A 115,343-nucleotide genomic window follows, 5' to 3' on the forward strand; every position below is an offset into this window, starting at 1 on the left:
ATGATGAGGAGCTCGCAGCGGCGGTCGCGCAGATCGACCGCCGCCTGCGCACCGAGATCCGCGAGCTGCAGCGGCACCGTGAGCGCATCGCCAGGCTCGCGGCCGGCGACAGCCTGGCGCTGCCGCCCGAGGTGGTCGCCTACGTCGACCGGATGCGCGAGCTCGGCTTCCCGGAGCGGCTCATCGAGGTCGAGCGCGACAGCTGGATCCTCATCTCGGCACAGATGCCCGACGCCGTCGCGACCCTCATGCAGGTCAAGCAGACCCAGATCGAGCACGAGGTGCTGCGCCGGCTCTACCTCGACATCGGCGACCTCGTCGACTGCGCTCCCGACGACCCCCGGCTGCCTACGCTCGCCGACCGGGTCGTCGCCTTCATCGAAGCCGCGTCCGCCGAGGCCGAGGGCGTCGAGGACGTGCACCCCGTCAGCGACGAGCTCATCGTCCTGCTCGACACAGCCTTCCTCGAGTCCTTCGCCTGCGCTGCCCGGCTGCTCGAGCTGCTCGAGGAACGGGGATGGACGGGGTGGACCGACATCCGGCGGTTGGAGCCGGCGCACTGAGCGATCGGGGGCTGTCACATCTGCTGCGTCCCCCTCGTCAGTAGAGCGAGACACCCCCGCGAGAAGGAGACGACCATGAAGACGATGACCTGCCGAGACCTCGGCGGACCGTGCGACCTCGCCCACCGGGCCGACACGGCCGACGAGATCATCAAGGCCCAGGACCGCCACCTCAAGGAGGCGGAGAAGTCGGGCGACGCCACCCACCAGGAGGCCCGTCAGACGATGAAGGCCCGGTGGCGGCACCCGAAGCAGTCGATGGCCTGGTACACCGGCACCAAGCAGACCTTCGCCGCCCTGGCCGAGGACTGAGACCTGCCGGCGACCCGGCCGCCGTCACCGTTCGGTTGGGCGGCGCAGGGTGCGCGTGCGGGGTCAGCCGGCTCAGTCCAGGCAGAACTCGTTGCCCTCGACGTCCTGCATCACCTGGCACGACTCGTTGAAGCCGTCAGCGCGCAGCAGCGTCCCCCGCGTGGCACCGAGTGCGACGAGCCGTGCGCACTCGGACTCGAGGGCCGCGAGGCGCTCGTCACCGACCAGCCCCGTGCCGACCCGGACGTCGAGGTGGACCCGGTTCTTGACGACCTTGCCCTCGGGGACGCGCTGGAAGAACAGGCGCGGGCCCACCCCCGTCGGGTCGGAGCACGCGAACGCCGAGCCCTGACGCTCTGCCGGCAGCGACTGGTCGAACTCGTCCCACGAGGCGAAACCCGGGGGCGGTGGCGGCACCTCGTAGCCGAGCACCTCGCACCAGAAGCGAGCCACGCGCTCGGGATCCGCGCAGTCGAACGTGACCTGGACCTGCCTGACCGTCGCCATGCGTCCACCCTAGGGTCACCCCAGCGGACCTCGCCACGCCGATTCCGTTGAGGGTCGCAGCGCTTCCGGTTGTCGGCTCAACCCACCTGTGTGAGCCTTGAGCGCGGTCGACCAAGGGCGTCGGCCCTGAACCAGGGGATGGGACATGCGAAAGCGAACGCTTGCCCGCAGCGTCGTGGCCACCGCCGCGATGGCCGCGCTCGTCATGGGAAGCAGTGGTGCAGCCTCCGCCAACGACAAGACCATGGTGCTCAAGAAGGCCGATGGCACCGTCGTGGTCAAGGCCACGTGGGACGACCTCACCGACAACCTGTGCGTCATCGTCTACGGCGGCTCCGGTGCGTGGGGCCAGGTGGCGATCGGCTCCCACTACGGGCTGTCCGAGCCCGACCGTGCCATTCGCTCCGCGTCGAACTCGGGCGGCGGCGGGTGGTACTGCACCGGCAACCTGAGCATCCGTGAGGACGCGTTGTACGACATGCAGCTGCGCTGGGAGAGCTCCACCAGCACCTGGCTCTACTCGCAGAAACAGACCTTCTACACCTGAGCCGGCGACGGCCTCAGCGCCAACTGCTGTCCACACCATCGAACGCCGGTCCGACCTCCGTCGGGCCGGCGTTCGTCGCGCCACCTCGGGAGGCGTCTCAGAAGTTGTTGGCCATGTTGGTGAAGCGGCTGAAGTGGCCCTGGAAGGCCACGACGATCGTGTCGGTGGGACCGTTTCGGTGCTTGGCCACGATGAGGTCGGCCTCGCCCTCACGCGGGGAGTCCTTCTCGTAGGCGGCCTCGCGGTGCAGCAGGATCACCATGTCGGCGTCCTGCTCGATCGACCCGGACTCTCGGAGGTCGCTCATCGCGGGCTTCTTGTCGGTGCGCTGCTCGGGACCACGGTTCAGCTGCGAGATGGCGATGACCGGGACCTCGAGCTCCTTGGCGAGCAGCTTGAGCGCACGCGAGAACTCCGAGACCTCCTGCTGTCGCGACTCGACGCGCTTGCCCGAGCTCATCAGCTGGAGGTAGTCGATGACGACGAGCTTGAGGTTCTCGCGCTGCTTGAGCCGGCGGCACTTGGCGCGGATCTCCATGAGCGACATGTTGGGCGAGTCGTCGATGAAGAGCGGGGCGTCGGAGACCCGGCCCATCGTCGAGGCGAGGCGAGTCCAGTCCTCCTCGCGCATGGTGCCCTTGCGCATGTGCTGCAGCTGGATGCCTGCCTCGGCCGAGAGCAGACGCATGGTGATCTCGGTGCGGCTCATCTCGAGCGAGAAGACGACGGCGGCCATCTTGTGCTTGATCGCAGCAGACCGGACGATGTCGAGTCCGATGGTCGACTTGCCCATCGCCGGTCGGGCGGCGATGACGATCATCTGACCCGGGTGCAGGCCGTTGGTGAGAGCGTCGAAGTCGGTGAATCCCGTTGGCACACCGGTCATCTCACCGGAGCGGCCCGACGCGACCTCGATCTCGTCGACGGTGGCCTCGATGATGTCGCCGATGGCGTGGTAGTCCTCGCCCCCGCGCTTGTCGGCCACGGCGTAGACCTCGGCCTGGGCCGCGTTGACGATGTCCTCGACGTCGCCGCCACCTTGGGCGTAGCCGAGCTGGACGATGCGGGTGCCGGCCTCGACGAGGCGGCGCAGCACGGCGCGCTCGGCGACGATCTGGGCGTAGTAGCCGGCGTTGGCCGCGGTGGGCACCGAGGCGATGAGCTGGTGCAGGTAGGCCTGGCCGCCGACGCGCCCGAGGTCGCCGCGCTTGGTCAGCTCGTCGCTGACCGTGATGGCGTCGGCGGGCTCTCCGCGGCCGTAGAGGTCGAGGACGGCGTCGTAGATGAGCTCGTGCGCCGGACGGTAGAAGTCGGTGCCCTTGAGCTGCTCGACGCAGTCGGCGATCGCGTCCTTGGACAGGAGCATGCCGCCGAGGACGGACTGCTCGGCCCCGACGTCCTGCGGGGGGAGACGGTCGTCCGGCGGGCCTCCGTCACGGGTCGACGACGATGCGAACGCGCTCGTGCTCAGCTCAGCGAGCGACACGTGCTCCCCTTCCCCTGAGTGATGAATGACATGGGTGCAACTCGGTCCACACCAGTAGACAGCGTGGCGCCGACAGCGCCAGGCAGGACGGCGCCGACGAGACCTACGCAGCCCGTCGCGCGCCCGTCCCGAGGAGCACCCGCCCCACCGTAGGTGCGGGCCTCCACGCGCAACAACCTCAGCCACCCCCCGACCTCATCTCCCTGTGGACAACTCGTGGACGGATACCCCCGACACGCCGTCAACAGGTGTGGACAAGGTGTGTGAACAACTGTGGGCATGTGGCGCCGGTCACATGCTCACAGGCTCGATGACCTGCATGGATACCTGTCCACCTGTTGTGGAGAACAAGTTCCTCACCCCTGTGTGTTGTCCACAGCCGGTCGCGACACGCCCGACCATGGGGTACGCCACCCCTCCGCGAACGACAGGGCGCGGTCAGAGCCCGGCGGCCGAGGCGTCGTAGTAGTCCCGGTTGCGCAGCATCGAGGCCGCGGCCTCGTCGAGCACCGCGGTCGCGTCGGCGTGCCACTGGAGCACCGAGGCAGGGCACGAGGCCGACAGCGGGCCCTCGAGCGCGGCGGCGACGGCTTCGGCCTTGCCGGGTCCGGAGGCGACGAGCACGAGGCGCCCCGCGTCGAGGACGGTGCGCAGACCCTGGGTGACGCAGTGGGTCGGCACGTCGTCGATCCCGTCGAAGAAGCGTGCGTTGTCGTGGCGCGTGCGGTCCGAGAGCCGCTTGACGCGCGTCCGCGACGAGAGCGCCGAGCCCGGCTCGTTGAAGCCGATGTGACCGTTGGCGCCGATGCCGAGGATCTGCACGTCGACCCCACCCGCCTCACGGATGAGTCGCTCGTACTCCGCGGCGCCGGCGACGAGCTCGTCCTCGTCGTGGCCCGAGCCGTCGGGCACGTGGAGCCGACCGGGCGACAGCCCCAGCGGCCCACAGACCTCGCGGAGCAGCACCTCGCGGTACGACTGGGGATGACCGGCAGGCAGGCCGACGTACTCGTCGAGCGCAAAGCCACAGGCGCCGCGCAGGTCGACGCGACCGCTCGCCACGGCACGCGCGAGCTCCGCGTAGAGCCCCAGGGGGGACGACCCGGTCGCGAGCCCGAGGACCGGTTCGTCGCGGCGCGCAGCCCGGAGGCCGTCGATGACCACCTCGGCCGCTCGGCGGGCGACGTCGGCGGACGTGGGCAGGACGAGGACCTCCATCACCCCACCCTCTCACCGGGCAGGCCCACGCTGGCGAGCCCGGGCGGGGAGGCGACGGAGGCCGGCCGTGGGCCGCCGGCACGGTCGGGTGCAGACAGCCACGCGGCACCGAGGGCCGCCACGGGTACGTCGGCCGGCAGCAGCTCGACGCGGTCGGGGAGGCCGAGGGCGTCGATCATCCGTGAGCTGCGTGCGCGCCGTTCGAGGTCGGCGCGGATCCCGGCGAGGAGCGGGGCCCCCAGCCCGGTGAGGCCGCCGCCCACGACGACGCGTTCGGCGCCGGACGCGAGGGCGAGCAGCTGGACCGCCAGCCCCACGCCCGTGCACACCACGTCGACGGCGGCGGCCGCCAGCGCGTCGCCGTCCGTCGCAGCGGCAAAGGGGTTCGTGGCCCGACGCCCGACCGCCGGCCAGAGACGGGCGAGCGCCGAGCCCGAGGCCACGGTCTCGAGGCAGCCGACCTGGCCACAGGTGCACGGGGCGTCCCCGCCCACCGGCAGGTGCCCGATCTCGCCTGCCGCGCCGTCGATCCCGCGGACCACGACGCCGTCGCGCACGACGGCCGAGGCGAGCCCGGTCCCGAGGTTGAGGTAGGCCAGCGCGGAACCGCCCCGATGGTCGGTCGACTCCCTCACCGGCCCGAGGGCCGCCGCCGACAGCCCCGACATCACTGACCCCGCTGACCCCGCTGACCCCGCTGGCCAGAACCCACGCAGGCGCCACGCGCCGAGGGCGGCGGCCTTGACGTCGTTCTCGACCGCCACCGGGACGCCGAGCCGCGCCGAGAGCTCGCCGGCGAGGTCCAGCGACTCCACGTCGAGGTTGACGGCGTGCCGGGCGAGGCCGCTGACCGGGTCGACGAGCCCGGGCATGCAGGCCCCGACCGGCAGGTCGGCACCGCCACCCACCGCGCGAGGCGCGTGCGCATCGAGGACCTCGAGCGCCAACCGCACCGCGACGTCGACGACTCCCGACGCACCGCGTCCGGAGGGCGCCGAGCGCATCGCCTGCACCGAGCCGTCGGCCACGAGGACCACAGCCGTCTTCGTCCCGCCGATGTCGATGCCGAGCCGCGGCTCGGCCGTCATCGCGCCGGCACCCCGAGGTAGCGGCCGAGGGCCTGGGCGACGACGACGGAGCCGCCGAAGGTCACGAGGTCCGCGCCGCCGCGTGGCCAGCCGCAGTCGACGACGATGGTCGGATGCCCCTGTGCGCGAAAGCGGTCCGCGACCTCCCAGACCGGGTGCCCCGCAGCGAGCCCACGGCCGGCCACCGCGACCCTGGCGGCCTCCGGCACGTCGGCCTCGGGTGTCGTCAGCCCGGCAGCCCCGGGCCCCCAGGCGACGCGCCCGACGGCGAGGTTCGGGTCGGATGCCACCTGCACGATGACGGCGTCGCCCGGGGCGTCGAGCCAGGTGCGCACCGCGTCCCCGACCTCGAAGCCGCCGACGAGCGCGCCGTTCGCCCAGGCGGGCGCCGCCACGTCGGCGTCCCTGCCGTGCGCACCCGGGCCATCGACCGCGAAGCCCTGGGACAGCAGGACGACGCGCGCCGCAGCCTCTTCGAGTCGCTCGAGCGGTAGCCGACCCGACACGGCCGCCTGCACGACCGCCTCGACGACGGCGAGGTAGCAGTCCTCCGGCGTCTCGGAACCGACACAGAGCAGGTCGCACCCCGCGACGAGAGCGCGCACCGCGGCCTCGGGGATCCCGGTCTCCGCCGAGGCCCCGGCCATGTCGAGGGCGTCGGAGACGATGACGCCCTCGAAGCCGAGGCGGTCGCGCAGCACGTCGCCGAGGACGACGGGCGAGAAGGTCGCCGGACGTTCGGGGTCGATGGCGCTGACGACGACGTGCGAGGTCATGATGCACGCGACCCTCGCGTCGATGGCCGCACGGAACGGCTCGAGCTCGCGCGCGTCGAGCACGTGCGCCTCGGCGTGCACCCGCGGTAGCCCGTGGTGCGAGTCGGTGACGGTGTCACCGTGGCCCGGGAAGTGCTTGGCGCACGCCGCGACCCCGACCGACTGCACGCCGTCGACGTAGGCCGCCGAGTGCCGCGCGACGTGGGCCGCCTCGGCGCCGAAGCTGCGCACCCCGATGACAGGGTTCTCGTCGGCCGAGTTGACGTCGACGACGGGCGCCAGGTCGAGGTTGATGCCGTATGCCGCGAGCTCGCGTCCGATGGCCGCCGCCGAGGCGCGCGTCTGCACGGTGTCGTCGAGGCGACCGAGGAGGGCGTTGCCGGGCTGGGTGGACCCGGTCGGGTAGTGCAGCCGCGTCACGTCCCCGCCCTCCTCGTCGACGGCGACGAGGAGGTCCGGCGCCATCGCCCGCAGTGAGGCACACAGCTGCGCCAGCTGGTCGGGGTCCACGACGTTCGCGCCGTAGAGACAGACGGAGGCCAGCCCGGCGGCATACTCCCGCTCGATCCACGCGGGGACCGTGGTACCGACGAATCCGGGCATGAGCGTGCCGACGGCGAGGCGCCGCAGCGCCTCTCGTGAGGTGTTCATCTCAGCCCTTCACCGCCCCGCCGACGAGGCCGTTGCTCATGCGTCCCTGGACGACGAGGAAGAAGATGATGACGGGCACGGCGACAACGGTCGACGCGGCCATGACCTGGCCCCAGTCGGTCTCGCGGGTCGCGCTCGCCTGGACGAAGCCGCGCAGCCACAGTGGCAGGGTGCGGGACTGCTCCTCGGTCATGACGACCAGGGCCACGGTGAACTCGTTCCACGCCTGGAGGAACGCGTAGACGCCGGACGCGACGAGGCCGGGAGCCAGCAGCGGGAAGGTGATCCGCAAGAACGCCTTGGTACGCGATAGTCCGTCGACCATGGCGGCCTCCTCGAGCTCGACCGGCACGCCGGCGACGAAGCCGCGGAGCATCCACACGGTGAAGGGCACGACGGCAGCGGTGTAGAGCAGCGCGAGCCCGAGCACGTTGTTGAGCAGCCCGACCGAGCTCATCATCTTGTACTGCGCGATGAAGAGGCCCTCCGCCGGCAGCATCTGGATGAGGAGCAGCGCGAGGATGAACGAGCGCCGGCCCCGGAAGCGGAAGCGGCTGATCGCGAGGGCGCCGAGGAAGGCGATGACGATCGCGGCGGCGACGGTGACAAGAGTGACGGCGAGCGAGATCCCCAGTGCGCGAATGAATCCCGCGTCACCGAAGACGGTGGCGAAATTGTCGAACGAGCCGCCGAAGGGCAGGAAGGTCGGGGTGCTCGACTGAAGCGTCGCCTTGTCGAGGAAGGCGGAGTTGACCATCCAGTAGACGGGGAACGCCCAGACGAGGGCGACGAGGACGGCGACGACCGTGAGGACCGAGCGCCGCGTCGAGCCACGGGTCGAGTGACGGGAGCTGGCGGGGCCGAGGATGCGGCTCACGACTCCTCCTTCATGAGCGAGCGGACGTAGTACCAGCTGACCGCGACGGTGAGCAGGAGCATGAGGATCGAGACGGCGCTGGCCATCCCGAAGTCCCCTGCGCCCGTGCCGAGCTGGTAGATGTACGTGCCGAGCAGGTGGGTCTCGTTGGCCACGCCACCGGCGTCCTGGAGCAGCTTGATCTGCGTGAAGACCCGCAGGTCCCAGATGAGCTGGAGCAGCAGGACGATCGAGATGACGGGCGCCACGAGGGGAAGGATGATGTGCCGCAGGCGTTTCCAGCCACCGGCGCCGTCGATCTCGGCCGCCTCGAGAACCTCCGGAGAGAGCTGGGTCAGGCCGGCGTAGATCGACAGGGCGACGAAGGGGACGCTCATCCACACGACGATGACGGCTGCCACGACGAGGAACGAGAGCGGCTCGACGAGCCAGTTGTGGCCTTGGGCGTCGACACCGACACGTTCGAGCGCCCAGTTGAGCAGTCCGTTGCGCCAGTTGACGATCCACGTCCACACCGTCATCGAGGCGACGACCGGCATGGCCCAGGCGAGCAGGAGCGCGACCTGGAGCACGAGGCGTCCGGCGCGGCTCACCGCGCCCATGAGCAGGGCGAGGCCGAGGCCGATCGCCACCGTCGACAGGGCGCACACGAGGCAGAAGGCGATGGAGCGCCCGACGATGACCCAGAGCTCAGGGTCGGTCACGAGCGACGCGTAGTTCGCGAGGCCGACCCACTCGGGCGGCTGGCCGAACTGCTGCATCATCCCGAAGTGCTGGAAGCTCGTGACGACCTGCCACCCGACGGGGTAGCCGAGCGCGGCGACGAGCAGGACGAGCGAGGGGAGCACGAGCCAGGCGGGCGTATGCCGTCGCGCGGGGCGGGCGGGAGCCGTGGGTTCTGGCGCTGGGGCGGTCTCGGGAGGAGCGGTCGCCGTGGAGGTCATGGGCGGGCCTTTCGAACCTGACGTCCGGCGGTCGGGTGGGTGGGGCACCCGACCGCCGGACGTGGTGTCACGCGAGGGTCAGGTCACTTGAGGTTGAGGAGCGGCGTGATCTTCGCGTCGTACTCCTGGGCCAGGGCCGTGAGGTCAGAGGCGTCCCGGATCTTGGAGAAGAACTCCTCCATGACCATCTTCGACTCGACCGTGGCCCATCCCGGGGCCGCCGGCGTCAGCTTGGAGTTCGTCGCGGAGTCGATGAGCGCCTTGGCGAACTGGTCGTCACCGAGCGAGCTGACGTAGTCGGTGTTGGCCGGGCCGAGGCCGGCACCACCGAGCTTCTTCTGGTAGTCCGCGGAGAAGATGATCTTGAGCAGCTCCTTGGACAGGGCCTGGTTCTGGCTGGCCTTGGAGATGGCGATGTTCGAGCCACCGGCGAAGACCGGGGCGGGCTTGCCGTCGTTGCCCGGCAGCACGAAGGCGCTGAACTTCGCGTCGTTCCACTCGCGGACCTTCTTGCCGTCCTTCTCCTTGAGGTCGCCGATCGACCAGTGCGCCCAGCCCGGGGCCATGATCGTCGCGGCCGCCAGCGACGTCTTGCCCGTCACGTTGCCGGACTCGTCGAGGATCTCGTCGGCGTCGTTGACGTAGAGCCACGGGGTCTGGTCCTTGGCGTCGGCCGGGGCCTTGGACGCGTTCCGGTAGAGGTCCTGCAGCTGGGTCAGGCCCTTGACCGTGTTGGGGTCGGCGAGCGTCGAGACCCACTGGCCGTTCTCCTGCTTCGCGAGCTCGCCACCGTTGGCGAAGATCCACGAGATGCCGTTGCGCCAGTCCTGGCCGCCGAGGAAGAAGCCCGAGAAGTTCTTGATGTTGCGGGGGTTCTTGGCGGTGATCGTCTTGACGGCGGCGTTGAACTCGTCGAGCGTCTTGGGCGCGGCGACGCCGGCCTCCTTCCAGACGTCCTTGCGCGCGAACATGTAGCGAGAGCCGAAGTAGTAGGGCAGCGCGTACTGCTTGCCGTCGACGCTGCCGACGTCGACGAACGACTGGAGCAGCTTGCTGCCACCGAGCTGCGGGTAGAGGTCGGAGACGTCGCTGAAGGCGCCGACGTTGGTGAAGGTCGGGCTCTGCGTGTTGCCGATCTCGGTGACGTCCGGCGTGTTCTTCGGGTCGGGCAGCGACGTCGTCAGCTTGGTGACGAGGTCGCCCCAGCTCTGCTCCTCGATCTTGAGGGTGGCGCCGGTCTTGGTCTTGAAGGTGTCCTGCAGGTAGGTGCGCAGCTCCTTCGGGGTGTCGGTGCCGGCGAGCCAGAGGGTGATCGTCTTGCCCGCGTTGCCCGACGCACCCGCCGAGGGGTCGGTCGTCGAGCCGGTGGCACCCCCACCGCACGCGGTGAGGACGAGCGCCGCGGTGGTCGTGGCCACGGCCAGACCCAGGGTCTTCTTCATTCCTTGTCTTCCTTTCGAAGGGCCGCGGTGCGGACCGGTTGTTCGCTGGACGCGAGTGGAGGGGTGTCCCTGTGGAGGGGAGTTCGAGGGGGTGGTGCGGGTGGTGCGATGTCGGGGACCGATGGCGTATGCCGCCGGGCCGGGTCGGGTGGACCGTGGCTCAGGCGACGCCGAGCTGGTCCCAGAGCACGAGGACGGCAGCGCCGCGTAGGACGATGTCGTCGGAGCGGTGCGCGAGGCGCACCGTGAGGTCGGTCGTCGTGCGGGCGAGGAGACGGGCCCGGAGGGTCTCCTCGACGGCGTCGCGCAGGACCCCGCCGAGGAGGTGCTCGGGGCCGCTCAGGACGACCTCGGAGAGGTCGAGCGCAGCGACGACAGGGGCGAGGGCGATGCCGAGCCGCTCGCCCGCCTCGCGCAAGGGGCCCTCCGGGTCGTCGGCCGGGGCCGCGGCGAGCGCCTTCTCGAGGTTGGGGGCCGAGATCCACGTCTCGAGGCAGCCGACCTTGCCGCAGCGGCACGTCGCGCCGCCGTCGGTGCCGACGGTGACGTGGCCGATCTCGCCGGACGCGAAGTGCGCACCGCGCACCCGCTGGCCGCCGACGATGAGCCCACCACCGACACCGCGACCGATCTTGACGAGGACGAGGTCGTCGCCACCGTCACCGAGCGTGTAGTCGGCGTGGACGGCGGCGTCCGCGTCGTTGACGACGAAGACGGGCAGACCGGTCGCGTCGGCGACGATGTCGCGCAGGGGTACGTCGTTCCAGCCGAGGTTGGGCGCGGTGTCGACGACACCGCCCGGGCCGACGATGCCGGGCGTGCCGACGCCGATCCCGAGCAGCGGTGCGGTGGCGGCGCCGATGACCTCGTGGACGAGGTCGAGCACCGTGTCGACGACGGCCTGGCCGGAGTCGTCGCCGATCGGGCGCTCCGCACGGACGAGGATGTTCCCGTCGAGGTCGAGCACCGCAGCGCGGAGGACCTCGTGGGCGGCGAGGTCGACGCCGATGGCCTGCAGGCCGGTGCGGTTGACGTCGACGAGGGTGCCCGGCTTGCCGGGGCGCACGACCTCGGACGGCCCGAGCTCGACGGCGTGACCGCTGTCCATGAGCTCGGAGACGAGGTCGGAGACGGTCACCTTGCTCATCCCGAGACGGCGGGCGAGGTCGGCACGGCTCATCGCACCGACGGAGTAGAGCATCTGCAGCACGAGCGAGAGGTTGTGCCGCCGGCCGTGCGCCGGCAGCACGGCAGTGCGGGGAGAGACGCGGCGGGCTCGCGGCAGTGCGGTGGTCACGAGAGTTAGTAAAGTTTACTAACTCTCACATGGCAACCCTTTCGGCGAGAAATGTCCACCGCCCCTCCGCCGGTCGAGGTGATCCCGACACCGTGGTGGGTCGCGAGATCACCTCGAACGGAGGTCTGGCGGGGCCCCGAGCGGGTGGCCGCGACATACAGTCGAGGTATGTGCCGCAACATCCGACAGCTCCACAACTTCGAGCCGGCCGCGACGAGCGACGAGGTCCATGCCGCCGCGCTCCAGTACGTCCGCAAGGTCAGCGGGAGCACCAAGCCCAGCCAGGCCAACCAGGCGGCCTTCGACGAGGCGGTCGAGGCGATCGCCCACGCGACAGCCCACCTGCTCGAGCACCTGACGACGACGGCTCCGCCCAAGGACCGCGAGATCGAGCGCCAGAAGGCGCGTGAGCGCAACGCCGTCCGCTTCGGCACCCCCGCCTGAACCGCGACCCTGCGCGCGGACGTACCGATCGGCCTAGTCTGCTCGCATGGGCATCTGGGCGACCCAGGTCACGCCGCGGCTCGTGGCCTCCGGCGGTGAGGACGAGAAGATCCGTGCCCTCCGGGCCCGGGCGTGCGCGGGCCTGCACGGCGAGGTCGTCGAGCTCGGCTTCGGCAGCGGCCTCAACATCGGGCTCTACCCCACCGCGGTCACCCGCGTCGTCGCCGTCGAGCCATCCGACGTCGCCTGGGAGCTGGGGGCCGAGCGCCGGGCGCGCAGCCCGATCCCCATCGACCGCGGAGACCTGGACGGCCAGTGGCTCAGCCTGCCGGACGCGAGCGCCGACGCGGTCCTCTCGACGTTCACGCTGTGCACCATCCCCGACGTCGGCCGCGCCCTCGCCGAGGTCCGGCGCGTCCTGCGCCCCGGCGCCGCGTTGCACTTCCTCGAGCACGGCATCGCCCCCGAGGAGGGGGTCCAGCGCTGGCAGCGCCTCATCGAGCCGGTGCAGAAGAAGGTCTTCGACGGGTGCCACCTGACCCGCCCGATCGACCGGCTCGTCGAGGAGTCCGGCCTCGTCGTCGCGGACATCGAGCGGGCCTACGCGCCGCTGCCGAAGGTCATGCGCCCGTGGGTCTTCGGCTACCTCGGCCGGGCGGTCCGGCCGGCCTGACGCCGTCGCCGACCCACCCCCTCGCCGCACCCTCGTCGTCGGCTGACCCGGGCCGTGGGCGGCGCCGACTACGGTTGGCACATGTCGATCGGCCCACACCCCGACCTCGTGTCGGAGGTGCGGGCCGCCCTCGTCGCCCGGGCCGATCCGGAGCGGGCGGCCGGCCAGCAGCGCTACATGAAGTCGGCGATGCCGTACTTCGGCCTCACGTCCCCGCAGCTCAAGGCGGCCCTCGCTCCCCTGCTCCGCGACCCCGGCCTCGCCATGGAGTCACGGGAGCAGTGGGAGGCGACGATCCGCGCCCTGTGGGACGGCGCCACCCACCGGGAGCAGTGGTATGCCGCCATCGCCCTCGCGCGCCACCGCCCCTACCGCGCGTGGGTCGACAGCGACGCGATGCCGTTGTGGGAGAGCCTGATCCGGGCCGGTGCGTGGTGGGACGTCGTCGACGACATCGCGACCCACCTCGTCCGCGACACGGTGCTCGCCCACCCGACGGTCGAGGGGCTACGCATGCGCGACTGGGCCGGATCGGACTCGCTGTGGGTGCGCCGAGCGGCGATCATCTGCCAGGTCGGCGCGTGTGACCGACTCGACCAGTCGCTGCTCACCGACGTCGTCGAGCCCAACATCGACGACCCGGACTTCTTCAGCCGCAAGGCGATCGGTTGGGCGCTGCGCGACCACGCCCGCCTCGACCCGCAGTGGGTGCGCTCGTTCGTCGCGGCCCACCCCGACCTGTCCGGCCTGTCGCGACGCGAGGCCCTCAAGCACCTCGGACCGCTGACGTGAGCCACGCATGAGCCCCACCTCTCCGCTGCCCACGGACCACCGCCGCGAGATCGTCCGGCTGGCGGTCCCGGCCTTCCTCGCCCTCATCGCCGAGCCGCTCTTCCTCCTCGTCGACTCGGCGATCATCGGCCACCTCGGCACCGCGGAGCTCGCCGGGCTCGGGGTCGCGAGCGCCTCCCTCGTGACGGCGGCCGGCATCTTCGTCTTCCTCGCATACGGCACGACGAGCGTCGTCGCGCGCCACCTCGGCGCGGGCGACGAGCGCTCCGCCGTGAGCGCCGGCATCGACGGCTTCTGGCTGGCCCTCGGCCTCGGCGCCGTCACGGCCGCGGCGGTGGCAGTGTGGGCCCGACCGATCAGCGCTGCCTTCGGCGCCTCCCCCGCCGTCATCGAACAGGCGACGACCTATCTGCGCATCTCCGCCCTCGGCATCCCCGCGATGCTCGTCATCCTGGCTGTCACCGGTGTCCTCCGTGGCCTCCAGGACACGACGACCCCTCTCGTCGCCTCGGTCGTCGGCTTCGGCGCCAACATCGTGCTCAACCTCGTCTTCGTCTACGGGTTGCACTGGGGCATCGCCGGATCCGCGTGGGGCACCGTCATCGCCCAGACCGGCATGGGTGTCGCCCTCGTCACGGTGCTGCTCGTCAAAGCACGGGCTCGGCACGCCCGGCTGCGCCCGCATCCCGCGCGCGTCCTCGCGGCCGCGCGGACCGGCATACCCCTGCTCGTACGCACCGTCGCCCTGCGCGCGATCCTCATCGTCACGACGTGGGTCGCGGCCTCGCTCGGCGACGTGACCCTCGCGGCCCACCAGGTGGCGATGACGGTCTGGTCGTTCCTCGCCTTCGCGCTCGACGCCCTCGCGATCGCGGCCCAGGCCATCACCGGTCGCGCCCTCGGGGCCGGCGACCGGACGGCGGTTCGGGAGGCCATGGGCACGATGATCCGCTGGGGGGTGTGGGGTGGCCTGGCCCTCGGCCTCGTCATCGCCGGGCTCCACTCGGTCGTGCCGCCGCTCTTCACCCCGGACCCCGCCGTCCAGGAGGCGCTCGGTGCTGCCCTCGTCGTCGTCGGGCTCGGTCAGGCGGTCGCCGGCTACGTCTTCGTCCTCGACGGCGTGCTCATCGGCGCAGGAGACGGCCGGTGGCTCGCGTGGGGCATGGTCGTCACGTTCGTCGCCTACCTGCCCCTCATCCTCGCGGTGCGCGCCGCGGGGCCGAGCAGCTCCGCGACCCGCGACGTCGTCGTGCTGTGGCTCGCCTTCACCGGTTTCATGGTCATCCGCGGCGTCCTGCTCGGGTGGCGGGCGCGCCGTGACGACTGGATGGTCGTCGGCGCGCGCTGAGGCTCAGCCCGCCCGGACGGCGCCGGCCACGAGGAGCCCCGCGGACGCCAGCGACAGCGCGGCCCGCACGTGGTTCATCGCGACCCAGCCCGGCGCATACCCCTGCCAGGCTGCCGCCGCCGCGGCGGAGCTCGCGTCCACCCGGCCGAGGGCGTCGTTGCGCGGCACGTGGTAGGCCCCGGTGACCCCGAGGGCGATGACGCCGGTCAGTGCCCCGGCCACGAGCAGGGCCCGGGTGCTGCCGCTGGAGCGGGCCAACGCCCAGCCGCCGACGGCGAGCGACCCGAGGCCGGAGACGAGGAGCGGCACGGCGAGACCGCGTGGCGCCGTGACGTTGACGGCCTGCATGGCGCGCACGGCGTCGCCGGCCGCGAGCCGGTCGAAGCCCGGCATGACAAAGGTCGAGAACCCGACGAAGACGCCCCCGAGCACGCCGGTGCCGAGGGCGGTCGCGAGGGTGACGGTACGCAGGAGAGTGGTGTCCATGTCTCCATGACACTGCACCACGGTGAGCAGGTGAATGCGCCTTCGGCTCATCAACCTCAGCCATCGTCTCATCGGCGTACCGTGGAGCGATGGACACCCTCAGCGGTGATGGACGGTCACCGGGCCCGCGGAGCCTCGCTGCTGCGGTGCGAGATGCGAGCGCCGTGGGCCCTGCGGGTCGAGGACGAGGCCGCCCTCGGGCTCGTCGTCCTGGTGGCGGGGACGGCCGAGCTCCTGTCCCAGCGCGGCGAAGAGATCGCGCTGGGGCCCGGTGACCTGGCCCTCGTCAAGGGCACCCACCCGTGGGTGTTCGCCGACGCCGTCGCGACCGAGCCGACCGTCGTCATCGAGCCCGGCAACGTCTGCCGCTCGGTGACGGGCGAGCACCTGGCCGTGTCGCTCGGGCTCGGCACGCGGACGTGGGGCAACGCGGGGGGCGAGCCAGGAGACACGACCTTCCTCACGGCATCGTGGGAGCTCGCGAGCCAGGTGACGGGTCGGCTGCTCGACGCCCTGCCCGACGTGGCGGTCGTCCGTGCCGATGAGGCCGACCCCACCCTCTCGGGCCTGCTCGCCCGTGAGGTGCAGCGCGACCTACCCGGTCAGGAGGTCGTGCTCGACCGCCTCGTCGACCTCGTGCTCATCGACGCCGTCCGCCAGTGGTTCTCGCGCGCTGAGGACTCCGCGCCCTCGTGGTGGCGGGCGGGCTCCGACCCGCTCGTCGGCCGGGCCCTCGCGGCACTGCACGACGAGCCGGGGCATCCGTGGACCCTCGACGTCCTCGCCGCCCACGTCCACGTCTCGCGGGCGACCCTCTCGCGCCGGTTCAGCGACCTCGTCGGCCAGTCGCCGATGGCCTACCTCACCCACTGGCGGCTGGCCCGCGCCGCCGACCTGCTGCGGTCGGGCAGCCTCAGCGTCGAGCAGGTCGCGCACGCCGTCGGCTACGCCAACGCGTTCGCCTTCAGCGCCGCCTTCAAGCGGGAGCACGGGTCGGCGCCACGCACGTTCCGGTCGGCGCCCCTCGCCCCGGGAGCGTCCAGCCCCGTTCCCGGCTGACCTTCCCGCGCCGCAGCCGGCGCACGTGTGCCGTCCCCCGGCGTCCCCGCGATCCGGGCCGACGCGGCGGCCCGGTCATGGCCAACTGCTACGGGTTTCCCAGCGTTCTTTAAGGTCGGGCGCTCATAGTCGACCTCGTGAGTTGCTCCTGTGCGACTCGGTGATCTCCTCCCCTGTCGGATCATCGGGTCAAGGGCACCCGCCCCTGCTGGTCGAGTTCGGCGACGTGACCAGCAGGGGCGGGTTTTCTCGTTTCCGGGCCCGCTCGCGCGCCCTCACATGGCGCCGTCGGCGACCTCGACGTCGGACAGCAGGGCCTGAACCTCGCCCGTCGTGGGCATCGCCGTCGAGCACCCGAGCCTGCCGGCGACGAGAGCGCCGGCGACGTTGGCGAAGTGCAGCACGCGCTCGAGGTCCCACCCCTCGAGCAGGCCGTGAACGAGCGCCCCGCCGAACGCGTCGCCGGCGCCGATGCCGTTGACGACCCTCATCGGGAACCCACCGACCCGCACCTGCTCGGCGGGCGTCATGGCGAGCACGCCACGTGGTCCCTGCGTGACGACGGCGAGGTCGACGCCCGCCGCCAGGAGCGCACGGGCGGCGCGGACGGGGTCGGCCTCGCCGGTCGCGAGCTCACACTCCTCGACGTTGCCGACGGCGACGGTCGCTCGACCGACGGCATCGCGCACCTGCCGACGGGCTTCGTCGGCCGCGCTCCAGAATGCGGGCCGGAAGTCGAGGTCGAGGACGGTGAGCGGCGCCCGGCCGCGCTCCTCCCACGCAGCGTGGTGGGCCGAGCGGCTCGGCTCCTGGCTGAGCCCGGTGACGGTGGACCAGTAGACCTGCGCCTCCCGGATCGCTTGCAGGGGAAGCGAATCCGTGGTGATGAGAAGGTCTGGCGCGACCGGGTAGCGATAGAACCAGGTCGGGAAGTGGTCCGGCGGGAACACCTCGCAGAAGGTGACCGGAGTCGGCGGGCCTCCGGAGACGGTCTGCACGTGCGCATCGTCGACGCCGAGCTGCAGCAGCTCGCGGTGGACGAAGCGTCCGAAGGCGTCGTCGGCCGTGGCGCTGATGAGGGTGGTGCGCCGACCGTGGCGGGCCGCGGCGACCGTGACGTTGGCCGCGCTGCCGCCGAGGGACTTCTCGAAGGTGTGGACCTCGTCGAGGGTGACGCCGTGCTGGAGGGGGTAGAGGTCGACGCCCACACGGCCCATCGCGACGAGGTCGTAGACGGTCATGGGAACCTCCCACCGATGCCGGGCCCACGCCGGCGTCTGGACCTCCACGCTAGCGGCGATCAGGTCACGGAATGGTCACGGCTCTTGACCGATGCCCTCCGGCACCTCCATTCTCCTCGTGAGAGCGCTCTCACGGCCTCGTCTCACGCACGGAGAGCGCTCCCACACCCACATTGGGGATGAGACCAAAGGAGCTCTCCATGACATCCCGTTCCACCCGAACCGGCGCGCCCTCCGTGCGCTCTCGCCACGCCGTACTCGCCACCCTGACCGTCGGCCTGCTGGCCCTCTCGGCCTGCAGCTCGGGTTCGGGTGCCGACAGCCCCTCCACCCAGGCCGGCAGCACCGGCGGCGGACCGGTCACCCTGACGCTCGCCACCTTCAACCAGTTCGGCTACGAGGAGCTCATCCCGGAGTTCGAGAAGTCGCACCCGAACATCAAGATCACGCACAAGAAGGCCGCGACCTCCAACGAGGCCCGCGACAACTTCTTCACCCGCCTCTCGGCCGGCAGCGGCATGGCCGACGTCGAGGCCGTCGAGGTCGACTGGCTCCCGGAGATGCTCCAGTACTCCGACAAGTTCACCGACCTCAACTCCGCCGACGTCCAGGGCCGCTGGCTCGACTGGAAGGCCAAGGCCGCCACGGACGCCGAGGGCCACCTCATCGGCTACGGCACCGACTCCGGTCCCGAGGCCATCTGCTACCGCGGCGACCTCTTCAAGGCCGCCGGACTGCCCAGCGACCGTGCGTCGGTCGCCAAGATGTTCGGCAACACCTGGGAGAGCTACTTCGCCGCCGGCAAGCAGTTCAAGGCCAAGTCGAAGGTCCCCTTCTTCGACAGCATCGGGGCCACGTACCAGGGCATGGTCAACCAGCTCGAGGCCGCCTACGAGAACCCGAGCGACGACGCGATCACCGCGACGGACAACCCCGCCGTCAAGAAGGTCTACGACCAGGTCATCCAGGCCGGCATCACCGACGGTCTCTCGGCCAAGCTCCAGCAGTGGGGCGACGACTGGACCGCGAGCTACCAGAAGAACGGCTTCGCGACGATGCTCTGCCCCGGCTGGATGGTCGGGATCATCGAGGGCAACGCCAAGGGCGTCAAGGGTTGGGACGTCGCCAACACCTTCCCCGGTGGCGGTGGCAACTGGGGCGGTTCGTACCTGACCGTGCCGAAGCAGAGCGCCCACCCGAAGGAGGCCCAGGAGCTCGCCGCGTGGCTGACCGCGCCCGAGCAGCAGATCAAGGCCTTCAAGAAGGTCGGCGCCTTCCCGAGCCAGAAGCAGGCCCTCGAGAGCCAGGACCTGCTCTCCTTCACGGTCGCCTCCTTCAACAACGCGCCGACCGGCCAGATCTTCGCCGAACGCGCCAAGGCCGTCACCATCACGCCGTACAAGGGCACCCACTACTTCGCGATCAACGACGCGATGCAGCAGGCCCTGACCCGCGTGGAGCAGGGCACCGCTCCGCAGGAGTCGTGGGACAAGTGGGTCGGCGACGTCAAGGCCCTCGGCTGACCTGATCCCGCCGGTCGACGGGTCGAACGCCCGGCCCGTCGACCAGCCGACTGCGGACGGCCCGGTGCACCCCTCACCGTTCACCCGGGCACCGGGCCGTCCGCCCTACCATCGGAAGCGCCATGACCGTTCAGTCCCCCACCCGTACGACGCAGCCGGACCCGGCCGGCGCCGCGGCGATCGTGCAGCGCACGCCCCTCCCACCCCGCTCGGGCTGGCGCCGTCGCCTGACCAAGCTCGACGAGAAGGGCGCGCCCTACGCGTACGTCTCGCCGTTCTTCATCCTCTTCGGCATCGTCGGGCTCTTCCCGCTGCTCTACACGGCGTGGGTGTCGCTCCACAAGTGGAGCCTCATCGGGGGCCAGGGCGACTTCGTCGGGCTCAAGAACTACGCGGACGTCCTCGCGCAGCCCTACTTCTGGAACGCGCTGAAGAACACCGTGAGCATCTTCCTGCTCTCGAGCGTGCCGCAGGTCATCGCGGCGCTGGTCATCGCCGCCGCCCTCGACAGCGGGCTGCGGGCGCGCACCTTCTGGCGGATGGGCGTGCTGCTGCCCTACGTCGTGGCCCCCGTCGCCGTCGCCCTCATCTTCAGCGACCTCTTCGGTGACAAGTTCGGGCTCGTCAACCACCTGCTCGGTCTCGTCGGCATCGACCCGATCCAGTGGCACAAGGAGGTCCTGCCCAGCCATGTGGCCATCGCGACGATGGTCAACTTCCGGTGGACCGGTTACAACGCCCTGATCTTCCTCGCCGCCATGCAGGCCATCCCGCGCGACTACTACGAGGCGGCCATGATCGACGGCGCGGGCCGCATCCGCACCTTCTTCTCGATCACCATCCCGCAGCTGCGCGCGACGATCATCTTCGTCGTCATCACCTCGACGATCGGCGGCCTGCAGATCTTCGACGAGCCCCGGATGTACGACCAGTACGGCCTGGGCGGCGCCGACCGCCAGTGGCAGACGCTGACCCTCTACCTCTACCAGCTCGGCTGGACGCAGAAGAACTTCGGCCGAGCGGCCGCCGTGGCGTGGATGCTCTTCCTCATCGTCATCGTCTTCGCGGTCGTCAACTTCCTCGTCACCCGCCGGATCGCCTCGAAGGGACAGCGATGACCGCCCCGACCCTGACCCCCGCACCCGTCGTGAAGCCCCGGCGGGGCACGAGGCTCGTGCGCCGCACCCAGGCCGGGCCGACGGCCTACGTCTTCCTCGCGATCGTCCTCGTCGGCTCGGCGTTCCCGCTCTGGTGGTCCTACGTCAGCGGCAGCAAGGACTCCGTCGCCATCGTGCAGGACCCGTTCTCGTTGGTCCCCGGCGGGCACTTCCTCCAGAACGCGAGCACCGTCGTGACGACGATCCCGTTCTGGAAGGCGCTCGGCAACAGCATCCTCGTCAGCTCCACGGTGGCCGTGCTCGTCGTGCTCTTCTCGGCCATGGCCGGCTTCGCGTTCGCCAAGCTGCGCTTCCGGGGCCGCAACGGTCTGCTCGTCTTCGTCATCGCGACGATGGCCGTGCCGACCCAGCTCGGGATCGTGCCGCTCTTCATCGTCATGAGCAAGCTCGGCTGGATCGGCAGCCTGTGGGCCGTCATCCTGCCCAGTGCCGTCAGCGCGTTCGGCGTCTTCTGGATGACGCAGTACCTCCAGGAGGCGCTGCCCGACGAGCTCATCGAGGCCTCGCGCGTCGACGGCGCGTCGACGCTGCGCACCTTCTGGTCCATCGCCCTACCTGCCGCCCGCCCCGGTGCGGCGATGCTCGGCCTGTTCACCTTCATCGCGACGTGGACGAACTTCTTCTGGCCGTTCATCATCCTCGACCCAGGCAACCCGACGCTGCCCGTCGCCCTGCAGCAGCTGCAGGCCGCCTACTTCGTCGACTACTCCCTCGTGCTCAACGGGGTCGTGCTCATGGCACTGCCCCTCATCGTCCTGTTCGTCTTCGCCGGGAGGCAGCTTGTCTCCGGCATCATGCAAGGAGCAGTCAAGGGATGACCGACCAGCCGCACACCCACCAGCCGCTCACGACCTCGGCCACCGGTCGTGCTGTGGCACAGTCCCGCCCGGTGCCGCAGGACTTCGTCCTCGGCGTCGCAACCGCCGCCTTCCAGATCGAGGGGGCTCGCCACGAGGACGGGCGCACCGACTCCATCTGGGACACCTTCTCGCACACCCCGGGCGCCGTCGTGAACGGGGACACCGGTGACGTCGCCTGCGAGCACTACCACCGGTATGCCGCTGACGTCGCCCTCATGAAGACGCTGGGGATGCAGTCCTACCGCTTCTCGACGTCGTGGGCGCGCGTCTGCCCCGCCGGCGGCCCGGTCAACGCCAAGGGCCTCGACTTCTACGAGCGGCTCGTCGACTCGCTCATCGCGTCGGACATCGCGCCGTGGCTGACGCTCTACCACTGGGACCTGCCCCAGGCCCTCGAGGACCGTGGCGGGTGGACCTCCCGTGAGACCGTCGACCGCTTCGTCGACTACGCCCTGGCCGTGCACGACCGGCTCGGCGACCGGGTGAGCACCTGGACGACCCTCAACGAGCCCTTCTGCTCGGCCTTCCTCGGCTACACGGCCGGCATGCACGCGCCGGGACGCACCTCACCCGCCGACGGCCTCGCCGCCGCGCACCACCTCATGCTCGGTCACGGCAGGGTCGTGCAGGAGCTGCGGGCTCGCGACGCCGCGCTCGAGCTCGGCCTGACGCTCAACTTCACGGTCGCCGACCCGGTCGACCCGTCCGACCCGCGCGACGTCGACGCGGCGCGCCGGATCGACGCCCAGATGAACCGGGTCTTCCTCGACCCGATCTTCCGCGGCGAGTACCCCGCCGATCTCCTCGAGGACGTCCGCCATCTGGGCCTCGAGGACCACATCATGGACGGCGACCTCGACGTCATCTCGACGCCCATCGACGTCCTCGGCGTCAACTACTACAACGGCGAGGCCATCGGGCACGAGCCACCGGTCGCCACACTCGACGACAGCGTCAACGGCGGCCGGGTCACCCGCTCGCCCTTCCCCGCGGCCGACGACGCGCACCGCCACCCCCGCGGCCTGCCCGTCACCGCGATGGACTGGGAGATCCAGCCCGAGGGGCTGACCCGCCTGCTCGTCCGGCTCCAGCAGGACTACGCCGGCCCGGCCGGCGTGGCCCTGCACGTGACGGAGAACGGCGCCGCCTTCGACGACGTCCCCGACGAGGACGGCTTCGTCGACGACCGCGGCCGGACGGCATACGTCCGCGCGCACCTGGGCGCGGTCCTCGACGCCATCGACGCGGGGGTGCCCGTGCGCGGCTACTTCTACTGGTCCCTGCTCGACAACTTCGAATGGGCCTGGGGCTACGCCAAGCGCTTCGGTATCGTCCGAGTCGACTACGACACCCAGGTGCGCACGCCCAAGGCGAGCGCCCTCGACTACGCCCGCATCATCGCGACGCGCCGGCTGCCCACCCCGTGGGACGATCCGGCCGGGAGCGGCGACGGCGACGAACCAGCAGGAGAATCGACAGCATGAGCGACGGGACGCCCGCCACCCCCGTCGGGCGCCCCACCCTCGAGGAGGTCGCCCGGGTGGCCGGCGTGTCCCGGGCCACGGTCTCGCGCGTCATCAACGGCTCGCCCCGGGTCAGCCCGGACGTTCTCGCCGTCGTCGAGAAGGCCATCGCCGAGCTCGACTACGTGCCCAACCGGGCCGCACGGTCGCTCGTGGCCCGCGCGACGATGTCGATCGCCCTCGTCGTGCCCGAGGACACCCACCGCTTCTTCGGCGACCCCTACTTCGCCGACGTCGTCCAGGGCATCAGCGACCGGCTCGACGACAGCGACTACGTGCTCAACCTCCAGCTGACCAGCCCGAGCTCGCCCTCGGAGAAGACGAAGCGCTACCTGCTCGGCGGCAACGTCGACGGGGCCATCGTCGTCTCGCACCACTCCGGCGACCACTTCCTCACCTCGCTCAGCCGCTCCCTGCCGGTCGTCTTCGGTGGCCGGCCGATCGGTGAGGCGGCCGTCGACGGCGACTACTACATCGACGTCGACAACCGCCTCGGCGGCGTCCGGGGCACCCAGCACCTCATCGATCGCGGGCGCACGGCGATCGCGACGATCACGGGCCCGGCCGACATGCCGGCCTCGGTCGACCGCGAGCAGGGCTGGCGCGACGCCCTCGCGGGGGGCGGGCTGCCCGACCACCGCCTGGCGCGGGGCGACTTCACCGAGGCCGGTGGCATCCGCGCCGCGCTGACCCTCATCGACGAGTACCCCGACATCGACGCGCTCTTCGTCGCGAGCGACCTCATGGCGAGCGGGGCGCTGCTCGCGCTCGAGGAGCGCGGGCTGCGGGTGCCCGAGGACGTCGCCGTCGTCGGCTTCGACAACAGCGAGTACGCCACCCGCGGCAAGGTCGGCCTGACCACCGTGGCCCAGCCCGCCCGGGAGATGGGCGTCGTCATGGCCGACACCCTGCTGCGCCTGCTCGCGGGCGAGTCCCCGCCCCGGGTCACGACGCTCGACACCGAGCTCGTCGTCCGCGACTCCAGCTGACCGACCGCGGGCATCCGAGCCGCCGGCACACCTTCGGGTCAGCGGCACGCCGTGCACGGCGTGCGGCCGACCTGAGGGTGTGCACGTGGCCGGCAGACGCGCAGCGACCTGTGCGACCTGTGCGACCTGTTCGACCTTGGCAACCTGTGCAACCGGTGCGACCGCACCGTCGGGCGGGGCATGACGAAGGGCCGGGCTCCGCGTGTGCGGAGCCGGCCCTTCGACGTGTCAGACCTCGACGGTCAGGCGGGGACGACCTCGAACTTGAGGGTCGCCGCGACCTCGGGGTGCAGACGGACGGTCGCCTCGTAGGAGCCGAGCGTCTTGATGGCCTGCTTGACCTCGATCTTGCGCTTGTCGAGCTCCGGGCCACCGGCAGCCTTGACGGCCGCGGCGATGTCGCCGTTGCTGACGGCGCCGAAGAGGCGACCGGACTGGCCGGACTTGGCCGGGACCTTGACCGACGTGGCCTCGAGCTGGCCCTTGACACCCTTGGCGGTGTCGAGGTCCTTGATCTCGCGGACCGCGCGGCCCTTGGTCAGGGCGTCGACCTGCTTCTGGCCGCCCTTGGTCCACGGGGTCGCGAGACCGCGCGGCATGAGGAAGTTCCGGCCGTAGCCGTCCTTGACCTCGACGATGTCACCAGCAGCACCGAGACCGGTGACCTCGTGCGTGAGAATGAGCTTCATGGTGTTCTCCTCGTTCCCGAAACCGGCTCAGCGAGCCGAGCTCGAGTAGGGCAGCAGGGCCATCTCACGGGCGTTCTTGACGGCCGTGGCGATGAGGCGCTGCTCCTGGGTGGACACACCGGTCACGCGACGCGCGCGGATCTTGCCGCGGTCGGAGATGAACTTGCGCAGGAGCGCAGTGTCCTTGTAGTCGATGTTCTCGACCTTCGCCGCCTTCAGCGGGTTGGCCTTCTTCTTGGGCTTGCGCACAACGGGCTTTGCCATCGTGGTGCTCTCCTTCTTGATGAGAGCCCGGGGTTTCGTGCCCCGGGATGGGTTTCAGAACTACGGGGTGTGCCGTCCGGCTGCGTCACCGGACGACGGTGCTGACCTGCTCGATCAGAAGGGGGGCTCGTCGTAGCTGGGGGCTGCGCCCCAACCACCACCCTGCTGGCCACCGGCAGCCGGCTGGCCGCCGCCGGAGCCACCGCTCCAGCCGCCGCCCTGCTGGCCACCTGCAGCCGGGGCCGCCTGGCCACCGGCGGAGCCGCCGGTCGCCCACGGGTCCTCGGCCTGGCCACCGGAGCCACCGCTCCAGCCGCCGCCCTGGCCCTGGCCGCCGCCGAAGCCGCCGCCACCGCCCGCGCCGCGCTGGGTCTTGTTGACCTTGGCGGTGGCGCTGCGCAGGGACGGGCCGATCTCGTCGACGTCCATCTCCACGACGGTGCGCTTCTCGCCTTCCTTCGTCTCGTAGGAACGAGACTTCAGCCGGCCGGACACGATCACGCGCATGCCCCGCTGGCACGACTCGGCGACGTTCTCCGCCGCGTCGCGCCACACCGAGCAGCGCATGAACAGCGTCTCGCCGTCCTTCCACTCATTGCTCTGGCGGTCGAACTGCCGCGGCGTCGAGGCCACGGTGAAGTTCGCGACCGCGGCCCCGGACGGCGTGAAACGCAGCTCGGGGTCGGCGGTCAGGTTGCCGATGATCGTGATGACGGTGTCGCCTGCCATGGACCAGTCCTTCGTCGGTTGATCGAGCGGATCAGTAACTTCGCTGAATCAGGCGCCGGGGCGCAGCAGCTTGGTGCGCATGACCGACTCGCTGAGGTTCAGCTGGCGGTCGAGCTCCTGGGCGGTGGCCGGCTCGGTCGTCATGTTGACGACGACGTAGATGCCCTCGGACTTCTTCTTGATGTCGTAGGCAAGACGGCGGCGGCCCCAGATGTCGACGTTCTCGACGGTGCCCCCGTCGTTCTTCACGACGGTGAGGAACTTGTCCATCGTCTTGTCGACGGTGCGCTCTTCGGTCTCCGGGTCGAGGATGACCATGAGTTCGTACTGACGCATGCTTCTAACCCACCTCCTCTGGTCTCGGCGGTCACGAGTCTCTCTCGTGACAGGAGGGTTGCATTCGTCCCGCCGCGAGCCTGGGGCCCGGCCTGATCTACCAGCCGGGTTCAGCCTCGCAGACCTCACCGACATCGAGTCGGCTCGATCCACAGGGCACCGGGCACACGGCGAACTGGGCAAGACTACCGGGCCGGACGGCATACACCGAAATCGTGGCGCCGGCGCGTCCGCACGGGTCAGGAGAAGCGGACGATGAGTCGGTCCTCGGCGCCGCTCATCGGGCCCGCGAGGTCGTCGGGCTCCCCCTTCGACCGGCTCCACCGGTCGCGGGCCCGCAGCCACACGACGGCCACGAGCCACAGCACGGCCACGACGCGCAGCATCGAGAAGAACGCGTACCACGACGCCGGCAACCCACGATCGGGCACGGTCGTCGCTGCGATCGTCAGCCACACCGCGACGAAGTTGAGCGTCTCGGCCCCGGCCCAGATGAGGTGGTCCCGCCACTGGAGGGCACACCACGCGACGAGGGGCAGGAGCCACACCGAGCTCTGCACGGTGAACGACTTGCCGGTGACGAGCACGATGCCGACCATGACGAGCGACACCTCGGCGATCGTCGGTCGCCGGGCCGACGACAGCGCGAGCACGGCACCGGCCACGAGGGCGACGAGCCAGCCGACGACGGCGAGCGCCGTGACGGCCCCGGTGGGCAGCGGGTGCCCGGCGAGCTGCGGGAGCAGCCACGGTGAGCCGTAGCCGGCTCCGGCCGACGCCCACCCCTGGTAGGGGGAGGCGGCCGCCTCGCGGTTGAGCAGCCAGAGCCCGGAGAGCAGCGCGCCGAACGTCAGCAGCGCGTAGCCGACGACGCGACCCATCTCGTGCAGCCGACCGGACCGCACGCAGAGCAGCGCGATCGCGACGAGGATGAGCACGGGGTAGGTCCGCGCCCCGATGGCGAGCCCGAGCAGCACTCCCGCGAGCGTCGGGTTGCGCCGCGACCACGCCCACATCCCGGCGCTGGCCAGCGCCACGCCGAGCAGGTCGGCCGAGACGAACCCCGCCAGCACGACGACGGGGGAGAGCGCGACGTGCGCCGCCGAGATGGGTCGCGCGGCCGACGACGCGACGAGCCACACGATGACGAGCAGCAGGAGGGTCAGCAGCACCGACCACAGCGCGAAGTACCACGCAGCCCGCGTCTTGAGCGACCCGTCGTCGGGGGCGAGGCTGGCCACGGCCGTGAGCACGAGCCCGGTCAGGGGCGGCTGCCCGGTGACCGGTGCGCCGTCGCCACCCTGGAGGTATGCCGCGAGGCCGGCCTTGACGTTCGCGTCCCGGTACGCCGTAGGAAGGTCGGCGTAGCAGGCGCTCCAGAACTGGGTGTCGCCCGCGAAGCCGGTGCGCAGGCAGGGCGCCCGCAGCAGGATCGCGAGACCGGCGGTGACGGCCGTCAGGGCGGACAGCAGAGCGGCCGTGAGCACCCACGGGAGCTCACGGGCCGCGGCATACCGTCCGCGGGGGCCTCCGATGAGCTCGGAGGCCGCCCGCACGACGGGGTCGTCGACCTTCTCGGTCACCGGACGGTCATCCCGTCACCCCGGCACGGTCACCGGCCCGCCCCCGCCTCATGGGGCGTTGCCGGGTTTGGTCGAGGTGGGCGACGGTCCCCCGGGCAACGGGATCGTGATCGTCGGCTGCGTCGTGGTCGGCTGGGGCTTCCCGGTGCCCTTCGTCTTCGTCGGCTGCTGCGTCGTCGTCGTCGGCGGTGCCGTCGTGGTGGTCGGCGCCTCGGTCGTCGTCGTGGCCGGCGCCTGGGTCGTCGTCGTCGTCTGTGGCGGCGGCGTGAACGTCGGGGTCGGCGTCGGGATCTTGTCGTCGCCGACACCGACGCGGCTCGGGAAGTCCTGGACCTCCATGTTCTCCGTCACGACCTTCATGAAGTCGTAGAAGACGTCGGCGGGGATCGTGCCACCCGTGAGGTTGGTGTCCTCGGAGCTCGTCAGCGTCTGCGGGTTGCCGTCGGAGTCGGGCTTGTACATGCCGATCGACACCGCCAGCTGCGGGATGAAGCCGGAGAACCAGATCGACTTCGCCTCGGACGAGGTGCCCGTCTTGCCGGCGATGGGCCGGCCGAGGCGCTGGAGCTTCGTCGCGGTGCCGCCGTCCTTGACGGTGTAGGTCATCGCATCGGTGACGTCGGCGGTCACGTCCTTGTCGAAGGCGCGCTTCGTCTGCGGCTTGGCCTCGTACGTGAAGTCACCGGTGGTCGACGTGACCTTCTTGACGAAGTACGGCTTGGCCCGTACGCCCTGCGCCGCGATGGTGGAGTAGGCCGTGGCCATGTCGATGACGTGGGGGGAGGCGGTGCCGAGGACGTTGGTCAGGTCGGTGCCGAGTCCACGAGTGCGCTCCGGGATGCCTGCGTCGATGGCCGCCTGTCGGGTCAGGGCCGGCGTGATCGTGTTGTTGAGGTTGACGAAGGCCGTGTTGATCGAGCGGCCGATCATCCGGCGCATGTCGACCATGCCGTAGGAGCGGTCACCGAAGTTGGTGATCTTCGTGCCGGCGATCTCCTGCGGCTGGTCGCCGTCGAACTTCGTCTTGGTCGAGATCCCGTCCCGGACGGCGGCCAGGACGGCGAACGGCTTGAAGTTCGAGGCGCCCTGCATGATCGCCTGCGTCGAGGTGTTGTACTGGCTCTTCGCGTAGTCGGCGCCGCCGTACATCGCGACGACCGCGCCGTCGCCGGGACGGACCGCGACGAGTCCGCCGGTCACCTTCTTGGGCAGGTTGTCCTTCATCGCCGCGACGGCCGCGGTCTGGGCCTTCTTGTCGATCGTCGTGACGATGCGCAGGCCGCCGTTGTCGATCTCCTGGTCCGTCAGGCCGGTGGAGAGGAGCTCGCGCTTGACCTGGGCGGTGATGTAGCCGTTGGGCCCCGACGAGGACTTGTTGCCCTTGTAGGCCTGGATCTTCGGCAGCCCGGTGTACTTCGCCCGCTCGGCCGCGCTGAGCCAGCCCTCCTGCACCATCCCGTCGAGGACGTAGGCGTAGCGCTTCGTGAGGTTGGCCTCGGCCGTGTCGCCGTTGGCCGGGTCGTAGAGCGACGGCGCGTTGATGACCGACGCCAGGACGGCGCCCTCACCGACGGTCAGCTTGGAGACGTCCTTGCCGAAGTACGCCTTGGCCGCGCTCTGGATGCCGTAGGCGCCGCGGCCGTAGTAGATCGTGTTGAGGTACTTCTCGAGGATCTCGGCCTTGGAGAGCTGGCCGTCGATCTTCACCGCGATGAGGATCTCCTTGGCCTTGCGGGAGAGCGTGCGGTCCTGGGTCAGGAAGTAGTTCTTGACGTACTGCTGGGTGATCGTGGAGCCACCGACCTGGGCCTCACCGGTGACGCTCGTCTTGACGGCGCGCAGGATGCCGCCGACCGAGATGCCGTTGTTCTGGTAGAACGTGCGGTCCTCGGCGGCGATGTGCGCGTCCTGGACGAACTTCGGCACCTGCTTGAGCTTGACCGACTCACGGTTGCCGTCCTGGACGGCGATGCGGTCGAGCTCGGTCTTGCCGTCGCTGTAGTAGACGATCGAGACCTGCTTGTTGGCCAGCTCGTTGGGCTGCGGGATGGCGGTCTGGTTGTAGGCGACGACGACGCCGACGACGCCGAGCACGAGCAGGACGGCGGCGGCGATCGAGCCCCACTTGAGCGTGCCGAGCACCCACTTCTTCCAGCCGGTGCGGCCCTCGCCGTCACCGTCGTCGAAGCCGGTGCCTCCGGTCGACCGGCCCGTGCCGTTGCCATTCCCTCCGCGCTGGGGCCGGCCCTTGCCGGCCGCCTGCTGGGCAGCGCGGATGTCGCGCCTGCTCTGCGTCACAACCTGCTCCATTCACTGATCAGGCCCGAGAAACCGTCCCGGGCCGCCACTCAGTATGACCTGACCGGCACCGGGACGACGAAACCACGGAGGCGGCTCACACGACCCGCACAAGCGCCCCACAGACTGTTGTCACATACCCGGGTGCGGCGTGCAACCTTTCTCCGGGGTCAGCCGGTCCTGCAGGATGTGACGACAGTGACAGGCACCGACGCCGGGGCGAGCAGCCTCTCCGCCGGGCCGCTGACAGGGGGACGAGCCGTGGACCGAGGGTCCTTCGACGACTTCGTGGCGACGCGCTCCACCCGACTGTTGCGGACGGCATACCTCCTGACCCACGACCGCGCGCTCGCCGAGGACCTCGTGCAGACCTCCCTCGCCAAGGCGTGGTTCGCCTGGGGCCGCATCGACGGCCAGCCCGACGCGTACGTCCGCCGGGTCATGGTCAACACGTACTCGAGCTGGTGGCGGCGGCGCTGGAACGGCGAGCAGGCCACGGCCGATCCGCCCGAGCGTGCCGCGGGTGCCGGGCACCGCCCCGAGGACGGACGCGTCGACGACCGCACCGACCTCTGGCGGGCTCTCGCTCGGCTGCCGAAGCGCCAGCGGGCCGTCGTCGTGCTCCGCTTCTACGAGGACCTGTCCGAGATCGAGACCGCCGAGATCCTGCAGTGCTCCGTCGGCACCGTGAAGAGCCAGGCGAGCCGTGCGCTGGCCAAGCTCCGCATCGACCCCACCCTGAGCCCGACCTCCGACGAGGAGCGTGTCCGATGAACCTCACCGACCTGCGCGACGAGCTGACCACCCACGCCGACGACCTCGGCAGCGCCCGCGACTTCACGGCCGGGGTCGCCGACCGGGTGCGCCACACGAAGCGGCGTCGCGCGGTCGCCGCAGGCTCGGTCGCGACGCTCGCCGTCGCCGCCCTCGCCGTCGGTGTCGTGTCCTCGCTCGGCCGTCCCGCACCGACCATGCCCGCCGGGTCGCCGTCGAGCGCCGCCCCGATGCTCGGAGCCGACGGCATGCCGCTCCGCTCCGTCCCCGACGCTCCCGGCGACGTCGTCAAGGACGGCCTGCGCTACCGGGCCCAGGTGGCCGACGACACCCTGGTCGCCGGTTTCATCGGCGACCGCGGCCAGGGGCAGTTCACCCTGATGTGGACCCCCACGACGACTCACGCGTCGGTCGGTGCCGAGTGCTTCCTGCCCGGCCTGACCCAGACCGAGGCCGCGACGTACATGGTCACGGTCAGCCTCCGGGGGACCACAGGCTTCTTCGGCAGCTCGTGCTCGGGCGGCCGACCGCAGCAGCGCGACCTACCGCCCGGGGGAACCGTCCCCGGCGAGCCGGGCCAGGGCTGGACCGACCTGACGGTGGGCCGAGCTGCCTCCGTGCGCATCCAGCTGGTCGACGCGAAGACGAGCAAGCCGGCCTCCGTCGACGGTGCCCAGCTCACCGGCGCCGTCTACGAGCAGGGCGCCCAGACCCTGATCAGGGACCTGTCCGGCAAGCCGGTCACGGTCCTCCCCGACGTCATCGAGCGTGAGGGCTACCGCTACCGCCTCGACGGCCGGGTCTCGGTCGCCGACGCGACGACGCGCGACGAGCTCGTCGTCCCGACACCCGGCGGTCGGCCGTTCCTCGTCACCTACGGGTATGCCGGCACCGGTGGCCCCTCCGTCGGGGCCGAGCACCTCACCGGACTCGTCGACGAGAGCACCGCCATCTCAGGCGGCCTGACGACGGCGGCACAGCCGGCCCGGCCCGAAGGCACCGTGACCCTGCGTCACGACGGGGCGGTCTCCGCGACGGGCGTCCGGCTCGTGGCCGTCTACATCCCCGAGTCCTGACGACCTCGGCTCCGGTCCAGGCCACAGCGGCCCGGACGCCTAGCACGTGGGGCGGCCGTCGCGATGCGTCGGTGTGATGTATCGCAGCGATATATCTGCGTGTATGGTGAAGGTGTGCCGAAGTCCGAACGTCCTCAGAGCCGCCGCGCTGCGCTGCTCGAGTTCGCGGTGCTCGGCCTGCTCCACGACGGCCCGCTGCACGGCTACGAGCTGCGCAAGCGGCTCACCACGGCGCTCGGCATCTTCCGAGCGCTGTCCTACGGCTCGCTCTACCCGGCGCTGCGCCACCTCGTCGACTCGGGCTGGATCCACGAGACCACCGAGGCGCCGACGGGCAGCAGCAAACGCCCCCGCATCACCTACGAGCTGACCGCAGACGGCAAGGAGCACTTCCAGGACCTCGTCGCGGCCAGCGGCCCCGACGCCTGGGACGACGACGACTTCGACGTCCGCTTCGCCTTCTTCTCCCGCACCGAGGCGCAGGTACGCCTGCGCATCCTCGAGGGCCGGCGCTCCCGGCTCGAGGAGCGGCTCGCCAACATCCGCGACGCCTCGCAAGCCCGTCGCGAGCGGATGGACAGCTACACCCTCGCCCTCCAGCAGCACGGCGAGGAGCGCGCCGAGCGCGAGGTGCGCTGGCTCGAGGAGCTCATCGTCGCCGAACGCCGCGCGGCCCTCGACCCGGGCCCTGCGGCCTATGACGAGCCCGGCCTCGCCACCACAGACATCACCACCCCCCAGAGCACGACCACCAACAACAAGGAGTGATCCATGGGATCCGTACGCGTCGCCATCGTCGGCGTCGGCAACTGCGCGAGCTCGCTCGTGCAGGGCGTCGAGTACTACAAGGACGCTGACGCCACCACCGGCGTCCCCGGCCTGATGCACGTCAAGTTCGGCGAGTACCACGTCTCTGACGTCGAGTTCGTCGCCGCGTTCGACGTCGACGACAAGAAGGTCGGCAAGGACCTCTCCGAGGCCATCAACGCCTCCGAGAACAACACCATCAAGATCGCCGACGTCCCCACCACGGGTGTCGAGGTCCAGCGCGGCCACACGCTCGACGGTCTCGGAAAGTACTACCGCCAGACGATCGACGAGTCCGGCGCCGAGCCGGTCGACGTCGTGCAGGTCCTCAAGGACCGCAAGGTCGACGTCCTCGTCTCCTACCTCCCGGTGGGCTCCGAGCAGGCCGACAAGTTCTACGCCCAGTGCGCCATCGACGCGAAGGTCGCCTTCGTCAACGCGCTCCCGGTCTTCATCGCCTCCGACCCCGAGTGGGCCGCGAAGTTCGAGGCCGCCGGCGTGCCGATCATCGGCGACGACATCAAGAGCCAGGTCGGCGCGACGATCACGCACCGCGTCATGGCCAAGCTCTTCGAGGACCGCGGCGTCGCGCTCGACCGGACGTACCAGCTCAACGTCGGCGGCAACATGGACTTCAAGAACATGCTCGAGCGCGAGCGCCTCGAGTCCAAGAAGGTCTCCAAGACCCAGGCCGTCACGTCCAACCTGACCGGCTCGCTCTCGGGTCTCGTCGACAGCAAGAACGTCCACATCGGCCCGTCCGACTACGTCGCGTGGCTCGACGACCGCAAGTGGGCCTACGTCCGCCTCGAGGGTCGCGCCTTCGGAGACGTGCCGCTGAACCTCGAGTACAAGCTCGAGGTGTGGGACTCCCCCAACTCTGCCGGCATCATCATCGACGCCATCCGTGCGGCGAAGATCGCCAAGGACCGTGGCATCGGCGGCGCCCTGCTGTCCGCCTCGTCCTACCTCATGAAGTCCCCGCCGGAGCAGCGCCCGGACGACCTCGGTCGCGCCAAGCTCGAGGCCTTCATCGCGGGCACCGAGGAGCGCTGACCCTTCGGTCACGACCGCGCGGTCTTGTATGCCGTGAGGCCCCCTTCCGTCCGGGAGGGGGCCTCACGCATACGCGGGCACTGCGACGTGGGTGGCTACCTGAGGGCCGTGCCGGTCGTCGTCCCCTTGGCGGCCTCGACGACGCAGACGATCTCGCGGCTGCCGCGCCAGGAGTACGCGTCCTGCGGGTAGATGAAGGACGGACGCAGGGCGTTGTAGGCGCGGTCGGTGATGAGCGGGTCGGCCTTGTCGGTGCAGCCCTTCTCGGCAGCCGCGACCACCGTGTCCTCGCCGGGCCACGGCCCGGCGGGCATCGTGTAGATCGTCACGACCTGGCTCTGGTGCGGTGAGCCGCACGGGAGGATCGTGACGCTGTCGACCTCCTGCCGGCCGGCGCCGGAGAAGCAGTCTCCGGCCTCGAGGTCCTCGACGTAGGCGTCGGTGGTCTGCGTGACCGCACCGGCCGCGTCGCGTTCGGGCTGGCCCGTCAGCACGGCCGCGACGACGAAGACGGCCCATGCCAGCAGCCAGAGCACGCCGAGCACGATGCCCGTGATGGCCATCCCCCGGCCTCGCTGGACCCGCTGGTGCAGCTGGTTCAGGGCGACGGCGCCGAGCACGATCGCCACGACGGCGGCGATCGGGACGATGCCGGCCAGGCCGCAGCACAGAGCCGCGATCGCCAGCCCGTTGCTGCCCGGCACGGCCGACGGCTGGTAGGGCAGCCCACCTGTGGCCGACGGGCTGGGAGACGTCGAGCTGGCTCCGCCAGGCGGGCCGGACGGCCCGTCTTCGGTCCCGACGGGAGGCATGAGCGGTGGCGGCGCCATCGGCACCGGCACGGTCATCAGGTGGGAGGAGTCAGCGGCCGGGTGGGTCGGAGCATCGACGTCGGGGGTCGGCTGCGGCGGCCCACTCGGAGGCGGCAGTTCGGCGGTCACGACGGGGAGCATCGCAGGTGCACGAGCAACCGGGGACCAAACGGGGCGCCCGCGACCGGATCGTGACGAGCACGACATCCGGCGTCACCGGCGTCACCGGCGTCACCGGCGCCGCTGCGCCCGGGCGAGCGGGAGCGAACGCTGTCGGGTCACCCTGCTGACGGCATACGCGAGGGGTTCTCGCCGACCTCCCCGTCGGCACCCTCGGAACTCTCGGCGCCCTCGGCGCGGTGGCGGCGCACCTGCCACACGACGAGGGCGACCACGACGACGGCACCCACGGCGACGGCAGCACCGCGCCCGAGCCAAGTCTCCACCCGGGCATAGGAGCGCCCCGCGAGGTAGCCGGCCGTGACGACGACGCTCCCCCAGGCGATCCCGCCGGCGGCATTCCAGACGAGGAAGGTCGGGTAGTGCATCTTCGACATCCCGGCCAGGGCCGGCATCACAGCGCGCAGGAACGCGGTCCAGCGGCCGAGGAAGACGGCGGCGCCGCCGCGGCGGCCGAGGAAGCCCTGCGCCTGGTCGATGCGCTCACGGTGCCGGTCGAAGGCGCGCAGGGCCACCACCCGACCCCCGAGATGCCGGCCGACCTCGAAACCGACGGTGTCGCCGACGATCGCGGCCACGACGACGACGATGAGGACCGCGGCGAGCGGTACGTGCCCGAGCGACGCGGCCACGCCACCGAGGATGGCGACGGTCTCACCGGGCACGACGAAGCCGACGAAGAGCGCGTCCTCGACGAACACGACCACACCCACGACGAGGAGCACGAGCCACACCGGTGCGTGCAGGATCTGGGTGGTGAGGGTGTCGAGCAGGGCGCTCACGTCGGGGGCTCCTAGGGATGGCGACAGATGTCACGCGCAGTGTCCGTGAGTCGGCTGGGAGTCGACTGGATGTGCGTCACAACATTTGGACAGCCATAACGCGATGCATGGTTCCGTGGCCAGAATGGCACGCAGACCGGGGCGCGCCGTGCGCCCGACCGCGAGAGGACGAGCCAATGGCAACACCGCGACTGGGCGAGATCGCCCCCGACTTCGAGGCCACGACGACCGAGGGCCCGATCCGTTTCCACGACTGGAAGGACGCCAGCTGGGCCGTCCTGTTCAGCCACCCGGCCGACTTCACGCCGGTCTGCACCACCGAGCTCGGCCGCGTCGCCGCCCTCGACGAAGAGTGGAACAAGCGCGGCGTCAAGGTGCTCGCCGTCTCGGTCGACCCGATCGAGCAGCACGAGGAGTGGAAGGGCGACATCGAGGAGGTCAGCGGTGCCACCGTCGGCTACCCGATCATCGCCGACGACTCCCGCCAGGTCTCCGAGCTCTACGACATGATCCACCCCGGCGAGGGCGACACCTCCGGAGTGCGCTCCGTCTTCATCATCGACCCGGCCAACAAGGTCCGCCTGTCGCTGACCTACCCCAAGAGCGTCGGCCGCAACTTCGACGAGATCCTCCGCGCCGTCGACGCGCTCCAGCTCACCGACAGCGGCCCGTTCTCGACGCCGGCCGACTGGCGCGAGGGCCAGAAGGTCATCGTGGCCCCGACGGTCTCGACCGCCGATGCCCGCGAGCGCTTCGGCGCCGACGCCGTCGACGAGGTCAAGCCCTACCTGCGCTTCACCCCCGCCCCCGCCTGACGCGGTGGCACGGACGGTGGCCGACCCCGCGGGGTCTGCCACCGTCCGAGGCGTCGACCGTCCTGTGACGACCGGGTGATGTCACCACTCGGGTCAGGCTGTGGGGCTGGCGTCGCCGCTGCCGAGCAGGCGGGCTCCGACGCCGACCCCCGCCTGACCACGGGCGACATCGAGCAGCGCGTCGACCGCGCCACGGGCACTCTCGCCGCTCCACGTCATCCGCGACACCGTGAGCCCGGCGACCATGGGGGCCGCGAACGACGTGCCGCTCCAGGCGGCGAGCCCGTCCGGGAAGTCCTCCTTGCGGCCGACGAGCGGGGGCTCGCGGTAGGTGTAGGTCCCCTCGGGGAAGGCGTTGACGATGTCAGTGCCCAACGCGTACACGTCGACCCAGCTGCCGTGGTTCGAGAAGCCCGCGCGGGCGCTGCCCTCCTCGTCGGCGAGCGCCCCGACCGACACGGCCCACGGAAAGGCCGCCGGCCAGAACGGGCCGCGGTCGCCGTCGTTGCCCGCGGCCGCAACGAGCACGGTCCCCTCGAGGTGACGCAACCGTCGCTCCCAGAAGACCTCGAAGGACAGCAGTGGCAGGTTGCGGCGGGTCCGCGTGCCACCCGAGAGGTTGAGGACGTCCGGGGCGTGCCGCAGGGCCCGGATCAGGCCCCTGACGACGTCGGTCTCGAAGGCCGCGCCCCCGACCGAGAGCACCGCCTCGACGCGGACCTCGGCAGCGGGCGCGTACGTCCGCACGACCCCGGCGATGAACGTCCCGTGTCCCGTGTAGTGGCCGACGGTCGGGGGCTCGGGCGGACCCGTCACACCCTCGAGCCACGAGTGCGCCGCGACGACGTCGCGCAGGGTGCCGGTGTCGACGATGACGACGCGCCCGGTGCGTCCGTCCATGTTCTCCGGGACGACCGACTCGTCGAAGGAGTCGACGGACCGGGGCTGCGGCTCCTTGGCCATGCACCACGTCACGGGCGTCACGTGGATCAGGTGGTCCGGGGTCGCCACCCCGACCCCGAGGGCGTCGTCGAGCTCGGCCACGACCGAGGGCACGTGCGCACGGGCGGGCAGGACGAGGGCGTGCAGGCCGACGGTCTGCTGCGGCGTCTCGTCCCCGGCCTTGTCGACCGGGTGGGCGAGGCCAAGGTGTGTCACGACCCTCGGCACGTCCTCGTCGCGGACGAGGACGACGCCGGGCCGGTAGAGGTAGCGGGCCACGCCGTGCGCGTCGCGCTCGACCCCGAGGTGGCGTCCTGCTCGTCGGAACGCCCTGGCGATGCGGCGCACCTGGACGTCGGATCGGTCGGTGACCACCCCGTCGTCCCACGGGTCCCACCACTGGACCGCGCGCAGGACGTCTTCGCGCCCGCCCACGTCCGAGTTGCTGCCATCATCACTGGTAGTCATGAGTTACCTCCGGGGCCGGGGACATGAAACAGGTCCGACATGAACGCCAGACATGCAGCAGACGAGGCGGCCGCCACGGCTGATACACGTCCCCCGAGCCCTGTCGCGGACGACCTGCTCCCTCTCGCAATATCCCAGCCGGACCTCGCCACCACAACGGCTCTGGAGCTGCTGGCCGGCGCGGCCGGGCCGCACGAGCGTTCACTCGCACACCACGCGCTCGCGATCGTCGAGCGTGACCGCGGGCGCACCGAGGCCGCCCTCGACCAGGCGAGACGGGCCGTGGCGTACGCCCGTCGCGCCGGGCCCGACCGCGAGGCGGAGGTTCGGGCGACGCTCGGCACGACACTCGTCTTCGCCGGGCGCACCGCCCAGGGGCTGCTGCAGCTGGAACGCGCGCTGCGGCTCAGCACGGGTCCCACCCGGCACCGGGTGCTCCATCTGCGCGGCTGCACCTTCTGGCTGCTGGGTCGCTACGACGAGGCGGTGCAGGACCTCACGCACGCCGTGGAGCTGAGCCGGCAGGCACACGACCGTCTCTGGGAGGGACGGGCGCTCGGGTCGCGCGGCGACGCCCGCCGAGCCCTCGGTGACGCCGACGGCTCGACGGCGGACTACGCCGCCGCCGAGGCGGTCCACCTCGAGATGGGTGCCGTCCTGGAGGCGACGCTCTCGGCACGCAACCGGGCCCTCGTCGCTCTCCAGCGCGGCGACGTCGTCGTGGCCCTGACGCTGATGGATCAGGCGGAGGAGCGCTACCGGACGGCCGGGGTCGACTCGGTCGAGCAGCTCGTCGACCATGCCGAGGCACTGCTCACAGCCCGGTTGGCCACCGAGGCGGAGGGCCTGCTGGAGGCCGCCCTGGCCCGCCCCGACCTGGCACCGGTGTGGCGGGCCGACCTGCTCCTCGCGTCGGCGCGCGCCGTGCTCCTGCAGGGCCGGTGGGGGGCCGCAGCCTCGCGTGCGCGCGAGGCCGAGCTGACCTTCCGTGCACACCGTCGCCACCGCTGGGCGGCTCGGGCGACGCTGCTGGGGCTCGAGGCGGCATATGCCGCTGAGCAGGAGGCCCGGCGGACCACCGAGGGGGTCAGCGCTCTGCCCCGCCCGTCCTTGCCCGAGCTGCTGCACCGGACACGGACGCTCGTACGGGTCCTGCGCCGACTCGACGACCCGTCCCTGCCGGAGGCCCTCCTGCTGCTGGCGCAGGTCGCCGGCGACACGGGCCACGAGCGCCTGCGGTCTCAGTCGCTCCGTGACGCCGCCGCACGGCGCAGCGACGGCGCACCCTTGCCCCGGGCCGCGGCCTGGCTCGCCCAGGCGCTCCTCGCGGAGCAGGCCGGCGACCGGCGCGCGCTCCGGCACGCCTGCCGGCGGGGGCTGGACGCCGTCGACGAGCACCGGTCGCTCATCGGCGACCTCGAGCTGCGCGCCCTCGCGAGCGGCTACGGGCTCGACCTGGTCTCGATCGCGGTCGCCGACGCGGCGGCGGCCGGTGACGCCCGGGCCGTGCTCTGGTGGACCGACCGTTGGCGCGCGACCGCCCTCACCGGGCCGTCCGTGCGCCCGCCCGACGACCCGGAGCTGGCGAGCCAGGTGTCGGCGCTGCGTGACGTGACGCGCCGCCTCACCCTCCGCGGGGAGGAGCACCACCTGGTGCGTGAACGCGCGCGCCTGGAGTCGGCGGTGCGCAGCCGCTACCGCCGGCTGCGCGCCGGAGGCACGGGCCACGTCGGCCGCGACCTCGACCGTCTCACCGACCGCCTCGGTGCGACGACGCTGCTCTACGTCGCGATCGTGCGCGGGTCACTCGTCGCGGTCACCGTGGCCGACGGACGGGCCCGCTTGCGACGGCTCGGCGATGCCGCGTCGGTCGAGCGCGAGGCGACGTACGCCCGCTTCGCCCTGCGCCGGGCCGCCTATGGGCGCGTCGTGGACGTGTCGGCTGCCGGGCAACGACTCCAGGACGTCCTGCTCGGGACACCCGACCAGGCCTGGTGCCGCCCGTCGGTGCTCATCGTCCCTGCCGCCTCGTTGCTGACCGTGCCCTTCGCGCTGATGCCGGCGCTCCGGGACGCGGCCCTCACCGTCTCACCCTCGATCGCCCTGTGGGCACGGTCGCGAGAGGACCCTCCCCCTCGGTCCCCGCGCGGCCACGTAGCCCTGGTCACCGGCCCGGGCCTCAGCTCCGAGCAGCGCGAGGTCGCAGACCTCCGCCGCCTCCACCGTGACGCCGTGGTGCTCGGCGGCGGCGGCGCGACGGTCGAGGCGACCCTCGCCGCGCTGGAGGGAGCCCGGCTGGCCCACGTCGCCGCCCACGGCGACTTCCGAGCGGATGCGCCGCTGTTCTCGTCGCTCATGCTCGCCGACGGACCCCTCATGGTCCACGACCTCGACAGGCTGCGACGACCCCCGCGCTCGGTGGTGCTGTCTGCGTGTGACTCCGGAGGAGTCCACCCGATCGGGGCCGACGAGGCGCTCGGACTCGTGTCGAGCCTGCTCGCCATGGGCACCCGGTCGGTCGTCGCGAGCGTCAACCCGGTCAACGACGCCGCCACGGTGAGGGTCATGTCGACCGTCCACGCGACCGTGGCTGCGGGCGGATCGCTCGCCGACGGCCTGCGTGACGCACGCGCTGCCGGTGCGCAGGACCCGCTCCTCGCGGCCACGGCCGCATCGTTCACCGTGTGGGGTGGCTGAGGGCGTGTGCCGTCCGGTCAGCGGGCGTCGAACCACGGCGTCGACATGACCCGGGCGCCGTCGTGCTCCAGCACGATGCGAGCCAAGCCGAGCGGCACCCGCTCGAAGGTGAACTGGCCGTCGTCGAGGTCGAGGCGGGACAGCGACGCGGACGTCTCGAGCAGCACCTGGGAGCCGGCGGCATACGGCCGATCCTCCCGCATGACGACGCCGACGACGCTCGCGAAGTCACCACGACGACTCATCTCCAGCTCGATGGACACGCCCTCGTGCTCGAAGACGATGAGATGGGAGGCCGTGCCCGACCCGTTGGCGTCGCGCACCGCCGCCTCGTCCAGCGCTCCGGCCACCAGGCGCATGAGCGCCGTGTCGACGTGGCGCAGCTCGAACGCGGCCCGACCGAGGTCGACGACCTCGTCGGGCACGGGGTCGACGACGGTCGCGATGCGTGCCAGACGCTCGAGGAGCGCGAGGTCGTCCGGGTGGAGCTCCTGGTCAGACATCAGGCCCTCCCCCTCGGGTCGAAGGTGTAGCCGGAAGCACCGATGAGGTCGCGGAGCTTGTCGAGACAGCGCATCCGGGTCGGCCCGATCGAGCCGACCGACATCCCGAGCGCCTCGGAGATGGCGCGGTAGTGGGGGCGATCGCTCGCCATGAGCGCCCGGAGGAGCACCTGGCAGCGGTCCGGCAGATGGCGGAAGCACGTCCAGAGCTCGGCGTCGCGCTCGTCGTCGAGCAGGGCCGTGTCGAGTGCCAGCACCTGGTCGTCGACGACGCTGGTCGCGAGGTCGTCGTCGCGCACGAGGTGCTCGCGACCCCTCTTGCGCAGGACCGCGAGGCACTCGTAGCGAGCGGTCGTCGAGAGCCAGCCCGCGAGGGCCTCGGGCTGCGCGATGGAGTCGAGGTGGTTGAGGAGCTTGAGCCACGTGTTCTGCACGACGTCGGCGGCATCCTCCTGGTTGAGCCGGTGCCCTCGCGCGACGGCCCACAGCAGGGACGCGAAGCGCTCGACGATGGTGTTCCACGCGGGGGCGTCTCCGTGGGAGGCGCGGGCGACCAGCTCGGTGAGTTCACCAGGTTCGCCCATGCGTCGCCCCTCCTCTGGGTGCTCAGTCTAGGTCTCACACCGGGCAGACGCGGCTGTCAAGCGAATTGATACCTCACGTGACCCGCGGGCATGCGAAAGGTGGCCGCTCCTCCCTCGTCTCGGGAGCGACCACCCTTCGCGACGGGTGCTGCGGAGCCGTGCTCACGCGGCAGCCGGGCTCACTTCGACGACGTCTGCTTCTGCGACTCGGCGTTGGTCTTGCACTTCTTGCCCATGGCGTCGAGCTGGTCGCCGGCGGCCGAGACGACCTGGCGCTGGCCGTGCCAGTCGCTCTGGAAGCGGTCGGCGTCGGTGCCGCCCCAGTTGCCCTTGATCGTGGAGACGGCGCCGTTGACGGCCTCGACGATGCCGTCGAGCTCGCCCTTGTAGCCGACGAGCTTGTCACCGGACGCGGACACCGCGTCGGCGTTCATACCCTTCTTGTAAACAGCCATGTCAGTTCCCCTTCGGAAGTGAAGCGTGTGTAGGTCGTGGTGAGATGAGGTGGATCAGTACTGCGACGAGGTGCTGCGCTGCTGCTGGACCTCGTGGTCGATCGTCGACTTCATCTCGGTGAGCAGCTTCTGGGCCTTCTGGAGCTCGGGACGGTGCGTGCCGGTCCACTCCTGCTCGAACTGCTTGGAGTCGTCACCCTGCCAGTTCTGCTTCAGGGACTCGACCTCCTGGTCGACCTTCGTGATGAGCTTCTGGATGGCCTCCGCCTGCTGCTGCAGGACGTTGCCCTGAGCGTTGACCTCATCGTCGTTCATTCCGAGCCAAGCCATGACCTTCTCCTTTGCCTGTGTTCCCCCGACTGATTCGGGAAGTTCTCTTCCGGACCAACCGTGCAGGCCCGCGCTGTGCCAACTCCTCGACGTCCGCTGGGCCTGCGGGCAGTTCGTCCCGATGGGCGGCTTTCGTCGACATGCAGCAACCTATGTCAGCCCTCGGGGGGTGTCGATGGGGAGCACTCCCCATGATCCGTGACCCCGGTGGAGCACCGATGGCGTATGCCGTGTGCCCCGGCCGACTCCCCTGAGCCCCAACGCTTTCCCGCCGCAACACACCGAGAAGGTCGCAACCCACCGGGATCCGATCCCGGTGCGTCGTGACCTGCTCGGTGTGTTGCGAGGGGGAGGGTCATGGGCGGGCCACCTGGAGCAGCTCGAACTTGCCCTTCTCGATGATGAAACCGCGGCCCGGGGGGAGCTCTGCCCGGTTGAGGGCGGGGAGGTTGGCCTTGAAGACGGAGAGCCCCTCGTTGCCGTCGGGATGCAGCGCGATGCCGGAGCGCGACGTCTTGAGCAGGGCCTGGAGCCCGAAGTTGCTGCTGAAGAAGGCGGCCTCGCCCTCGGCCACGACGAGCTGGTCGTTGTCGACGCACGCCTTGGCGAGCGTCGTCAGGGCGTTCTCGGCACCCGACGGCGCGAGGTCGTCGATGCGCTCGACGACGACGGCGATCGGCCTCGTGACGCGCCCCTCCTCGATCTCGGCGGCGAGCCGGGTCGCGAGCGCCGAGGAGGCGTCGCCGCCCACGGCGGTCTCGGCCCAGATGCCGAGGTCGAGCAGCTCCGACGTGCGACGCGGGGTCATGAGGTAGAGCGCCGAGGCGGAGCTGAACCGGAAGAGCCCGGCCGCGGTCGTCGCGACGGCGGTCGTGCGTCCCGAGCCGGACGGACCGGTGATGATGAACGTGCCTCTGGGGTCGAAGCCGATCGGCTCGAGGGTCGAGGACGCGACCCCGACGACGGGACGCCCGCCGAACTCCGACGGCAGGTCCCCGAGAGGGATGATCTCGGCGAGGCTCTCGATCGGAGGCGCCTGGCTGACACCGGCCTTGCGGGTCGCGTCGGCGAAGGCCTCGATCGCGGCGGCCTGCACGGTGACGTCGGACGAGCCGCCGAGCACCGCGACCTGCACCTCGGACCCGGCCATGAGCCCCCGCCCCGGGGGTGAGGCCATCGTCAGGACGTCCCCGGGGACGCCGAAGACGGAGTAGTCGTCGACGTTGCTCATGCGCAGGATGATCCGGCCCTGCACGGCCGCGGCGAGGTTCGTCGGAAGGCCGGTGCGCTGGTCGGACGCGATGATGAAGTGGACCCCGACCGGCCTGCCGTCGGCGGCCAGACCGGCCAGCATGTCGAGCCACGGGAAGCGGCCGCCGACCTCGTAGGCCTGTCGGAATGCCGTCATGTTGTCGATGAGGACGATGACGCGCGGCTCGTCGGGACGGCCGGCGATGCGGCGGTAGTCGGTGATCGTCGCGGCGCTGACGGCGGAGTAGCGCGAGGCGCGCTCGTCGATCGTGGCGCGCAGCGTGCGCAGGAGGCGGACGACGCGCTCGTGGTCACCGCCGGGGATGATCGAGCCGACGTGCGGCAGGGACTCGAGCATCGCGAGGCCACGGTTGCCGAAGTCGAGGCCGTAGACGTGGCAGGGTCCGCCGCGCACCGTGTAGCCGGCCGCGATCGCCATGGAGCGCAGGAAGACGGACTTGCCGGAGCCCGACGTGCCGTAGATCGCGATGTTGCCCTCCTTGTCGGGACGGAACGCGATCTCGGGCTGGGCCTGGTTGTCGGGGTCGTCGGCGATGCCGAAGACGAGCTCGTCGTCGCGGCGCTGCGTCGGCAGGGTCGCGAGGTCGTAGACGGCCCGCATGTCGGGCAGCCACGGCTTGCGCGGCTTCGGCAGCTCGGCGACGCGGGCGGCCCGGCCGAGCGTGCTGACGAGTCGCTGGATGTCGGTGGGCCCGAGGTCGGCGGCCTCGTCGGCGCCCTCGACGCGGGGCGGCTCCCACTCGACGCCCCGGCCGAAGGTCAGCGTCTCGACCTTCATGTCGGGCGGCGGGGGGACGTCGGAGGTCCACCCTCCGGCATACCCCGTCTGGAAGGGGACGAGCCGGCCGGGGCCGGTCTTGGACACGGCGCGGCCGGGGAGGGCCGGGTCGAAGAAGGCCGCCTCCTTGGAGCCGAGCACGTCCTCGGAGTCGTTCTCGTCGGCCATCCGCAGCGCCATGCGGAGGTTAGTGTTGGCGCGGAGGTTGTCCTTGATGACGCCCGCGGGCCGCTGGGTCGCGAGGATGAGGTGCAGGCCGAGCGACCGGCCGCGCTGGGCGACGTTGACGACGCCGTCGACGAACTCGGGCACCTCCTGAACGAGCGCCGCGAACTCGTCGACGACGAGGATGAGCGACGGCGGGGCCTCCACCTCTCCACGACGCTCGAGCTCGAGCAGGTCCTTGGCCTTGTGCCGGGCCAGGAGGTGCTCGCGGTAGTGCAGCTCGGCCGCGAGAGAGGCGAGGGCACGACGCACGAGGTGCGGCGACAGGTCGGTGACGAGCCCCACGGTGTGCGGCAGCTTGACGCAGTCCCGGAAGGCCGAGCCACCCTTGTAGTCGACGAGCAGGAAGGTGACGCGCTGCGGGGAGTGGGCCGCCGCCATGCCGAGGATCCAGGCCTGGAGCAGCTCGGACTTGCCGGCACCGGTGGTGCCGCCGACGAGGGCGTGGGGGCCGTCGGAGCGGATGTCGACGGAGAACGTGCCCTGACTCGACTGGCCGACGATGGCGCGCAGGTTGCCGGGCTTGCGCGGCAGCACGGCGGGCGCGTACGGACCGGTGAGGATCGAGCGCGACTCGCCCCACTTCTCGATGACGGCCTCCTCGGAGCTCGCGAGGTCGGTGCCCGTGAGGGTGAGGAGCGAGACGGCGCGGGGCAGGTCGCTCGCGTCGTCGACGGGGACGCCGGCGTCGACGACCGGCGCGAGCTGGCGGGCGCAGGCCATCGCCTCGTCGTAGCCGATGCGGTCGACGGCGACCGGCTGGACCTCCTCGCCGGCGTGGACGTAGCCGGCGAGCGAGCTCTGGTCGTCGCTGACGACGAGGAAGGTGTGGCAGGCCGCCGGGAGCAGCTGCTGGGTCTCGGCGACCCAGAGCACGACGACACCCTGGTGGTGACCGCGCTCGGCGATGGCGACGAGACGGCTTCGGTCGATGGGCGCGTCGCTCTCGACGAGCACGAGGACGGTCGGGCGCTCGGCGCTGGCCTGCTCCCGCTCCTTCGCGGTGCCCTTGGCGTCGATGATGTCCTCGAGGGCGTCCGCGAGCGCCGAGCAGGCCGGGGCGCTGGCAGCGAGGTGGTCGGTGCCGATCGGGCTGTGCGGCGACGTCGTGTGGGGCAGCCACTTGAGGAAGTCCCAGTCGCGGGCCGAGCCGCCCGAGGCGAAGGAGCAGACGACGAGCTCGGCGGGCGAGTGCAGCGCCGCCGTCTGGAGCACGACCGAGCGTGCGGCACCGAGGGCGTTGCCGCGCTGGCCCGCGACGCCGATGGCGCCGTCGGCGAGCGGGCTGGCGACGATCGGCACGTCGTGGACGACCTCGACGCCGTGCAGCTGCTCGGAGACCTCGAGCCACGCCTCGGCCTTGGAGCGACCGACGGCCGGCATCTTGATCGCGGAGCGGGACGGCCGGGTGCCGAGCCCGAGCCGCAGCTCGGCGTAGCCGTTGCCGTCACGTCGGCGGGTCCAGAGCAGGGCGCTCCGGTCGCGCACGGCGGTCAGGCAGTCGACGCCGCTGGGGTGCTCCCCGCGACGGGTGTGGCCCTCGACCTCGAGGGAGCCGCGGATGCGCTGCGAGAGCAGGGCGAGGTCCTCCGTGAAGTCCTCCATCGCCTGCGCGAAGTCCTTCTTCTGCTGGCGGCGGGCCTCGTAGTAGGTGCCGGCCATCATGACCGGCATCATCAGCATGAAGACGATGGAGAACGGACTCTTGGTGATGGCGAAGAGCACGGCCCCCATGAGCAGCGGGACCACCATGGCGACGAGCGGCATCGGGTTGGGCTTGCCACGCTCGGGCAGGTCGGGGACCTGGAACTCCTGGCCCGAGAAGACCGGCGCCACGCGCGGCGACCGTGAGAACGCGACGGTGCCGGCGTCGCCCGAGAGCACACCGCTGCCGGGTCGGGTCACGACACCGTCGCCCTCCAGGTGCACCTCCAGCTCGGTGTCGCCGACGCGCACGACGTCGCCGCTCTTGAGGTGGGCGCGGGTGACCTGCTGCCCCCCGGCCGTGATGCCGTTGGCCGAGCCGAGGTCGACGACCTCGACGACCTCCTGGATGACGAGCTTGGCGTGCCTGCGCGACACGGACTCGTCGGACAGCTGCACCTCGCTGCCGCGGCCGCGGCCGATGTATGCCGTCCCGCGGGCCAGCGGGAACTCGCGTCCGGCGTCGGGACCCGATCGGATGTAGGCGACAGCCGCGGGCCGGCCGCGGTCGACGAAGCCCTCACCGGCGCGGGTCGTCGAGACGCGCATGCCGGACTGCAGGCCACTCTCGGCGACGGTCGCACGCGGGTCGAGATCCCGCATGTCCTGGTCGACGAGGGCGAGCGTCATCGGGGCGTCGACCCCGAGCACGCCCGAGCGGTTCGGGTCGGCCGCCGCGAGGTAGGCGGCGAGGTCCCCGACCGTGGTCGCGGAGTCCGTCGTCGCGACGAGGTCGGTCTCACGGTCTCCCGACCGGAGGACGAACTTCAGCTTCACGCGTCACCCTTCGTGCTGTTCGAGGCGTTCGAGGTCGAGCCCGATCCGCGACGGCTGCCGCCGCGGCGTCCTGCGTCACCGCTCGTCGGGGCGGTCGTGCCGATCCCGGCCTTGGTGGCCTTGCCCCGACGGGTGGGCTGCTGCGGCCGACCCTGCTGGCGCGAGGTCCGCGCGAGGGCCGGGCCGAGACCGGACCCGGTGGGCAGGTGGTCACGGAAGGTCCGCAGCGAGACGTCGCCGCGGAGCTTCTGCCAGAACGACTGTCCGGAGCGGATGCGCTTGCGTGCCGTCTCGACGTCGTCCCAGAAGGCCTCGACCTCCTCCGGCGTCGGCTCGGCGACGTCGAAGACGTGACCGTTGGCGGCGGCCGCGAGCGGCACGAGCGCCAGGCTCTGTCGAGTCGGCACGTCGCCCCCCGTCGTGGACAACGGCTCCGTGTCGGCGCTCGGGGGGAGGGGCCCGTGGGCCGGGACGGGAGCGCCCATGAGGGCGCCGTCGACGACCGGGCTCGGTTTCGCGAGCGGCGGTCCGTAGACGTGCTCCTCGAGGGCGCGCGCCTGCTCGAGGCGAGTCCCCTTGACCGGCAGCGGCATCCGCAGGTCTCGGGCGGTGTCGACCACCTCGCGCCATCCGCCGCTGACGCGGCTCGCGGTCGCGCCGGTCGTGCGCCGGCGACGACGCCGCAGCCACTTGGCGAGTCGGATCGCGCCGTAGACGACGAGGAGGACGAGAAGCGGCACGACGACGAAGAAGATGAGCCAGCGCAGCCAGTCCGGCCAGTTGTCGGGGTCGAGCGGGTTCTTGTCGTCCTTGGGCGGGTTCTTCAGCTGGGTCGCGTTCTGCGCCTGGTCGGGACCCTGGAGGACGCTCGGCGGGTTGTTGGCCGCGGGCGGCGGCACCTGGGCGCCGGTCTTCTTCTCCTCGGACTTCTGGATAAGCTGCTGCGGCTTCTTGTTGCGGTCGGGGACGAACTGCTTCCAGTAGATCGGCTGCCACGAGCCGTTCGACGTCGCCACCTCGACCCACGCGTGGACGTCCTTGCCCTTGATCGCGCCGGTGGCGTCGGGCTCGGCGCCGAGGACGACGCGGGCCGGCACGCCGAGGCGGTTGGCCGCGAGGGCGAGCGCGGAGGCGTACTGCTCGTCGTTGCCGGCCAGCTGGGTGGCCTTCATGAACTGGGTCATCCGCCGCAGGCTGTGACCGGGGAGGAAGACGTTCTGGTAGTCACCGGGCGCGCCGCCGTCGGTGTAGGCGCCGTCCTGCATGGCCTTGGCCACGGCGACGACCTTCTGCCACTGGCCGTCGACGCGCTCGGTCCAGGGCGAGATCTTGTCGTCGATGAAGGTGAGGTCCTGGCTGTCGACGACGGTGCCATCAGCCACGTCCACGTCCTCGGGCAGCGCCGCGTCGACCTTCTGGGCGAGGGCGCTGACGGTGTACGTGTCACCCGCCTGGAGCTTCTCCGGCAGCACGCCGGTGTTGGTGTCCACGTTGAAGCGCAGGTCGTCGGCGAGCTGGTCCCCCCGGGAGCCGCCGAAGTCGAGACCCGTGACGGTGCCGAACGTCGGCAACCAGACGTCGCTGTAGCCACCGGCTGGCACGCCGACGGTCGCGGTGACCGGGTCCCCGGCCCCCTCCGCGGCGATGTGGCTGCCGACCTTGCGGAAGCTCGTGCCCTCCGGGTCCTCGCCCGTGCCGAGGTTGGCGACGTTGCCGGCGCCCCACACGAAGTCGTCGTAGGAGTCGAGCGCGGCGATGCGCACCGGGACACCGGCCGGAAGTCCCTTGACCGTGAGCAGCGTCTTGTCGAAGAGCTCGGAGCCGTTGGGCTCGGTGTACTGGCGGAAGCCGGCGAGCGGCGAGGAGTACTGCGTCACGTCGAAGGGCGGCTGGAGCCCGGTGCGGATCACCGTACGGTCGGCCGGGTCGGCGCCGGGCAGCATCGGACCGACGAAGAAGCCACCGACGGTCGCGACCGCGAGCAGGGCCGCAGTGGTGACCGCACGCGTCGCGCGGCCCGCGCCGTTCTGCAGCGCGGGTCGGTTGCGGTTGCTGCGCAACGCCGTCCACCCGATCGCGACGAGCGCGAAGAGTGCTCCCTGGAGCAGCACGCCCGCGGGCGTCAGGGTGCCGAGCACGATCGACGCGACGAGCAGCACCACCGGTGCGACGAGCGCGGTCACCGCACCGGTCCACCGGCGCGCCACGCCGTAGGTCAGCGACCCGCCGACGAGCGCGAAGAGGAACGGCAGGGCCATGTAGGGGCCCTCGGAGTCGACGGGAGGCAGCGCGGTCAGCAGCTCCTTCCAGCCGGGCACGGCCATGTGCACGAGGGTCGCGAAGGTCTCGCCCGACGGGATGAACCCGGCGATGAGGTCCTCGCGCACCGCGAGCGGACCACCGAGGAGGAGGTATGCGGCCGCGATCGCGAGCAGCGTGAGCACTCCGGGCGCCCGGAAGGTCGCGGTCACGTGGGCGACGAGCACTCCGATGACGAGACCGGCGAGGCCGACCCAGAGCCAACCGAGGCCGAAGAACGTCGTGCGGAAGCCGACGAGGGCGAGGCCCACGAGCACGACGGTGAAGCCGGCGTCGACGAGGTGGGCGGTGCTGGGCCGCAGACGCGACAGCTGCGTGCGGACGCGCTCACCCGCGGACGGGGGGGCGACCAGTGCGGACGGGGGCGGTGCAGGGATCGAGCCGGCAGCGCCGGGCGACGTCGGAGAGCTCATCGGGCCACCCCTCCGACGAGAAGCGTGCGGAGGTCCTCGAGCGCGGGGAGCGTGAGGATGACGAGCCCGCCGCCACGACGGATGCCGTGGTCGGCCTGCGGGTCGATGACGACGATGACGCGCGTGACCTCGGGCGGGAACTGCCCGGCCGCGCGCTGCAGCTCGATGAACGGACGGTGCGGACCGGTGACGATGAAGCAGGTGCTCGTGTCGGGGGCCAGCTCGGCGGCGTCGAGGGAGGTCGTGAAGAGGTCGACGGGCCCGGGCTCGACCCGGGACATCGCGTCGAGACCGACCTGCGGCACCGCCTTCGTGACCTTCTGCGACCCGCAGACGATGGTGCAGTCCTGCTCGTCGAGCATGACGCGCACCATGATCGAGGAGCCGACCGAGATGGCCGTCTCGACGTCGGCCTGGATCGCCGTGGGGGCGTTCGCCGCCATGACGTCCCGCTCGACGTCCCGGTCGGTGCGGCCGGTCTTGCCGTGACCTGACCGGTACTGCTCCGGGTCCGGGTCGACGAGGATCGTCACGTGCGACCGGCGCGTGTCGAGGAACTGGCGCACGAGGAGCTTGCCGGCCTTGGCGGAGCTGCGCCAGTGGATGTAGCGGCGCTCGTCGCCGGGCTGGTACTCGCGCAGCGCGTGGAAGGCCAGGTCGCTCATCGAGACGTCCTCGGTGGTGCTGCCCTCGAGGTCGCGCAGCAGACCCGCGCCGAGCGACTCGAGCGCGACGGTGCGCGGGTGGACGAAGAGCTCGGTGCGCTCGGTCCACGTCAGGGTGCGGCGCATGAGACCGAGCGGGTCTCCCTGGACCGTCGTCGCGGGCCCGACCTGGATGACGCCGCGGCGCGACGTCGGCACGACGAAGAGCTCCTCGTGGGCGTGGCCCGGCGTCAGGGCCGGGAGCACGAAGCGCGCGGCCGACAGGCCCACGGGCAGCTCGACGAGGATCGGCAGCATGGGGGTGCGAGCCTCGTTGGTGACGAGGATGCGCCCGGTCGCGGGGTCGCCGACGACGACGCGGCGCGGGTCGACCTCGGCGAGGATCCGGACCTTCGTGCGACCGAGGGCGAGGACGAAGCAGATCGCGAAGAGGAGCAGGGCCGCCCCCGCGACCATGAGCAGCTCGGTCCAGCCCCAGCGGGCCCCGACGAACCAGCAGACGAGACCGAGCGCGAGGATCGTCCAGCCGAGCGGCGAGACCCACCGGAGGACGCCGGCGACCGGGCGCCACACGCCCTCGGTCTGACCGGCCACCTGCACGATGGATCGCGTGATCGGCGCGGTGATCTGGCGGATCCCACGGCTCGTCGTGCCGGTCACGGCCCGCGCCCGCGCGCCGGTGGCCGCCGTCGGGACGGACGCCGCCACGGGCGCGCCGGCACCGGCCGGCGCCCCCCGGCGTGACGGCATACGGAAGCGGCCGGCGCGACGCGACGACGTGGCCCCCTGGTCCTGCTGGGTCATGCGGTCCCCTTGGTTGCTTCGACGGTCGCGGTCAGGCCGAGGCGCGCTCGGCCGGCGGCGCGATGTCGCCGAGGATCTGGTCGACGCACTGCTCGACGGTCGTCCCGGCGAACTGCGCCTCGGCGTTGAGGAGCAGACGGTGGCTCAGGATGGGCTCGGCGAGCAGCTTGATGTCGTCCGGCACGACGTAGGTGCGGCCCTGGCTCGCCGCCCACGTCTTGGCGCAACGGACGTACGCGAGACAGCCACGGACCGACAGGCCGAGCTTGAGCGACGGGTGACGGCGCGACTCCTCGGCGATCCGGCTGACGTAGCCGAGGATCGCCGGGTCGACGTGCACCTCGTCGGCGAGCTTGGACATCTCGACGATGACGTTGCTCGCGATGAGCGGGCTCAGCGTCTTGGCGCGGTCGCGCGTCTTGGCATCGGCGAGGACGGCGATCGTCGCCTCGTGGTCGGGGTAGCCGACGCTCGCCTTCATGAGGAACCGGTCGAGCTGCGCCTCGGGCAGGCGGTAGGTGCCGGCCTGCTCGATGGGGTTCTGCGTCGCGATGACCATGAAGGGCTCACCGACGGAGTGCGGCTTGCCGTCGATGGTGACCCGGCCCTCCTCCATGACCTCGAGGAGCGCCGACTGGGTCTTGGGCGAGGCGCGGTTGATCTCGTCGGCGAGGACGATGGTCGCGAAGATCGGGCCGGGGTGGAACTCGAAGCTCTGCTTCGTCGGCTCGTAGATGGTGACGCCGGTGACGTCGCTCGGGAGCAGGTCGGGCGTGAACTGGATGCGGCTGTGCGTGCCCTGCACCGTGGCCGAGAGGGCGCGGGCGAGCTGCGTCTTGCCGGTGCCCGGGAAGTCCTCGAGGAGCATGTGCCCCTCGGAGAGCAGGCAGGTCAGCGCGAGGCGCGTCACGTGCTGCTTGCCGAGGACGGCCTTCTCGATGTTGCCGACGAGCTGGTCGAAGGTGTGCGCGAACCAGGTGACCTGCTCCTGCGTGATGCGACCTGTGGTGGGGGTGGCCGTCATGGGTGTCGTTCTCCTGTCATGTGTTTCATCGATCGTGGGGTATGCCGTGTGGCTGGGTCGGGGCGCGGCCGCTCCCTCGCGGAAGTGGGGGCCGTCACCCCCAGGGATTGCGTTGCGCGGAGTCGGACCCGTTCGACGACGAGCAGGTCACGCGGACCCAGCCGTTGGGGAACCCGAAGAACTTGTTGGAGTCGTTGCCGCCGTTCGTCGGGCGGTGCGACCCGCCGGAGCCGTTGTCGGGGTTGGACCAACCGCCGTCGGAGCTGTCGACGGTGCAGCTGATGGCGCCGTTGTAGTTCGACAGGTTGTAGCCGATGTGGTTGCAGTTGGAGCCGCACTGGGTGCCGTCGGGCTTGCGGCACCCGGTCGCCCCGCAGCCACTGCCCTTGTAGACCGAGTTGACCTGCGGCTTGGGCGGAGGCGGTGCGTCGTTCGTCTGTCCGGTCACGAAGCTGGTCCACGGACCGGGCCCAGAGTCCTGGGCGATTGCCCGCACCCGGATCCGCTTCGACGTCGAGTAGGGCAGGCCGCTGAACGTCGTGGAATGCGTGCCGGCGCCGACGGTCGTGTTGCGGTCCCCGTCGATCTCGTAGCCGGTGATGGGGCGGCCGTTGCTCGCCGTCGTGCCCCACCGGAAGGTGATGCTGTGGTCGTCATGGCTCTCGCGCAGGTTCGGGACGTCCTGGGTCTTGCCGTAGGGCGAGATCGACGCGCCGCCGGAGGTCTGGCACAGTCCCGCACTGTTGCACGTGGTCACCGTGATCGTTTGCTGGCCGACGGGAAGGGCGCCCGTCGTCTGGGTGCACGTGCCCGAACCGCAGCCAAAGCTGCCACTGGCACCTGCAGAGGTGGAGTACGTGACCCGCTGGCCGCCGCCCGCGTGGGCAGCTCCGATCGTGTAGGTGACGTCCGCCGTCTTGTCGGCACGAGGCGTGGCCGCGCCGGTGATGGCAGGCTTGTCGGGATAGCCGTTGGCGACGTAGCTCGAGAAGTTGGCCTTGTCGGAGGTCGCCGGTCCGCCGTTCGTCGCCGTGACGACGTACTGCACCGTCTGCCCTTCGTAGGGGATCGTGTCGCTCGCGACGCGCTGGTCACCACCGGACACCGTCGCGATGGGGTTCCACGCGCCACCACCGGTGCGACGGAAGACCTCGTACTTCGTGATGGCCGGGCCGTTCGGGTCGGTCGCGGGCCAGGCGATGGAGACCTGGGCGTCCGCGGCGCCGGGCACGGGTTCGCGGGGGCTCAGCGTCGGCGCCGGCACCGCGGCCGGCTTGCCGAACGACTGCGCCTTGACCTGGGCCCCGAAGGGACCCCAGCCGGCCTCGTTGTTGGCCTGGACCCGGACGTTGTAGGCGTCGTTGTTGATGAGGCCGCTGATGACCTTGGTCAGCCCCGGTGCGGCCACCTCGGCCTGCCCGGTCGCTCCGGCGCTGCCGCCGATGTTGACCCACTGGACGCGGTACTTGAGCACTGTGCTGCCCTCGTTGGGCGGCTCGCTCCAGCGCACGGTCAGCTTGCGGTCGCCCGGCGTGATGTCGGTGATCGACGTCGCCTTCGGCTTGGTGTCGGGCCGCACGGTGTTGCTCCGCGGGCTCTGGTCGGACCAGCCGACGGGGTTGCGGCTGCGGACCGTGAACGAGTAGTCCTGACCGTTGGTCAGCCCCGTGACGGTGCACGGGGAGGACGAGCAGGCCTTGGTGCCACCACCCGGTCCGATCGCGGTGACCTCGTAGGCCTGGATCGGCAGGCCGCCGTCGTAAGCCGGCGGCCGGAAGTCGACCCGGGCGCTGCTGCCGAGGATGCGGTCGGCGACCGCGGTCGGCGCGGCCATGGGGTCGGGCTTGCTGCGGACGCTGACGGAGACCTGGCCGAGCGCCGCGGGTCGACCGGGCGCGTCGACGGCCTGCACCGTGATGCGCGCGTCGCCGCGGCCCTTGTCCGACGCGGACACCGTGATCTGGCAGCCGCTCTGCGTGACGCTGACTCCCGTGCCCGAGACGACCCGGGCCGACTGCACCTGGCAGCGGGGAGCGGACAGCGGGCTGTCGAGGTACTGCGACAGGTTGACGGTGCGGCTCGTCCCGGCGATGAGGCCCTCGACCCGAACGGGACGCAGCGTGGCTGCGGGTGGGGCGCTGACGACCCGCACCTTGATCTTGAAGGACTCCGCACCCCCCTTGGCCTTGACCGTGACCGCGCCGGTAGAGCCCTCCTGGGCGGCCGGCTGGGCCTTGAGGACGACCTGGCGCCCACCGGCGCCGGTCTGGTTCAGGTCGACGCGGTCGATGGCGGGGTCCCACGTGGCTTCGTACTGCGCGGTGTTCGCGTCCATCCCGGTGGGCAGCCAGGCGTGGCAGAGCCGTGGGATGTCGAAGGTGCGGGCCGGGCCGTCGGCGACGAGCCTGACCTCGTGGTCGGGGCAGCGCAGCACCGGCACGTCGGGCCCGATCTGGACCGGGATCGTGACGTACGCCTTCTGGGCTGCCTTGTCGGACGGGCCGTTCGCGTTCGTCACCTCGAGCATGAGGGCGGCCGGTCCGACGTAGCCGTTGGTGGAGGTGAGCTTGAGCTCGGTGCCGGACGAGAGGGCGGACTGGAGGTCCTCGTCGGGCGACGTCGAGATCGTCTCGGGCGACGTGACCGAGACCTTGCCGTCACGGGGGTCGACGACGTAGTCGGCCAGGCTGACGTCGACCGTCGAGTCGGCGCCCATCTTGATGGTCTTGCCGTCGACGACGTAGGGCGCACCGTTGGTGCCGGCCGGAACGTAGATGAGGGCCATGGCCGACGCGCCGTCGGCATCCTCGATGACGTAGGGCACGACGCGTGCCTGCGGACGCAGCTGGATGCGCAGCTTGCGACCCTCGCGGACGACGCCGTCGCCGATGAACTTCGTGATCTTGAGACTCGCCTGGTCACCGTCGAGGTCGCGGTCGTTGGCGAGCGCGTCGACGAGGATCGAGGTCTCGCCCTGCTTGGCGAGGCCGGTGTCGTCGACGGCGATCGGCGGGTTGTTGAAGTCCTTCTGGCCGCGAACGGTCAACGTCGACTTCGACGCGTCGAAGAGCCCGTCGGTGATGCCGTAGGTCAGCACCTTGGCCGGGCCGTCCTCGGGGGCGACGACCTTGAAGGTGTCGTCCTTCTGCTTCTGGAAGTCCTTGAGCACGTCGGCGTCGTTGAGCGTCGACAGGTCGACGAACGACACCGAGTCACCCGCGGCGATGAGGTCGTTCGACAGGACGTCGGCGTGGACCGTGCGCCCGGGGGCGGCGACGACGTCGTCCTCGACGGCGACCGGCGGCTGCGGGTCGCCCGGCTGGACGACACCGACGCGCACGAAGCCCTCGCTCGTCAGGCCGAAGCGGTCGCGCAGCTGGTAGCGGATGACCTCCGTGCCGGCGCTGCGCGGGTAGGCCTCGTAGCGGATCGTCGCGGCACCGAAGCCGAGGACGCGACCGAGCTTGAGGTCGACGGCTTTGCCGTCCTCGCCGACGATCCCGCTGACGAAGGTCAGGTCACCGTCGGGGTCGACGCCACTCGTCGGCACCGTGATGGCCAGGGTGTCACCGGCGGTCACGCTGGCCGAGAAGCTGCGCGCCGACGGGGGCTGGTTGGGGTACTTCACCGCATCGGGCAGCGGGTTGATCGTGACGTTGATGCGCCCGGTCACCGCGCGGGCCCGCAGGCCCTCGGGGTAGGTGGCGTACTCGAGGATGGCCGACGTCGGGCCCTTGAGGGTCTCCTGGTCGGGGACGTAGCGCACGACGGTGCCGGAGGCGAAGGCCTGACCGCCGCCGGAGAGCACCTTGACGCCGGCGGGGTCGAGCTTGAGCGGGATGCCCTCGCTCATGGAGTCGTTGTCGAGCGCCGGGATCGTCACGGCGTCACCGACGCGGACGGTCGCGACGTCGTCGACGACGGTCGGCAGCACCTTGTCCTTGGGCTCCGGCTTCTGCACGACCGACAGCTGTCCGACCGCGGTCTTCGTGCCGTCGCTTATCGTGTAGCTGACGGTGCCGCGGCGCGGGGTGTCACCGTCGAGCGGGGCCGTGGCCTCGGCGCGGACCCACCGGCCCTGCACGACCGAGACGCGCAGCCACGCGTCGCCGGTCACGACGCGCTGGACCACGAGGACGTCGCTGCGCGGGCTGTAGTCGTTGGAGAGCACGTCGGCGATGACCGGCGTCTGACCACGGAGCACGGCGGCGTCCGGCGTCGCGACGGGCGGCAGGTCGACCGACGGGTTCGGCAGGATGTCGACGCGGATGCGGCCGACGCTGACGCCGGAACCGACCTGGGCGGCATACGTCACCGTCGAGGTGCCGGGGGTCTGCCCCGTCACCGTGAGGACGCTCGTGTCGAGGTTGGTGTCGAGCTTGAGCTGGCCCGGGCCCTTGACCGACTGCGCGAGGCGCATGCGGGCCTGCGGGTCGGTCGGGTCGGCGCCGGCGATGTCGTTGCCGAGCGGCTGGAGCTGCACCGGCTTGCCGACGACCGCGCGCACGACGTCGGGCTGCGTCTTCGGCGGGACGGCCTTGCTGTCCTGCTCGCTCAGCACGTCGAGCGTGACCGACGCCTTCTGGGTGCCGCCGCGGCCGTCGTCGACGACGTAGTCGACGACCTGGTCGCCCTTGTCGCCCTGGGCCTTGACCGTGAGCGCGCCGGAGCCGTCGACACCCGTGGTGGTCGGGTCGACCGCCGAGACCTGGATCGGGTCGTTCTCGGCGTCGCGCCAGTCGGCGATGACGCCGATGCGCACCGAGCCGCTCGCGACGACGGGGTACTTCGCCTGGGCGAGCTTGGCCTGACCGGTGCGGATCTTCGGCGGGGTGTTGGTGTCGGCGCCGACGATGCGGACGTTGACCTTGGCCGTGGCCCGGCCGTTCTTGGCGGTCGTGCCGTTGTTGACGGTGTAGTCGAAGGAGAACGAGCCGCTCGCCTCCTCGGGCACGGTCACCTGGACGGTCTGGCCGTCGGCCGAGGCGCTCGAGGAGATGCCCTCGACGGCGGGCTGGGTGACGTCCCCCGGGGAGATCGCGAGGATCGAGCCCTGCGAGTCGGAGTCGTTGTCGAGCACGTGCAGGGTCGAGGTGCGCCCCGCACGGACCTGCAGGTTGTCCGGCTGCGCCTTGGGCGGCGTGCGGCTCACCTCGTCGTCGACGAGGTTCTCGTCCTTCTTCTTGTTCTTGTCGTCGGTCTGCGGCGGCGGGATGACCGAGTTCCAGTTGTCGATCTTGACGCGGTTGCGGTCGATGTCCCAGACGTCACCGGAGTCGAGGTCGTTGAGGACGATGAGCCCACGGTTGACGCGCAGCTTGACGCCGTCGGTGCGCACGCCCTTCTTCATCGCTCCGAGGTCGACCGTGTCGGCGTCGGTGGGCGACCCGCAGTTGCGGCCGTAGTAGACGTGGGAGGCCCCGGCCCACGCCGCGTGGATGCAGCTCGCGAGACGCACGGGCGCGGAGAGGAAGAGCCGCTGGCCCGGAGCGCCCTGGCTCAGCTTCACGCCACCGGTCGTCGGGCCGTCGCCGGTCAGGGCGACCTGCGTCAGCTGCGCCTCGTCCTGGATGAGGACGGAGGCTGCGTCGGGGCCGGGCTGCTGGAGCGCCGCGAAGGCGGGGTTGCCGGGCTCGGCGTTGCCGACCGAGAGCTGCTCGGGCTCGGTGAGGGCGTCGGAGTAGAGCTTGCCCGTGGCGGAGTCCCAGACGACCCAGTGGCTGCCCACCGCAGTCACCTGCGCCGACTTCGAGGTGAACCCGAGCTTCGTCGTGACCGGCGGGGCGAACGCCGTGCCCGCGGGCCTCAGCACCGTGACCGTCCCGACCTCGGCGGACACGGCATACACCGTGCCGTCGACGCCGACGCCGACGGCGGAGTTGCCGCCCACCTTCGCGAGCGGCTTGGCCTGGGTCTGGAGGGCGTCGAGGCCGGTGATGCCGCTCCGGTCGTCGACCCGCTGGGCCCGCAGCTCGCCCTTGGCCGGGTCGATCATCGCGATCGTCCCGCCGCGCACGTCGACGAGGGGGGCGGTGAAGACGCGGTTGCCGGTGGCCGTGCTCGGCTTCGGCACGACGATCGACTGCTCAGGAGCGAGGGTGCCCTCGGCCGGGTTGATCGGGACGATCTGGTTGCTCGCCTTGGAGTAGCCGACGATCGCGGCGCCGTCCTGGAAGATGTCGAGACCCGACCCGGTCGAGCCGTCGGACAGGACGCCGGCGTCGAGCTGGCCGGCCGGCTTGTTGATGCGGCCGTAGCGCGCCTGCTCGGAGTTGGTGACCCAGATGCCACCGTCGTTGAGGTCGGCCTTGCGGACGATCTCGCCGTCGCTGCGGGTGGCGAGCCACACGAGCAGGCTCGCGACGAGGGCGACGACGACGGTGGAGATGACTCCGACCCGTCGCTTGGTGGCGGCGGTGCTCATGCGTTCCCCTGTTCGGCGACGACCATGCGGTCCTCGGCCCGTTTCTCTTCAGCTGGCGTGGTGTCGGTGGTGGCCGCGTCGTCGATGAGGGCGAGGTCGTCCTCGGTGACGAGCTTCGTCGAGAGCGCGTGCTCGACGAGGCGGGCCTTGCGGTTGGTCGCGAGCTTGCCGACGCCGCCGTGCAGGCCGCGCGTGCCGGCGTCGGCGAGCTTCTGGCAGACGTTGTCGAGCTTGCGGTTGAAACGGGTGACGGTCCAGCCGAGCCGTTCGGCGGCAGCGGCCGAGGAGGGTATCTGGCTCGTACCCGCTTCCCGACGGCGCAGGAACGGCTCGCAGAGCGCGACGATGAGCAGCTTCTGGTCGGGGGTGAACGAGACGCGCCCGACCGTGGCCGCGCCGACCTCCTCGTCGTGGGAGTCGGCCGGAGGGTCGGCGGTCACGGACGTGAAGGCGGGGCTCGCGACGTGGATCTCGAAGTCGTAGGTCGTGGGACCGGCCGTGAACCAGACGATGAGCTGCTTCATCGCGAGCGGGATCTTCGCGCCCGGGTTGAGCCACGCCTGGAAGAGGCCCTGCTCGTCGGCGACCGTGGCCGTCAGGGTCGAGCCGGTGTTGGTCAGCCACCAGAAGCCGTTCTCGAACGACACGACGAGGAAGGTGCGGTGCAGGTAGGGGTTGTCATCCACCTCGACGTCGCCGGTCCGACCGATGGTCAGTCCGGTGTCGGGTGACACGGAGTACTCCTCGCCGCAGAACACGACGGTCACCTTGCTGTGGATCACGATCAGGTCCCCTCATCCCTGTCGACACGCTCTCGCGCGGGCGCTGCGGCTAACGATGTCCAGTCGCTGCGCGTTACGGACGTCTGTGGTGGTTTGGTGGTGTCTGCGTCGAGGTTGCCGGTCCGACCGTTTCGCGTCCACCCGCCCGCGTACTCAGGCAGCTGGTGGCGCCCGCCCTCACTGCGCGGTCTCGCACTGGACGTCGGCCCCCGGAGAGGCCTGGCCGGCGCGGGCCACGACGACGGTGGCACACACCTTCGTGCCCTTCGGTGCCTTGACGGTGTAGGTCCTGGCCGTGACGGAGACGAGCCTGGCCCGCTCCGGGTTCCCCGCGTCGGACGGCGTCGGCCCGTAGGACACCCGGAAGGTGTCCTTCGTCGAGGGCTGCGGGTAGTTCCACGTGAAACGGACACTGCCCCGACCCGACGTCGCCGAGACGGTCGGCTTGTCGAAGACCCCGTCGCCGATCGCACTGTCGTCACCGGGCATGGAGACCGTGGCGCTCGGCGTGGGCGTCGCCGGGGTCGGGTCGCCGGACCCGGACCGGAGCACGAGGAAGACGACGAGACCGACGAGGACGACCACCGAGGCCGCGAGACCCCAGAGCACTGCGGGCTTCGCGAGCGGGGACGTCGATGCGGGCGCGGGCACCGGAAGCGCCTGTGTCCCAGGCGTGCTCGCGGCGCGACGGATCGTCGCCTCCTCGGCGGAGTCGCGTCCCAGCGGAGCCGTCTGGCTCCTCACCGGGTCGGTCACGGCGGCCGGACGCACCGGTGCCGCTGCGGCCGGGACGCTCTGGCTCGGCATCGGCGCCGGTGACCAGCGCTGCCCCGCCGCCTCGGAGCGGCGGCGCGTCTCGTCCTCGAGCATCGTCGGCGACGGACCGACGGGCTGGGCGACGACGGTCTGCGGCGCCTTGATCCGTGTCCGGTCGTCGTCGTCGGCGCCTCGACCCGTGGGCGAGCCCTGGGTCTGGCTGACGAGGGTCGTGTGCCCCTGCTCGTCGAGGACGACGATGGGCGTGCGGCCCAGCCGCTGCCGCTGCTCCACGGCCTGGAGCGCGCGGGCGAACTCGAGCGCCGACGCCGGTCGGTGCGCCGGGTCCTTGGCCATCGCCTGGGCCAGCAGTCGCTCGAGGCCGGCCGGCACGTCCTGGCGACCCGTCGCGGGCGGCGCGGTGCTGCGGATCCGCGGCATCAACGCGTACGCCGAGTTGTCGCCGCCCGGGATCTCGAAGGGCGACCGGCCCACGAGCAGCTGCCACAGCGTCGCGGCGAGCGAGTAGACGTCGGAGCGCTCGTCGCCGTTGCTCTGGCCGTAGAGCACCTCCGGCGGAGCCCACGGGACGGAGACACCCACGTCGTCGGTGGTCTCGGCCTCGACGTCGCCCTCGCGGGCACCGCGGCCGGCGATGCCGAAGTCGGTCAGGCCCGGGGCACCGTACGCGCTGATGAGGACGTTGGCCGGCTTGATGTCGCGATGCGTGATGTGGGCGCGGTGTGCCGTCTCGACGGCACTCGCGAGCTGGATGCCGGTGCGCAGGACGTCCTCGACCGAGAAGCGCTCGGCCCGGGCCCGCATCGCCAGGTTGGGCGGCGGGTAGTACTTCATGACGAGGTAGGGACGGCCGTCGTCCGAGGCACCGGAACGGAAGACCTGCACGATGTACGGGTGGTCGCCGAGGGCGGCCATGGTGTCGGCCTCCTCGACGAACTGCTGGCGCAGCGCGTCGGTCAGGCCCTCGGACTTGAGCACCTTGACCGCGACCGGCATGCGGGGGCTCTGCTGCTCGTAGAGGAAGACGTCGGCGTAGCCGCCGGAGCCGAGCGGCTGGACGAAGACGAGCCCCGGGATCTTCGGGGGCGCACCCTTCTTCACGAGGCACCTCCGTCCGCGGCCGGCAGGTGGTCGGGCGTGCGGATCACGACGCCGCTTCGAAGGTGAAGGAGACCTCGTCGGCCATGGACACGAGCGACCCGGGCTCGAGGACCTGCTGGTCGTTGGCGCGCAGGCGGAGCGGGCTCTCGCCGGGCAGCGTCACCGTCGTGCCGTTGGTCGTCCCGAGGTCACGGATGAGCACGTGCCAGCCCTCGAGGATGACCTCGACGTGGTTGCGCGACACGTCGCGCTCGGGGCTCGGGACCTTGACCACGTGCGGTCGGTCGTGGACGGCCAGGCCGTCACCGAGCTTCGGCGCGCGGCCGAGCAGCACGCTGCGGTCGAGGGTCACGACGTCACCCGTCGACAGGCGGAGGACGCCGAGGGGCGGGCGCGGCATCGTGAAAGGTTCCTGCGGCGGGATGCTCGAGCCGCAGATCCGGCAACGGTCGCTGTGGGGCGGCGTCGGGTGACCCGCGGAGCAGAGGACGGCCAGGACGCTGGGACCGGAGAACGTCTGGTTCTGCGCGGCGTTGCGGGCCTCGAGCAGGGCGCTACGGTCCACGGTCAGCTCCGTCTCGTCGTCGTCGTCGGTCCCGGGGCCGACGTCGAGGGCGGGAGCGGACGTGGGCGCGACCGGTTCTGGGACCGGGGCCCTCGGGGCGACCGGGGCGGCGGGGGGCACGGCGGCGGGAAGCGAGATGGGCACGTCGAAGGTGGGCTCGGCAGGCGGCTGCGCCGCTTCGGCGTATGCCGTCACGGCGGGCGGTGTGGATGCCGCGGCCGGCGCGGGTGCGGGGCCGGTGCTCGCCGGCGGCGGTCCGGTCGAGATGAGCGGGGTCGCCTCGGGTGCGCGGACCCCCGGGGGCGGGGTGTTCATCGGGGGCAGCAGGCTCGGGGCCGGCGGCGGCGTGTGCCGTCCGGAGAAGGTCGGGACCTGGGGCTCCGGCTCGGGCTTGGGGACGTCCACCGCCGGGGCGGGGCTGGCCCACGGCACGGAGGAGATGAGACCACCCTCAGGCACGACCGGTGCGGACGGGAGGGGCCGCGCCGGTACCTCGGGCGTCGGGGCTGCGTTCGAGACCGGCGCGTCGGACGCACCGGCGACGGGTGGGACGGAGGGGCCGACCGGGGCGGGCAGGTCGTCGTCCTCGTCGTGCCCGGTCTCTTCGTCATCGGACCGGGTCAGCGAGGCGAGCACCTTCCGGTGCTCGTCGGCGGCCGTGGTGTGGCCGAAGAGGTAGTCGTAGCTCGGCGGCGCTGCGGGTTGCTCGTCGGCGACGTCGCCCGCGTCGTCGAGGCCGGCGGTGGCGGGCCCGGGGACCGGGGGGCGGACCGCTCCGCCCACGGGCGCCGACGGAGTCGTGGACGTCGGGGACCCGGGGTCCGGGTCGAGCACCGGTCGGGCCGCCCACGTCGAGTCGAGGTCACGCGCCGCCGCCGCCACGGGAAGGTCATCAGACACAGGCGCCGACGCGGCCGGGTCCGTGGCGGCGACGGGTGCCAGGGGCGTCGACGCGATCGGCGACGGGCCGGCATCGTCGCCGACGACGTCGCTCGTCGGGGTGGCACGCACCGGCACGGCAGGAGCGACCGAGGTCCACGAGCGGAGCGCCGGCGCCGGGGCGACGGGGGGCTCGGGCGTGATGTCGGTCGCTGGAGGGAACGAGTCGGCTTCGTTTTCCGAATCAGCCTGCGCCACAGGCTCTTCCGGCCGGACCACCCCGGAATCCGCTGCGGTAGTCGTGAATTCGTGGCTGGCCGCACTCGGCTCGGACGGGTTTCGTGGAGTGCTGCCCTGGGTCCAGCTGCGTTCCCAGGCCGACCGGTCCGGCCCGACCTGCGCGCCATGCACGGCCGCGGACGTGCTGTCGCCGCCCGCTGACGCAGCGAAGGTCGGGATGCCACCGGCCGGTGCCGACTGGTCAGGCCGGGGCTCGGCTGCTGCGTCGCGCCGGCTGCTCACCACGGGTGTGTCAGCCACGGCGATGGACGGCGCGGGCTGCCGCGTCGTCCCGGTGTCCGGGGTCGCCTCGGCCGGCTCGTCCGGCACGGTGAGCTGCGCCGACTCGCCCGGTGCAGCGGGGGACGCGGCGGGTGCGGGGCCCCCCGAAGGAGGTCCTGCCATGAGGTCCTGGGCAGGCACGGGCTGCGCCCGCTCGGACTCCTCGAGCACCCGGAGCACGACCCGGTCGGGATGGTCGGGCAGCTCGAGGTCCGTCCAGACCCTGCTGCTCGTGGCGCGCACGTCGTGCTCGGTGCCGTCGGCGAGGGACACGAGCGCCGAGACCGGCCCGAAGGCGACGATGCGGGTGCGCGGCTGCCAGTGCACGCCGACGAAGTGGTGCGCCTTGCGCATCCCGCCGGCCGTCAGCACCTCGACGACGTCGTCGATGTCACCGCCGTCGGCCGCGTCGCTCGCGGCGATGGTGCGCTCGTCGTCCTCGTCGAGTCCGATGAGCAGGTGCATGCCAGGGCCCCCGATGTGCGTCCACCCTTCGGGGGCCCGGTCGACAACCACGGACGGGCCACTCACGTCTACGACCTGCTCTCCCCTGATGAGCCGTTCACGTTCTCGCGCGGGGTCGTGTCCTCGTCGACGTCCGAGTCGGAGTCCTCGCCCTGTACGGCGACGACGATAGCAGTGACGTTGTCCCGGCCACCGGCCTCGACGGCACGTCGCACGAGCTCCGTGGCGGCCTCGTCGGCGTCGGGGTGGTCGGCGAGGACGGCTTCGATCTCCTCGAGGGTGAGCTCGTTGGACAGGCCGTCGGAGCAGATGACGAACGCCTCGCCCGGGTAGGGCGGGAAGACCCACGTGTCGACGACGCCCATCGGGTCGCGCCCGAGCGATCGCGTGACGACGTTGCGCCCGGGGTGGCGGTGGGCCTGCTCCGGGGTGATGAGGCCGCGCTCGACGAGCTCCCAGACCTCGGAGTGGTCGACGGTCACCTGCGAGAGCCGGCCGTCGAGACGGCGGTAGACGCGGGAGTCGCCGATGTTGAAGACCGCCCAGTGACGCGACCCCCCGACGGACACGAGGGCGAGTCCGGTGACGGTCGTGCCCATCCCGGTCTGCTCGGGGTGTCGCGCGGCCGACGCGAGGATGCGGCGGTTGGCCTCGCCGACCTGGGCGACGATGTCGCGCACCTGCACGACAGATCGTTCCGCGAGCTCCCCGACGGTCTCGGCGGCGATCCGGCTCGCGACCTCGCCCGCGGCATGGCCACCCATCCCGTCGGCGACGACGTAGACGGTGCCCTGCATGCACGCGGAGTCCTCGTTGTGGGCCCGGACCCGACCGACGTCGGTGGCCAGACCTGCCGAGATGGCCGGCACCGTCGTGCTCATGCGTCCACGTCCAGGTGCAGGTCGGCGGCCGCGTCGACGTCCGAGTCGTCAGCGGCGCCCCACGGGGTGACGCGCGCCGTCGTCAGCACCTGGCGGATGAGCTCGTAGTCAGCCTCGGCGTCGGCGCCACCCACCGCGCCGGTCAGCTGGACGAGGTGGGCCGGGGCATCGGCCGCGGCAGGCCCCCCGGGGGTGACCAGGTGGAAGAGGTTGGCCTGCAGGACGGTCTCGACGTCCGCGTCCGGCCACGTCGCGTCGCAGCCGACGAACTGCGCGCCACCGAGGTCGGCGGCATACGGCTCGGAGACGGCTCCGCCCCGTGAGGTGGCCAGGGAGGCGATCTGCTCGAGGGAGTCCTCGATGCGGAAGGACGGCCCGCACTGCTCGATCGTGACGACGACGTTGGGTGCGAACGCCCCCTCGCGCGGCAGTCGCGCCGCCATCGTCGTGCCCGGTGCGTGCGCGGGCTCCCAGCCCTCCGGCACCTCGAGGGCCACCGACGGCTGGCCCGGGAAGTCGGCGCTCGGGTAGGCGAGGGTGCTCATGGGCTCGTTCCTTTCGGTCGTTCCCGCGGGGGTCGGGGACGGCGCGGTCAGTCAATCATTCACGCGATGCCGTGTCAGATCGGGTGACGCACCGTCACGACGGCCGTCGTCGCGCGGGGACGAGGTCCCGTCGAGCGTACGACTGCGCCACCCGGCGCCGCGATGGGGAGAACTCCCCGCCCGCACGTCGGGCAGCACCTCAGGCGCAGCCCCCGCGCACAGCCCGACGGTGGGCGTGGCCCATCAGCCCACCGACTCGCGGGCGGCCCACCAGGCGAGCAGCTTCTCGCGGGCGGCGTCCTTGCCGATGGGTCCGTCGTCGAGCCGGACCGACAGGAGGAAGTCGTAGGCCTCGCCCAGCACCGGCCCGGGACGGATCGCGAGCGCCTCGGCGATCTCGTTGCCGTTGAGCTCGGGGCGGACGCTCGCCAGCTCCTCCTCGGCCGCGAGCCGCTCGATGCGCTTCTCGAGGTCGTCGTACGCGCGTGAGAGCCGCTGCGCCTTGCGGGCGTTGCGCGTCGTGCAGTCCGACCGCGTCAGGCGGTGCAGGCGCGTGAGCAGTGGCCCGGCGTCGTTGACATAGCGCCGCACGGCCGAGTCGGTCCACTGCCCGTCGCCGTATCCGTGGAACCGCAGGTGCAGCTCGACGAGGCGCGCGACCTGCTTGGTCGTGTCCTTGTCGAAGCGCATCGCCTTCATCCGCTTGCTCGCGAGCTTGGCGCCGACGAGCTCGTGGTGGTGGAAGGAGACCCCCCCGCCGTCCTCGAAGCGACGGGTGGCGGGCTTTCCGATGTCGTGGAGCAGGGCGGCGAGACGCAGCACGAGGTCGGGGCCGGGCACCGACTCCGGCGGCCCGTCCGCGGGACCCTCGAGGTCGATCGCCTGCTCGAGGACGATGAGCGAGTGGTCGTAGACGTCCTTGTGCCGGTGGTGCTCGTCGAGCTCGAGGCGCAGCGCGGGCAGCTCGGGCAGGAAGACCTCGGCGAGGCCGGTGTCGACGAGGAGGGTCAGACCCAGCCGGGGCTGGGGCGACAGGAGCAGCTTGGTGAACTCGTCGCGGACCCGTTCGGCCGAGATGATCGAGAGGGTGTCGGCCCGCTCGACCATCGCCGCCCGCACCTCGGGCGCGACGTCGAAGCCGAGCTGGGAGGCGAAGCGCGCCGCTCGCATCATCCGCAGCGGGTCGTCGGCGAAGGACTCCTCGGGCGCAGCCGGTGTCATGAGTCGCTGCCGCACGAGGTCGGACAGCCCGCCGTGGACGTCGACGAACTCGAGGCCGGGCAGCCGGATCGCCATGGCGTTGACGGTGAAGTCACGCCGGACGAGGTCGCCCTCGAGGCTGTCGCCGAACATCACCTCGGGCTTGCGCGACGTGCGGTCGTAGGTGTCGGCGCGGTAGGTCGTGATCTCGATGACGTGCGGGCCCTTGCGCAGGCCGATGGTGCCGAACTCGCGACCGATGTCCCAGTGCGCGTCGGCCCATCCGACGACGAGCGCCAGGATGTCGTCGGGTCGGGCGTCGGAGGTGAGGTCGAGATCGGGCGAGACACGCCCGAGGAAGGCGTCGCGCACCGGTCCGCCGACGAGGGCCAGCTCGTGCCCCGCAGCGGCGAACCGCTCCCCCAGCTCGGTCAACAGGGGCAGGACGGGTGCGAGCCGGGCGACGGCGGCCCGCAGGAGCGGGAGACCGGCGTCGGCCGGCTCGGGGCTGTCGGCGAGGGACGTGTCGGAACGGTCAGGCACCCGACCAGCCTAGTGAGCGTTCGCCCTGCACCTGACCGCGCGCGTACGCGTGGGGTGGGCCACGCAGACGCGCCGGGACTCGACGGGGATGACCGGTCCCGGCCCGGACACGCCGGTCGGCACCCCTCGCGTGCGGGGTCTCCCCGACGACGAGGGCGCTCCGGGCCTTGCCCGTTATGGTGGCGATGTGAGCGCGCAGCCCGTCCCCAGCCCCGTGCCGGGGAGGCGTCTGCCCGCCGTCGAGGAGCGCTCTGCGGGCGGCATCGTCGTGGACGTCCAGGAGGGTCTGGCCCTCATCGCGATCATCGCCCGCCGCAACCGGGCCGGCCGCGTCGAGTGGTGTCTGCCCAAGGGCCACGTCGAGCCGGGCGAGACGCTCGTCGAGACGGCCGCGCGCGAGGTGGCCGAGGAGACCGGCATCGTGGGCCGCGTGCTCGTCGAGCTCGGCACCATCGACTACTGGTTCGCGACGTCCGACAAGCGCGTCCACAAGTTCGTGCACCACTACCTCCTCGAGGCCACGGGGGGTGAGCTCTCCATCGAGAACGACCCCGACCACGAGGCCATCGACGTCGCCTGGATGCGCCTCGACGAGGTGCACCGCAGGCTCACCTTCCCCAACGAGCGCCGCATCGCGCAGGCGGCGTGGAACCGGCTGGCGGGGACGGCGTGATCCTTCGAGGGTCGCGGCGTCCCGACACGAGGGGGCGCCGCGGGAGCCGCCTCGTGCGCCGTCTGACCGCCACGGCCGCCACGCTCGCGGCGCTCGGCCTGTCCGTCGGTCCGTCCGCGAGCGCCGTCCCGTCCCCCGCCGGGCCGAGCACGTATGCCGCCCGGCCCGGTGCGTCCGTCACCCACCGAGCCGCCGTGGTGCCCGCCAAGGACGTCGCCGTCATCGTGCTCGACACGCTGACACCGTCCGTCGTCGGGCCCGGCAAGGACGTCACGATCACCGGCACGGTCACCGCCCCGCTCACCGGACCGCTGTCCGGCCCGGAGGTCCGGGTCGTGCGCGGCGACGTGACGGTCACCCAGCGCAGCACCCTCGACGACTGGGCCACGGGCCGCACCGAGACGTCCGGCCGCACCGTCGACACGACGTCGCTGGCCACGGTCGCCGCCGGACAGACGCGGCCCTTCACCGCGACGGTTCCGTGGGAGCGGCTGCGGTCCGACGACGCCTTCGCGGCGGTGCCGATCTCGGTCGAGGTCGTCCAGGAGGGCGCGAGCGAGCCCACCGGCATGACGCGCACCTTCATCGCCTGGAACGGCCGCAAGGAGTACGTCCCGCTCAAGGTCGCGACGGTCCTGCCGGTGACCCTCGACCCCGCCGTCGCGCTCGCCTCGCGCGACGACGCGACCCGCCTGGCGGCCTGGGAGCAGGCGATCGGCCCCGACTCGCGGGTGGCCCGCATCCTCGAGGGCACCCGTGGCACACCCGTCGACCTCGCGCTCGACGCGTCGGTGCTCGGTCCCGACCTGGGCGCGGGCTCCGGGACGACAGGTCCGACGCCGGGTCCGACGCCGAGCGGGACGCCGACGTCCGGTGGCACCGGCACCACCACTCCGGCCCCGTCCGGCACCTCGGGCACCCCCTCCTCGAGCGCCACGGGAACCACGGGCACCCCGGCCCCGGGGGCCGGGACGAGCACCACAGCCCCCGAGGGCACCCAGACCCCGGCGGCCCCGTCGACGACGTCGACCGCGCCACCGGCCGGCACCCCGTCCGAGGCCACGCTGGCCATCGCGCGCCTCGGCGACGCGGTCGTGGCGCAGCTGGGCGGGCGCAGCGTCTGGGCCCTGCCGTACGCCGACGCCGACGTCGCCGCCACGGTCGGCGTCGACCCGGCGAACTCCCTCGTGCGCGACCTCGTCAGCCGGGCGTCCACCCTGGCGGCCCGGCTCGGGCAGCCGGCCCGGGCCGACATCGTCTGGCCGGTCGACGGCCTCCTGCCCGCCGGGCGTGAGCAGGGCATCAAGACGCTCCTGTCCGGCACGACCGTCAAGAAGGCCGCGGGCATCGTCGTCAACGCCGCGGCCGTGACGAGGGAGACGGCCTACACCCCGACCGCTCGCCGGGTCACGTCGAGCGGGACCCGGCTGCTCGCGTACGACGCGCGTCTGTCCGCGCTGCTGCCGAAGCGCACCGACCCCAGCCCGGTCCTGTCGGTGCAGCGCTACCTCGCCGAGACGCTCGTGCTGCTCGGCGAGCGCGCCGGCACGCCGCGCTCCGTGCTCGTCACCGCGCCGCGCACCTACGACCCCGATGCCGCCGACCTCGCGACCTTCCTCGCGGCCACGTCGAGCGCACCCTGGCTCGACACCGTCGACGCCGCGTCGCTGCTGACCGACAGCGGCAGCGACAAGGCCGTGCCGCAGACGAGGCCGACCACCCCCGTCGTGTCCGCCGCCCCGAAGCCCGTGCTCGACGCCCGCCGCCTCGCCCGGATGGCCGACCAGCGCGACACGCTCGTCAGCGTCTCGTCGGTGCTGCGCGACGGCGAGGAGTTCGAGCGCACCTACCGCGAGGTGCTCGACGGGCTCGCCAGTGCGCGGTGGCGCTGGAACCCTGCGGGCTGGGTCACCCTGGCCAACTCGGTGGACGCCGACATCAAGGCCGCGACGAGCGCCATCCGGGTCGTGCCGCGCACGAGCACGATCAACCTCCTCGCCGAGAACGGCACGCTGCGCATCACGGTCGAGAACGGCCTCGACTACACCGTCGAGGACATCCGCCTGCGGCTCGTGCCCGACAACCCCCGCATCCGGATCGTCGAGCAGCCCGACCCCGTGACGATCGGACCGTCCTCGCGCACCAACGTCCCCGTCGAGGTCGCCGCGGTGGCCGCGGGGCACGCCGAGATCCGTGCCTTCCTCACCACCGCGGACGGCACCCTGATCGGCTCGCCCGCCACGATCCCCGTGTCGGCCAACCCGCTCGACGCCGCCATCTACTGGGTGGGCGGCATCCTCGTCGGACTCGTCCTGCTCGCCGGCGTCATCCGCGCCGTGGTCAAGGGCACCTCGCGCGTCGACGAGATCGCCGACATCGAGGCCGTGACCGCGGCACACGAGGCGCTCGGCGATGCGGACGACCGGGATCACGTCTGAGTCGGCCTAGGATGGGTGGCGAGCCACGCATCCGCGCACGACATGACGAGGGAGGGTGACGCACGTGCAGGGAGTCGGACCCGGATCCGTCTTGGGCGGCCGCTACGCGGTCACGCTGCGCACCTCCGAGGGCACCCACCACGAGCGCTGGCGTGCCAACGACCACACGCTCGAGCGCGAGGTCGTGCTCGTCTGCTTCCCGGCCGGTTCCTCGGTCGCCGCCGCCGCGCTCGATGCCGCCCGCCGCGCTGCAGGAATCGAGGACTCCCGCCTCGTCCGGGTCCTCGACGTGGGCACCGACCAGGGCGTCGGCTTCATCGTCGAGGAGCCCCTGACCGGTGCCGTGCCCCTCTCGCACCTGCTGCAGAGCGGCGGCCTGTCGCCCGACGAGGTGCGCCGCCTGACGGGTGAGGCCGCCACCGCCCTCGACAAGGCGACCCACCGGGGCCTGCACCACCTCGCCCTGACGCCGAGCTCGCTGCTGCGCATGTCCGACGGCGCCGTCAAGGTCCGCGGCCTCGCCACCGAGGCCGCCCTCACCGACGCCGACCGGCTCTCCGACGAGCGGGCGTCCCGCGCCGACGCGGTCGGCCTCGTCAAGATCGCGTATGCCGGCCTGACCGGTCGCTGGCCCATGGTGTCCGTCGACGACGGGCTGATCCCCGCAGGCGGCCCGGTGGGCCTCGAGGCGGCCCCGACCATCGTCGGCGGCGTGGCCGCGCCGTCCGAGATCGCCGTGGGTGTGCCCAACGACCTCGACCTCATCTGTCGGATGACCCTCGGTGGTGGCCGCCGTGGACCGGTCTCGCCCGGTGACCTCGCCCTGCAGATCGCGCCGTGGCCCAGTGAACAGGCGTCGTCCGACGGCGCCACCGGCATCGGCCTGCGCAGCCGTGACGACCGCGAGTCCCTCGAGCCGACGCGCGTCATGCCGCCCGTGCGCGCCGGTGCCGCCGCAGTGGGTGCTGCCGGGGCGGCTGGGGCACCCAGTGCAGCCGGGGCGTCGACGGGCGGGGCTGGCGACTCCGGCCAGGCCAGCACGATCTTCTTCGACAGCGTCCCCGACGGACAGCCAGGGACGACGGCTTCCAGGGGCGCCACCACCGAGCGGGTCCAGGGCGGCGTCGCCGCGGCCGGGGCGGCCGCCGCGGGCGTCGCCGGTGCCATCGGCGACAAGGTCGGCTCGTTCGCGCGCGCCGCCGCCGACAAGGCCGCCGCCCGCGCCGCGGAGCGCCGTTCGGCCCACGACGACGACTTCGACGGCGAGGACATCGGCCTCGTCGACGCGCTCGACGAGGCCCCTGCGACCCGCCTCGAGCCGCCGCTGCCCGTCTTCGGCCGCGAGGTCCCTGAGGCCCCCAGCGGTGCCCAGTCCCGCATCGCCCTGGCGATCGTCGGGGTGCTCGTGCTCATCGCGCTGTTCATCGGCATCAGCAACGTCATGAAGATCGGCCAGCACGACGGCCCGACTCCCGCCGTCACGGTGACCCAGACGCGCACCCCCGCCGCCACGCAGGCGCAGGGCACGACGACCCAGGCACCCCCGAGCACGACCCAGGCGCCGCCTGCCGCGCCGGTCGGCGTCGTCGGTGGCACCGGCTTCGACCCCGAGGACGGCACCGAGTCCGACCAGAACGTCAAGCTGACCTTCGACGGCGACCCGAGCACGGAGTGGCGCTCCCGCTGGTACGGCACCGCCACCTTCAACGGCAACAAGGACGGCGTCGGGGTCCTGCTCGACCTCAGCGCGCCCACCGTCGTCAAGGAGGTCGAGCTCGTCCTGCCCGCCGAGCAGAACGTCACCGTCTACGCCACCGACTCCGGCTCGACGAAGTCGCTCGACGGCGCGCAGAAGATCGGCTCGATGGAGAAGGCCAACGGCACCGTCGTCATCAAGACCAGCGGCCAGCTCCAGCCGGCGAGCAAGATCCTCGTCATCGTCACCAAGGCGGCGCCCGCCGAGGCCGCGAACCACTACCGCGCGCAGATCAGCGAAGTGACGGTGCGCTGACCGTGAGCCCGGGGGTTGCCGCCCCGGTCGCCGATCTGAGCGACCGGGAGCTGCTGGCACTGCACGTCGACGGCGACGACCATGCCTTTGCCGAGCTCTTTCGCCGACACAAGGACCGGATGTGGGCCGTCGCCCTGCGCACCGTGCGTGACCCCGAGCTCGCGGCCGACTGCGTCCAGGACGGCTTCATCGCGGCCTTCCGGCGGGCCGAGTCCTACCGGGGCGAGGCGGCCGTCACGACCTGGCTGCACCGGATCATCGTCAACGCCTGCCTCGACCGGCTCCGCCGTCGCAAGCCGACCGCCGAGCTGCCGGAGTACGAGCTCGCCGACCGGCACGACCACCACGCCTCGACGGAGGTGCGCCTCGACATCCAGGAGGCCCTCGCCAAGCTGCCCGACGGGCAGCGGGCGGCGCTCGTGCTCGTCGACATGCACGCCGTACCGGTGGCCGAGGCCGCCGTCATCCTCGGCGTGGCCGAGGGGACCATCAAGTCGCGGTGCGCCCGCGGACGCGCGGCCCTGGCCCAGCACCTCGGGCTCACGCCGGGCGTCCGTCCCGTCGAGCAGGACTGACCGCGGTCCACGTCCGGCCTCCACGGGGTACGGGACGACCGGTGACCGGTCGGGCTCCGGGGCTCGCTGGGCACCGTTCGGGCACCGTTCTCCACCGGCCGAAGAATGGTTGAATCCGGTGGAACCCGACGGCCACAGGGGACCGTCGAAACCACGGCGACCGGCATACCCCTGCCTGCCCGTACGACCACCGCACGTTCTGCCTGAAGGACCACATCCGTGGACGAGTCCGCGCACACCCCTGAGCCCGACCCTCGCGTCCGCGACCCCGACGGACGTGCCGCCACCGAGCCGGCCCCTCCCGCCCACCTCGTCGCCCCTGTCGACGGCCTCGACCACGAGGTCGCGGACGACGCCCCCGTGCCCCACCTCGCCGCGGACGTCGAGCACCAGGTGCGGACCCTGCTCGCCGGCGCGGCCGACCCGGGGCCCATGCCCGACGGCGTGTCCGAGCGCATCTCTGGCGCGTTGCTCGACGCGGCTCGGCTGCGGGTCGACCCCGGACCGCTGTCCGAGTCGCGCTCCGGCTCGCACGCCACGGGGGCGAGCACCAGAGGGACGAACGCCACGGGGACGAACGACGTGGGCCACGGCACCGTGCTCGCTCTGCCGTCCCGCGCCGACCGTCCCAAGCCGATCTACCTCGTGGCCGCGGTGGCGGCGGCCGTCGCCGTCGTCGCCGTGGGCGCCTCGGCCCTGCACGTGACGAAGCGGCCCAACGGCGCGGCGGTCGTCCGCGACACCTACCCCTCGGGGGCCACGACGGCGCCGCCCAGCCCTGCGGCGACCGCCGGTGGGCTGCACATCCAGCTCAGCACGACGGCATACACCGCCGGCACCCTCGCCACGCGGGCCCGGGCGATGCTCGACCACCCGGGCCAGCCGATCGGCGACCTGGCAGCCGAGTCTCCGGGCATCGGGCCCATCGCGACGCCGATCGGGCTGGAGGCGTGCCTCGAGGAGATCGGGGCGGTCGGCGCGGCCGACCCGGCGCCCGAAGGGGTCTCGGCAGACCTCGCCACGTTCGCCGGTCGTCCGGCGGTCGTCGTCGTCGTCACGAGGGCCGGAGCCAGCACCGCCTGGGCGGTCGAGCGCAGCTGCACGACCGGCGCGCCGGGCCTGCTCGCGGGCGCCACGCCCGTCCCCTGAGCCCCATGCGATCACTGGCATCACGGACCGTCCCGCCACGCGGGCGCACCCGCGCACGCTGACGGGCGCGGGAACAACAACCGCCTAGGATCGGTTGAGGCCTATGCGGCTCGCGGCCTCCCGCCGTACCGGTTCCGACCGGTCACCGGGCGGGAACGAGCGGCCACGACACGAGTTTCACGAGGAGCAGCCCACATGTCCGACGTCCGCAACGTCATCATCATCGGCTCAGGCCCGGCGGGATACACCGCCGCCGTCTACGCCGCGCGCGCGAACCTCGCGCCCCTCGTCTTCGAGGGCGCCGTGACGGCGGGTGGCGCGTTGATGAACACCACCGAGGTCGAGAACTTCCCCGGCTTCAAGGACGGCATCATGGGCCCGGACCTCATGGACGGCATGCGGGCTCAGGCCGAGCGCTTCGGCGCCGAGCTCGTCACCGACGACGTCACGGCCGTCGACCTGACGGGCGAGGTCAAGACCGTCACCGACGGCGAGGGCACCGTCCACCGTGCCCGCTCGGTCATCCTCGCGATGGGCTCGGCCTACCGCGAGCTCGGCCTGCCCCGCGAGAAGGAGCTCTCGGGCCACGGCGTCTCGTGGTGCGCGACGTGCGACGGCTTCTTCTTCCGCGACCAGGACATCGCCGTCATAGGCGGCGGAGACTCCGCCATCGAGGAGGCGACCTTCCTGACGAAGTTCGCCCGCACCGTGACGATCATCCACCGCCGCGGGGAGCTGCGCGCCAGCAAGATCATGGCCGACCGTGCCTTCGCCAACGACAAGATCCGTTTCGCCTGGAACTCCGAGGTCGCCGAGATCCACGGCGAGGGCAAGCTCTCCGGCATCACGCTGCGTGACACCGTCACCGGTGAGACCCGCGAGCTGCCCGTCACCGGGCTCTTCGTCGCCATCGGCCACGACCCGCGCAACGAGCTGCTCGTGCCCGCCGAGGGAGCTGGCGGCGAGACGGTCACGCTGGACGACGCCGGCTACGTGCTCGTCGACGGGCGCTCGACCCGCACCAGCGTCCCCGGCGTCTTCGCCTGTGGCGACCTCGTCGACCACACCTACCGCCAGGCCATCACCGCCGCCGGCTCCGGCTGCGCGGCCGCCCTCGACGCCGAGCACTACCTCGCCGCCCTCGAGGACACCACCTCGCCCGCCGAGGCTGCTGCCGAGGCCGCCGTCATCGACGAGACGGACTCGGGAGCGATCCCCGACCCGCGCGTCACCGTCGGCGCCGACGCCTAACGTCGGCTCCGGCACCCGAAGGCAGCCCCGAGGCAACCCGAGCCAACCTGAGCCACCCCCGCGCCAACCACGAGAAGGAATCTCCATGGCACTGAAGAACACGACCGACGCCACCTTCGCCGACGACGTCCTCATGAGCGACAAGCCCGTGCTCGTCGACTTCTGGGCGACGTGGTGCGGCCCGTGCCGCAAGGTCGCCCCGATCCTCGAGGAGATCAACGAGCAGTACGGCGACAAGATCGAGGTCGTCAAGCTCGACACCGACGCCAACGTCGACACCGCCGCCCGCTACGGCGTCGTGTCGATCCCGACGCTCAACGTCTACGTCAAGGGCGAGGTCGTCAAGACGATCGTCGGCGCGCACCCGAAGCCGAAGCTGCTGCGCGAGCTCGAGGAGTTCATCGCCTGACGGCAAACGTCGAAGGGGTGGTCCACCGTCACGGTGCCACCCCTTTCGCGTACTACGCTGCTGACGGCGCCCGACCGCTCCGGACTGACGCACAGCCCACCCGCGACCCCTCCGGAGCCCCTCACGGAAAGGAGCCGGTATGACCCCACAGCAGTCAGTCGTGCTGCGGCGCGGCGACTCCGGCCCGGCCGTGGCGGCCGTGTGCGAACGCCTCGTCCTCTCGGGCGACCTTCCCGGCGGCTCGGGGCACAGCGACCGCTTCGGCGACGCCGTCTACGACGAACGCGTCGAGCAGGCCGTCAAGTCCTTCCAGCAGCGTCGTGGCCTCATCGTCGACGGCATCGTCGGCCGCTCCACGTATGCCGTCCTCGACGGCGCCCGGTGGGCGCTCGGTGACCGGGTGCTGCGGTACGTCCCCGAGCACTTCATCGAGGGCGACGACGTCGTGGCCCTCCAGTCCCGGCTCGTCGAGCTGGGCTTCACGCCCGGCAAGGTCGACGGTCTCCACGGACCGAGCACCGACGCCGCCCTGCGCGCCTTCCAGGCCGCCGTCGGGCTCGTCCCCGACGGCACCGTCGGACCGGAGACGATGCGGGCCTTCGCGGGGCTGCGCCGGTCGGTCAGCGGAGGGTCGGCCAACGCCCTGCGCGAGCGCGAGCGGATCCGTCGCAGCGGCTACAGCCTCAGCGGGCGCACCATCGTGCTCGACCCCGGGCACGGTGGCGGCGACGCCGGCGCCCAGGGCCTGCGCGGGCTCGTCGAGGGCCGCCTCGCGCTCGACCTCGCGCGCCGCATCGAGGGCCGGCTCTCCGCCCACGGCGTCAGCGTGGTCTTCACCCGCACCGAGGCGACCGACGGCGGCACCGACGAGGAGCGGGCGGCCTTCGCCAACTCCTGCGACGCCGACCTCGTGCTGTCGCTCCACACCGACCACTCCGCCACCGGATCGGCCCACGGAGCGGCCACCTACTTCTACGGCCACCCCGACAGCGCCGCCCACGCCGACTGGTCCGTCATTGGCGAGACCTTCGCCGACCTGCTCCTGCGCGAGGTCGTGGCCCGCACCGGCCTGACGGACTGCCGTGCTCACGCCCGCACGTGGCCGCTGCTGCGACGCACGCGGATGCCGGCGGTCCGCCTCGACTTCGGCTACCTCAGCCACGAGGGCGACGCCTCGGCCCTGGACGACGCGCAGACCCTCGACCACGTGGCCGAGGCCGTCGTCGTGGCCCTGCAGCGCGTCTACCTCGGCGAGGCCGACACGTCGCGGACCGGGGTCCTTCGCCTCGACGACCTACGTCGGCATCTCGAGACGATGCGCGCCCAGCAGGTGGGGGCCGAGCGCACCGTCGGCTGACCCGCGGCAGCCGTCTCGACGACTCAGCGTCGGTCGGTCACGTGGGCGTGGCTCGAGCCGTTGGGGTGCGTCTCGGGCACCGGCCGCACCCCTGGCACCCGATCCAGGGCACGGACGATCGCTGCTGCGGCTCCGTCGCGCAGCGTGACGACCGTGCGCAGGTCGATCCGCAGCCGCGGGTATGCCGGGTGGTCCCGCTCGACCCGGAAGCCGACCTTCTCGAGGAAGGCGACGTCGAGCACGCAGGCATGCCTCGAGACGGCGAGCGGGCGCGCCGCCACCGCCTCGAGGGAGCGCGTGCGGTGGCGCAGGGCGTCCTTCTCGGCGGACTGCACGAGGGCTTTGCGCAGTCCCCGTCCTGCGCACTCGGGCCGCGTGACCGCGGTGACGAGCATGAGCGTCGACGGGTCCTGCGGCGACGTCGGGAAGGCCGCGAGCCGCGCGACGTGCCGCGCCGGGGCGAGGACGACGTGCCCGGCCGGGGTGCCGTCCACGTAGGCGATCCGGCCCGGAGGTCCCCAGTCGGCCGTCACCGTCTCGACCCACTCGGCCAGCACGTCGAGCGGGTCGCCCGCGTCGGTGTGACCGTTGTGCGGCACCGTCAGCCAGAACGTGCACGGCGCACACACACCGACGAGGTCGCCGACGACGTCGGGCGTCAGGGGCCGGAGCTCACGCATCGCGTCTCCTCGCAGCCCTCATGCTCCCCATTCTGACCCGCCGTCCCCCCGGTCGGCACCATGACCCGGAGAACCGCCGTGTCGAACTGGTGTCAGGGTGACATCTCGAGGGTGTCGTGGCGGGACCACGGGGCGCGTCGGGCGTCCCGTGGCCGCTCCCCGGGTCACGCGGCATACCGAATTAGGGTGGGGAGCATGAGCGAGCCGGGCACCTATGTCGAGAAGAGCTTCAAGCGCGACACGAACTACATCACGACCCGCATCACGGCCGACGGTCGGGACGGCTTCCCCGTCGAGGCGGGACGCTACCGGCTCGTCGTCTCCCGGGCGTGCCCGTGGGCCAATCGCGCGATCATCGTGCGTCGCCTCCTCGGGCTCGAGGACGCGCTGTCGATGGGGATCTGCGGCCCGACCCACGACAAGCGCAGCTGGACCTTCGACCTCGACCCCGGCGGCCTCGACCCGGTGCTGCAGATCCCCCGCATCCAGGACGCCTACTTCGCGCGCGACCCGGAATACCCCCGTGGCATCACGGTTCCCGCGATCGTCGACGTGCCGACCGGTGCCGTGGTGACCAACGACTTCAAGCAGATCACCGTCGACCTCGAGACCCAGTGGCGCGACCTCCACCGTAAGGGTGCGCCCGACCTGTACCCGGAGGCCCTCGCCGACGAGATCGAGTCCGTGAGCGAGCCGATCTACCGCTACGTCAACAACGGCGTCTACCGCTGCGGCTTCGCCGGCACCCAGGACGCCTACGACAAGGCCTACCGCCGCCTCTGGGAGAACCTCGACCTGCTCGAGGAGCGACTGTCGACGCGCCGCTACCTCGTCGGCGACCACATCACCGAGGCCGACGTGCGCCTCTTCACGACGCTCGTGCGCTTCGACCCCGTCTACCACGGCCACTTCAAGTGCAACCGGAGCAAGCTCATCGAGATGCCGGCGCTGTGGGGCTACGCACGTGACCTCTTCCAGACGCCCGGTTTCGGCGACACGGTCGACTTCACGCACATCAAGCGGCACTACTACGTCGTGCACACCGACGTGAACCCGACGGGCGTCGTGCCCCTCGGCCCGTCCCTCGAGAACTGGGCGACGCCGCACGGTCGCGAGGAGCTCGGTGGTTCGCCGTTCGGTGACGGCACCCCGCCGGGGCCGCCGCGTGAGGTCGTGCCGCCGGAGCACAACCCCGTGCTCGCGCTCCTGGCCGGCTGAGCAGTCCCTCGACGGCGTATGCCGGTGGGTTGCCCTGTCAGGCCAAGCAACCCACTGGCAGACTCGGGTCAGGAGCGGTAGAAGTCCGCGAGGACCGGGGCGAGCACCGCCGCAGGCACCTGGTGGAACTCGCCCGGGAGCTCGACCGCCCGGGCGTCGGGCAGCGCGTCGGCGAGGACCACGGCCGAGTCGTGCAGGGCCGGCATCATCGTGCCGCTGCTGCAGACCGAGAGGAAGGGCACCGTCACGCGGCCCAGGGTCTCGGTGGGCAGGCTCTGGTCATCGCCGCCGAGACACAGGCCGTCGTACTTGACCGTGTAGGTCATCGCGAGCATCGGCTCCCACATCGGTGTGCCCTTCATGCCCTCGACCATCTCGTCGGGCATCCCCACGACGATGTTGTTGAAGTAGCGCAGGATGCCCTCCCGGTCACCGGCGGCCTCGAAGCGCTCGAGGGTGCCGATGTAGTCGTCCGGCGCCGGCCAGGCGTCGCTGCGGTAGGGCACCTCGATGGCCGACCCCTTGGCGATCGGGGCCCCTCCGGCAATCGCCTCGACGACGAGCGCACCACCGGACGAGACACCGAAAGCATAGGCGGGAGAGTGTGATTCAGCTGCGGCGGCGATGACGGCCGTGAGGTCCTCGATCTCCCGAGCGACCGCGTACGGCTGGGTGTCACCACTGTCTCCGCGTCCACGACGGTCGTACGTCACGCCCGTCAGTCCCAGCTCGCCCAGCGCCTGGGCGAGGTCCCGGAACGCGCCGCGGTCACAGAAGGCGCCTCCGACGACGACGGCGACGGGCCCCGTGCCGTAGGCCTCGAAGGCGATGGTCGTGCCGTCTGCTGATGTGGCCTTCTCGACCTGGCTCATGTCTGACTCCTCGCTGCGTGCGGTCCGCGTGCCGGACCCTCACTCCCCTGTCGATCGGGGGTCACGCTTCTCGACACTTTGATTTTCGAAACGGATGTGTGGTTCACGTGCGCTTCCGGGAGAAGACCTCCCGACGGTCGGCCTCCGGCACCGTCTCCATGAACTCCGTGACGGCCTCCGAGAGCGCGGGCCACGTCTCGTGCTGCTCGATCGGCACGACGGTGGCGACGACCTGGTCGGCGTGGACCTCGACGAGGTTCCACGACTGTGGACCGTCGACGCCCATGAGCAGCTCACGGGGCGCCCCGACGTCGTCGACGTAGCTGACACCCCCCGCGACGATGACCGGGACCGGACCGAGCGTGCCGAAGCTCGTGACGTGGAGGTGGCCGCTGAGGACCGCACGGACGTCGCTGCCCTCCACGACATCGCGCAGTCGGTCCACGTCGTCGAAGTCGAGCAGCTGCATCACCGGAGATCGGTACGTGATGGGCGCGTGGTGGATGACGAGGATCGTGCCGTGCCTCGCCGGCGTGGCGAGCTCCGCTGCCAGCCAATCGTATTGGTCGTCGGAGAAGCCGCCGTGGTGATAGCCAGGGACCGCGGAGTCGATGGCCAGGATGCGCAGGCCGTCGCAGTCGGTGACGGTGTCCTGTGGAGCATCCGTGTCGACGCCGTGGAGCGTGCGGGCCATCGGGCGACGTTCGTCGTGGTTGCCACCGGTCAGGACGAGGGCACAGCCGAGCCGCGTGACGACGGGGTCGACGATGGCACGCAGCAGCTCGTACGCCGCGGGGTCGCCGCTGTCGGCGAGGTCGCCCGAGATGACGAGGGCGTCGACCCGCTCCCCCGAGGACTCGACCCGCGCGAGGGCCTTGCGCAGCTGCGCCTCGGTGTCGATGTGGCCGCCGAGCAGTCCGCCACCGGCGATGAGGTGCGTGTCGGACAGGTGGGCTAGCACGTGGGTCGGCGCCGGCCGCGATCCGGTGAAGGCCATGGCGTCAGCCTAGGCTGGCGGGCCCGGCCGTGCGTGACGGGTGGCTCGCTGCCGTCATGGCAGGGCGCGTTCCGGGTGCCCGCGCGCGTCGCGGGTGCGAGGCTGGGGGCGGAGGTCCCGATGCCGATTCCTCGTGCGGTCACGCAGCTGAACAAGCGATTGCTCAACAAGGTCCTCGTCCACCTCGCGGGCCATGGCTGGTTCGTCGAGCTCGAGCACGTCGGGAGACGATCGGGACGCACCTTCCGGGTGCCGATCATGGCGTTCGATCGGGGCGACGTCGTGACGATCGCCCTGACCTATGGCCGCGGCGTCGACTGGCTCGCCAACCTCCGGGCGGCCGGTGGTGGGCGGATGCGGCTGCACGACGAGGTGCTGACCCTGAGCTCCCCCGTCGACCTCCTGGAGGACGAGGGCCGCTCCCGGATGCCGCAGCCGCCCCGGGCGCTCCTGCCCGTCCTCGGCTGTCACGACTACGTCGAGATTCCGATCCTGACGCGTGCGCCGTTCAGAGGCTGGTGAGTCGCGCGGGTCTCAGTGCCGGAGCTGGCACGCGGGGCACCAGTAGAGCCGTCGTCCGGCAATCTCCTTCTCCTGCAAGACATTTGAGCACCTCGGGCACGGTTGCCCGGTGCCCTTGTAGACGAGGAACCTCCGTTCGAAGGTGTCACCGAGCCGCTCCCCCGTCAGCCCTCGGCTGATCTCCCGGGCCCGCCCGGAGCGCTTGGCACGGGCGGCGGCCTCGACCTGGTCCGGGACGGTGATGATCTGCGAGAACACGCGACCGAGCGGCATGAGGAGCACGAGATCGGCCCAGATCTCGCGCCAGACCTCCTCGGACACGTCGACGCCTCGCGTGAGCGGGTCCACGGCCAGACGATGGAGCACCTCACAGCGGTAGACGTTGCCGACCCCGGCCACGACGGACTGGTCCATGAGCAGCTCCGCCACGGTGCGACGGCTCCGGCGCACCCGCTCCCAGCCGGCGTCCGCGCGTTGGCCACGCCGCAACGGGTCGGGTCCGAGCGTCGCGACGATCTCGCGCTGTCTCGCCCGGTCGACGAGGGTGCAGATCATCGGGCCACGGAGGTCGGCCCAGTGCTCGCGACCCACGAGCCGCAGTCGGACGGCTCCCACCGGGGACGGCGGTGCGGCGCCGGCGAGATGTTTCACGGGAAACATGCCGATCAGACCCAGGTGGACGTGCAGCGTCGCGTCCCCGATCTCGACGAAGAGGTGTTTGCCCCACGCCTGGGCCCGTTCGAAAACCCGTCCGTCGAGGCGATCGGCGTCGGCGGCGAACCTGCCCTGGGGACTCGACGCCTCGACCTCCTGGCCCCGGAAGGCCCGGTCGAGGCGATCGGCGAGCGCATGGACGGTGTGACCCTCGGGCATCCTCGACCTCCCTGCGCCCCTCGTTGCCCCGGTGGTGACTCGATCCTGCAGGACGTACCCGATCCGCGACGCACCGGGTCCTGGGATCGACATGCCAGTGACCGTGCAGGTCCGGGGGTTACCGTGGTGCGAGAGCAGAGTCAGGGGCTGTCACCGTTGTGGCCGAGCCCACCACACCCAGGGGGCCGCATGACCAACACCGCCAGCGTCACGGCGGAGCCGGCGACGAGGGAGCGCTCGTCCGAGCGCCCCCGACGCGCGCTGCCCGACTGGCTCGTGGTCCTCGGCGCCCTGTGCCTCGCCCTGGTCGTCACCGGAGCGGTGCTGCAGGTGGCACACCCCTTCATCCGGCACGACGACTGGCCGTTCACCCTGGGTCGCCACGAGCCGGGGTCGGCGGCGCAGTTCAGCCGCAACCTCTACGAGGGTCGCTGGCTCAACACCGTCTACTGGTACGTCATCGGGCAGCGCACCTCGATCGTCGTGGCCTCCACGATCTTCGTCGTGGCGTACTCCGCCTTCGTGTGGGGACTCGTCCGCGCGCTCGCGCCGCCGACCCGCCTCTCGACGTTCCTGCTGACCTTCGCCCTCTTCGTGTCGGCGATCTGGATCCGCCTCATCTACTGGCCCGGCACGCTCTCGGCCTCGATGATCGTTGCTGCCACCGCCGTGTGGACGCTCCCCTGGGCCCGTAGACGTCGCTGGATGCTCGCGGTCTGGATGGCGGTCTTCGTCATCCTGTCGATCCTGTCCTACCCGCCGGTGGCCGCCCTCGTGTTCCTCACATTCGTCGTGACGGAGCTCGGTGCGTCCACGCGCCGCCTGCTCGTCGGTGCCGTCGGCTTCGTCGCGTCCTACGGCATCGGCGTCCTGACGGTGTACGCCTTCAACTGGCTCGCGTTCGGCACGTTCGGCGTGATCTTCTCGGCCTGGCGTCGGCCCAACCCGCTCAGGAGCCTCGACGACCTCTCGACCAACCTCGGGCGCTACAGCACCCAGTTCGCCTCCCTCCTGGGTCTTCTCGGATGGGCGGCCGTCATCGCGGTGGCCTGCCTCGTGTGGGCGCTCATCGACTCCACGACGCGCCGTGCGGCCGTCATCGTGCTCGGCGCGGTCGTCGTCGTCGTGGGACTCGAGGCGGGGCTCACCGTCTACTCCGGGGTGGTCACCGGCAGCAGGGCATCGCTCTGGGCCTGGCCCGCAGTGTGCCTGCCGGCAGCCTTGCTGCTCAAAGGAATTCGGCCGTCACGGATCGCGGGCCTCGTGGCGCTGGGGCTCATCGCCGTCGTCGGCGTCGTCTCGTGGCGCACCGACCTCAGGGAGCACCAGGTGACGCGTGACCAGTACGACGTCATCGTCAACGACACGGCGGCCCTCATGGGCCAGCACCCCGGCGACGCCGTCGTCATGTGGATGGAGCCGCGCTGGAAGGCGACACCCCAAGGCACGATGACCGCCGTCACGGTGCGGTCGATGCTCTACGACCAGCAGGGTCTCTACCCGCGGTGGTGCGCGCCGGCCGAGTGCGCGTCGATCGCCCAAGCGGTGCAGCAGGCTCCCCACGCCGACGTCCTGCGCGTCGACGGTCTCACCGTCGTGCGCATCCCCCGTCCGCCCGCTTGGCTCTGACGGGCTGCGTGCGTCAGTCGCGCGTCGGGGACGACATCCCCATGAGCCCGAGGATGCGGCGCAGGTCCTCCATCGAGGCGAACTCGACGGTGATCTTGCCCTTGCGCTGACCCAGGGCGATCGCGACCCGGGTCTCGAGGTGGTCCGAGAGCCCCGAGGTGAAGTCGTCGAGCTGCGGGTGCCGGCTCCCTGCGCGCGGACGGCGGGGCTTCGGGGCGTCGTTGCCCTCACCGAGCGCGACGAGCTCCTCGACATTGCGCACGGACAGGCCCTCGGCCACGATCCGCTGGGCCATCCGCTCCATCGCGGCACCGTCCGCCATGCCGAGCAGGGCGCGAGCGTGTCCGGCGCTCAGCACCCCGGCTGCCAGGCGGCGCTGGACGAGCGGTGGGAGCTTGAGCAGTCGCAGCGTGTTGGAGATCTGCGGGCGCGAGCGACCGATGCGCGTGGCGAGCTCCTCGTGGGAGCACCCGAAGTCGTCGAGCAGCTGCTGGTATGCGGCAGCCTCCTCGAGCGGGTTGAGCTGGCTGCGGTGCAGGTTCTCCAGCAGCGCGTCGCGCAGGAGGTCGTCGTCGCTCGTGTCCTTGATGATGGCCGGGATGACGCCCAGGTCCGCCGCCTGCGAGGCACGCCAGCGGCGCTCACCCATGATGAGCTCGAAGGTCTTGCCCTCGGCCTCGTCGAGCTGGTCCGCGGGGATGCGCCGCACGACGATGGGCTGGAGCACGCCGATCTCACGGATGGAGTGCACGAGCTCGCCCATGTGGTCCTCGTCGAAGACCGTGCGTGGCTGCTTGGGGTTCGGACGGATCGAGTCGATGTCGAGCTCGGCGAACTCGGCGCCCGGGACGACGGCGAGTCCGCTGCTCGTCGTCTCGGCCACCACGATCCCAGCGTCACTACTGGACGCCGACGTGCCCGCGGCGTCTTGGGTCGACCGCGTGGTCAGATCGGCGGCGCCGTCGGTGCCGGACGCGTCTGGCGCTTCGGCCGTGGTGGGCTCCGCCTGCTTCTGCTCGGTGAAGAAGACGTCCACGGGTCGACCGGTGCCTCCGCTCGGCGCGCTCGGGATGAGTGCCCCGAGGCCTCGACCCAGTGCTCGACGCTTCTCCGCCATTCGCCAACCCCTCGCCATCTCCGACGCGGCCATCGCGTCCGTCGGTCAGTCTAGGTGCACGCGACTCCGCCACCTGCGCAGGCTGCCTCATGTCGCGGCTCGGGTCGACACACCCGTGGTGACGTTCCACGTGAAACGACGCCGGACCGCCCCACGGCTTCCGATGTTTCACGTGGAACCGCGGGTCGGCACGACTGATCTGTCATCTCCGACGACCGTTGAAGGTCCGCACGTCGAACGCCTGAGCATGAACCGCTCCCGTCTCGTCAACGAGGAACTGTCTGCGCCGCCCTGCGGGAGTCACCGCCCACTCGCGTGGATCGACGTCATCGCTCCAGGTGCCCCGGCGGCGGCTGACGGCCCAGATGCGTTTCACGTGAAACGGGGCCGTCACCAGACGGTGACGACCCCGTTTCGGGACCCGCAGAGAGTCGGGATCAGGTGCGACCGGCCGCTCCACGGTCGGCGATCTCACCCGCCGCTTCGAGGTACGCGAGCGCACCACTGCTCGCCGGGTCATAGGTCATCACCGTCTCGCCGAAGCTCGGCGCCTCTGACACCCGGACCGAGCGGGGAACCGACGTCCGGAGCACCTCCGTGGGGAAGTGCTCGCGGACCTCGTCGGCGACCTGGGCCGACAGACGCGTCCGCCCGTCGTACATCGTCAGCAGGATCGTGGAGACGTGCAGCTCCGGGTTGAGGTGACGCTTCACGAGGTCGATGTTCTTGAGCAGCTGCGAGAGGCCCTCGAGGGCGTAGTACTCACACTGGATGGGGATGAAGACCTCGCTGGCCGCGACCATCGCGTTGACGGTGAGCAGGCCCAGGCTGGGCGGGCAGTCGATGAGGATGTAGTCGAACTCGTGCCCGGCCTCGGACGCGGCGGTGATCGCCTTCTGCAGGCGCGACTCGCGTGCCACCAAAGACACCAGCTCGATCTCGGCACCGGCGAGGTCGATCGTCGCCGGCGCGCAGTAGAGGTTCTCCACCGTGGTGCACCGCTGCACGACCTTGAGCAACGGGGTCCCGTCGACGAGCACGTCGTAGATCGAGGGGACCTCGGCGTGGTGGTCGATCCCCAGAGCCGTGCTGGCGTTGCCCTGCGGGTCGAGGTCGATGACGAGAGTCTTGAGCCCCGACTGCGCGAGAGCGGCCGCGACGTTGACCGTCGTCGTCGTCTTGCCGACGCCGCCCTTCTGGTTGGCGACGGTGAGTACCCGTGGACCCACGGGCTTGGGGAACGAACGGCCGGTCAGCTGGATGCGGCGACGTGCGTTCTCGGCGAGCTCCATCGCCAGTGGCGTGTCCTGGCCGGCGGTCGGGATGGCCGCTGCAAGGGCCTCACGATCGGCATGGTCGGCCCTGAGCTCTGAGGCCTGTCGGGCTTCGTCCACAGCGTTGTCCCCAGCCTCGTTGGATGTGATTTCCCGTTCAACAGAGGCATTTCGGGGTGAGTCGTCCACCGTGTTGTCCACAGGGGAAGTCAGCCCATCGCCCTCGGACACCTCACCCTCGGACACCTCGAACTCGGAGTGCTCGGGCCCGCTCAACGCGACCGGCAGCTCGTCGGGTGCCGCCCCTGCGGCGGTCTCCGTCACGTGGAGCGCACCGGAGGCCGCGGCCTCGCCGGCCCTCTGGTGCTCTGGCGTCGACGGCGCGTCGTCGGAGGTCGGGGCGTCGTGGCCGAGCTCGATGGGATCGGGCTGCGCGCCCGGTGCCTCGGTGTCCGAGGGCACGGGCTCGGACACGGACTCCGCCACGGCGAGGGCCGGCCGGACCTGGTGGTCAGCCGAGGAGCCGTCGTGTCGGGGCGACGCGTCGACCGTGTCCTCGTCGACGATGTCCTCGTAGGTCGCATTCTCCCCGAGCGTCGCTCCCACGGCGTCGGGTGGGGACGAGCCGTCTGCCGGAGGTGAGGTCTCGACGACCTCGCCGGTGCCGGACTGCGCCGCCTCGCCCGACGTCTCCCGGCCCGACTCTGCCTGCTGCCCCTCACTCGTTTCACGTGAAACGCCCAACATGCGCGCCAGCCAACCGAGACGTCGGTGCTCTGGTCCCGGCTCGGGGTCGCTCGGCCAGCCCAGGTTGGTCGACATCGTCACAGGGAGTGCACCTCCGGGGTTGAGGGACGGCCGGCGGGAGGATCCGCGGCGGTCATCCATCGAAATGGTCTGGACACGATCATGGCTGATGGCGCGGACGGCCGCCCGCTTCGGAGCCGGAGCGTCGCGAACCGCGCGGCCGGTCCGCCCGGCGACGGGCCGATCCGGCACTGGAGGGCTGGCGCGAGCGGAACCGGCGGCGATCCACGACCTCGCCGATGGTCGCCCGGAGCACGATGGTGGGCTCACCGAGCAGATCGCCACCGTACTCGTGGACCTCGGCGTCGACGACGCCCAGGCGGGTGAGGGCCGTGCGGCCCTCAGCCAGCTCGTCGACAGCACTGCTCCCCTTCAACGCGAGCAGACTGCCGCCCGACTCGAGCAGGGGAAGCGTCCATTCCGCGAGCTGGACGATGCGCGACACCGCCCGGGCCGTGACCCATGGGGCGTGCAGCCTGTCCCACATGGTCTCGGCCCGCGCCGTGTGCACCGTGACGTTCGTCAGACCGAGCTGGGCGACGGTGCCCGAGAGCCACCCCGTGCGCCGGGCGAGCGGCTCGACGAGGTGCAGGTCCAGATCGGGACGGGCAATGGCCAGCGCCAGCCCGGGCAGACCGGCACCCGACCCCACGTCGACGACCCGCTGCGTCTCTCCCGTCCGCGGGATCGCCTCGTGAACGACGCCGCAGTTGAGCAGGTGACGGTCCCAGAGCCGAGGTGTCTCACGAGGGCCGATCAGGCCGTGGCTGATCCCGGTATCAGCCAGGATCGCCACGAAGTGTTCGGCCAGCGCGAGCCGGTCGCCGAAGACCGCGGTTGCGACAGCGGGCGTCGGGGGCAGCTCCGCCGGGTCGAGAGCATCGTGGGTCACGCGCTCTCACTCCTCGTGGCTCTCGGATGCAGCGGTCGATTCCCGTTTCACGTGAAACGGGAGGTGGTCAGGCAGGAAGGATGACGATGTGGCGGTGCGGGTCGACGCCTTCGGACTCGGAGACGAGACCGGCGGCCGCGACCTCGTCGTGGACGACCTTGCGCTCGAAGGCCGTCATCGGCTCGAGCGCGCGCTTCGTCCCCGACTCCTGCACCTCGGCGATGGCGACCTTGGCCAGCTCGACGAGAGCCGAACGACGCTGCGCACGGTGACCGGCGATGTCGAGCATGAGGCGGCTCCGCTCACCGGTCTCGACCTGGACGGCCAGTCGGGTCAGCTCCTGCAGGGCCTCGAGCACCTTGCCGTCGGTCCCGACGAGCCGGCGCGGGACGCGGCCCTCGTCGGAGTCGACGATGGCGATGGCAGCCCGGTCGCCGTCGACGTCGACATCGATGTCCCCGTCGAGGTCGGCGATGTCGAGGAGGGTCTCGAGGAAGTCAGCAGCCACCTCGCCCTCGCGCTCGAGCATCCGGACGCGCGACTTCTTGTCGCCCTTGTCAGCCCTGTCGGCCTGGTTCCCCTGGTCATCGGCGTCGGCCTCGTCGGAGTCCGCGGCCGCGTCCGAGGACTGATCAGAGGCGTCGGCCTCCGCCACCTCGCCGCCCTCGGAAGCCTCGACCGCCAGGGCGGACTCGGGGATCTCCGTGACCTGGTCGGTGCTCTCGCCCGTGTCGGGCTCGACAGTCGCGTCCGTCGGCGTCTCGACGTCCGTGGCCTGGGTGTCGCTCATTGGAAACTCCTTCGTTCACCGGGGCCGCATCTGTGGACAACTCACGTCTCCGCAGGTCAGAGGCCCCAAGGCAGTGTGGACAAGTGTGTGGAAGAACCTCAGCGGCGGTTCTTGGTCGGCTGCGTGCGGGTGCGCTTCTTGCCCTTCGGCTGCTGGCGCTGGCCCGACCTGGGCGCGTCGTCGGGGACGGTCTCGGTCGGCTCGAGGCCCGGCACGGTCAGCTCCTGCATGTCCTTGCCCTTGCGCTTCATCCGCTCGCGACGGGCGCGCTCGGCCTCGGACCCGGGAGCCGGCATGTTGCGGATGACGTAGAACTGCTGGCCCATCGTCCAGAGGTTCGTCGTGAGCCAGTAGATCAGGACACCGATCGGGAAGTTGACGCCCGAGATCGCGAAGAAGAGCGGCATCAGGTAGAGCAGGACCTTCTGCTGCTTCGCGAACGGGTTGTCCAGCGCTGCTGCGGGCATGTTCTTGCGCATCAGCTGGTACTGGGTCGTGAACGTCGTGGCCGACATGAGGATGATGAGCACGGCCGTGAGGATCTTGACGTTGAGGGAGGCACCCGGCGTCAGGAAGGAGTCGGAGAGCTTGGCGCCGAAGATCGTCGAGCTCTCGATCTGTGCCGCCACCTCGCGGGTGATCGGACCGATCGCGTCGTGGCCGGGCACGCCCTCGGCCTGGGCCTTGAGGTTGTTGAGCAGCTGGAAGAGCGCGAAGAAGAAGGGGCTCTGGATGAGGATCGGCAGGCAGCTGCTGAACGGGTTGGTCCCGGTGCGCCGGTAGAGATCCATGATCTCGGCCTGCTGGGCCTTCTGGGACTCCGGGTCGCGCTTGCCCTTGTACTTCTTCTGGATCTTCTGCATCTCCGGCTGGATGAGCTGCATCCGTCGGGAGGAGTGGATCTGGCGCACGAAGAGCGGGATGAGCAGGAGGCGGACGACGACCGTGAGGCCGACGATCGACATGGCCCAGGCCCAACCGGCCAGGTCACCGTTGAGGCCGATCTTGTCGAAGAGCCAGTGCCAGCCGTACATGACCCAGGCTTCACCGAGCTTGATCGGATAGAGCAGGGTGTTGAAGAACTCGATCACGTGTTTCCTCTGTGGTCTGGTGGGCCGGCCGGTTCAGCTCGGGCTCGAGGTGTCTGGGCCACTCACCACTGATCGGCAACCATATGCCGGTTGGTCAGGTCGTGGGTTCGCGGTGGGTGACCGCGTATGGGACTGCGTGTGGGGCGTGCTCGTCGTGCTCGTGGTCGTGCTCGTCCTCGGCGCTTCCGGCCGGGCGGAAGTCCTCCGGCCGCACGTCGTTGCGCGTGGCCCACGTCTGGGGAACGGGATCGACCCCGCCGGGGTTCCACGGGTTGCAGCGGCCGAGCCTGCGGATGGCGAGCCAACCCCCACGAACCGGTCCGAACCGCGTCAGCGCGGTGACGGCATACGCCGAGCAGCTGGGGTAGAAGCGGCAGCTGGGGCCGGTGAGCGGGGAGACGAAGCGCTGGTAGAAGCGGACCGCGAGCACCAGGGGTGCTGCGAGCACCTGGTTGACCGTGGGGCTCATGGCCGGCACGCCTTCTCGAGCTGACGTCGGACGGCGAGGTCGAGCTCGTCCCACGACGCCTGCGCCGCCGCCGGGTTGGCGCGCACGACGAGGTCGAGACCAGCCGGTATGCCGGTCAACCGGGTCGCGACGCTGGAGCGCAGCCGGCGCTTGGTCCGGTTGCGCACGACGGCGTTGCCGACGGCCTTGGACACAACAAAACCGACGCGCGGCGGAAGTTCCGCACGCGCATCGGTCCGGTTGGCATGCACGACGATGAGTCGCCCGCCTGCTCTGCTGGCGCCGGGCCCGCGAACTGCCGTCGTGAAGTCCGTCCGCTCACGCAGTCGGTGACGTGCCGGCAGCACGCCGCGGCCTCCGGCTGCTCAGGCCGAGAGCTCGGCGCGGCCCTTGCTGCGGCGGCGGGCGAGGATGGCGCGGCCGGCGCGGGTGCGCATGCGCAGGCGGAAGCCGTGCGTCTTGGCGCGGCGACGGTTGTTCGGCTGGAAGGTGCGCTTGCTCACGAGGTTCTCCGTAGGTTGCAGGGGCCCGTCCGACGTCACGACGACGTCGGCCCGGCTCCCGTTGTGGGGCTGTCGGTGGCCGATGCGACCGCAATCGGCAAGCCCGTGGAGGCCGAGGGGATCCGGCTGGGCCGGGCTCGGGGCCATGGGCATGCGAAAGAGGTCGCAGACACGCTCGGTCAACGATACGGGAGCCGTCGAGAGGGGGTCAAACCGACGGAGCCGCTCCGGGGGCGCGGGCCAAAACCCACGATCCTCGAAGGTCCTACGGCGATTGCAAGCCGACACGCCGTCCAGCCGGAGATCTGTGGGCGACTCGATTGTCACCGGCGAGCCTGCGGCTGTAGGTTTTCGACTCTCACGATCCTCGCCACCCCATGCACAGGCTGTGGACAAACGTGTGGACAACAGGGCATCGTTCACCAGGACACGGACGGACCCCGCAGGTCCGACCCCGGCGGACTCGAGCCCGTGCTCGAGACGCTCAGAGCCGGGATCGCAACAGGTGCAACGGAATTGACTCAGGGGCAGGTGGGATCAGGTGGCCGAGACAGGCGTTGATTACGCGCAGATCTGGCAGCAGACGCTCGGCACCCTCGACTCGGTGGGCCTGTCGAACCAGGAGCGCGCCTTCGTCCGGCTGTGCCGACTCGTCGGCGTGCTCGACCAGACGGCCCTGGTGCGCGCACCCAACACCTTCACCAAGGACTTCCTCGAGCAGCGGGTCCGTGAGCAGATCCACGAGGCCCTCGCGAGCCAGCTCGGCCACCCGGTCCAGCTCGCCGTGTCGGTCGACGAAAGCCTCGAGCCCGACCTCGGCATGATCGCCGACGAGCCGAGCGGACAGGTCCACGACGGCTCACGCAGCGGTCAGGGCCCCGGCGCGGTCGGGGGCGGCTCCGGCTCGGCGACCGGCAACGGCTCCGGGGGCATCGGTGGCCACCAGAACGGCGGGTACGGCCAGGCCGCTCACAACCCGCTGCGCGACCTGGCCGAGAGCGCACCCGCGCTCAACGGCGCCGACCTCGACGAGCCGCGCCCGCCCGCGTACGAGGCGCAGACGCAGATGGAGCTCCGCCCCGACCCGCTGAGCGGTGGCGAGAGCGGGCCGCTGCGCCTGCAGCAACGGCCCGAGCCCAGCTCACCGGGCGACACACGGCTCAACCCGAAGTACACCTTCGACACGTTCGTCATCGGCGCGAGCAACCGCTTCGCCCATGCGGCAGCGGTCGCGGTCGCCGAGGCCCCGGCCAAGGCGTACAACCCGCTCTTCGTCTACGGCGAGTCCGGTCTGGGCAAGACCCACCTGCTGCACGCGATCGGCCACTACGCCCGCACGATGTTCCCGAACGTCCGCGTGCGCTACGTGAACTCCGAGGAGTTCACCAACGACTTCATCAACAGCATCCGCGACGACAAGGCGAGCGCGTTCCAGAACCGCTACCGCAGCGTCGACGTGCTCCTCATCGACGACATCCAGTTCCTCCAGGGCAAGCTGCAGACGCAGGAGGAGTTCTTCCACACCTTCAACACGCTGCACAACGCGAACAAGCAGATCGTCATCACCAGTGACCTGCCACCGCGTGAGCTGTCCGGCTTCGAGGACCGGATGCGCACGCGCTTCGAGTCGGGCCTGCTCACCGACGTCCAGCCGCCCGACCTCGAGACCCGCATCGCGATCCTGCGCAAGAAGGCGATCCAGGACCGGATGAAGGTGCCGGACGACGTCCTCGAGTACATCGCGACGAACTTCAGCACGAACATCCGCGAGCTCGAGGGCGCGCTCATCCGCGTCACGGCGTTCAGCAACCTCAACCGGCAGGCGGTCGACCTGCCTCTCGCGGTCATCGTGCTCAAGGACGTCCTGCCCAACGAGACGCCCAACCAGGTGACCGCCGCGACGATCATGGCGGTGACGGCCGCCTACTACGCCGTGACCCTCGAGGACCTCTGCGGCTCGAGCCGTTCGCGCCAGCTCGTGACGGCCCGGCAGATCGCGATGTACCTGTGCCGCGAGATGACCGACCTCAGCCTGCCCAAGATCGGCCAGCACTTCGGCGGCCGCGACCACACGACGGTGATGCACGCCGACCGCAAGATCCGCGAGCTCATGGGTGAGCGCCGCGCCATCTACAACCAGGTCACCGAGCTGACCAACCGGATCCGCCAGCAGTCGCACTGACGTCCGGCCGGGCCCGCTGACCCGGCCCGATGGCGTATGCCGTCGGGCCGCGCCGACGTCAGGCCGCGGCTCCCGCGTGCGCCGGCTTCGCAGCCTTCGCGGCGCGGCGGGCGGCGACGGTCGTCGCGAGCGCCTCGTCCCACGGGGTCGGTGCGAGCCCGAACGTGCGCTGGGTGAGCTCGGAGTCGAGGACGAACGGCCGCTCGAACTGGTGGCGGGTCTCGCGCAGCTCGCGCATGAAGGGGACGACCGCACCGGCCGCGGTGCCGAGTGGCCGGGGCAGCACGCGTACCCGCCGCTGCTTGACGCCGGCGATGCGCGCGACGTCGCCGCCGGCCTCGTCGAACGTGCGGGCGGGCGCGGTCGGCACGTGCCAGGCCCGGCCCCAGCCGTCGTCGCCGGCCGCGACCCTGGCTGCGAGCCGGCCGACGTCGGGGACGTAGGTCCACGAGTGCGGCGCGTCGGCGCGGCCGGCCGGCACGAAGGGCGGTCGGCCGGCGAGCAGCGCGTCGATGACCACGTCGCCCAGGTAGCTGGTCCGCGGCGTCGTACCCGGTCCGAAGTAGTCGCTGGAGCGGAGCTCGGTGACGCGCAGGCGCCCCGCCTCGTGGCGGGCCAGCGCCTCGGTCCACATGTCGGCACGGATGCGGCCCTTGTGACCGCAGGGCCGCATCGGGTCGTCCTCGTGCATGGGCGCCTCGACCTCGCCGTAGCCGTAGAGGTTGCCGATGATGACGAGGCCGGCTCCGGACTCCTCGGCGGCGGCCAGGGTGGCCGCGGCGATCGGCGGCCAGTCGGTGTCCCAGGTCATGTAGCTGGGCGGGTTCACGGCATTGACGATGCTCGCGGCACCGCGCGCCAGGGCCGTCAGCGCGGACGCGTCGCCGGCGTCGACGGCGACGACCTCGACCGCGTCGGGGTGGGCGTCCTGCCAGGGTAGTTCGTCGACCCGTCCCGAACGGGACGCGAGGGTCACGGTGTGACCGAGCGCGACGAGTGCGACGGTCGTCGAGCGACCGACGCCGCCGGCGCCGAGGACGAGGTGGTGGCTCATGGTGTGCTCCTTCGAGAATGTGGTGTGAGCACTGCTCACGTTTCGATGGTGGCAGTGGTCGGCCAGAAAAGCAAGAGCACCGCTCACATTGTTCCGTGACCTGTGGCAGGCTCGGTGCATGGACCCGCTCGACGTCGCACCCGCGGACACACGCACGCACGCACCTGACGACGCGCCCACAGCACGGCTGGGCAAGCGCGCCCGTCACCGGCTCACCGTCGAGGCCGAGATCCTCCGCGTGGCTCGCGAGCACCTGGCCACTGACGGTGCGGCCGCACTCAGCCTGCGCGCCGTCGCCCGCGACCTCGGCATGGTCTCCTCCGGGATCTACCGCTACGTCGAGAGTCGCGACGAGCTGCTCACCCGCCTCATCGTCGACTCGTACTGGTCACTCGCCGCCGCCGTCCGCAGCAGCCACGACACCGTCCCGCACGACGACCTCGAGGCACGATGGGACGCGGTCGGCCGCGCACTACGAGCGTGGGCGCTCGACCGGCCGCACGACTTCGCGCTCATCTACGGCTCCCCGGTCCCGGACTACGAGGCCCCGTCCGAGCGCACCGAGGAACCGGGCACCGCCGTCCTCGTCCTTCTCGTCGCCCTGCTCGACGACGTCCGGGCAGCGGGCCGGCTCGCCGACCCCGAGGGGCTGGGTTTGGTGTCGGCGCGCGCCGAGACCGGTGTCGGCGCGCTGCTCGACGCACCGATGTTCGCCGCGACACAGCTGGACGCCGTCGACCTGACCCAGGGTCTGGCTGCCTGGACCCTGTTGCTCGGCGCCGTGACGAGCGAGATCTTCGCCCAGCTCGGGCCGGTTCCGGACGGCGAGGCCCTCTTCGAGTGTCTGCTCGCGGCGTCGCGACGGTGCGTCATCGCGCCGGTCGGTGACTAGTCGGCCCCTGGGAGGACGGCTGCACCCGGCCGGGCACACGGCACACGTCCACATCCGTCCACAGGTTTGTCCACACCTGTGTGCACAGCGTGACCTCCCCGTGACCCGGGGCCTACAGACGCAACGGGCCCGACGACCGCCAGAGTTGTCCACCGCCTGTGGACAACTCTGTGGAAGTAGCGGTCCCCGATGGTGCACAGGTGACTAGTCCGCAACCAGTCCAAATCGGACATATTCCGACCGCTCTTCCACACGTCTCTGTGGAAACGTGTGGACGACGAGCGCAAAGCTGCGGACAACCCATGGGCTGCCTGTGAGGACGATGTGCAGGGCCGAGATCTGTCCACAGGGCCGGGCCGCCGCGTCCGGCGCGACCCCACACGCCGTGCACAGCCCCATCGGCGGCCTGACCTGCACCGACGCGGGTTGTCCACAGCATCCACAGCACCTATGACTATGACGAGATCCCAGTCATAGAGGGGAGCCCCGACAACGGGAGTCAGGCCGGACGCCCCGGGCCGGCTCGGGGGTCCACGGACCCGACGGGGAATCGTGTGATTTCGCCGCGTCGGCGATTCGGGGAGTGTCTGTGGTGCCAGTCACCGGCAGGCACTAGTGTCTGAGCCCCAATGTCCTTACCTGTCGAAGTGAGTGCACCGTGAAGTTTCGGGTTGAGCGAGACGTCCTGGCCGAGGCCGTGACCTGGGTGGCCCGCGGGCTCCCGGCGCGCCCGCCGGTTCCCGTGCTCGCTGGCGTGCTCGTCGACGCGAACGAGGACGGCACACTGACCCTGTCCGCCTTCGACTACGAGGTGTCCGCGCGCATCACCGTGCCGGCAGACGTCGCCGAGGCGGGCCAGGTGCTGGTGCTCGGGCGCCTGCTCGCCGACATCTCGCGCAACCTGCCCAACAAGCCGATCGACGTCAGCACCGACGGCAGCAAGGTCAACGTCGCCTGCGGCTCGTCGCGCTTCGCGCTCCGAGAGATGCCGGTCGCCGACTACCCGACTCTGCCGCTCTCGCCCGAGACGAGCGGCACCATCGCCGGAGATGTCTTCACCCAGGCGGTGGCCCAGGTCTCGATCGCCGCCGACAAGGGCGACACCCTGCCGATTCTCACGGGCGTGCGGATGGAGATCGCCGGCGACAAGGTGACCCTCCTCGCAACCGACCGCTACCGCCTCGCGATGCGCGAGCTGTCGTGGAGCCCCTCGGCCACCGACGCGAGCCACGTCGCGCTCATCCCGGCTCGCCAGCTCTCCGACACGGCACGCGCCCTCGGTGCCTCCGGCTCCGTCGAGCTCGCGCTCGGCCAGGGCGGCGACGGGCTCATCGGCTTCGAGGCCGGCCAGCGTCGCGCGACGACGCGCCTGCTCGACGGCGAGTACCCCAAGGTCACCTCCATCTTCCCGACGTCGGTCGACACCGAGGCGGTCATCGAGACAGCGGCGCTGGAGGAGGCCGTCAAGCGTGTCGCCCTCGTCGCCGAGCGCAACACCCCGGTACTGCTGAAGTTCACCGACGGCCAGGTCGCCATCGAGGCCGGCACCGGCGACGATGCCCAGGCCTCCGAGGCCGTCGAGGCGACGCTCAACGGCCCCGAGATCCAGATCGCCTTCAACCCGCAGTTCCTCCTCGACGGCCTGCACGCGGTCGGCACCGCTTGGAGCCGGCTCTCGTTCACCCAGCCGAGCCGCCCGGCCGTGCTGACGGGCCAGGCGGAGGCCGACTCCGAGCCCGACACCAGCTACCGCTACGTCCTCATGCCGGTCCGCTTCGCCAGCTGACACCGACCTCCCGACCGCGCTCGCGGCTCCCTCGGGCACCCGGTGCCGTATGCCGCCGGGCAGGCGTAGCCTCGAACCGCGCCACCCGCTCCGCCCGCTCCGTCCCCGCACGCTTCCCGCAGACTCCCCCGCAGAAAGGCTCGCGACATGCAGCTCGGTCTCATCGGTCTCGGCAAGATGGGCGGCAACATGCGCGAGCGCTTGCGTCGCGCGGGCCACGAGGTCATCGGCTTCGACCGCAACCCCGACCTCGCCGACGTGCGCACGCTGCCTGCTCTCGTCAAGGCTCTCGAGGCCCCGCGCGTCGTCTGGGTCATGGTGCCGGCCGGCGACCCGACCCGTGAGACCGTCGCCAAGCTCGCCGATCTGCTCGAGCCGGGCGACCTCGTCATCGACGGCGGCAACTCGCGCTTCACCGACGACTTCGAGAACGCCAAGCTGCTCGGCGAGAAGAAGATCGGATACGTCGACTGCGGCGTCAGCGGCGGCATCTGGGGCCTCGAGAACGGCTACGGCCTCATGTGTGGCGGTGACAAGAAGTGGGTCACCCGGGCGATGCCGATCTTCGACGCGCTTCGGCCGGAGGGCCCGCGCGAGGAGGGCTTCGTCCACGCCGGCAAGGTCGGCGCCGGGCACTACACGAAGATGGTCCACAACGGCATCGAGTACGGCCTCATGGCCGCCTATGCCGAGGGCTACGAGCTGCTCGAGAAGAAGGACATCGTCACCGACGTCCCCGGGGCGTTCAAAGCGTGGAGCCGCGGCACCGTCGTGCGGTCCTGGCTGCTCGACCTCATGGTCGACGCCCTCGAGGAGAACCCCCACCTCGACGACGTGTCCGACTACACCAACGACTCCGGCGAGGGGCGCTGGACCGTCGAGGAGGCCATCGCCCTCTCCGTGCCGATGCCGGTCATCTCGGCCTCGCTCTTCGCCCGCTTCGCCTCACGCCAGTCGAGCTCGCCGACGATGCAGGCCGTCGCGGCGCTGCGCGGCCAGTTCGGCGGCCACCAGGTCATGACGATCGCCGAGGGCGAGAAGCTGCGCCAGGGCGATGTGCCGGCGGCCCCGGCCAAGAAGGCCGCGGCGAAGAAGGGCGCGTCGCGTCGCTCCGCGACGAAGCAGGCGAGCAAGCGCGCGTCTGCGACGGCGTCGCAGGCCAACGTCGGCGCCGCGAAGAAGGCCGCCTCCTCGGGTCGGGCGTCGGCGACGACGGCCACCGACATGGCCGACTCCGCGCGCGGCCAGAAGCGCGCCGCCAAGAAGACCGCCAAGAAGGCCTGAGCAGAGCGCCGCACCCTCCTTGCACGTCCGTCACCTGACCCTCAAGGACTTCCGCAGCTACCCGAGCGCCGAGCTCGCGCTGACGCCGGGGGTCACCACGCTCGTGGGTCTCAACGGCCAGGGCAAGACGAACCTCGTCGAGGCGGTCGGCTACCTCGCCACGCTCGGGTCGCACCGCGTGGCGACCGACCAGCCGCTCGTGCGGTTCGGCGCCGCCCAGGCGATCGTGCGTGGAGCCATCGTCCGCGACGACCGCGAGACGATGGTCGAGCTCGAGATCACGCCGGGTCGCGCCAACCGCGCCCGCCTCGGGCGCGCCCCCGTCGCTCGTCCGCGCGACGTGCTCGGCACGGTGCGCACCGTGCTCTTCGCGCCCGAGGACCTCGCCCTCGTCAAGGGCGACCCGTCGGAGCGGCGGCGCTTCCTCGACGAGCTGCTCGTGCAGCGACAGCCACGGTGGTCGGGGGTCCGATCCGACTACGACAAGGTCCTCAAGCAGCGCAACGCCCTCCTCAAGTCGGCGGCGCCGGTGCTCCGCAAGGGCGCCCGCCGCCCGCCGCGGCCGCCACGCGACGGCGACCAGCCGCTCGACGAGGCGCGCGAGGCGGCACTGCACACCCTCGACGTGTGGAACGACCACCTCGCCTCGGTCGGGGCCCAGCTGCTCTACGCGCGTCTGCGGCTGCTGCGCGACCTCGTGCCCGACCTCTCCGACTGCTACGACGCGGTGAGCGCGGCCTCGTCGAACGCCCGCGCCACCTACAAGAGCTCGCTGCACGAGGACCTCGCCAAGCGGCTCGCGGCGGGTGAGGTCCCCGCGATCGAGGAGCTGCGGATCGGGATGCTCGAGACCCTCGTCCAGGTGCGCTCCAGCGAGATCGAACGAGGCATCTCCCTCGTCGGACCGCACCGTGACGACCTCGTGCTCTCGCTCGGCGAGCTGCCCGCGAAGGGGTACGCCAGCCACGGCGAGTCCTGGAGCTTCGCCCTGGGACTCAAGCTCGCGGCATACCGCCTCCTGCGGCGCGACCTGGGCGACGACCCGGTGCTCGTGCTCGATGACGTCTTCGCCGAGCTCGACTCCGGACGCCGCGATCGGCTCGCGGCGCTCGTCGCCGACTGCGAGCAGGTGCTCATCACCGCCGCCGTCGGGGCTGACGTTCCCGACGTGCTCCGCGAGAACGGCACCACGTATGCCGTCGTGCTCGGTCAGGTGCAGGCCGCCGTGTCCCCGGAGGCGTCCGTGAGCGAGCCACTGCAGCTGGTTCCGGCGGAGGCCGCCGGAACCGAGTCGGGCGAGGAGCGGGCGATGGAGCGGGACGATGAGTGACGACGCGTCCGCAGACGCCTCACCCGAGTCAGCGGTCGGTCCTGTCGAGGACGCTCCCGCGCCGACGGACGAGGACACCCGGATCGCCGATGCGGCGGCCGCGGCCCTGGCGCGGGCTCGGGCCGGCGCGGCCGAGAAGGGTCTGCGGCCGGGGATGAAGCCGAAGAGGCGACGCCGTCCGGTCGGCGACGCGCCGGTGCTGTCCGGCTCGGCCCGCGACGGGCGCGACCCGGCCCTGCTCGGTGACCAGCTCGACCGGCTGCTGCTCGACCGCGGCTGGAAGGTCGACGTCGCGGTCGGCTCGGTCATGGGCCGCTGGCCCGAGATCGTGGGGCCCAACATCGCCGGGCACGTCGAGCCGCTCACCTTCGTCGACGGAATCCTCACCGTGCGTGCCGACTCGACGGCCTGGGCCACGCAGATGCGCCTGCTCGCGTCGTCGCTGCTCGCCCGGATCGACGAGGAGATCGGGGCCGGCGCGGTCAGCGAGCTCAAGGTCGTCGGCCCGAGCGCGCCGTCGTGGAACCGCGGCGCCCGTCGCTCCCCCGACTCGCGCGGACCGCGCGACACCTACGGCTGACCGGCCTCACGGACGGGTCCGGAGACGATGGTCCCCCGCGTGACCGAGCCATGGGCACGCGACAGGTCGACGGAGTCGAGGCGTCCGTCCGGTCCGGGGTCGACACCGGCTGCGAGGAGCTGGGCCCGCACGTCCTCGGGCAGCGACTCCCACGCGTCGTACCCGCGCCCGCCGACGTTGATCGTGATCACGCTGCGAACTGTAGGGCGGCTCGGAGGGCGGTTGTCGGTGTTCCAACGCAGACTGTCGTCATGACCTCGATGCAGCCAATGCCGCAGCCAACGACGCAGATCTCGACGCCGCCCCGGACGTCGCACTGCACGATCGTCCCGCCCTACATGCTCGAGGCGATGGCGGCCAGCGACGAGCCGGTCCTGGCTGCACACGCGCGCGAGGCACTGCGCCACGACGCGGAGCTGCGTTCCTCGCGGCACACGCCGACGGCTCGCCCGACGACCCGCCGGGTCCCGCGCCGCGAGGACGTCACGTCGCCGACGGCCCATGGCACGGGACCGCACCGCACCATCGCCGACGCCCAAGGCACCCAGACGACCCCGGGCACCACGGTGCGCACCGAGGGCGCGGCCGCGAGCGGTGACGTGGCGGTCAACGAGGCCTACGACGGACTCGGCGCGACGTGGGAGCTGTGGTCGACGGCATACGACCGCGACTCGCTCGACGGCAAGGGGATGCCGCTGCTCGCCACGGTCCACTACGGCCGCAACTACGACAACGCCTTCTGGGACGGCTCGCAGATGGTGTTCGGCGACGGCGACGGGGTCGTCTTCGAGCGGTTCACCCGGAGCCTCGACGTCATCGGGCACGAGCTCGCGCACGGCGTCACCGAGCACACGGCCGGTCTGCTCTACCAGGGCCAGTCGGGCGCGCTCAACGAGTCGATCTCCGACGTGTTCGGCGTCCTCGTCAAGCAGAAGGCCCTCGGGCAGAGCGCTGCGCAGGCCGACTGGCTCGTCGGCGCCGACCTGCTCAACCCCTCGGTCCACGGTCGCGCCCTGCGCGACATGCGCAACCCCGGCACGGCCTACGACGACCCGCGGCTGGGCACGGACCCGCAGCCGGCGGACATGGCGCACTACGTCGACACGCAGGACGACAACGGCGGCGTCCACATCAACTCCGGCATCCCCAACCGTGCTTTCGTGCTCGCGGCCGACGCCATCGGCGGCAACGCGTGGGAGGGCCCGGGCGCGATCTGGTACGCCGTGGTGTCGGGTGACGGGATCAAGGCGGACTGCGACTTCGCGACGTTCGCCGGCCTCACGGTGGCGGCTGCGGGGAGCGCCCACGGCGAGGGCTCGGCCGAGCAGACCGCGGTGCGCTCGGCATGGGAACAGGTCGGCGTGCTCAGCGCTGGTGCGGACGCACCCCCGGGTGGCCCGACCGGCGGCACAGGCGCACCGGCACCCACTCCGTCGACCGGCGGCTCGTCCTCGATCCCCGGCACGGACGCCCAGGTGCTGCTGCGCCGCACAGGCGGCTTCGCCGGGCAGGTCCGCGAGCGGCGGCTCGCGCTCGGCGAGCTGCCCGAGCGCGACGCCAAGGACTGGCAGCACCTGCTGGCCGCGCCGACCCTCCAGCGCATCGCCGCCTCCACCGAGCGCACCCATCCCGACGCCTACATCTACTCCGTCCTGTGCGACGAGGCCGGCTGCGACGTGACGCTCCAGGAGCCGCACCTGCCCGAGGCGATCCACTCCCTCTTCGAGCGCACCCTCGCCGACGACTGATCCGTCGGCACGCCCGGGCCCGGCTGTCGGGTGGGGGGCAAGCCCACCCAGGTCGTCTGCCGGGAGGTCGGCTTCCACGAGGACCCGACCTCCCGGCATACCCCGGTGCAGGCGCAGCTGGTGCCCGGCTCGGGTGCCGGCACGGCCCGGTCGGCCTGTGGACAACGGCTCTCGGGCCGGTCCGGAGTGAGGAGAATGGGTGTCGGCGGCAGGCCCAGGGTCGCCGCCGGCGATCCGGCGGGTGAGGGTGCCTGAGGGGCGCTGGGGCCCCGGGGCGTGATCCTCCCCTCGGATCCACGGGTTCTCGGGCCGGAAAGTGGCCGTTTCGCGCGTCTGACGGCACGGTTTGGGGTCCCGGACCGTTAGACTGGCGAGGTTGCGGCTCGACGTCCACGTCGGGCCGCCCGCATGAGGTCTGACCACCGAGGAGAGCCGTGTCCGACGCCGACGAGCCGATCACCACCAGCACCACCCCCAGTTCCACCGGATCCGACTCCGTGGCATCACCCGACACAGCGACTCCCGACGCAGACGCCACCCTCGTGGTCCCGGCGCCACCGGCGGTCCCGGCCGACGTCCGGCCCAACGGCGTCGACTACGACGCGAGCGCGATCACCGTCCTCGAGGGTCTCGAGGCCGTGCGCAAGCGCCCCGGCATGTACATCGGCTCGACCGGCCCCCGCGGTCTGCACCACCTCGTCTACGAGATCGTCGACAACGCCGTGGACGAGTCGCTGGCCGGCTACGCCGACACCATCGACGTCACCTTGCTGGCCGACGGTGGGGTGCGGGTCAAGGACAACGGCCGCGGCATCCCCACCGACATCCACCCGGTCGAGAAGATCAGCGCCGTCGAGCTCGTGCTGACCCAGCTGCACGCCGGCGGCAAGTTCGGTGGCGGTGGCTACAAAGTCTCCGGTGGCCTGCACGGCGTCGGCAGCTCCGTCGTCAACGCCCTGTCGACCCGCCTCAAGGCCGCGGTCCGCCAGAAGGGCCACGTCTTCCGGATGAGCTTCAGCGACGGCGTGCCCGACGGGCCCCTCGAGAAGCAGGAGGCCACCGACGAGACCGGCACGACGATCACCTTCTGGGCCAACGCCGACATCTTCGAGACGGTCGACTACGACTTCGAGACGATCCGGGCCCGGATGCAGCAGATGGCCTTCCTCAACAAGGGCCTGACGATCAACCTCGTCGACGAGCGCATCGAGCAGCCCGCGGGCGAGCGTGACGTCGACCTCGACGACCTCGACGAGGACCTCGAGGTCGTCGAGGAGTCGACCGAGGACGACGAGCCCCAGGACGCGGCGGCCGACGCCGGCGCGGAGAAGAAGAAGGTCACGGCGAAGCGGGTCAGCTACCGCTACGACAACGGCCTCGTCGACTACGTCAACCACATCAACGGCAGCAAGCGCAGCGAGCCGGTGCACCCCGAGGTCATCTCGATCGAGGTCGAGGACGAGGCCCGCTCGCTGAGCCTCGAGCTCGCCATGCAGTGGACCAACGCCTACAGCGAGTCGGTGCACACCTACGCCAACGCGATCAACACCCACGAGGGCGGCACCCACGAGGAGGGCTTCCGCGCGGCGATGACCAAGCTCGTCAACGACTTCGCGCGCCGCCAGAACCTCCTCAAGGAGAAGGACGAGAACCTCACCGGCGACGACGTCCGCGAGGGCCTCACGGCCGTCATCTCGGTCAAGCTCGCCGAGCCGCAGTTCGAGGGCCAGACGAAGACCAAGCTCGGCAACTCCGAGGTCAAGGGCTTCGTCCAGCGCGCCATGACCGAGGAGTTCGGCCACTGGCTCGGCGCCCACCCCAACGAGGGCAAGGACATCGTCCGCAAGTCGGTGCAGGCCGCGGCCGCCCGCATGGCGGCCCGCAAGGCGCGCGAGGCCACGCGTCGCAAGGGCCTGCTCGAGTCGGGCGGACTGCCGGGCAAGCTCAAGGACTGCCAGAGCAAGGACCCGAGCATCTCCGAGGTCTTCATCGTCGAGGGCGACAGCGCCGGCGGCTCGGCCACCCAGGCTCGCAACCCGCACACCCAGGCGATCCTCCCGATCCGCGGCAAGATCCTCAACGTCGAGAAGGCGCGCATCGACAAGATCCTCGCCAACAACGAGGTCCAGGCGCTCATCTCCGCCTTCGGCACCGGCATCGGCGAGGACTTCGACATCGAGAAGGCCCGCTATCACAAGATCGTGCTGATGGCCGACGCGGACGTCGACGGCATGCACATCCGCACGCTGCTGCTGACGCTGCTCTTCCGCTTCATGCGCCCGCTCATCGAGGCCGGCTACGTCTACCTCGCACAGCCGCCGCTCTACCGCCTGCGCTGGAGCAACGCGCCGCACCAGTTCGCCTACAGCGACCGGGAGCGTGACGGACTCCAGCAGATCGGTGAGGGCAAGGGCTGGCGCCTGCCGAAGGACAACCCGGTCCAGCGCTACAAGGGTCTCGGCGAGATGAACTACGCCGAGCTCGGCGAGACGACGATGGACGTCGAGAAGCGCACGCTCCTGCAGGTGACCCTCGACGACGCTGCCAAGTCCGACGAGGTCTTCGCCGTGCTCATGGGTGAGGACGTCGAGTCCCGCCGCAGCTTCATCCAGAAGAACGCGCGCGATGTGCGGTTCCTCGACATCTGACTGTTGCTGTATGCCGTTCCGACGTTCCACGTGAAACGTCGCCACCCGGCAGCTTCTCCCCTACTGCACTGAATCTGACTGAGAGACAAAGGGATCTGACGTGAGCGACGACCTGCCTCCCATCGACGGAGACGACGTCAACGAAACGCCCGACCAGGACGACAGCGCCGGTGACGAGGGCATCGACCTCGGTACGGCGCCCGTCGAGCGCGACGGCGACGAGACCGATCGCACCGAGGCCGTCGACCTCAACAACGAGATGCAGCGCAGCTACATCGAGTACGCCATGTCGGTCATCGTCAGCCGCGCGCTGCCCGACGTACGCGACGGCCTCAAGCCGGTGCACCGCCGCATCGTCTACGCGATGTACGACGGCGGCTACCGCCCCGACCGCGGCTTCAACAAGTGTGCGCGCGTCGTCGGCGACGTCATGGGCCACTACCACCCGCACGGCGACTCGGCGATCTACGACGCCCTCGTGCGCCTCGTCCAGGACTGGTCGCTGCGCTACCCCCTCGTCGACGGCCAGGGCAACTTCGGCTCCCGTGGCAACGATGGTGCCGCCGCCCCGCGATACACCGAGTGCCGGATGGCCCCCATCGCGATGGAGATGGTCCGGGACATCGAGCAGGACACCGTCGACTTCGTCCCGAACTACGACGGCAAGACGATGCAACCGTCCGTGCTGCCGAGCCGCTTTCCCAACTTGCTCGTCAACGGCTCGGCCGGCATCGCGGTCGGTATGGCCACGCAGATCCCACCGCACAACCTCCGCGAGGTCGCTGCGGGCGCCGAGTACTACCTGAGGCACCCCGACATCGGCCGGGAGGAGCTGCTCGAGGCCCTGCTCGGCATCATCAAGGGCCCTGACTTCCCGACCGGCGCGCTGATCATGGGACACCGCGGCATCGAGGACGCCTACCGCACGGGCCGTGGCTCGATCATCATGCGCGCCATCGTCAACGTCGAGGAGGTCGGCAACCGCCAGGCCCTCGTCGTGACCGAGCTGCCCTACCAGGTCAACCCGGACATGCTCGCGCTCAAGATCGCCGATCTCGTCAAGGACGGCAAGATCTCCGGCATCTCCGACATCCAGGACCACACCTCTGGTCGCACCGGCCAGCGACTCGTCATCGTGCTCAAGCGCGATGCCGTCGCCAAGGTCGTGCTCAACAACCTCTACAAGCACACCCAGCTGCAGACGACGTTCGGCGCCAACATGCTCGCCCTCGTCGACGAGGTGCCGCGCACCCTCCCGCTGGACGGCTTCATCCGGCACTGGGTCGACCACCAGGTCGAGGTCATCGTCCGCCGCACGACCTTCCGTCTGCGCAAGGCCGAGGCCGACATCCACCTGCTGCGTGGCTACCTCAAGGCCCTCGACATGCTCGACGAGGTCATCGCCCTCATCCGCGCCTCGCGCACCGTCGAGGTCGCCCGCGACGGCCTCATCGAGCTGCTCGGCATCGACGAGCTGCAGGCCGGCGCGATCCTCAACATGCAGCTGCGTCGCCTCGCCGCCCTCGAGCGCGAGAAGATCCAGCAGGACCACGACGCGCTGCAGCAGATGATCGACGAGTACCGCGCCATCCTCGACTCGCCGCAGCGCCAGCGCGACATCGTCTCGGAGGAGCTGCAGGCGATCGTCGACAAGTACGGCGACGACCGGCGCACCGAGATCGTCCCGTTCGACGGCGACATGTCGATGGAGGACCTCATCCCCGAGGAGGACGTCGTCGTCACGATCACCCGCGGCGGCTACGCCAAGCGCACGCGCGTCGACCAGTACCGCTCGCAGAAGCGCGGCGGCAAGGGTGTCCGTGGTGCCTCGCTGCGTGGCGAGGACGTCGTCGAGCACTTCTTCACGACGACGACCCACCACTGGCTGCTCTTCTTCACCAACCTCGGCCGGGTCTACCGCGCCAAGGCGTACGAGCTGCCGGAGGGCTCGCGCGACAGCAAGGGCCAGCACGTGGCCAACCTGCTCGCCTTCCAGCCCGGTGAGCAGATCGCCCAGGTGCTCGCGGTCCGTGACTACGCCAAGGCCGACTACCTCGTCCTCGCCACTCGCGCGGGCCTCGTCAAGAAGACGCGCCTGGCCGACTACGACTCCAACCGCTCCGGCGGCCTCATCGCGGTCAACCTCCGCGAGGGCGACGAGCTCGTCGGCGCCGGCCTCGCCTCGAACCGCGACGACCTGCTGCTCGTGTCGCGCAAGGGCCAGTCGGTGCGCTTCACCGCGACCGACGAGGCATTGCGCCCGATGGGTCGGTCGACCTCGGGCGTCACGGGCATGAAGTTCCGCGACGGCGACGACCTGCTCGCCATGTCGGTCGTCGAGGAGGGCGAGAGCCCCGACGTGTTCGTCGTCTTCGAGAACGGCCTCGCCAAGCGCACGCCGGTGTCGGAGTACCGCCTCCAGGGGCGTGGCGGCCTGGGCATCAAGGTCGCCAAGCTCTCCGACAAGGGCGGCGACCTCGTCGGCGCCCTCACGGTCATCGACACCGACGAGGTGATGGTCGTCATGGAGAAGGGCAAGATCGTGCGCTCTCGCGTCGACGAGGTGCGCCACACCGGGCGCTCGTCACAGGGCGTGAAGTTCGCAACTCCGGACAAGGGCGACTCGATCGTGGCCGTGGCCCGCAACGCCGAGTCCGCCATCGTCGTCGACGAGGTCGAGGACGGCGACGGTGCTGACGGCGACGCGACGTCCGCTCCGGGAGCGCCCGCTACGGTTCCCGGCCCCGATGGCGTACCGTCGGACCAGACGTCGGGTGACGAGGCGAGCTCGTCGGAGACCGACAACGGAGGTGACGAGTGAGCGCGACCAGCCCTGAGGGCTCCGTGAGTGGACCCGGCACGTCGGCTCGCCGAGGCAGTGGCCCCGGCTTCACCGACGACCAGGCCCAGAACGGCTCCTACTACGCCGCCTCCGGTTCAAGCGCGTCGTCCGGCAGCACGTCGGGCGCCTCGAGCGCGGACCCGGCCACCGCGCTCTCGCGGGGTGCGGTCACCAACCGCACCGCCCCGACGCAGCGGGTCGGTTCCGGTCAGTCCGGCGCAGCGTCGTCGACCGCTGCCGGTGCGCGCACCGCGACCGCACACCGCAAGGCAAAGGGCCCGCGCCGCGTCCGCCTCGCCGTCGCACGCGTCGACCCGTGGTCGGTCATGAAGATGAGCTTCCTGCTCTCCGTCGCGCTCGGCATCGCCGGCGTCATCCTCACGGCCGTCCTGTGGATGATCCTGTCGACGATGAACGTCTTCTCCGACGTCGAGGGCGTCCTCCAGTCGCTGCAGACCACGACGTCGGACCCGTTCTCGATCAAGGACTACGTCGGCTTCGGCCGCGTCGTGTCGCTCTCGATCGTCATCGGCGTCATCGACGTCATCCTCATGACAGCGATCGCGACCGTCATGGCCTTCCTCTACAACATCTGCTCGGCCCTCGTCGGCGGCGTGCAGCTGACGCTCACCGACGACTGAGACCGCCCCGGCGGTCCTCGCCGGGCGTCACGGACGCGGCCACACGGCATACGCAGACGGCCCCCACCCTCACGGGCGGGGGCCGTTTTGGATGAGGCGAGGTGCATCGGGTAACGTTTCCCCTCGCGTCCGGTCGTCATCTCTGACGGTGCGGATCGGCCGCGCGAAGGTGACGATGGGCCTATAGCTCAGACGGTTAGAGCGCTTCCCTGATAAGGAAGAGGTCGGAGGTTCAAGTCCTCCTAGGCCCACCATCACCGCCACCACGGAGAGGATCCCTCGCATGCTGAAGCGTCTCGCCCTCGTCGGTGCAGCCGTCGCCGGCGTCGTCTTCCTTCGCAAGAAGGCGAAGCAGCAGCAGGCCGAGCAGGACCTGTGGACCCAGGCCACCGACGACGTGCAGGCGCCCGTCGCACCGGCCACCGCCCCCACGGCGACCGACGAGGCCGACACCTCGGCCTGAGGCCGCTCTCCCCCACTCGGGGCCATGGCGCAATTGGTAGCGCACCTGCTTTGCAAGCAGGGGGTTAGGGGTTCGAGTCCCCTTGGCTCCACCAGCAACGACCTCGTCCCAGCGGACGAGGTCGTTCGTGCGTCTGACCGGCGACGCACGCGAGAGCTGGGCTTGGGGTGTGCCTGATCAGTTCTCGACAGTTCGCGTCGCGTCGACCGCCCTGGCGCGCAGACTTACTGCTGCCAGCAGGAGCAGCCCGCATGCGATCGTCAGCACCGGGACGGCGTGCGGGTCGATCTCCATGCGGCTGAGGTAGACCCATTCCGACACCGAGTAGCTCAGGGCGCCGACGGCCCACCCGCCGAGCAGTGCCCGGCCCACGGCGGCCCCGAGAAGCACCGCGGACACGGTGAACGCCAAGGTCAACAGACCCCAGACCAAGGTGACAGCCCCCCAGTACGTCGAGGCCTGATCCGCGACGTGAGAGGCGTACGCGACGAAGACGGCGGTCGTGGCGATCCCGAGACCCAGGGCCACGACCGATGTCCAGGCACGCTGGTCGAACCGTCGGAACGGCACCCGTGTCCGGGACGTCACGGCCAGCAGGGTCGCTAGCGCTGTCACCCCGACGAGGAGCTCTCCGACCAAGGCCACCCACCAGCCGACGTCGACGCGGTCGGCGCCGGACGCGTTGAACACCCCGAGGAGGGTGAGCGAGCCTGCACCGCAGGCGGCCCCGGTCGAGGTGAGTAGCGCCACCGCGACCGCGCCCCGGACCCGGGGCACGAGCATCGTGACGCCGGCGGTCAGAGCCAGCAGGCCACGGGTGATTGCTGCGGGGAGCTGCTCGGGTGCGTTGTCGGCGTAGGTCCCGCCGTCGAACCAGGGCAGGAAGATGCTCAGGAGGACGAGAAGCCCACCGAGGAGGGTCGCCCCACCCGCGACTCGTCGCCACGCAGGCGCCGTCGTGCGGTGTGCCGCGGCGGCCGTGACGTGGTCGGGCTGCGCGGGAGGGTAGCCGGGGGCGCCAGGCTCCTCGGGTGTCGCGGGTGCGGCGGACGGTTGGGGCGGGGATACCGACTCGGCTTCCGCCGTTGCAGCGGTCGATCCCACGACGGTGGCCGCCGACACCGACGCTGGTGCCGACACGGACGCGTCGTCGCGTGGTGTCTCGACCGGTAGGAGGCGTCGACCGACGAACTCCTCGTCATCGGGCCCGGAGTGGGAGGTGGGATCCCTCGGGACGTCCGGCGTGGGCTCGGGCGGGCGTGGAGGCGACTCGAGGAACCCCGTCCGGCGACCGACCGTGGCGGTGACCGGCACGATGACGGATCCCGTCGGACTCGTCAGCGTGATGCTGCCGGCATACGGCCTGTCGGTCGGTGAGAAGGTCACGGTGACCACGGAACCGTCCACGACGGCGCTGAGCGGTGGGTCGGCATCGACGCGCACCTCTCGTGCCAGCGGTACGCCGTCCACGTGCAGCTCTCGCTCGACGGCAACCGCAGCCCCGAAGGCGACCTCGCCGAAGTCCAGCTCCGGAGGGGTGACCCGCGGTGCCGACGCGCCGATGACGGCGGCGGCATCGTCGGCGACGGACTTCGTGTCGGAGCGGGCGACGGACTGGAGCGCCTCGAGTGCGCCGAGCGCCACGCCCAGGTCGGGGTGTCCGAGCCGGTCCCGGAGCTCGACGACGGCCCCGCGTCGGTAGGTCGGGTCGGGCTCACGCAGGGCTGCCACGATCGCCTCGGGGATCGGTACGGGCCGCACCTTCTTGTGGCGGCTCTTCGCCAGGTAGACGTCGCCGGACATCTCGACATCCCGGCCGGGTGTCTGACGTGGGTTCTGCTCCCGGACCCGGTCGAAGACGTAGTCGTAGAGCTCGCCCAGCGACACGAGGCCGTCTTCGTCGCGGTCTGCCTCACCCGTCTGCAGACCGTGGACGACGGCAGAGGTGAAGACCGACGGCTGGACCTCGTGGTCGGTGGTCAGGGTCGTCCCCTCGAACGCGTACTCCATCGCGCTCGAGGCACTGATCACGGCGCGCCCACGGCCGCCTCCCAACCGTCCGGCCGGGAAGCTCTCCATGACGTTCACCGGTCCGGCCGCCCGAACCGCGACGCCCTCGCCGAAGGCGCCGCCGTAGCAGCAGTCGAGGAAGAGGACGATGGTGCGAGCTCGCGCCGTGCGCATGCAGCGCTGGATGAAGTCGGCCGGCACCGCCGTCGATCCCAGCCGGTCCGGACGGGTGTTGCGCGCCGCGACGAACAGCTCGCCCGAGTCGCTCTTGAGCCCGTGGCCCGAGAAGTGCAGGAGCAGCAGGTCGTCCGGGCGACTCTCGGTGAAGAGGTCGTCGATGTGCGACTGCACCTCGTAGGAGGCGGCGTTGTGCACGATCGACACCTCGAAGCCGCCGATCTCCGGGTCGCCGAGCACGGCCGCGAGGGCACGCGCGTCGGCCTCGGGGGCGCGCAGCTGGCCGAGGCTCGCGTGGTCGTAGGTGTCGTTGGCGATGATGAGCGCCCGCCGGGCGCCGGCTGCCCTGGTGTCGTTCATGGCGTCGGTGCGCCGTGCCGCGCCATGAAGACCCTGAGCAGGTCCTCCTGCTCGACCGAGGTGGCCCCGGACAGCTCGATGACGTCGCCGCTGATCTCGAGCCGCACCGTCCTGGTCTCCTCGGGCGCCCGCCCGAGCCACGCCCGCACCGACGAGATGAGCCCTGCCAGGCCACCGGATCCGATCACGGCGACGGCCAGGGCGTTGACCGTCTCGGGGTCCAGCCCGCGTGAGCCTGGCTCAGGGGGTTCGGCAGGTGCCGCCGCGCCGGGCACGACGTCCAGCGCGTCGACGTGTCGCAGCTCCTGACGGAACTGTCGGTGCAGCAGGTCGACACGTGCGGCATCGGCCCCACGCTCGTGGAGCACCACGCTCATGCTCGTCACCATCGGCCCACCTCAGGGCGCCGGATCCCTTCACTCGATGGTAGCGGCGCAGGGCACGACCGATACGGAGCTTTCGGCGGGTGCGGCAGGGCAGCGAGAGGCCTCCCCGTGGCTCAGGGCGCCGCGAGCTCTCGGGCGGGCGTCGCGGCGAGCGACCTGAGAGCCACGCCCATCAGCACGAGCACGATGCCCAGGACGACGGCCAGGGCGGCCACGCCGAAGGCCACGACCGAGGTGAAGAGCGAGGCCCGCAGGAACGAGGCCTGCATCGCCGTCGTCCGGGCAGGGTCGTCCTTGGCGAGCTCGGCGTAGGTCTTGCCGCCGGTGGCCTCGAGGGCGTGCTTGTTGATCACCTGCGCCTGGGCGTAGGCGGTGAAGGGCCCGGTGACGTCCTGGCCGGCCAGGAAGTCGGCGTCCTCCGAAACCGTGATCTTCTCGGCAGCGAGCTGGTTGTCGACGACGATCCACGTGACCACACCTGCCACCGCGAAGATCACCCCGACGATCGCGATGATCATGCCGATGGTTCCGGCTCGTCCTGCGGTGCGCGCCATGGGAGTCCCCTCTCGCTCTGTCGGGTGTCGACACGACAAGTCTCGCGGTCGCCCCCACCTGACGTGGTCACTCGCGCGGAGTGAGAACGCCTGCCGCCGGTGGGACGCACGAGCTCGACAGAGGTCCCCCCGATGGGGTGATCCCTTCGTGGCTTCTCCTCCGTAGCGTCACACCTGCACCGACATCACGACGGCCGCACGAGTGCCATCTCCACCACCTCGGAGAGAGGCTGGGACGGTCGTTCTCAGCCTGAAGGAGAGCATCGTGGCCACACCGATCCGGACAGAGCCGTCGGACGCGGCTCCGGCACGCGACGAGACCGCATGGCACGTGCTCGGGGCCGACGAGGTGCTGCGGCGCATCGGTGCCGACTCGGCCGCCGGCCTGACCTCCGCCGAGGTGGAGGACCGGACCCGACGCTTCGGTCCCAACCGGTTCACGGCCGGCACGTCGGAGACGCGGCTGCATGCATTCCTGCGCCAGTACGCCGACCCGATGCAGGTCGTCCTCCTCGTGGCGGGGATCGGGAGTCTGTATCCCCTGAAGGAGGTGGGGACCGGCATCCTGCTGCTGCTGCTCACCGTCTTCAACGCCGTGCTCGGCCTACGTCAGGAGGGCAAGGCCGCCGCCGCGGTCGCCGCACTCCAGAAGATGATGATCATCAAGGCGAGGGTCACTCGGGACGGGCAGCTGACGCTGCTGCCCGCCGAGCAGCTGGTGCCGGGAGACATCGTCGCGATCGAGGCGGGCGACATCGTTCCGGCGGACGGGCGGTTGCTCCGTGCGGCGACGCTGGAGGTCGCCGAGTCCGCTCTGACGGGCGAGAGCCTGCCCGTCTCGAAGGGCACCGCAGCCGTGGACCAGCCGGAGACGCCCCTCGGGGACCGCAGCGACATGGTGTACATGAACACGAGCGTCACGCGAGGCTCCGGCGTGTTCGTCGTCGTCGCCACCGGGATGTCCACCGAGGTCGGCCACATCTCGGGCATGCTGCAGTCGACGGAGGAGACCAAGACCCCTCTCACGCGCCAGCTCGATGCGCTGACCCGCCAGATCTTCCTCATCGCTGGACTGGCGCTCCTCGTGTCGGTGGTCATCAACCTCGCGAGGGGCGAGACCTTCACGGCCATCTTCCACGCCGCGGTCGCCTTCGCCATCGGCGCGCTCCCCGAGAACATGCCGGCCGTGGTCACGACCATCCTCGCCTACGGCACCCAGGCGCTGGCCAAGGTCGGCGCGATCATGAAGCGTCTGCAGTCCACCGAGACCCTCGGGTCCACCTCCGCGATCAACTCCGACAAGACCGGCACGCTCACCCTCAACGAGATGACGGCCGTGCAGTTGGCCCTGGTCGGTCGGCGCTACTCCATCGAGGGCTCGGGCTACTCACCCCAGGGGCAGATCACCAGGGTCGCTGGTCAGCCCGAGATCGGCCTGGACCCGTTCCTGCTGCCGATGGTCCTCGCCTCCGACGCGGTCCTGGACGGCGGAGCTCTCATCGGTGACCCCACCGAAGGTGCGTTGGTCGCGCTGGCCGCCAAGGGCGGAGTGGACGCCGTGTCCACCCGTCAGGCCTACCCCCGCGTCGCCGAGCTCCCGTTCGACGCGGCATACAAGTTGATGGCCACCTTCCACCTCATGACCGACGAGTCCGGCACTGGGGTCGTCCGGTGCTTCGTCAAGGGCGCCCCGGACGAGCTGCTGGCGCGGGCCGCCTTCGTCCACGACGCCGACACGGGCCCGGTCCCGGTCGACGCGAACGCCCGGGACCTCTACCTCGCCGAGAACGCCCGCCTCGGTCAGGAGGGCCTGCGCGTGCTGGCCACGGCACGCAAGGACTTCGACGCCGCGACCTTCGACTCGGGCGCGGACCTGCTCCCGCTCGTGGCGGACGGCCTCGAGCTGTTGGCGCTGGTCGGGATCGTCGACCCGCCCCGGCCCACGGCGAAGGCCTCGATCGAGTCGGCTCGTGGTGCCGGCATCAGGGTACGGATGATCACGGGAGACCACGCCGTGACAGCCGGCGCCATCGCCCGTCAGCTCGGCATCGAGGGGGGCGTCATGACGGGGGCCGAGTTCGCCGGCCTCGACGACGACCAGGTCCTCGGCCGGATCGACGAGGTCGGGGTCATCGCCCGGGTGACGCCTGAGGACAAGGTCAGACTCGTCGACCTGCTGAAGCGACAAGGACACATCGTGGCGATGACCGGTGACGGCGTCAACGACGCGCCCGCCCTGAAGAAGGCGGACATCGGCATCGCCATGGGGATCACCGGCACCGAGGTCGCCAAGGACGCGGCGGTCATGGTCCTCACCGACGACAACTTCTCCTCGATCGTCAAGGCCGTGGAGCTGGGTCGGGGGCTCTACGACAACCTCGTGAAGTACATCCGGTTCCAGATGGGCTGCCTCTTCGGCTTCATCGTCTCCTTTCTCGGGGCGGCCATCCTCAACATCGCCGGCGGGGTCCCGTTCCTCCCGCTGCAGACGCTGTGGATCAACTTCACGACGATGTTGTTCCAGGCGATCGGCCTGGGCTACGGCGAACCGGGTGCCGGACTCATGGAGCGGCGCCCGCGCGACCCGGAGGAACCCATCCTGTCCCGACCGACCATGCTCTGGCTCGTCACCATCGGCATCCTCATGGGCGCTGCCACCTTGGCCACCATCGCGTGGGCCGAGAGCGCCTACGGCCGTCCCGTCGCGCTGACCATGGGTGTCGTGACCTTCTCGTTGGCCTGCCTGGTGTTCTCCCTCGCCACCAGGGACGAGGCCCGCACCGTCTTCAGCCTCGACACCCTGGCCGACAAGACCCTCGTCCGGTGCACCGCCGCGACGGTGGTCACGCTCCTGCTGACCACGGTGTTCGGGCCGCTGCAGACCTTCCTCGAGACCGTCGCGCTGAGCACCACCCAGTGGCTGGTCTGCGCTGGTGCCCCGCTGCTCGTGCTGGCTGCCTCCGAGCTGCGGGTCCTGGTCCGCCGCAGGAGGGCCGGCGTCATCGCTGCATGACGAGGCCCGGTTCGAGGTCATCGCGGGCGCGTTTCCACGCGCGCATCACCTCGAACCGGGGCCGACCCGGCGCCGGCTCGTTGGCCGTCGCCGTCCAGCGCTGGGTCGCCGCACCGGTGTCGGTGACCTGGAGGACCTTGCCGGTGCCGTCGACGGCGAGCGACAGCCCGCTGTGCTTGGCCGTCAGCTTCGGCTGGGCATGGGTCTGCGTCATGCCGCTCGCGTTCCACGCCAGTGGCGCCGTCGCGCGCATCAGCTCGGCGCCGCTCGCGTCCTGCAGCCGGAGGGTGATGGGGGACTTCGTGACCGTGAGGCGCGCCCTGGTCGTCGAGTTGACGTATGCCGCGCCGGTGTCGGTCACGCTCGACGCGCCGCCGGCGTAGTCCCGCTTGACGACGATCTCGGCGTCCGGTGCGGCCGCATCGGTGGGGTCCGCCGACGCGGGTTGGTGAAGGTGCTGTCGGGCGCGACCTGGACGCGCCGCAGCAGGTCCGTGTCGTCGACCTGGACGCGCAGCTGCGCCACGCCCGAGCCGAACGGGTAGACAGTCCGGGACGAGCTCCGTCCTGGCCGAGAGCCCACAGCGGATCCACGGGATCTTCCTCTGGCGCAACCGCGGCTCTGGTGCCATGCTCGGTGGTGCAGCAACTCGCGGGTCCCTTCAGGGACGCCGGATCTCGCGGGCATGATGCGTGGAAGGAACCGAACTGACGCGCTTGATGTGATGCAATCTTCATCGAGCCCCTCGCGCAACCAGCCGGACAGGGTCTAGACTGGTAGCAGCGAAGGGTTGGGCCCGCACGAACCGCGCCCAGCCCTTCTGCATGTGCTGGCTCGCTCTGTCCCCCTGTCGGAGCGAGCCAGCTCAAGCAGAGAAGGACCCGGATGCCCATGGCATCCGGGTCCTTCTCTGTGTGCCTCCGGTCCGGTGCCGGACCCCGAGGGGACCGACACCGGCGGGTGTCACGTCGTGCTGTCGCCGTTGTCCTGCGCGAGCTTGGCCTTGGCCGAGCCCCGCGGGGACGCCTTCGTCGAGGCGCCGTTGATCGTGCCGCCCTCGACCGCTTCGGAGGTGATCGCGTCGGAGT

96 protein-coding genes and 2 tRNA genes (2 of these 98 only partly in view) are annotated in these 115,343 nt (G+C 71.2%); 44 read left to right on the forward strand and 54 right to left on the reverse strand.

Going from position 1 to position 115,343, the window contains the following annotated elements; translation table 11 throughout:
- Nucleotides 1–563, forward strand: partial view of a MerR family transcriptional regulator gene (locus NR112_RS05970; RefSeq protein WP_256793079.1) — the 3' portion only. The gene continues 211 nt to the left of window position 1, outside the view; only the last 563 of its 774 coding nucleotides appear in the window; its start codon lies off the left edge, out of view; it ends in the stop codon at nucleotides 561–563.
- A 75-nt stretch (nucleotides 564–638) separates the two neighbouring features.
- Nucleotides 639–875 carry a DUF1059 domain-containing protein gene (locus NR112_RS05975; protein ID WP_256793080.1) on the forward strand — a complete coding sequence of 79 codons (237 nt, stop codon included), beginning with the start codon at nucleotides 639–641 and terminating at the stop codon, nucleotides 873–875.
- 72 nt (nucleotides 876–947) lie between these two features.
- On the opposite strand, the gene NR112_RS05980 is transcribed toward NR112_RS05975, so the two are convergent.
- Nucleotides 948–1,382: a VOC family protein gene (locus NR112_RS05980; protein WP_256793081.1), complete on the reverse strand. Its 435-nt coding sequence runs from the start codon at nucleotides 1,380–1,382 to the stop codon at nucleotides 948–950.
- 145 nt (nucleotides 1,383–1,527) lie between these two features.
- Between NR112_RS05980 and NR112_RS05985 the strand changes: the two genes are divergently transcribed.
- Complete coding sequence (locus NR112_RS05985) at nucleotides 1,528–1,929, forward strand: hypothetical protein (protein WP_256793082.1); 402 nt, start codon at nucleotides 1,528–1,530, stop codon at nucleotides 1,927–1,929.
- 97 nt (nucleotides 1,930–2,026) lie between these two features.
- On the opposite strand, the gene dnaB is transcribed toward NR112_RS05985, so the two are convergent.
- The 8 genes from dnaB to NR112_RS06025 form a co-directional block, all read right to left on the reverse strand.
- Entirely contained in the window at nucleotides 2,027–3,415 is a 1,389-nt protein-coding gene (gene dnaB / locus NR112_RS05990) for a replicative DNA helicase (RefSeq protein ID WP_020141692.1), read from the reverse strand.
- Nucleotides 3,416–3,853: 438 nt separating this feature from the next.
- The gene (locus NR112_RS05995; protein WP_256793083.1) at nucleotides 3,854–4,633 is read right to left on the reverse strand and encodes a glucosamine-6-phosphate deaminase; all 780 of its coding nucleotides are present in this window, start codon (nucleotides 4,631–4,633) and stop codon (nucleotides 3,854–3,856) included.
- Nucleotides 4,633–5,721: an ROK family protein gene (locus tag NR112_RS06000; RefSeq protein WP_256793084.1), complete on the reverse strand. Its 1,089-nt coding sequence runs from the start codon at nucleotides 5,719–5,721 to the stop codon at nucleotides 4,633–4,635. Before NR112_RS06000 ends, NR112_RS05995 begins: the two co-directional genes overlap by 1 nt.
- Nucleotides 5,718–7,148, reverse strand: a complete 1,431-nt coding sequence (gene nagZ, locus NR112_RS06005) for a beta-N-acetylhexosaminidase (protein WP_256793085.1) — start codon at nucleotides 7,146–7,148, stop codon at nucleotides 5,718–5,720. The genes NR112_RS06000 and nagZ overlap by 4 nt, the downstream gene beginning before the upstream one ends.
- Before the next feature lies 1 nt (nucleotide 7,149).
- On the reverse strand, nucleotides 7,150–8,025 hold the full coding sequence (locus NR112_RS06010) for a carbohydrate ABC transporter permease (RefSeq protein ID WP_256793086.1): 876 nt from the start codon (nucleotides 8,023–8,025) through the stop codon (nucleotides 7,150–7,152).
- Nucleotides 8,022–8,969 carry a carbohydrate ABC transporter permease gene (locus NR112_RS06015; protein WP_056823259.1) on the reverse strand — a complete coding sequence of 316 codons (948 nt, stop codon included), beginning with the start codon at nucleotides 8,967–8,969 and terminating at the stop codon, nucleotides 8,022–8,024. Before NR112_RS06015 ends, NR112_RS06010 begins: the two co-directional genes overlap by 4 nt.
- 83 nt (nucleotides 8,970–9,052) lie before the next feature.
- Nucleotides 9,053–10,411, reverse strand: coding sequence for an extracellular solute-binding protein (locus NR112_RS06020; RefSeq protein WP_256793087.1), 1,359 nt, complete (start codon nucleotides 10,409–10,411; stop codon nucleotides 9,053–9,055).
- Between the two features lie 160 nt (nucleotides 10,412–10,571).
- The gene (locus tag NR112_RS06025; protein ID WP_256793088.1) at nucleotides 10,572–11,708 is read right to left on the reverse strand and encodes an ROK family transcriptional regulator; all 1,137 of its coding nucleotides are present in this window, start codon (nucleotides 11,706–11,708) and stop codon (nucleotides 10,572–10,574) included.
- 168 nt (nucleotides 11,709–11,876) lie between these two features.
- On the opposite strand from NR112_RS06025, the gene NR112_RS06030 reads away from it, so the two are divergent.
- The 4 genes from NR112_RS06030 (at nucleotide 11,877) to NR112_RS06045 (ending at nucleotide 14,965) form a co-directional block, all read left to right on the forward strand.
- The gene (locus NR112_RS06030) at nucleotides 11,877–12,152 is read left to right on the forward strand and encodes a DUF2277 domain-containing protein (protein ID WP_256793089.1); all 276 of its coding nucleotides are present in this window, start codon (nucleotides 11,877–11,879) and stop codon (nucleotides 12,150–12,152) included.
- A gap of 46 nt (nucleotides 12,153–12,198) precedes the next feature.
- Nucleotides 12,199–12,825, forward strand: coding sequence for a class I SAM-dependent methyltransferase (locus tag NR112_RS06035; RefSeq protein ID WP_306216816.1), 627 nt, complete (start codon nucleotides 12,199–12,201; stop codon nucleotides 12,823–12,825).
- 81 nt (nucleotides 12,826–12,906) lie between these two features.
- Entirely contained in the window at nucleotides 12,907–13,617 is a 711-nt protein-coding gene (locus tag NR112_RS06040) for a DNA alkylation repair protein (protein ID WP_256793090.1), read from the forward strand.
- 7 nt (nucleotides 13,618–13,624) lie between these two features.
- Complete coding sequence (locus tag NR112_RS06045) at nucleotides 13,625–14,965, forward strand: MATE family efflux transporter (RefSeq protein ID WP_256793091.1); 1,341 nt, start codon at nucleotides 13,625–13,627, stop codon at nucleotides 14,963–14,965.
- Nucleotides 14,966–14,968: 3 nt separating this feature from the next.
- Here the strand turns inward: NR112_RS06045 and NR112_RS06050 are convergent, their stop codons facing one another.
- Nucleotides 14,969–15,451: a DUF1772 domain-containing protein gene (locus NR112_RS06050; RefSeq protein WP_256793092.1), complete on the reverse strand. Its 483-nt coding sequence runs from the start codon at nucleotides 15,449–15,451 to the stop codon at nucleotides 14,969–14,971.
- 81 nt (nucleotides 15,452–15,532) lie between these two features.
- On the opposite strand from NR112_RS06050, the gene NR112_RS06055 reads away from it, so the two are divergent.
- Entirely contained in the window at nucleotides 15,533–16,510 is a 978-nt protein-coding gene (locus tag NR112_RS06055) for an AraC family transcriptional regulator (RefSeq protein WP_374511649.1), read from the forward strand.
- Between the two features lie 275 nt (nucleotides 16,511–16,785).
- Here NR112_RS06055 and iolC read toward each other — a convergent pair whose 3' ends face one another.
- The gene (gene iolC / locus NR112_RS06060; protein WP_256793094.1) at nucleotides 16,786–17,751 is read right to left on the reverse strand and encodes a 5-dehydro-2-deoxygluconokinase; all 966 of its coding nucleotides are present in this window, start codon (nucleotides 17,749–17,751) and stop codon (nucleotides 16,786–16,788) included.
- Nucleotides 17,752–17,951: 200 nt separating this feature from the next.
- Here iolC and NR112_RS06065 point away from each other — a divergent pair, with 200 nt between their 5' ends.
- The 5 genes from NR112_RS06065 to NR112_RS06085 all read left to right on the forward strand — a co-directional run bounded on the left by NR112_RS06065 (nucleotide 17,952) and on the right by NR112_RS06085 (nucleotide 23,824).
- On the forward strand, nucleotides 17,952–19,274 hold the full coding sequence (locus NR112_RS06065) for an extracellular solute-binding protein (protein WP_256793095.1): 1,323 nt from the start codon (nucleotides 17,952–17,954) through the stop codon (nucleotides 19,272–19,274).
- A gap of 122 nt (nucleotides 19,275–19,396) precedes the next feature.
- Entirely contained in the window at nucleotides 19,397–20,392 is a 996-nt protein-coding gene (locus NR112_RS06070) for a carbohydrate ABC transporter permease (RefSeq protein ID WP_256793096.1), read from the forward strand.
- Nucleotides 20,389–21,270 carry a carbohydrate ABC transporter permease gene (locus NR112_RS06075; protein WP_256793097.1) on the forward strand — a complete coding sequence of 294 codons (882 nt, stop codon included), beginning with the start codon at nucleotides 20,389–20,391 and terminating at the stop codon, nucleotides 21,268–21,270. Before NR112_RS06070 ends, NR112_RS06075 begins: the two co-directional genes overlap by 4 nt.
- The gene (locus tag NR112_RS06080) at nucleotides 21,267–22,796 is read left to right on the forward strand and encodes a GH1 family beta-glucosidase (protein WP_256793098.1); all 1,530 of its coding nucleotides are present in this window, start codon (nucleotides 21,267–21,269) and stop codon (nucleotides 22,794–22,796) included. The genes NR112_RS06075 and NR112_RS06080 overlap by 4 nt, the downstream gene beginning before the upstream one ends.
- On the forward strand, nucleotides 22,793–23,824 hold the full coding sequence (locus tag NR112_RS06085; RefSeq protein ID WP_256793099.1) for a LacI family DNA-binding transcriptional regulator: 1,032 nt from the start codon (nucleotides 22,793–22,795) through the stop codon (nucleotides 23,822–23,824). The genes NR112_RS06080 and NR112_RS06085 overlap by 4 nt, the downstream gene beginning before the upstream one ends.
- 242 nt (nucleotides 23,825–24,066) lie before the next feature.
- Here the strand turns inward: NR112_RS06085 and rplI are convergent, their stop codons facing one another.
- The 6 genes from rplI to NR112_RS06115 form a co-directional block, all read right to left on the reverse strand.
- Complete coding sequence (rplI, locus tag NR112_RS06090) at nucleotides 24,067–24,513, reverse strand: 50S ribosomal protein L9 (RefSeq protein WP_056750292.1); 447 nt, start codon at nucleotides 24,511–24,513, stop codon at nucleotides 24,067–24,069.
- Between the two features lie 27 nt (nucleotides 24,514–24,540).
- Nucleotides 24,541–24,777 (reverse strand): 30S ribosomal protein S18, encoded by a 237-nt coding sequence (rpsR, locus tag NR112_RS06095; protein WP_056779614.1) that lies wholly within the window; start codon nucleotides 24,775–24,777, stop codon nucleotides 24,541–24,543.
- 114 nt (nucleotides 24,778–24,891) lie between these two features.
- Nucleotides 24,892–25,506 (reverse strand): single-stranded DNA-binding protein, encoded by a 615-nt coding sequence (locus tag NR112_RS06100; protein ID WP_256793100.1) that lies wholly within the window; start codon nucleotides 25,504–25,506, stop codon nucleotides 24,892–24,894.
- Nucleotides 25,507–25,554: 48 nt separating this feature from the next.
- Nucleotides 25,555–25,842, reverse strand: a complete 288-nt coding sequence (gene rpsF, locus NR112_RS06105; protein ID WP_028785248.1) for a 30S ribosomal protein S6 — start codon at nucleotides 25,840–25,842, stop codon at nucleotides 25,555–25,557.
- A gap of 239 nt (nucleotides 25,843–26,081) precedes the next feature.
- The gene (locus NR112_RS06110) at nucleotides 26,082–27,425 is read right to left on the reverse strand and encodes a glycosyltransferase 87 family protein (protein ID WP_256793101.1); all 1,344 of its coding nucleotides are present in this window, start codon (nucleotides 27,423–27,425) and stop codon (nucleotides 26,082–26,084) included.
- 48 nt (nucleotides 27,426–27,473) lie between these two features.
- Nucleotides 27,474–29,723 carry a transglycosylase domain-containing protein gene (locus NR112_RS06115; protein ID WP_256793102.1) on the reverse strand — a complete coding sequence of 750 codons (2,250 nt, stop codon included), beginning with the start codon at nucleotides 29,721–29,723 and terminating at the stop codon, nucleotides 27,474–27,476.
- A 261-nt stretch (nucleotides 29,724–29,984) separates the two neighbouring features.
- Between NR112_RS06115 and NR112_RS06120 the strand changes: the two genes are divergently transcribed.
- The 4 genes from NR112_RS06120 (at nucleotide 29,985) to NR112_RS06135 (ending at nucleotide 33,436) form a co-directional block, all read left to right on the forward strand.
- Entirely contained in the window at nucleotides 29,985–30,497 is a 513-nt protein-coding gene (locus tag NR112_RS06120; protein ID WP_256793103.1) for a SigE family RNA polymerase sigma factor, read from the forward strand.
- The gene (locus tag NR112_RS06125) at nucleotides 30,494–31,573 is read left to right on the forward strand and encodes a hypothetical protein (RefSeq protein WP_256793104.1); all 1,080 of its coding nucleotides are present in this window, start codon (nucleotides 30,494–30,496) and stop codon (nucleotides 31,571–31,573) included. Before NR112_RS06120 ends, NR112_RS06125 begins: the two co-directional genes overlap by 4 nt.
- Nucleotides 31,574–31,687: 114 nt before the next feature.
- Complete coding sequence (locus NR112_RS06130; RefSeq protein ID WP_256793105.1) at nucleotides 31,688–32,341, forward strand: PadR family transcriptional regulator; 654 nt, start codon at nucleotides 31,688–31,690, stop codon at nucleotides 32,339–32,341.
- A 3-nt stretch (nucleotides 32,342–32,344) separates the two neighbouring features.
- Nucleotides 32,345–33,436, forward strand: coding sequence for an inositol-3-phosphate synthase (locus tag NR112_RS06135; protein ID WP_256793106.1), 1,092 nt, complete (start codon nucleotides 32,345–32,347; stop codon nucleotides 33,434–33,436).
- A 95-nt stretch (nucleotides 33,437–33,531) separates the two neighbouring features.
- On the opposite strand, the gene NR112_RS06140 is transcribed toward NR112_RS06135, so the two are convergent.
- Both NR112_RS06140 and NR112_RS06145 read right to left on the reverse strand, forming a co-directional pair.
- Nucleotides 33,532–34,377, reverse strand: coding sequence for a DUF4190 domain-containing protein (locus tag NR112_RS06140; protein ID WP_256793107.1), 846 nt, complete (start codon nucleotides 34,375–34,377; stop codon nucleotides 33,532–33,534).
- Nucleotides 34,378–34,526: 149 nt separating this feature from the next.
- The gene (locus tag NR112_RS06145) at nucleotides 34,527–35,210 is read right to left on the reverse strand and encodes a DedA family protein (RefSeq protein ID WP_256793108.1); all 684 of its coding nucleotides are present in this window, start codon (nucleotides 35,208–35,210) and stop codon (nucleotides 34,527–34,529) included.
- Nucleotides 35,211–35,386: 176 nt separating this feature from the next.
- On the opposite strand from NR112_RS06145, the gene NR112_RS06150 reads away from it, so the two are divergent.
- Entirely contained in the window at nucleotides 35,387–36,025 is a 639-nt protein-coding gene (locus NR112_RS06150) for a peroxiredoxin (protein WP_256793109.1), read from the forward strand.
- Nucleotides 36,026–36,118: 93 nt separating this feature from the next.
- Here the strand turns inward: NR112_RS06150 and NR112_RS06155 are convergent, their stop codons facing one another.
- Complete coding sequence (locus NR112_RS06155) at nucleotides 36,119–37,435, reverse strand: S8/S53 family peptidase (RefSeq protein ID WP_256793110.1); 1,317 nt, start codon at nucleotides 37,433–37,435, stop codon at nucleotides 36,119–36,121.
- A 39-nt stretch (nucleotides 37,436–37,474) separates the two neighbouring features.
- Between NR112_RS06155 and NR112_RS06160 the strand changes: the two genes are divergently transcribed.
- Entirely contained in the window at nucleotides 37,475–40,132 is a 2,658-nt protein-coding gene (locus NR112_RS06160) for a CHAT domain-containing protein (protein WP_256793111.1), read from the forward strand.
- Between the two features lie 17 nt (nucleotides 40,133–40,149).
- Here NR112_RS06160 and NR112_RS06165 read toward each other — a convergent pair whose 3' ends face one another.
- The 15 genes from NR112_RS06165 to NR112_RS06235 form a co-directional block, all read right to left on the reverse strand.
- Complete coding sequence (locus tag NR112_RS06165; RefSeq protein WP_256793112.1) at nucleotides 40,150–40,635, reverse strand: carboxypeptidase regulatory-like domain-containing protein; 486 nt, start codon at nucleotides 40,633–40,635, stop codon at nucleotides 40,150–40,152.
- Entirely contained in the window at nucleotides 40,635–41,219 is a 585-nt protein-coding gene (locus tag NR112_RS06170; protein ID WP_256793113.1) for an RNA polymerase sigma factor, read from the reverse strand. Before NR112_RS06170 ends, NR112_RS06165 begins: the two co-directional genes overlap by 1 nt.
- A 179-nt stretch (nucleotides 41,220–41,398) precedes the next feature.
- Nucleotides 41,399–41,674, reverse strand: a complete 276-nt coding sequence (locus tag NR112_RS06175) for a WXG100 family type VII secretion target (protein ID WP_256793114.1) — start codon at nucleotides 41,672–41,674, stop codon at nucleotides 41,399–41,401.
- Nucleotides 41,675–41,728: 54 nt separating this feature from the next.
- Nucleotides 41,729–42,004 carry a WXG100 family type VII secretion target gene (locus NR112_RS06180; RefSeq protein ID WP_081633740.1) on the reverse strand — a complete coding sequence of 92 codons (276 nt, stop codon included), beginning with the start codon at nucleotides 42,002–42,004 and terminating at the stop codon, nucleotides 41,729–41,731.
- A 355-nt stretch (nucleotides 42,005–42,359) separates the two neighbouring features.
- Nucleotides 42,360–46,760: an FtsK/SpoIIIE domain-containing protein gene (locus NR112_RS06185; RefSeq protein WP_256793115.1), complete on the reverse strand. Its 4,401-nt coding sequence runs from the start codon at nucleotides 46,758–46,760 to the stop codon at nucleotides 42,360–42,362.
- Nucleotides 46,757–49,492, reverse strand: coding sequence for a transglutaminase domain-containing protein (locus NR112_RS06190; RefSeq protein WP_256793116.1), 2,736 nt, complete (start codon nucleotides 49,490–49,492; stop codon nucleotides 46,757–46,759). The genes NR112_RS06185 and NR112_RS06190 overlap by 4 nt, the downstream gene beginning before the upstream one ends.
- Nucleotides 49,489–50,961 (reverse strand): DUF58 domain-containing protein, encoded by a 1,473-nt coding sequence (locus tag NR112_RS06195; protein WP_256793117.1) that lies wholly within the window; start codon nucleotides 50,959–50,961, stop codon nucleotides 49,489–49,491. Before NR112_RS06195 ends, NR112_RS06190 begins: the two co-directional genes overlap by 4 nt.
- A gap of 31 nt (nucleotides 50,962–50,992) precedes the next feature.
- Nucleotides 50,993–51,985: a MoxR family ATPase gene (locus NR112_RS06200; RefSeq protein WP_056779668.1), complete on the reverse strand. Its 993-nt coding sequence runs from the start codon at nucleotides 51,983–51,985 to the stop codon at nucleotides 50,993–50,995.
- A 94-nt stretch (nucleotides 51,986–52,079) separates the two neighbouring features.
- Complete coding sequence (locus tag NR112_RS06205; RefSeq protein ID WP_256793118.1) at nucleotides 52,080–58,409, reverse strand: Ig-like domain-containing protein; 6,330 nt, start codon at nucleotides 58,407–58,409, stop codon at nucleotides 52,080–52,082.
- A complete protein-coding gene (locus NR112_RS06210) occupies nucleotides 58,406–59,191 on the reverse strand; it encodes a hypothetical protein (protein WP_374511671.1) in 786 nt (261 codons plus the stop codon). Before NR112_RS06210 ends, NR112_RS06205 begins: the two co-directional genes overlap by 4 nt.
- A 177-nt stretch (nucleotides 59,192–59,368) precedes the next feature.
- Nucleotides 59,369–61,069 carry a serine/threonine-protein kinase gene (locus NR112_RS06215; RefSeq protein WP_256793119.1) on the reverse strand — a complete coding sequence of 567 codons (1,701 nt, stop codon included), beginning with the start codon at nucleotides 61,067–61,069 and terminating at the stop codon, nucleotides 59,369–59,371.
- Between the two features lie 43 nt (nucleotides 61,070–61,112).
- Nucleotides 61,113–63,539, reverse strand: a complete 2,427-nt coding sequence (locus NR112_RS06220) for an FHA domain-containing protein (protein ID WP_256793120.1) — start codon at nucleotides 63,537–63,539, stop codon at nucleotides 61,113–61,115.
- A 68-nt stretch (nucleotides 63,540–63,607) separates the two neighbouring features.
- Nucleotides 63,608–64,420: a PP2C family serine/threonine-protein phosphatase gene (locus NR112_RS06225; RefSeq protein ID WP_256793121.1), complete on the reverse strand. Its 813-nt coding sequence runs from the start codon at nucleotides 64,418–64,420 to the stop codon at nucleotides 63,608–63,610.
- Nucleotides 64,417–64,965: a hypothetical protein gene (locus NR112_RS06230; RefSeq protein ID WP_256793122.1), complete on the reverse strand. Its 549-nt coding sequence runs from the start codon at nucleotides 64,963–64,965 to the stop codon at nucleotides 64,417–64,419. The genes NR112_RS06225 and NR112_RS06230 overlap by 4 nt, the downstream gene beginning before the upstream one ends.
- A 243-nt stretch (nucleotides 64,966–65,208) precedes the next feature.
- Nucleotides 65,209–66,708, reverse strand: coding sequence for a CCA tRNA nucleotidyltransferase (locus NR112_RS06235; protein WP_256793123.1), 1,500 nt, complete (start codon nucleotides 66,706–66,708; stop codon nucleotides 65,209–65,211).
- A gap of 187 nt (nucleotides 66,709–66,895) precedes the next feature.
- On the opposite strand from NR112_RS06235, the gene NR112_RS06240 reads away from it, so the two are divergent.
- The 8 genes from NR112_RS06240 to NR112_RS06275 all read left to right on the forward strand — a co-directional run bounded on the left by NR112_RS06240 (nucleotide 66,896) and on the right by NR112_RS06275 (nucleotide 76,571).
- Entirely contained in the window at nucleotides 66,896–67,381 is a 486-nt protein-coding gene (locus NR112_RS06240; protein WP_256793124.1) for an NUDIX hydrolase, read from the forward strand.
- A 53-nt stretch (nucleotides 67,382–67,434) separates the two neighbouring features.
- On the forward strand, nucleotides 67,435–69,819 hold the full coding sequence (locus tag NR112_RS06245; protein ID WP_256793125.1) for a DUF6049 family protein: 2,385 nt from the start codon (nucleotides 67,435–67,437) through the stop codon (nucleotides 69,817–69,819).
- A 64-nt stretch (nucleotides 69,820–69,883) separates the two neighbouring features.
- A complete protein-coding gene (locus NR112_RS06250; RefSeq protein WP_256793126.1) occupies nucleotides 69,884–71,830 on the forward strand; it encodes a hypothetical protein in 1,947 nt (648 codons plus the stop codon).
- A 2-nt stretch (nucleotides 71,831–71,832) separates the two neighbouring features.
- Entirely contained in the window at nucleotides 71,833–72,405 is a 573-nt protein-coding gene (sigM, locus tag NR112_RS06255) for an RNA polymerase sigma factor SigM (RefSeq protein ID WP_256793127.1), read from the forward strand.
- Between the two features lie 219 nt (nucleotides 72,406–72,624).
- Nucleotides 72,625–73,554: a hypothetical protein gene (locus NR112_RS06260; RefSeq protein ID WP_256793128.1), complete on the forward strand. Its 930-nt coding sequence runs from the start codon at nucleotides 72,625–72,627 to the stop codon at nucleotides 73,552–73,554.
- 195 nt (nucleotides 73,555–73,749) lie between these two features.
- Nucleotides 73,750–74,805: a thioredoxin-disulfide reductase gene (gene trxB, locus NR112_RS06265; protein ID WP_256793129.1), complete on the forward strand. Its 1,056-nt coding sequence runs from the start codon at nucleotides 73,750–73,752 to the stop codon at nucleotides 74,803–74,805.
- Nucleotides 74,806–74,884: 79 nt separating this feature from the next.
- The gene (trxA, locus tag NR112_RS06270) at nucleotides 74,885–75,214 is read left to right on the forward strand and encodes a thioredoxin (protein WP_028785244.1); all 330 of its coding nucleotides are present in this window, start codon (nucleotides 74,885–74,887) and stop codon (nucleotides 75,212–75,214) included.
- 139 nt (nucleotides 75,215–75,353) lie between these two features.
- Nucleotides 75,354–76,571 carry an N-acetylmuramoyl-L-alanine amidase gene (locus NR112_RS06275; protein ID WP_256793130.1) on the forward strand — a complete coding sequence of 406 codons (1,218 nt, stop codon included), beginning with the start codon at nucleotides 75,354–75,356 and terminating at the stop codon, nucleotides 76,569–76,571.
- Between the two features lie 23 nt (nucleotides 76,572–76,594).
- On the opposite strand, the gene NR112_RS06280 is transcribed toward NR112_RS06275, so the two are convergent.
- The gene (locus tag NR112_RS06280; protein WP_256793131.1) at nucleotides 76,595–77,251 is read right to left on the reverse strand and encodes a GNAT family N-acetyltransferase; all 657 of its coding nucleotides are present in this window, start codon (nucleotides 77,249–77,251) and stop codon (nucleotides 76,595–76,597) included.
- 195 nt (nucleotides 77,252–77,446) lie between these two features.
- Here NR112_RS06280 and NR112_RS06285 point away from each other — a divergent pair, with 195 nt between their 5' ends.
- Nucleotides 77,447–78,469 (forward strand): glutathione S-transferase family protein, encoded by a 1,023-nt coding sequence (locus tag NR112_RS06285; RefSeq protein WP_256793132.1) that lies wholly within the window; start codon nucleotides 77,447–77,449, stop codon nucleotides 78,467–78,469.
- A gap of 68 nt (nucleotides 78,470–78,537) precedes the next feature.
- On the opposite strand, the gene NR112_RS06290 is transcribed toward NR112_RS06285, so the two are convergent.
- Nucleotides 78,538–79,341, reverse strand: coding sequence for an alpha/beta fold hydrolase (locus NR112_RS06290; RefSeq protein WP_256793133.1), 804 nt, complete (start codon nucleotides 79,339–79,341; stop codon nucleotides 78,538–78,540).
- Between the two features lie 103 nt (nucleotides 79,342–79,444).
- Complete coding sequence (locus NR112_RS06295) at nucleotides 79,445–80,338, reverse strand: metallophosphoesterase (protein WP_256793134.1); 894 nt, start codon at nucleotides 80,336–80,338, stop codon at nucleotides 79,445–79,447.
- Between the two features lie 120 nt (nucleotides 80,339–80,458).
- On the opposite strand from NR112_RS06295, the gene NR112_RS06300 reads away from it, so the two are divergent.
- Nucleotides 80,459–80,860: a nitroreductase family deazaflavin-dependent oxidoreductase gene (locus tag NR112_RS06300; RefSeq protein ID WP_256793135.1), complete on the forward strand. Its 402-nt coding sequence runs from the start codon at nucleotides 80,459–80,461 to the stop codon at nucleotides 80,858–80,860.
- Between the two features lie 12 nt (nucleotides 80,861–80,872).
- Here NR112_RS06300 and NR112_RS06305 read toward each other — a convergent pair whose 3' ends face one another.
- The gene (locus NR112_RS06305) at nucleotides 80,873–81,733 is read right to left on the reverse strand and encodes an Fpg/Nei family DNA glycosylase (RefSeq protein WP_256793136.1); all 861 of its coding nucleotides are present in this window, start codon (nucleotides 81,731–81,733) and stop codon (nucleotides 80,873–80,875) included.
- 189 nt (nucleotides 81,734–81,922) lie between these two features.
- On the opposite strand from NR112_RS06305, the gene NR112_RS06310 reads away from it, so the two are divergent.
- Nucleotides 81,923–83,362: a hypothetical protein gene (locus NR112_RS06310; RefSeq protein ID WP_256793137.1), complete on the forward strand. Its 1,440-nt coding sequence runs from the start codon at nucleotides 81,923–81,925 to the stop codon at nucleotides 83,360–83,362.
- A 13-nt stretch (nucleotides 83,363–83,375) separates the two neighbouring features.
- Here the strand turns inward: NR112_RS06310 and NR112_RS06315 are convergent, their stop codons facing one another.
- The 8 genes from NR112_RS06315 to rpmH all read right to left on the reverse strand — a co-directional run bounded on the left by NR112_RS06315 (nucleotide 83,376) and on the right by rpmH (nucleotide 90,305).
- On the reverse strand, nucleotides 83,376–84,479 hold the full coding sequence (locus NR112_RS06315; protein WP_256793138.1) for a ParB/RepB/Spo0J family partition protein: 1,104 nt from the start codon (nucleotides 84,477–84,479) through the stop codon (nucleotides 83,376–83,378).
- Between the two features lie 437 nt (nucleotides 84,480–84,916).
- Nucleotides 84,917–86,500 (reverse strand): AAA family ATPase, encoded by a 1,584-nt coding sequence (locus NR112_RS22430; protein WP_306216820.1) that lies wholly within the window; start codon nucleotides 86,498–86,500, stop codon nucleotides 84,917–84,919.
- Between the two features lie 160 nt (nucleotides 86,501–86,660).
- Entirely contained in the window at nucleotides 86,661–87,452 is a 792-nt protein-coding gene (gene rsmG, locus NR112_RS06325) for a 16S rRNA (guanine(527)-N(7))-methyltransferase RsmG (protein ID WP_256793139.1), read from the reverse strand.
- Between the two features lie 67 nt (nucleotides 87,453–87,519).
- Nucleotides 87,520–88,242, reverse strand: a complete 723-nt coding sequence (locus NR112_RS06330; RefSeq protein WP_256793140.1) for a R3H domain-containing nucleic acid-binding protein — start codon at nucleotides 88,240–88,242, stop codon at nucleotides 87,520–87,522.
- A gap of 98 nt (nucleotides 88,243–88,340) precedes the next feature.
- The gene (gene yidC / locus NR112_RS06335; protein WP_256793141.1) at nucleotides 88,341–89,333 is read right to left on the reverse strand and encodes a membrane protein insertase YidC; all 993 of its coding nucleotides are present in this window, start codon (nucleotides 89,331–89,333) and stop codon (nucleotides 88,341–88,343) included.
- A gap of 94 nt (nucleotides 89,334–89,427) precedes the next feature.
- Entirely contained in the window at nucleotides 89,428–89,802 is a 375-nt protein-coding gene (gene yidD, locus NR112_RS06340; protein ID WP_256793142.1) for a membrane protein insertion efficiency factor YidD, read from the reverse strand.
- Nucleotides 89,799–90,149, reverse strand: a complete 351-nt coding sequence (gene rnpA, locus NR112_RS06345; RefSeq protein WP_256793143.1) for a ribonuclease P protein component — start codon at nucleotides 90,147–90,149, stop codon at nucleotides 89,799–89,801. The genes yidD and rnpA overlap by 4 nt, the downstream gene beginning before the upstream one ends.
- Before the next feature lie 18 nt (nucleotides 90,150–90,167).
- Nucleotides 90,168–90,305: a 50S ribosomal protein L34 gene (gene rpmH / locus NR112_RS06350; RefSeq protein WP_020141619.1), complete on the reverse strand. Its 138-nt coding sequence runs from the start codon at nucleotides 90,303–90,305 to the stop codon at nucleotides 90,168–90,170.
- Between the two features lie 541 nt (nucleotides 90,306–90,846).
- On the opposite strand from rpmH, the gene dnaA reads away from it, so the two are divergent.
- Nucleotides 90,847–92,487 carry a chromosomal replication initiator protein DnaA gene (dnaA, locus tag NR112_RS06355; protein WP_256793144.1) on the forward strand — a complete coding sequence of 547 codons (1,641 nt, stop codon included), beginning with the start codon at nucleotides 90,847–90,849 and terminating at the stop codon, nucleotides 92,485–92,487.
- Nucleotides 92,488–92,545: 58 nt separating this feature from the next.
- Here the strand turns inward: dnaA and NR112_RS06360 are convergent, their stop codons facing one another.
- Nucleotides 92,546–93,541, reverse strand: coding sequence for an NAD-dependent epimerase/dehydratase family protein (locus NR112_RS06360; protein ID WP_256793145.1), 996 nt, complete (start codon nucleotides 93,539–93,541; stop codon nucleotides 92,546–92,548).
- Between the two features lie 118 nt (nucleotides 93,542–93,659).
- On the opposite strand from NR112_RS06360, the gene NR112_RS06365 reads away from it, so the two are divergent.
- The 5 genes from NR112_RS06365 to NR112_RS06385 all read left to right on the forward strand — a co-directional run bounded on the left by NR112_RS06365 (nucleotide 93,660) and on the right by NR112_RS06385 (nucleotide 99,413).
- Entirely contained in the window at nucleotides 93,660–94,433 is a 774-nt protein-coding gene (locus NR112_RS06365) for a TetR/AcrR family transcriptional regulator (RefSeq protein ID WP_256793146.1), read from the forward strand.
- A gap of 658 nt (nucleotides 94,434–95,091) precedes the next feature.
- Entirely contained in the window at nucleotides 95,092–96,219 is a 1,128-nt protein-coding gene (gene dnaN, locus NR112_RS06370) for a DNA polymerase III subunit beta (RefSeq protein WP_256793147.1), read from the forward strand.
- A gap of 147 nt (nucleotides 96,220–96,366) precedes the next feature.
- A complete protein-coding gene (gene gnd, locus NR112_RS06375; RefSeq protein WP_374511695.1) occupies nucleotides 96,367–97,503 on the forward strand; it encodes a phosphogluconate dehydrogenase (NAD(+)-dependent, decarboxylating) in 1,137 nt (378 codons plus the stop codon).
- A 19-nt stretch (nucleotides 97,504–97,522) separates the two neighbouring features.
- Entirely contained in the window at nucleotides 97,523–98,833 is a 1,311-nt protein-coding gene (gene recF, locus NR112_RS06380; RefSeq protein ID WP_256793148.1) for a DNA replication/repair protein RecF, read from the forward strand.
- Nucleotides 98,826–99,413, forward strand: a complete 588-nt coding sequence (locus NR112_RS06385) for a DUF721 domain-containing protein (protein WP_256793149.1) — start codon at nucleotides 98,826–98,828, stop codon at nucleotides 99,411–99,413. Before recF ends, NR112_RS06385 begins: the two co-directional genes overlap by 8 nt.
- Here the strand turns inward: NR112_RS06385 and NR112_RS06390 are convergent.
- Complete coding sequence (locus NR112_RS06390; protein ID WP_256793150.1) at nucleotides 99,404–99,604, reverse strand: hypothetical protein; 201 nt, start codon at nucleotides 99,602–99,604, stop codon at nucleotides 99,404–99,406. The genes NR112_RS06385 and NR112_RS06390 overlap by 10 nt on opposite strands.
- A 60-nt stretch (nucleotides 99,605–99,664) precedes the next feature.
- On the opposite strand from NR112_RS06390, the gene NR112_RS06395 reads away from it, so the two are divergent.
- The 7 genes from NR112_RS06395 to NR112_RS06425 all read left to right on the forward strand — a co-directional run bounded on the left by NR112_RS06395 (nucleotide 99,665) and on the right by NR112_RS06425 (nucleotide 107,849).
- Complete coding sequence (locus NR112_RS06395) at nucleotides 99,665–101,161, forward strand: protealysin inhibitor emfourin (protein ID WP_256793151.1); 1,497 nt, start codon at nucleotides 99,665–99,667, stop codon at nucleotides 101,159–101,161.
- Between the two features lie 434 nt (nucleotides 101,162–101,595).
- Nucleotides 101,596–103,809, forward strand: coding sequence for a DNA topoisomerase (ATP-hydrolyzing) subunit B (gene gyrB / locus NR112_RS06400; RefSeq protein WP_374511698.1), 2,214 nt, complete (start codon nucleotides 101,596–101,598; stop codon nucleotides 103,807–103,809).
- A 181-nt stretch (nucleotides 103,810–103,990) separates the two neighbouring features.
- On the forward strand, nucleotides 103,991–106,630 hold the full coding sequence (gene gyrA / locus NR112_RS06405) for a DNA gyrase subunit A (RefSeq protein WP_256793337.1): 2,640 nt from the start codon (nucleotides 103,991–103,993) through the stop codon (nucleotides 106,628–106,630).
- Entirely contained in the window at nucleotides 106,627–107,292 is a 666-nt protein-coding gene (locus tag NR112_RS22850) for a DUF3566 domain-containing protein (protein WP_256793152.1), read from the forward strand. Before gyrA ends, NR112_RS22850 begins: the two co-directional genes overlap by 4 nt.
- A 177-nt stretch (nucleotides 107,293–107,469) precedes the next feature.
- Nucleotides 107,470–107,546 (forward strand) — tRNA-Ile (locus NR112_RS06415).
- 29 nt (nucleotides 107,547–107,575) lie between these two features.
- Nucleotides 107,576–107,755, forward strand: a complete 180-nt coding sequence (locus NR112_RS06420; protein ID WP_056780483.1) for a DLW-39 family protein — start codon at nucleotides 107,576–107,578, stop codon at nucleotides 107,753–107,755.
- An 18-nt stretch (nucleotides 107,756–107,773) separates the two neighbouring features.
- Nucleotides 107,774–107,849, forward strand: a tRNA-Ala gene (locus tag NR112_RS06425).
- Between the two features lie 83 nt (nucleotides 107,850–107,932).
- Here the strand turns inward: NR112_RS06425 and NR112_RS06430 are convergent.
- From NR112_RS06430 to NR112_RS06440, 3 genes are all read right to left on the reverse strand, one after another.
- Nucleotides 107,933–110,302 (reverse strand): caspase family protein, encoded by a 2,370-nt coding sequence (locus NR112_RS06430; protein WP_256793153.1) that lies wholly within the window; start codon nucleotides 110,300–110,302, stop codon nucleotides 107,933–107,935.
- A complete protein-coding gene (locus NR112_RS06435; RefSeq protein ID WP_256793154.1) occupies nucleotides 110,299–110,679 on the reverse strand; it encodes a hypothetical protein in 381 nt (126 codons plus the stop codon). The genes NR112_RS06430 and NR112_RS06435 overlap by 4 nt, the downstream gene beginning before the upstream one ends.
- A 122-nt stretch (nucleotides 110,680–110,801) precedes the next feature.
- Nucleotides 110,802–111,242, reverse strand: coding sequence for an aromatic ring-opening dioxygenase LigA (locus NR112_RS06440; RefSeq protein ID WP_256793155.1), 441 nt, complete (start codon nucleotides 111,240–111,242; stop codon nucleotides 110,802–110,804).
- A 265-nt stretch (nucleotides 111,243–111,507) separates the two neighbouring features.
- Here NR112_RS06440 and NR112_RS06445 point away from each other — a divergent pair, with 265 nt between their 5' ends.
- A complete protein-coding gene (locus NR112_RS06445) occupies nucleotides 111,508–114,255 on the forward strand; it encodes a cation-transporting P-type ATPase (protein WP_256793156.1) in 2,748 nt (915 codons plus the stop codon).
- On the opposite strand, the gene NR112_RS06450 is transcribed toward NR112_RS06445, so the two are convergent.
- Nucleotides 114,242–114,616: a hypothetical protein gene (locus tag NR112_RS06450; RefSeq protein ID WP_256793157.1), complete on the reverse strand. Its 375-nt coding sequence runs from the start codon at nucleotides 114,614–114,616 to the stop codon at nucleotides 114,242–114,244. The two genes, NR112_RS06445 and NR112_RS06450, sit on opposite strands and share 14 nt — an antisense overlap.
- A 602-nt stretch (nucleotides 114,617–115,218) precedes the next feature.
- Nucleotides 115,219–115,343, reverse strand: partial view of a hypothetical protein gene (locus NR112_RS06455; RefSeq protein WP_256793158.1) — the final stretch only. It continues 1,057 nt past the right edge of the window; 125 of the gene's 1,182 nt are visible here — the last part of the coding sequence; its start codon lies off the right edge, out of view — the gene reads right to left on this strand; the stop codon is at nucleotides 115,219–115,221.

This window comes from Terrabacter sp. Ter38, from assembly GCF_024519435.1.
Taxonomy (GTDB): Bacteria; Actinomycetota; Actinomycetes; order Actinomycetales; family Dermatophilaceae; genus Terrabacter.

Bases quoted from the DNA above. Each gene is read 5' to 3' on its own strand.
- NR112_RS05975 (WP_256793080.1), top strand. From the start codon at position 639: ATGAAGACGATGACCTGCCGAGACCTCGGCGGACCGTGCGACCTCGCC.
- NR112_RS05980 (WP_256793081.1), bottom strand. From the start codon at position 1,382: ATGGCGACGGTCAGGCAGGTCCAGGTCACGTTCGACTGCGCGGATCCC.
- NR112_RS05985 (WP_256793082.1), top strand. From the start codon at position 1,528: ATGCGAAAGCGAACGCTTGCCCGCAGCGTCGTGGCCACCGCCGCGATG.
- NR112_RS05995 (WP_256793083.1), bottom strand. From the start codon at position 4,633: ATGGAGGTCCTCGTCCTGCCCACGTCCGCCGACGTCGCCCGCCGAGCG.
- NR112_RS06000 (WP_256793084.1), bottom strand. From the start codon at position 5,721: ATGACGGCCGAGCCGCGGCTCGGCATCGACATCGGCGGGACGAAGACG.
- nagZ (WP_256793085.1), bottom strand. From the start codon at position 7,148: ATGAACACCTCACGAGAGGCGCTGCGGCGCCTCGCCGTCGGCACGCTC.
- NR112_RS06015 (WP_056823259.1), bottom strand. From the start codon at position 8,969: ATGACCTCCACGGCGACCGCTCCTCCCGAGACCGCCCCAGCGCCAGAA.
- NR112_RS06020 (WP_256793087.1), bottom strand. From the start codon at position 10,411: ATGAAGAAGACCCTGGGTCTGGCCGTGGCCACGACCACCGCGGCGCTC.
- NR112_RS06030 (WP_256793089.1), top strand. From the start codon at position 11,877: ATGTGCCGCAACATCCGACAGCTCCACAACTTCGAGCCGGCCGCGACG.
- NR112_RS06035 (WP_306216816.1), top strand. From the start codon at position 12,199: ATGGGCATCTGGGCGACCCAGGTCACGCCGCGGCTCGTGGCCTCCGGC.
- NR112_RS06040 (WP_256793090.1), top strand. From the start codon at position 12,907: ATGTCGATCGGCCCACACCCCGACCTCGTGTCGGAGGTGCGGGCCGCC.
- NR112_RS06045 (WP_256793091.1), top strand. From the start codon at position 13,625: ATGAGCCCCACCTCTCCGCTGCCCACGGACCACCGCCGCGAGATCGTC.
- NR112_RS06050 (WP_256793092.1), bottom strand. From the start codon at position 15,451: ATGGACACCACTCTCCTGCGTACCGTCACCCTCGCGACCGCCCTCGGC.
- iolC (WP_256793094.1), bottom strand. From the start codon at position 17,751: ATGACCGTCTACGACCTCGTCGCGATGGGCCGTGTGGGCGTCGACCTC.
- NR112_RS06065 (WP_256793095.1), top strand. From the start codon at position 17,952: ATGACATCCCGTTCCACCCGAACCGGCGCGCCCTCCGTGCGCTCTCGC.
- NR112_RS06070 (WP_256793096.1), top strand. From the start codon at position 19,397: ATGACCGTTCAGTCCCCCACCCGTACGACGCAGCCGGACCCGGCCGGC.
- NR112_RS06075 (WP_256793097.1), top strand. From the start codon at position 20,389: ATGACCGCCCCGACCCTGACCCCCGCACCCGTCGTGAAGCCCCGGCGG.
- NR112_RS06080 (WP_256793098.1), top strand. From the start codon at position 21,267: ATGACCGACCAGCCGCACACCCACCAGCCGCTCACGACCTCGGCCACC.
- NR112_RS06085 (WP_256793099.1), top strand. From the start codon at position 22,793: ATGAGCGACGGGACGCCCGCCACCCCCGTCGGGCGCCCCACCCTCGAG.
- rplI (WP_056750292.1), bottom strand. From the start codon at position 24,513: ATGAAGCTCATTCTCACGCACGAGGTCACCGGTCTCGGTGCTGCTGGT.
- rpsR (WP_056779614.1), bottom strand. From the start codon at position 24,777: ATGGCAAAGCCCGTTGTGCGCAAGCCCAAGAAGAAGGCCAACCCGCTG.
- NR112_RS06100 (WP_256793100.1), bottom strand. From the start codon at position 25,506: ATGGCAGGCGACACCGTCATCACGATCATCGGCAACCTGACCGCCGAC.
- rpsF (WP_028785248.1), bottom strand. From the start codon at position 25,842: ATGCGTCAGTACGAACTCATGGTCATCCTCGACCCGGAGACCGAAGAG.
- NR112_RS06125 (WP_256793104.1), top strand. From the start codon at position 30,494: ATGAACCTCACCGACCTGCGCGACGAGCTGACCACCCACGCCGACGAC.
- NR112_RS06135 (WP_256793106.1), top strand. From the start codon at position 32,345: ATGGGATCCGTACGCGTCGCCATCGTCGGCGTCGGCAACTGCGCGAGC.
- NR112_RS06150 (WP_256793109.1), top strand. From the start codon at position 35,387: ATGGCAACACCGCGACTGGGCGAGATCGCCCCCGACTTCGAGGCCACG.
- NR112_RS06155 (WP_256793110.1), bottom strand. From the start codon at position 37,435: ATGACTACCAGTGATGATGGCAGCAACTCGGACGTGGGCGGGCGCGAA.
- NR112_RS06160 (WP_256793111.1), top strand. From the start codon at position 37,475: ATGAACGCCAGACATGCAGCAGACGAGGCGGCCGCCACGGCTGATACA.
- NR112_RS06165 (WP_256793112.1), bottom strand. From the start codon at position 40,635: ATGTCTGACCAGGAGCTCCACCCGGACGACCTCGCGCTCCTCGAGCGT.
- NR112_RS06170 (WP_256793113.1), bottom strand. From the start codon at position 41,219: ATGGGCGAACCTGGTGAACTCACCGAGCTGGTCGCCCGCGCCTCCCAC.
- NR112_RS06175 (WP_256793114.1), bottom strand. From the start codon at position 41,674: ATGGCTGTTTACAAGAAGGGTATGAACGCCGACGCGGTGTCCGCGTCC.
- NR112_RS06180 (WP_081633740.1), bottom strand. From the start codon at position 42,004: ATGGCTTGGCTCGGAATGAACGACGATGAGGTCAACGCTCAGGGCAAC.
- NR112_RS06190 (WP_256793116.1), bottom strand. From the start codon at position 49,492: ATGAGCTCTCCGACGTCGCCCGGCGCTGCCGGCTCGATCCCTGCACCG.
- NR112_RS06195 (WP_256793117.1), bottom strand. From the start codon at position 50,961: ATGACCCAGCAGGACCAGGGGGCCACGTCGTCGCGTCGCGCCGGCCGC.
- NR112_RS06200 (WP_056779668.1), bottom strand. From the start codon at position 51,985: ATGACGGCCACCCCCACCACAGGTCGCATCACGCAGGAGCAGGTCACC.
- NR112_RS06205 (WP_256793118.1), bottom strand. From the start codon at position 58,409: ATGAGCACCGCCGCCACCAAGCGACGGGTCGGAGTCATCTCCACCGTC.
- NR112_RS06220 (WP_256793120.1), bottom strand. From the start codon at position 63,539: ATGCACCTGCTCATCGGACTCGACGAGGACGACGAGCGCACCATCGCC.
- NR112_RS06225 (WP_256793121.1), bottom strand. From the start codon at position 64,420: ATGAGCACGACGGTGCCGGCCATCTCGGCAGGTCTGGCCACCGACGTC.
- NR112_RS06230 (WP_256793122.1), bottom strand. From the start codon at position 64,965: ATGAGCACCCTCGCCTACCCGAGCGCCGACTTCCCGGGCCAGCCGTCG.
- trxB (WP_256793129.1), top strand. From the start codon at position 73,750: ATGTCCGACGTCCGCAACGTCATCATCATCGGCTCAGGCCCGGCGGGA.
- NR112_RS06275 (WP_256793130.1), top strand. From the start codon at position 75,354: ATGACCCCACAGCAGTCAGTCGTGCTGCGGCGCGGCGACTCCGGCCCG.
- NR112_RS06280 (WP_256793131.1), bottom strand. From the start codon at position 77,251: ATGCGTGAGCTCCGGCCCCTGACGCCCGACGTCGTCGGCGACCTCGTC.
- NR112_RS06285 (WP_256793132.1), top strand. From the start codon at position 77,447: ATGAGCGAGCCGGGCACCTATGTCGAGAAGAGCTTCAAGCGCGACACG.
- NR112_RS06290 (WP_256793133.1), bottom strand. From the start codon at position 79,341: ATGAGCCAGGTCGAGAAGGCCACATCAGCAGACGGCACGACCATCGCC.
- NR112_RS06295 (WP_256793134.1), bottom strand. From the start codon at position 80,338: ATGGCCTTCACCGGATCGCGGCCGGCGCCGACCCACGTGCTAGCCCAC.
- NR112_RS06300 (WP_256793135.1), top strand. From the start codon at position 80,459: ATGCCGATTCCTCGTGCGGTCACGCAGCTGAACAAGCGATTGCTCAAC.
- NR112_RS06305 (WP_256793136.1), bottom strand. From the start codon at position 81,733: ATGCCCGAGGGTCACACCGTCCATGCGCTCGCCGATCGCCTCGACCGG.
- NR112_RS06310 (WP_256793137.1), top strand. From the start codon at position 81,923: ATGACCAACACCGCCAGCGTCACGGCGGAGCCGGCGACGAGGGAGCGC.
- NR112_RS06315 (WP_256793138.1), bottom strand. From the start codon at position 84,479: ATGGCGGAGAAGCGTCGAGCACTGGGTCGAGGCCTCGGGGCACTCATC.
- NR112_RS22430 (WP_306216820.1), bottom strand. From the start codon at position 86,500: ATGTTGGGCGTTTCACGTGAAACGAGTGAGGGGCAGCAGGCAGAGTCG.
- NR112_RS06330 (WP_256793140.1), bottom strand. From the start codon at position 88,242: ATGAGCGACACCCAGGCCACGGACGTCGAGACGCCGACGGACGCGACT.
- yidD (WP_256793142.1), bottom strand. From the start codon at position 89,802: ATGAGCCCCACGGTCAACCAGGTGCTCGCAGCACCCCTGGTGCTCGCG.
- NR112_RS06360 (WP_256793145.1), bottom strand. From the start codon at position 93,541: ATGAGCCACCACCTCGTCCTCGGCGCCGGCGGCGTCGGTCGCTCGACG.
- NR112_RS06365 (WP_256793146.1), top strand. From the start codon at position 93,660: ATGGACCCGCTCGACGTCGCACCCGCGGACACACGCACGCACGCACCT.
- gnd (WP_374511695.1), top strand. From the start codon at position 96,367: ATGCAGCTCGGTCTCATCGGTCTCGGCAAGATGGGCGGCAACATGCGC.
- NR112_RS06385 (WP_256793149.1), top strand. From the start codon at position 98,826: ATGAGTGACGACGCGTCCGCAGACGCCTCACCCGAGTCAGCGGTCGGT.
- NR112_RS06395 (WP_256793151.1), top strand. From the start codon at position 99,665: ATGACCTCGATGCAGCCAATGCCGCAGCCAACGACGCAGATCTCGACG.
- NR112_RS06420 (WP_056780483.1), top strand. From the start codon at position 107,576: ATGCTGAAGCGTCTCGCCCTCGTCGGTGCAGCCGTCGCCGGCGTCGTC.
- NR112_RS06430 (WP_256793153.1), bottom strand. From the start codon at position 110,302: ATGAACGACACCAGGGCAGCCGGCGCCCGGCGGGCGCTCATCATCGCC.
- NR112_RS06435 (WP_256793154.1), bottom strand. From the start codon at position 110,679: ATGAGCGTGGTGCTCCACGAGCGTGGGGCCGATGCCGCACGTGTCGAC.
- NR112_RS06440 (WP_256793155.1), bottom strand. From the start codon at position 111,242: ATGGCGCGCACCGCAGGACGAGCCGGAACCATCGGCATGATCATCGCG.